Source organism: Peptostreptococcus anaerobius VPI 4330 = DSM 2949, from assembly GCF_000381525.1.
GTDB classification, from domain to species: Bacteria; Bacillota; Clostridia; order Peptostreptococcales; family Peptostreptococcaceae; genus Peptostreptococcus; species Peptostreptococcus anaerobius.
In genome coordinates this window covers 1-115343 of sequence record NZ_KB906607.1, presented here as the reverse complement: position 1 = coordinate 115343, position 115343 = coordinate 1, and the positions used below count along the sequence as shown (strand labels likewise).

Annotated in this window: 129 protein-coding genes, 2 pseudogenes and 1 other annotated feature (1 of these 132 running past the window's edge); of the genes and pseudogenes, 120 read left to right on the top strand and 11 right to left on the bottom strand. The window is 34.8% G+C overall.

Features of this window, described 5'->3' with window-relative positions:
- On the top strand, positions 1-1369 hold the 3' portion of the coding sequence (locus tag F823_RS0102025) for a phospho-sugar mutase (protein ID WP_019595321.1). The gene continues 326 nt to the left of window position 1, outside the view; the window shows 1369 of its 1695 coding nt (coding positions 327-1695); its start codon lies beyond the left edge, outside the window; its stop codon occupies positions 1367-1369.
- Positions 1370-1434: 65 nt separating this feature from the next.
- On the opposite strand, the gene F823_RS0102020 is transcribed toward F823_RS0102025, so the two are convergent.
- Entirely contained in the window at positions 1435-2283 is an 849-nt protein-coding gene (locus tag F823_RS0102020) for a YihY/virulence factor BrkB family protein (RefSeq protein ID WP_002845722.1), read from the bottom strand.
- A gap of 157 nt (positions 2284-2440) precedes the next feature.
- Here F823_RS0102020 and F823_RS0102015 point away from each other — a divergent pair, with 157 nt between their 5' ends.
- The 21 genes from F823_RS0102015 (at position 2441) to F823_RS0101910 (ending at position 27517) form a co-directional block, all read left to right on the top strand.
- On the top strand, positions 2441-3883 hold the full coding sequence (locus F823_RS0102015; RefSeq protein ID WP_002845721.1) for a 3'-5' exonuclease: 1443 nt from the start codon (positions 2441-2443) through the stop codon (positions 3881-3883).
- 145 nt (positions 3884-4028) lie between these two features.
- Positions 4029-4778 carry an alpha/beta hydrolase gene (locus F823_RS0102010; protein ID WP_002844737.1) on the top strand — a complete coding sequence of 250 codons (750 nt, stop codon included), beginning with the start codon at positions 4029-4031 and terminating at the stop codon, positions 4776-4778.
- Between the two features lie 33 nt (positions 4779-4811).
- Entirely contained in the window at positions 4812-5477 is a 666-nt protein-coding gene (locus F823_RS0102005) for a TIGR04282 family arsenosugar biosynthesis glycosyltransferase (RefSeq protein WP_002844719.1), read from the top strand.
- Between the two features lie 26 nt (positions 5478-5503).
- Positions 5504-6664 (top strand): phosphotransferase, encoded by a 1161-nt coding sequence (locus F823_RS0102000; RefSeq protein ID WP_002844702.1) that lies wholly within the window; start codon positions 5504-5506, stop codon positions 6662-6664.
- Positions 6665-6784: 120 nt separating this feature from the next.
- Positions 6785-7510 (top strand): TIGR04283 family arsenosugar biosynthesis glycosyltransferase, encoded by a 726-nt coding sequence (locus F823_RS0101995; protein WP_019595320.1) that lies wholly within the window; start codon positions 6785-6787, stop codon positions 7508-7510.
- A gap of 389 nt (positions 7511-7899) precedes the next feature.
- Entirely contained in the window at positions 7900-8919 is a 1020-nt protein-coding gene (gene gap / locus F823_RS0101990) for a type I glyceraldehyde-3-phosphate dehydrogenase (RefSeq protein ID WP_002844711.1), read from the top strand.
- Positions 8920-9132: 213 nt separating this feature from the next.
- The gene (locus F823_RS0101985; RefSeq protein WP_019595319.1) at positions 9133-13377 is read left to right on the top strand and encodes a 2-hydroxyacyl-CoA dehydratase; all 4245 of its coding nucleotides are present in this window, start codon (positions 9133-9135) and stop codon (positions 13375-13377) included.
- A 21-nt stretch (positions 13378-13398) separates the two neighbouring features.
- A complete protein-coding gene (locus F823_RS0101980) occupies positions 13399-14721 on the top strand; it encodes a YopA family protein (RefSeq protein WP_019595318.1) in 1323 nt (440 codons plus the stop codon).
- A 132-nt stretch (positions 14722-14853) separates the two neighbouring features.
- Positions 14854-15102 (top strand) — a binding site (T-box leader).
- 116 nt (positions 15103-15218) lie between these two features.
- Positions 15219-16013 (top strand): amino acid ABC transporter substrate-binding protein, encoded by a 795-nt coding sequence (locus F823_RS0101975; protein WP_019595317.1) that lies wholly within the window; start codon positions 15219-15221, stop codon positions 16011-16013.
- Positions 16014-16039: 26 nt separating this feature from the next.
- The gene (locus F823_RS0101970; RefSeq protein ID WP_002844731.1) at positions 16040-16657 is read left to right on the top strand and encodes an amino acid ABC transporter permease; all 618 of its coding nucleotides are present in this window, start codon (positions 16040-16042) and stop codon (positions 16655-16657) included.
- A 21-nt stretch (positions 16658-16678) separates the two neighbouring features.
- Entirely contained in the window at positions 16679-17329 is a 651-nt protein-coding gene (locus F823_RS0101965; protein WP_002844674.1) for an amino acid ABC transporter ATP-binding protein, read from the top strand.
- Positions 17330-17473: 144 nt separating this feature from the next.
- Complete coding sequence (locus tag F823_RS0101960) at positions 17474-18727, top strand: 5-bromo-4-chloroindolyl phosphate hydrolysis family protein (RefSeq protein ID WP_002845712.1); 1254 nt, start codon at positions 17474-17476, stop codon at positions 18725-18727.
- A complete protein-coding gene (locus F823_RS0101955; RefSeq protein ID WP_002845710.1) occupies positions 18714-19841 on the top strand; it encodes a toxic anion resistance protein in 1128 nt (375 codons plus the stop codon). Before F823_RS0101960 ends, F823_RS0101955 begins: the two co-directional genes overlap by 14 nt.
- An 8-nt stretch (positions 19842-19849) precedes the next feature.
- Positions 19850-20998, top strand: a complete 1149-nt coding sequence (locus F823_RS0101950; RefSeq protein ID WP_002844680.1) for a THUMP domain-containing class I SAM-dependent RNA methyltransferase — start codon at positions 19850-19852, stop codon at positions 20996-20998.
- Positions 20999-21008: 10 nt separating this feature from the next.
- Positions 21009-22388: a hypothetical protein gene (locus F823_RS0101945; RefSeq protein ID WP_002844703.1), complete on the top strand. Its 1380-nt coding sequence runs from the start codon at positions 21009-21011 to the stop codon at positions 22386-22388.
- Between the two features lie 19 nt (positions 22389-22407).
- A complete protein-coding gene (locus F823_RS0101940) occupies positions 22408-23103 on the top strand; it encodes a response regulator transcription factor (RefSeq protein ID WP_002844668.1) in 696 nt (231 codons plus the stop codon).
- Positions 23103-24542 carry a sensor histidine kinase gene (locus F823_RS0101935; protein ID WP_002845708.1) on the top strand — a complete coding sequence of 480 codons (1440 nt, stop codon included), beginning with the start codon at positions 23103-23105 and terminating at the stop codon, positions 24540-24542. The genes F823_RS0101940 and F823_RS0101935 overlap by 1 nt, the downstream gene beginning before the upstream one ends.
- Before the next feature lie 25 nt (positions 24543-24567).
- Complete coding sequence (locus tag F823_RS0101930; protein ID WP_002845707.1) at positions 24568-25944, top strand: MATE family efflux transporter; 1377 nt, start codon at positions 24568-24570, stop codon at positions 25942-25944.
- Between the two features lie 46 nt (positions 25945-25990).
- Positions 25991-26233 (top strand): glutaredoxin domain-containing protein, encoded by a 243-nt coding sequence (locus F823_RS0101925; RefSeq protein ID WP_019595316.1) that lies wholly within the window; start codon positions 25991-25993, stop codon positions 26231-26233.
- 446 nt (positions 26234-26679) lie between these two features.
- Positions 26680-26928: a hypothetical protein gene (locus F823_RS0101920; protein WP_002845705.1), complete on the top strand. Its 249-nt coding sequence runs from the start codon at positions 26680-26682 to the stop codon at positions 26926-26928.
- Positions 26929-27343: 415 nt separating this feature from the next.
- Entirely contained in the window at positions 27344-27517 is a 174-nt protein-coding gene (locus F823_RS0101910) for a hypothetical protein (protein WP_019595314.1), read from the top strand.
- 22 nt (positions 27518-27539) lie between these two features.
- Here F823_RS0101910 and F823_RS0101905 read toward each other — a convergent pair whose 3' ends face one another.
- From F823_RS0101905 to F823_RS0101880, 6 genes are all read right to left on the bottom strand, one after another.
- Positions 27540-29255, bottom strand: a complete 1716-nt coding sequence (locus tag F823_RS0101905; protein WP_002845702.1) for a recombinase family protein — start codon at positions 29253-29255, stop codon at positions 27540-27542.
- A gap of 10 nt (positions 29256-29265) precedes the next feature.
- On the bottom strand, positions 29266-29577 hold the full coding sequence (locus tag F823_RS0101900; protein WP_002845695.1) for a hypothetical protein: 312 nt from the start codon (positions 29575-29577) through the stop codon (positions 29266-29268).
- An 18-nt stretch (positions 29578-29595) separates the two neighbouring features.
- Positions 29596-30120 (bottom strand): ImmA/IrrE family metallo-endopeptidase, encoded by a 525-nt coding sequence (locus tag F823_RS0101895; protein ID WP_019595313.1) that lies wholly within the window; start codon positions 30118-30120, stop codon positions 29596-29598.
- Between the two features lie 118 nt (positions 30121-30238).
- Positions 30239-31000: an FxLYD domain-containing protein gene (locus F823_RS0101890; RefSeq protein ID WP_002845693.1), complete on the bottom strand. Its 762-nt coding sequence runs from the start codon at positions 30998-31000 to the stop codon at positions 30239-30241.
- A 159-nt stretch (positions 31001-31159) separates the two neighbouring features.
- Entirely contained in the window at positions 31160-32125 is a 966-nt protein-coding gene (locus tag F823_RS0101885; protein ID WP_002845692.1) for a hypothetical protein, read from the bottom strand.
- Between the two features lie 13 nt (positions 32126-32138).
- Positions 32139-32507: a helix-turn-helix domain-containing protein gene (locus tag F823_RS0101880; protein ID WP_002845691.1), complete on the bottom strand. Its 369-nt coding sequence runs from the start codon at positions 32505-32507 to the stop codon at positions 32139-32141.
- 184 nt (positions 32508-32691) lie between these two features.
- Here F823_RS0101880 and F823_RS0101875 point away from each other — a divergent pair, with 184 nt between their 5' ends.
- From F823_RS0101875 to F823_RS0101480, 77 genes are all read left to right on the top strand, one after another.
- Entirely contained in the window at positions 32692-32889 is a 198-nt protein-coding gene (locus F823_RS0101875; RefSeq protein ID WP_019595312.1) for a helix-turn-helix transcriptional regulator, read from the top strand.
- 119 nt (positions 32890-33008) lie between these two features.
- Complete coding sequence (locus F823_RS0101870; RefSeq protein WP_002845689.1) at positions 33009-33440, top strand: helix-turn-helix domain-containing protein; 432 nt, start codon at positions 33009-33011, stop codon at positions 33438-33440.
- A 2-nt stretch (positions 33441-33442) separates the two neighbouring features.
- On the top strand, positions 33443-33661 hold the full coding sequence (locus F823_RS0101865) for a hypothetical protein (protein WP_002845688.1): 219 nt from the start codon (positions 33443-33445) through the stop codon (positions 33659-33661).
- Complete coding sequence (locus tag F823_RS0101860) at positions 33651-34112, top strand: JAB domain-containing protein (RefSeq protein WP_002845687.1); 462 nt, start codon at positions 33651-33653, stop codon at positions 34110-34112. The genes F823_RS0101865 and F823_RS0101860 overlap by 11 nt, the downstream gene beginning before the upstream one ends.
- A 12-nt stretch (positions 34113-34124) precedes the next feature.
- On the top strand, positions 34125-34358 hold the full coding sequence (locus tag F823_RS0101855) for a hypothetical protein (RefSeq protein ID WP_002845686.1): 234 nt from the start codon (positions 34125-34127) through the stop codon (positions 34356-34358).
- A complete protein-coding gene (locus F823_RS0101850) occupies positions 34330-34866 on the top strand; it encodes a hypothetical protein (protein WP_242831484.1) in 537 nt (178 codons plus the stop codon). The genes F823_RS0101855 and F823_RS0101850 overlap by 29 nt, the downstream gene beginning before the upstream one ends.
- A 99-nt stretch (positions 34867-34965) precedes the next feature.
- Positions 34966-36930: an AAA family ATPase gene (locus F823_RS0101845; RefSeq protein WP_019595310.1), complete on the top strand. Its 1965-nt coding sequence runs from the start codon at positions 34966-34968 to the stop codon at positions 36928-36930.
- Complete coding sequence (locus F823_RS0101840; protein ID WP_019595309.1) at positions 36923-37864, top strand: recombinase RecT; 942 nt, start codon at positions 36923-36925, stop codon at positions 37862-37864. Before F823_RS0101845 ends, F823_RS0101840 begins: the two co-directional genes overlap by 8 nt.
- Before the next feature lie 2 nt (positions 37865-37866).
- The gene (locus F823_RS0101835; RefSeq protein WP_002845680.1) at positions 37867-38583 is read left to right on the top strand and encodes an MBL fold metallo-hydrolase; all 717 of its coding nucleotides are present in this window, start codon (positions 37867-37869) and stop codon (positions 38581-38583) included.
- A gap of 11 nt (positions 38584-38594) precedes the next feature.
- Positions 38595-38753: a hypothetical protein gene (locus tag F823_RS11125; protein ID WP_002845679.1), complete on the top strand. Its 159-nt coding sequence runs from the start codon at positions 38595-38597 to the stop codon at positions 38751-38753.
- The gene (locus tag F823_RS0101825; RefSeq protein WP_002845678.1) at positions 38746-39690 is read left to right on the top strand and encodes a DUF4373 domain-containing protein; all 945 of its coding nucleotides are present in this window, start codon (positions 38746-38748) and stop codon (positions 39688-39690) included. The genes F823_RS11125 and F823_RS0101825 overlap by 8 nt, the downstream gene beginning before the upstream one ends.
- Positions 39590-40357, top strand: coding sequence for an ATP-binding protein (locus tag F823_RS0101820; protein WP_144019821.1), 768 nt, complete (start codon positions 39590-39592; stop codon positions 40355-40357). Before F823_RS0101825 ends, F823_RS0101820 begins: the two co-directional genes overlap by 101 nt.
- Positions 40358-40363: 6 nt before the next feature.
- Complete coding sequence (locus tag F823_RS0101815) at positions 40364-40573, top strand: hypothetical protein (protein WP_002845676.1); 210 nt, start codon at positions 40364-40366, stop codon at positions 40571-40573.
- Positions 40574-40613: 40 nt separating this feature from the next.
- Positions 40614-41615: a nucleoid-associated protein gene (locus F823_RS0101810; protein WP_002845674.1), complete on the top strand. Its 1002-nt coding sequence runs from the start codon at positions 40614-40616 to the stop codon at positions 41613-41615.
- 12 nt (positions 41616-41627) lie between these two features.
- On the top strand, positions 41628-42089 hold the full coding sequence (locus F823_RS0101805) for a class I SAM-dependent methyltransferase (protein WP_002845673.1): 462 nt from the start codon (positions 41628-41630) through the stop codon (positions 42087-42089).
- 16 nt (positions 42090-42105) lie between these two features.
- The gene (locus F823_RS0101800) at positions 42106-42519 is read left to right on the top strand and encodes a single-stranded DNA-binding protein (protein ID WP_002845671.1); all 414 of its coding nucleotides are present in this window, start codon (positions 42106-42108) and stop codon (positions 42517-42519) included.
- Positions 42520-42528: 9 nt separating this feature from the next.
- Positions 42529-42807: a hypothetical protein gene (locus F823_RS11455; RefSeq protein ID WP_026333313.1), complete on the top strand. Its 279-nt coding sequence runs from the start codon at positions 42529-42531 to the stop codon at positions 42805-42807.
- Positions 42720-43004 carry a DNA methyltransferase gene (locus F823_RS11450; RefSeq protein WP_002845669.1) on the top strand — a complete coding sequence of 95 codons (285 nt, stop codon included), beginning with the start codon at positions 42720-42722 and terminating at the stop codon, positions 43002-43004. Before F823_RS11455 ends, F823_RS11450 begins: the two co-directional genes overlap by 88 nt.
- Positions 42992-43489, top strand: coding sequence for a hypothetical protein (locus F823_RS0101785; RefSeq protein WP_002845668.1), 498 nt, complete (start codon positions 42992-42994; stop codon positions 43487-43489). The genes F823_RS11450 and F823_RS0101785 overlap by 13 nt, the downstream gene beginning before the upstream one ends.
- Positions 43490-43506: 17 nt before the next feature.
- Entirely contained in the window at positions 43507-44061 is a 555-nt protein-coding gene (locus F823_RS0101780; protein ID WP_002845666.1) for a helix-turn-helix domain-containing protein, read from the top strand.
- A complete protein-coding gene (locus F823_RS0101775) occupies positions 44058-44384 on the top strand; it encodes a hypothetical protein (RefSeq protein ID WP_019595307.1) in 327 nt (108 codons plus the stop codon). Before F823_RS0101780 ends, F823_RS0101775 begins: the two co-directional genes overlap by 4 nt.
- Positions 44385-44396: 12 nt before the next feature.
- Complete coding sequence (locus F823_RS10485; protein ID WP_002845663.1) at positions 44397-45443, top strand: DNA cytosine methyltransferase; 1047 nt, start codon at positions 44397-44399, stop codon at positions 45441-45443.
- A 30-nt stretch (positions 45444-45473) separates the two neighbouring features.
- Complete coding sequence (locus F823_RS0101760; RefSeq protein ID WP_002845662.1) at positions 45474-46037, top strand: helix-turn-helix domain-containing protein; 564 nt, start codon at positions 45474-45476, stop codon at positions 46035-46037.
- Entirely contained in the window at positions 46019-46345 is a 327-nt protein-coding gene (locus F823_RS0101755) for a hypothetical protein (protein ID WP_002845661.1), read from the top strand. Before F823_RS0101760 ends, F823_RS0101755 begins: the two co-directional genes overlap by 19 nt.
- Before the next feature lie 12 nt (positions 46346-46357).
- Positions 46358-47314 (top strand): dUTP diphosphatase, encoded by a 957-nt coding sequence (gene dut / locus F823_RS0101750; protein ID WP_002845660.1) that lies wholly within the window; start codon positions 46358-46360, stop codon positions 47312-47314.
- A 9-nt stretch (positions 47315-47323) separates the two neighbouring features.
- Positions 47324-48016, top strand: coding sequence for a hypothetical protein (locus tag F823_RS0101745; protein WP_019595306.1), 693 nt, complete (start codon positions 47324-47326; stop codon positions 48014-48016).
- 4 nt (positions 48017-48020) lie between these two features.
- Positions 48021-48353: a DUF3310 domain-containing protein gene (locus F823_RS0101740; protein ID WP_002845656.1), complete on the top strand. Its 333-nt coding sequence runs from the start codon at positions 48021-48023 to the stop codon at positions 48351-48353.
- A complete protein-coding gene (locus F823_RS0101735) occupies positions 48346-48750 on the top strand; it encodes a DUF1064 domain-containing protein (protein ID WP_002845655.1) in 405 nt (134 codons plus the stop codon). The genes F823_RS0101740 and F823_RS0101735 overlap by 8 nt, the downstream gene beginning before the upstream one ends.
- Before the next feature lie 63 nt (positions 48751-48813).
- Positions 48814-49245 (top strand): DUF1492 domain-containing protein, encoded by a 432-nt coding sequence (locus F823_RS0101730; RefSeq protein WP_002845653.1) that lies wholly within the window; start codon positions 48814-48816, stop codon positions 49243-49245.
- 105 nt (positions 49246-49350) lie between these two features.
- Positions 49351-49578, top strand: coding sequence for a hypothetical protein (locus F823_RS0101725; protein WP_002845652.1), 228 nt, complete (start codon positions 49351-49353; stop codon positions 49576-49578).
- Positions 49579-50283: a phage antirepressor KilAC domain-containing protein gene (locus F823_RS0101720; protein WP_002845651.1), complete on the top strand. Its 705-nt coding sequence runs from the start codon at positions 49579-49581 to the stop codon at positions 50281-50283.
- 6 nt (positions 50284-50289) lie between these two features.
- On the top strand, positions 50290-50955 hold the full coding sequence (locus F823_RS0101715) for a hypothetical protein (RefSeq protein WP_002845650.1): 666 nt from the start codon (positions 50290-50292) through the stop codon (positions 50953-50955).
- On the top strand, positions 50948-51142 hold the full coding sequence (locus tag F823_RS0101710) for a hypothetical protein (RefSeq protein WP_002845649.1): 195 nt from the start codon (positions 50948-50950) through the stop codon (positions 51140-51142). Before F823_RS0101715 ends, F823_RS0101710 begins: the two co-directional genes overlap by 8 nt.
- On the top strand, positions 51132-51479 hold the full coding sequence (locus F823_RS0101705; RefSeq protein ID WP_019595305.1) for a DUF3850 domain-containing protein: 348 nt from the start codon (positions 51132-51134) through the stop codon (positions 51477-51479). The genes F823_RS0101710 and F823_RS0101705 overlap by 11 nt, the downstream gene beginning before the upstream one ends.
- A gap of 133 nt (positions 51480-51612) precedes the next feature.
- Positions 51613-51915 carry a type II toxin-antitoxin system HicB family antitoxin gene (locus tag F823_RS0101695; protein WP_002845646.1) on the top strand — a complete coding sequence of 101 codons (303 nt, stop codon included), beginning with the start codon at positions 51613-51615 and terminating at the stop codon, positions 51913-51915.
- Positions 51916-52129: 214 nt separating this feature from the next.
- The gene (locus tag F823_RS0101690; protein ID WP_019595303.1) at positions 52130-53467 is read left to right on the top strand and encodes a DNA methyltransferase; all 1338 of its coding nucleotides are present in this window, start codon (positions 52130-52132) and stop codon (positions 53465-53467) included.
- A 60-nt stretch (positions 53468-53527) separates the two neighbouring features.
- Positions 53528-53716: a hypothetical protein gene (locus F823_RS0101685; RefSeq protein WP_002845643.1), complete on the top strand. Its 189-nt coding sequence runs from the start codon at positions 53528-53530 to the stop codon at positions 53714-53716.
- Between the two features lie 246 nt (positions 53717-53962).
- Positions 53963-54739 carry a terminase gpP N-terminus-related DNA-binding protein gene (locus F823_RS0101675; protein ID WP_019595301.1) on the top strand — a complete coding sequence of 259 codons (777 nt, stop codon included), beginning with the start codon at positions 53963-53965 and terminating at the stop codon, positions 54737-54739.
- Positions 54729-55952, top strand: a complete 1224-nt coding sequence (locus tag F823_RS0101670) for a PBSX family phage terminase large subunit (protein ID WP_002845637.1) — start codon at positions 54729-54731, stop codon at positions 55950-55952. The genes F823_RS0101675 and F823_RS0101670 overlap by 11 nt, the downstream gene beginning before the upstream one ends.
- Positions 55939-57306, top strand: coding sequence for a phage portal protein (locus tag F823_RS0101665; RefSeq protein ID WP_002845635.1), 1368 nt, complete (start codon positions 55939-55941; stop codon positions 57304-57306). Before F823_RS0101670 ends, F823_RS0101665 begins: the two co-directional genes overlap by 14 nt.
- Positions 57307-57311: 5 nt before the next feature.
- Positions 57312-59078 carry a minor capsid protein gene (locus tag F823_RS0101660; RefSeq protein WP_002845634.1) on the top strand — a complete coding sequence of 589 codons (1767 nt, stop codon included), beginning with the start codon at positions 57312-57314 and terminating at the stop codon, positions 59076-59078.
- Positions 59068-59373, top strand: a complete 306-nt coding sequence (locus F823_RS0101655) for a DUF7675 family protein (RefSeq protein WP_002845633.1) — start codon at positions 59068-59070, stop codon at positions 59371-59373. Before F823_RS0101660 ends, F823_RS0101655 begins: the two co-directional genes overlap by 11 nt.
- A gap of 137 nt (positions 59374-59510) precedes the next feature.
- Positions 59511-59711 carry a hypothetical protein gene (locus F823_RS0101650; protein ID WP_019595300.1) on the top strand — a complete coding sequence of 67 codons (201 nt, stop codon included), beginning with the start codon at positions 59511-59513 and terminating at the stop codon, positions 59709-59711.
- A 277-nt stretch (positions 59712-59988) separates the two neighbouring features.
- A complete protein-coding gene (locus F823_RS0101645) occupies positions 59989-60582 on the top strand; it encodes a phage scaffolding protein (RefSeq protein ID WP_002845630.1) in 594 nt (197 codons plus the stop codon).
- A 33-nt stretch (positions 60583-60615) separates the two neighbouring features.
- Positions 60616-61527 (top strand): hypothetical protein, encoded by a 912-nt coding sequence (locus F823_RS0101640; protein ID WP_002845627.1) that lies wholly within the window; start codon positions 60616-60618, stop codon positions 61525-61527.
- A 1-nt stretch (position 61528) separates the two neighbouring features.
- On the top strand, positions 61529-61756 hold the full coding sequence (locus F823_RS0101635; RefSeq protein WP_002845625.1) for a hypothetical protein: 228 nt from the start codon (positions 61529-61531) through the stop codon (positions 61754-61756).
- On the top strand, positions 61737-62159 hold the full coding sequence (locus F823_RS0101630) for a hypothetical protein (protein ID WP_019595299.1): 423 nt from the start codon (positions 61737-61739) through the stop codon (positions 62157-62159). Before F823_RS0101635 ends, F823_RS0101630 begins: the two co-directional genes overlap by 20 nt.
- Entirely contained in the window at positions 62159-62512 is a 354-nt protein-coding gene (locus F823_RS0101625) for a hypothetical protein (protein WP_002845622.1), read from the top strand. The genes F823_RS0101630 and F823_RS0101625 overlap by 1 nt, the downstream gene beginning before the upstream one ends.
- A 1-nt stretch (position 62513) precedes the next feature.
- Entirely contained in the window at positions 62514-62912 is a 399-nt protein-coding gene (locus F823_RS0101620) for an HK97 gp10 family phage protein (RefSeq protein WP_002845620.1), read from the top strand.
- A gap of 1 nt (position 62913) precedes the next feature.
- A complete protein-coding gene (locus F823_RS0101615) occupies positions 62914-63417 on the top strand; it encodes a phage tail terminator family protein (RefSeq protein ID WP_002845618.1) in 504 nt (167 codons plus the stop codon).
- A gap of 2 nt (positions 63418-63419) precedes the next feature.
- A complete protein-coding gene (locus F823_RS0101610) occupies positions 63420-64520 on the top strand; it encodes a phage tail sheath subtilisin-like domain-containing protein (RefSeq protein ID WP_002845617.1) in 1101 nt (366 codons plus the stop codon).
- Positions 64521-64535: 15 nt separating this feature from the next.
- Positions 64536-64976, top strand: a complete 441-nt coding sequence (locus tag F823_RS0101605; protein WP_002845615.1) for a phage tail tube protein — start codon at positions 64536-64538, stop codon at positions 64974-64976.
- A 12-nt stretch (positions 64977-64988) separates the two neighbouring features.
- Complete coding sequence (locus F823_RS0101600; RefSeq protein WP_002845614.1) at positions 64989-65474, top strand: phage tail assembly chaperone; 486 nt, start codon at positions 64989-64991, stop codon at positions 65472-65474.
- Between the two features lie 23 nt (positions 65475-65497).
- The gene (locus F823_RS11120; protein ID WP_002845612.1) at positions 65498-65674 is read left to right on the top strand and encodes a hypothetical protein; all 177 of its coding nucleotides are present in this window, start codon (positions 65498-65500) and stop codon (positions 65672-65674) included.
- A 33-nt stretch (positions 65675-65707) separates the two neighbouring features.
- Positions 65708-67555: a phage tail family protein gene (locus F823_RS0101590; RefSeq protein WP_002845611.1), complete on the top strand. Its 1848-nt coding sequence runs from the start codon at positions 65708-65710 to the stop codon at positions 67553-67555.
- Position 67556: 1 nt separating this feature from the next.
- Positions 67557-68249: a LysM peptidoglycan-binding domain-containing protein gene (locus F823_RS10745; RefSeq protein WP_019595298.1), complete on the top strand. Its 693-nt coding sequence runs from the start codon at positions 67557-67559 to the stop codon at positions 68247-68249.
- Positions 68249-70243 (top strand): XkdQ/YqbQ family protein, encoded by a 1995-nt coding sequence (locus F823_RS0101580; RefSeq protein ID WP_019595297.1) that lies wholly within the window; start codon positions 68249-68251, stop codon positions 70241-70243. The genes F823_RS10745 and F823_RS0101580 overlap by 1 nt, the downstream gene beginning before the upstream one ends.
- A gap of 12 nt (positions 70244-70255) precedes the next feature.
- A complete protein-coding gene (locus tag F823_RS0101575) occupies positions 70256-70573 on the top strand; it encodes a hypothetical protein (protein WP_002845605.1) in 318 nt (105 codons plus the stop codon).
- Entirely contained in the window at positions 70573-71016 is a 444-nt protein-coding gene (locus tag F823_RS0101570; protein WP_002845604.1) for a DUF2634 domain-containing protein, read from the top strand. The genes F823_RS0101575 and F823_RS0101570 overlap by 1 nt, the downstream gene beginning before the upstream one ends.
- Positions 71003-72055 (top strand): baseplate J/gp47 family protein, encoded by a 1053-nt coding sequence (locus tag F823_RS0101565; protein WP_002845603.1) that lies wholly within the window; start codon positions 71003-71005, stop codon positions 72053-72055. The genes F823_RS0101570 and F823_RS0101565 overlap by 14 nt, the downstream gene beginning before the upstream one ends.
- The gene (locus F823_RS0101560) at positions 72055-72600 is read left to right on the top strand and encodes a putative phage tail protein (protein WP_002845602.1); all 546 of its coding nucleotides are present in this window, start codon (positions 72055-72057) and stop codon (positions 72598-72600) included. The genes F823_RS0101565 and F823_RS0101560 overlap by 1 nt, the downstream gene beginning before the upstream one ends.
- Before the next feature lies 1 nt (position 72601).
- The gene (locus F823_RS0101555; protein ID WP_002845601.1) at positions 72602-73132 is read left to right on the top strand and encodes a hypothetical protein; all 531 of its coding nucleotides are present in this window, start codon (positions 72602-72604) and stop codon (positions 73130-73132) included.
- Positions 73132-74178 carry a PQQ-binding-like beta-propeller repeat protein gene (locus tag F823_RS0101550; RefSeq protein WP_002845599.1) on the top strand — a complete coding sequence of 349 codons (1047 nt, stop codon included), beginning with the start codon at positions 73132-73134 and terminating at the stop codon, positions 74176-74178. Before F823_RS0101555 ends, F823_RS0101550 begins: the two co-directional genes overlap by 1 nt.
- A 10-nt stretch (positions 74179-74188) precedes the next feature.
- Positions 74189-74605 (top strand): hypothetical protein, encoded by a 417-nt coding sequence (locus F823_RS0101545; protein WP_002845597.1) that lies wholly within the window; start codon positions 74189-74191, stop codon positions 74603-74605.
- Positions 74605-74721 (top strand): CD1375 family protein, encoded by a 117-nt coding sequence (locus F823_RS11390; protein WP_019595296.1) that lies wholly within the window; start codon positions 74605-74607, stop codon positions 74719-74721. Before F823_RS0101545 ends, F823_RS11390 begins: the two co-directional genes overlap by 1 nt.
- Positions 74722-74732: 11 nt before the next feature.
- Positions 74733-74939 carry a CD1375 family protein gene (locus F823_RS10475; RefSeq protein ID WP_002845596.1) on the top strand — a complete coding sequence of 69 codons (207 nt, stop codon included), beginning with the start codon at positions 74733-74735 and terminating at the stop codon, positions 74937-74939.
- 75 nt (positions 74940-75014) lie between these two features.
- Positions 75015-75368 carry a hypothetical protein gene (locus F823_RS0101530; RefSeq protein ID WP_019595295.1) on the top strand — a complete coding sequence of 118 codons (354 nt, stop codon included), beginning with the start codon at positions 75015-75017 and terminating at the stop codon, positions 75366-75368.
- Complete coding sequence (locus F823_RS0101525; RefSeq protein WP_002845594.1) at positions 75361-75612, top strand: phage holin; 252 nt, start codon at positions 75361-75363, stop codon at positions 75610-75612. Before F823_RS0101530 ends, F823_RS0101525 begins: the two co-directional genes overlap by 8 nt.
- Before the next feature lie 55 nt (positions 75613-75667).
- Positions 75668-77095, top strand: coding sequence for an N-acetylmuramoyl-L-alanine amidase (locus tag F823_RS0101520; RefSeq protein ID WP_002845593.1), 1428 nt, complete (start codon positions 75668-75670; stop codon positions 77093-77095).
- A 312-nt stretch (positions 77096-77407) separates the two neighbouring features.
- The gene (gene miaB / locus F823_RS0101515) at positions 77408-78856 is read left to right on the top strand and encodes a tRNA (N6-isopentenyl adenosine(37)-C2)-methylthiotransferase MiaB (RefSeq protein WP_002845592.1); all 1449 of its coding nucleotides are present in this window, start codon (positions 77408-77410) and stop codon (positions 78854-78856) included.
- Between the two features lie 14 nt (positions 78857-78870).
- On the top strand, positions 78871-79431 hold the full coding sequence (locus F823_RS0101510; protein WP_002844689.1) for a hypothetical protein: 561 nt from the start codon (positions 78871-78873) through the stop codon (positions 79429-79431).
- A gap of 108 nt (positions 79432-79539) precedes the next feature.
- Positions 79540-81204: a glutamine--tRNA ligase/YqeY domain fusion protein gene (locus F823_RS0101505; protein WP_002844676.1), complete on the top strand. Its 1665-nt coding sequence runs from the start codon at positions 79540-79542 to the stop codon at positions 81202-81204.
- Between the two features lie 128 nt (positions 81205-81332).
- Positions 81333-82697, top strand: a complete 1365-nt coding sequence (locus F823_RS0101500; protein ID WP_002844710.1) for a GTP pyrophosphokinase — start codon at positions 81333-81335, stop codon at positions 82695-82697.
- A gap of 25 nt (positions 82698-82722) precedes the next feature.
- Positions 82723-83598 carry a radical SAM protein gene (locus F823_RS0101495; RefSeq protein WP_002845591.1) on the top strand — a complete coding sequence of 292 codons (876 nt, stop codon included), beginning with the start codon at positions 82723-82725 and terminating at the stop codon, positions 83596-83598.
- A 190-nt stretch (positions 83599-83788) separates the two neighbouring features.
- Positions 83789-85411, top strand: a complete 1623-nt coding sequence (locus tag F823_RS0101490; protein ID WP_002844727.1) for a Na/Pi cotransporter family protein — start codon at positions 83789-83791, stop codon at positions 85409-85411.
- Positions 85412-85467: 56 nt separating this feature from the next.
- Positions 85468-86472, top strand: coding sequence for an adenosine deaminase (gene add, locus F823_RS0101485; RefSeq protein ID WP_002844678.1), 1005 nt, complete (start codon positions 85468-85470; stop codon positions 86470-86472).
- Between the two features lie 27 nt (positions 86473-86499).
- Positions 86500-87321 carry an Mrp/NBP35 family ATP-binding protein gene (locus tag F823_RS0101480; protein ID WP_002844695.1) on the top strand — a complete coding sequence of 274 codons (822 nt, stop codon included), beginning with the start codon at positions 86500-86502 and terminating at the stop codon, positions 87319-87321.
- Positions 87322-87389: 68 nt separating this feature from the next.
- Here the strand turns inward: F823_RS0101480 and F823_RS0101475 are convergent, their stop codons facing one another.
- Positions 87390-87632, bottom strand: a complete 243-nt coding sequence (locus tag F823_RS0101475) for a hypothetical protein (RefSeq protein ID WP_002844707.1) — start codon at positions 87630-87632, stop codon at positions 87390-87392.
- Between the two features lie 114 nt (positions 87633-87746).
- Between F823_RS0101475 and F823_RS0101470 the strand changes: the two genes are divergently transcribed.
- From F823_RS0101470 to F823_RS0101445, 6 genes are all read left to right on the top strand, one after another.
- Positions 87747-88376, top strand: coding sequence for an NUDIX hydrolase (locus F823_RS0101470; protein WP_002844701.1), 630 nt, complete (start codon positions 87747-87749; stop codon positions 88374-88376).
- The gene (locus F823_RS0101465; RefSeq protein ID WP_002844738.1) at positions 88361-88678 is read left to right on the top strand and encodes a GIY-YIG nuclease family protein; all 318 of its coding nucleotides are present in this window, start codon (positions 88361-88363) and stop codon (positions 88676-88678) included. Before F823_RS0101470 ends, F823_RS0101465 begins: the two co-directional genes overlap by 16 nt.
- A 44-nt stretch (positions 88679-88722) precedes the next feature.
- A complete protein-coding gene (locus F823_RS0101460; protein WP_002844724.1) occupies positions 88723-89844 on the top strand; it encodes a DUF3810 family protein in 1122 nt (373 codons plus the stop codon).
- 135 nt (positions 89845-89979) lie between these two features.
- Entirely contained in the window at positions 89980-91830 is a 1851-nt protein-coding gene (locus F823_RS0101455) for an SEL1-like repeat protein (RefSeq protein WP_019595293.1), read from the top strand.
- Positions 91831-91853: 23 nt separating this feature from the next.
- Complete coding sequence (locus F823_RS0101450; RefSeq protein WP_002844690.1) at positions 91854-92789, top strand: magnesium transporter CorA family protein; 936 nt, start codon at positions 91854-91856, stop codon at positions 92787-92789.
- Positions 92790-92800: 11 nt separating this feature from the next.
- Complete coding sequence (locus tag F823_RS0101445) at positions 92801-93532, top strand: class I SAM-dependent methyltransferase (RefSeq protein WP_002845588.1); 732 nt, start codon at positions 92801-92803, stop codon at positions 93530-93532.
- A 38-nt stretch (positions 93533-93570) separates the two neighbouring features.
- Here F823_RS0101445 and typA read toward each other — a convergent pair.
- Positions 93571-95408 (bottom strand): annotated as a pseudogene (typA, locus tag F823_RS10470) (translational GTPase TypA).
- A 215-nt stretch (positions 95409-95623) separates the two neighbouring features.
- Positions 95624-95827: a hypothetical protein gene (locus F823_RS0101435; RefSeq protein WP_002845584.1), complete on the bottom strand. Its 204-nt coding sequence runs from the start codon at positions 95825-95827 to the stop codon at positions 95624-95626.
- A gap of 335 nt (positions 95828-96162) precedes the next feature.
- Between F823_RS0101435 and F823_RS10465 the strand changes: the two genes are divergently transcribed.
- On the top strand, positions 96163-98538 hold the full coding sequence (locus tag F823_RS10465; protein WP_002844698.1) for a heavy metal translocating P-type ATPase: 2376 nt from the start codon (positions 96163-96165) through the stop codon (positions 98536-98538).
- Positions 98539-98615: 77 nt separating this feature from the next.
- Here the strand turns inward: F823_RS10465 and F823_RS0101425 are convergent, their stop codons facing one another.
- The gene (locus F823_RS0101425) at positions 98616-98909 is read right to left on the bottom strand and encodes a Dabb family protein (protein ID WP_002844688.1); all 294 of its coding nucleotides are present in this window, start codon (positions 98907-98909) and stop codon (positions 98616-98618) included.
- A gap of 241 nt (positions 98910-99150) precedes the next feature.
- Here F823_RS0101425 and F823_RS0101420 point away from each other — a divergent pair, with 241 nt between their 5' ends.
- From F823_RS0101420 to F823_RS0101355, 14 genes and pseudogenes are all read left to right on the top strand, one after another.
- Positions 99151-99825, top strand: coding sequence for a response regulator transcription factor (locus F823_RS0101420; protein WP_002844705.1), 675 nt, complete (start codon positions 99151-99153; stop codon positions 99823-99825).
- A 307-nt stretch (positions 99826-100132) separates the two neighbouring features.
- Positions 100133-101506, top strand: a complete 1374-nt coding sequence (locus tag F823_RS0101415; protein ID WP_002844669.1) for an NCS2 family permease — start codon at positions 100133-100135, stop codon at positions 101504-101506.
- Between the two features lie 240 nt (positions 101507-101746).
- Positions 101747-103366 (top strand): ABC-F family ATP-binding cassette domain-containing protein, encoded by a 1620-nt coding sequence (locus F823_RS0101410; RefSeq protein ID WP_002844696.1) that lies wholly within the window; start codon positions 101747-101749, stop codon positions 103364-103366.
- Positions 103367-103764: 398 nt separating this feature from the next.
- Positions 103765-104340, top strand: a complete 576-nt coding sequence (locus F823_RS0101405) for a recombinase family protein (protein ID WP_227214060.1) — start codon at positions 103765-103767, stop codon at positions 104338-104340.
- 85 nt (positions 104341-104425) lie between these two features.
- Positions 104426-105049: an NUDIX hydrolase gene (locus F823_RS0101400; RefSeq protein WP_002844675.1), complete on the top strand. Its 624-nt coding sequence runs from the start codon at positions 104426-104428 to the stop codon at positions 105047-105049.
- Between the two features lie 250 nt (positions 105050-105299).
- Positions 105300-105590, top strand: a complete 291-nt coding sequence (locus F823_RS0101395) for an MTH1187 family thiamine-binding protein (protein WP_002844722.1) — start codon at positions 105300-105302, stop codon at positions 105588-105590.
- A complete protein-coding gene (locus F823_RS0101390) occupies positions 105565-106365 on the top strand; it encodes an ABC transporter permease (protein ID WP_002845579.1) in 801 nt (266 codons plus the stop codon). The genes F823_RS0101395 and F823_RS0101390 overlap by 26 nt, the downstream gene beginning before the upstream one ends.
- A 2-nt stretch (positions 106366-106367) precedes the next feature.
- A complete protein-coding gene (locus F823_RS0101385) occupies positions 106368-107387 on the top strand; it encodes an ABC transporter substrate-binding protein (protein ID WP_002844714.1) in 1020 nt (339 codons plus the stop codon).
- Positions 107362-108078 carry an ABC transporter ATP-binding protein gene (locus tag F823_RS0101380; protein WP_002844718.1) on the top strand — a complete coding sequence of 239 codons (717 nt, stop codon included), beginning with the start codon at positions 107362-107364 and terminating at the stop codon, positions 108076-108078. The genes F823_RS0101385 and F823_RS0101380 overlap by 26 nt, the downstream gene beginning before the upstream one ends.
- A gap of 125 nt (positions 108079-108203) precedes the next feature.
- Positions 108204-110879: a DNA mismatch repair protein MutS gene (mutS, locus tag F823_RS0101375; RefSeq protein ID WP_019595292.1), complete on the top strand. Its 2676-nt coding sequence runs from the start codon at positions 108204-108206 to the stop codon at positions 110877-110879.
- A gap of 20 nt (positions 110880-110899) precedes the next feature.
- Positions 110900-112783, top strand: a complete 1884-nt coding sequence (gene mutL, locus F823_RS0101370; RefSeq protein ID WP_002845576.1) for a DNA mismatch repair endonuclease MutL — start codon at positions 110900-110902, stop codon at positions 112781-112783.
- Positions 112784-112785: 2 nt separating this feature from the next.
- A complete protein-coding gene (gene miaA, locus F823_RS0101365) occupies positions 112786-113712 on the top strand; it encodes a tRNA (adenosine(37)-N6)-dimethylallyltransferase MiaA (protein WP_002845575.1) in 927 nt (308 codons plus the stop codon).
- 12 nt (positions 113713-113724) lie between these two features.
- Complete coding sequence (locus F823_RS0101360; RefSeq protein ID WP_019595291.1) at positions 113725-114999, top strand: methionine gamma-lyase family protein; 1275 nt, start codon at positions 113725-113727, stop codon at positions 114997-114999.
- A 79-nt stretch (positions 115000-115078) separates the two neighbouring features.
- A pseudogene (locus F823_RS0101355) lies at positions 115079-115343 on the top strand (helix-turn-helix domain-containing protein); the annotation flags it as partial.

Here is a 115343-nt window from a genome sequence, read left to right as displayed (position 1 = left end):
ATCAGGTATGGGCATGAAGGTTTATTATTTTGATGATCTTAGGACAACGCCTATGCTATCTTATTCTGTTAGGAGACTCAACTGTATAGGTGGTATAGTGATCACAGCAAGTCACAATCCTTCAAACTACAATGGTTACAAGGTATATGGAGACAATGGAGCACAGATAATGCCTGATGTTGCCAAGAAAGTGCTGGAGACAATAGACAGGGATTCTAGCTTGGATGTACTCCCACTTTTAGATGAAAAAGCTAATAAGGACAAGGCTGTCATGCTGGATTCAAGCCTGGATGATGAATTTATTGAGGCTGTAGAAAGAAACAGCATAAGAAAGGATATAATTAAAAAGTACGCCAAGGATTTTAAGGTTGTGTATACACCTCTTTGTGGTACTGGCAGGGTTCCAGTTATTAGAGTTCTTAGAGACTGTGGTTTTGAAAATATAATAGTAGTTCCTGAAGAGGAAATGCCAGACAAGAATTTTGCTGGTATAGACAAGCCTAACCCAGAAGAGAAGGAAGCTCTAGAACGTGGTATAGCCCTTATGGTAAGGGAAGAGGCAGATATACTTATAGCAAACGACCCAGACTGTGATAGGGTAGGCATAGCTGTTAGAGGTAAGAATTCAGAGCCGATACTAATAAGTGGCAACCAGATAGGTGGTCTACTTACTGACTATGTACTAAAGGGCTTAAAGGAAACTAATAGACTCACAGACAAGGCCTGCATGATAAAGACTATAGTAACTTCTGAGTTTGGTGCTGATATAGCTAGGGACATGGGAGTTGAAGTCGTTGAGATACTTACTGGATTTAAGTTTTTGGGTGAAAAAATGACCCAATATGAAAAAGATGGGTCAAAGGACTTCACAATCGGCTATGAGGAGAGTTATGGATACCTAGTAGGCGACCAGTGCAGGGACAAGGATGGTGTAGTAGCTACTCTTATGATAGCTGAAATGGCACTTTATTACAGGAGCAAGGGTAAGAGTATCTATGATGCACTTATAGATTTATACCAAGAAAATGGTTATTACAGAGAAAATACCAACTCTATTTACCTAGGGGGCAAGGAAGGCTCTGCAAAGATAAAAGAGATAATGGATACTATGAGAGGTCAAAGCCTGAACCAAATAAATGGGTCAAAGGTAGTTAGGCTAGATGACTTCAAAAAGGGAGTAGAAGGCTTCCCTATATCTGATGTATTAAAATACTATTTGGATGACGGTTCGTGGATAGCCCTTAGGCCATCTGGAACTGAACCAAAGATAAAGATATATATAGGAACACATGATAAGTCTGATTCAGTAGCAATAAGAAGATTAGAAGAATTGACACAAAGCTTCGATGAAATGATAAAATCAATATAAGAATAAACCTCTAATCAATCATCTAAAGGGATGGTAGATTAGAGGTTTTATTATAGGTATTTATACTAACACGCACTTATGAATTCTTCGTTCTTTGAGAAATATATAAGGGCGTTGACCTTATATCCCACAGAAACAGATAGGGAGCAGAAGTATAGCCAAGTCATAAGAACTATCATGGTAGATATACTTCCATATATTTCTCCATTGAAGAAGTTGTTGGCGTATACTGAGTATAGCATAGAGAACAACAACCAAAGTAGACTAGTCACTACAGCGCCGGGCAAACAGTATTTATAAGGTATCTTTTTAGATGGTCCAAAACTGTAGATTCCTAGGAATATTACAATCATAACCAAGATAGGAACAAGATATCTCACAATAGTAAATATTATACCGAGAACCATATTGGAACCCTCAACGTTTCCAAGTAGACCTATTATAAATTTAGATATTTTAGAACCATATACCAAAAAGACTATACACAGTATAATTTCTATAAAAAATAGGGCTGCAAATATAAGACTCGTAAGTTTGGCAATAATAGGGTTCTTCTTATCTTCAAAGCCATAGTAGGCATTTTGAGCAACTAGGATAGAATTGACAGCCTTTGAAAAAGTCCACACAGCAAGTCCTGCAGATACGATTAGGAGTTTTTGGCTCTTGTGGGTCACTGCTGACTTTATAAAGTATACAACGATTGTATGGGCTTCAGCAGGTATTATATTCTTGATGGGCTCTGATGTTGTCACTACATTGACCTCTGGCACATAGGCCAAGGCACATATGACGAAAATTAGAGACGGAAATATTGACATAGTGAGGTAGAAAGACATCTCAGCCGCTCTTGAATAACTATCTCCAATATCAAATTTTTGAATTAAAGCTCTTATACAATTTAAATTTTTTTTCATAAATTCTCCATTCCTAAGACTAAAAGTCTTAAATATAATAAGGATATATATTAATTATCTACCCACATAAATAGTCCTCCAATAATTAATTTGACTATTCAATATTAATATATAAACGATTATGGTATAATATTTGTAGGAATTCGGAGGTAGACAAGTGGAAGAAAAACATGAAAATAACTTAATAGCATCTAGACATGCTGATTTCCTACCTAAATCATATGTATCGTTTGATCTAGAGGCAACAGGAAATTCAAAGTTTAACTATATGATAGAGATAAGTGCCTTTAAAGTCATAGATTTTGAGGTGGTTGATGAATATTCGTCACTGATTAGGCCACCTCGATCTAGGAAGGTAACTAAATCCAGTAGATTACTATCTGAATGTGAAGAATTTGGAGATAAGATATACTATATAGATAAATTTATAGAGAGCTTGACTGGAATAGACAATATATCCATCCATAAGGCTGAAAAAGAGGCTGATGTAATAAAAAAATTCAGGGACTTTGTCGGCGATAGCATCTTGGTTGGGCATGGTGTAAACAATGACATAAACCTACTAAAAGATACCTACATGAGGGTTTTTGGTGAGGAATTTACAAATAAATATATAGATACACAGGTCCTAGGAGTGTTTCTTGATGATAGGGAGTACTCTCTTGTAAACCTATGTAACAAGTATAGTATTGAAAACATAGATACACACAGGGCTAGTTCAGATGCCTATAGGACCAATCTCTGTTATATAAATCTTTACAAGGATATAGAGGCAAAGTATTCATCTATACCTGAGAAGCTATTTGCCAATTGGATAGAAGACAGGCATAATAAACAGAATCGTATACTTAAGAATAGGACAATGAAGTCTTTAAATGCAAAAAATTGGAATAGCCATTATGAGAATATGAAGAGAGAGGACTATTTGGCACTTGATATTATAGGAAACTCTCTGTCCTTTGACATGTCGGTTTCAAGTGATGATTTTAATAGTTTTAAGAAGAGGTTGAAGAAGTTTGATATTAGGCTTCATAGGGACGTGTTTTCTAATACTAACTTCTTGATTGTGGATGATATAGCCACTTTCTCAAATCAATCAAAAAAATTAAAATTTGATGAAAAAAATCCAAACTTAAAAAGAGTTTTGTCTTTTAATATAAAGGGCAAGAAAATTAAGGTTATAGATAAAAAATTATTGACTTCTAAAATTGATTATCTAGAAGAATATACGGCTAGACATAAATTTGACGGACTAAATGATGAATTATCAATAAAATATCCTTCAAAAACCAAGGGTGAATTAGTTGACCAGTTTAGTGTTTTGGGAAGTAAGTTTTATCTATATAACGATCTTTCAACTATGAATAGTAATGATCTTAAAATACGTTTAATCAATGATGGGGCAGAGGTTAGAGATGTTATTGATGAGGACTTAGACTATATAATAGTTGGCGAAGGAAGGAACAAGAATACATTTTACAATTCAGAGGAATGTAACAGATTTTTGGAAATTTTGGCCTATGGAAATGACGTAAAACTACTAAATGAAGAAAATTTCAAATTGTGCATCAATTTGAAAGTCAAAAATACAATTATATAAAGCGAAAACCGACAGTTAATTTAATAAAGTGACATATAAATGCAAGAATCATATTATTTCTTTCATTTATAAAATGAATTGACATTTTTAGTTTATGGTTGTATAGTATTCATAGATAGAAGGTAATAATATTATGGAGGACGTTATGATTTTTGAAACATACGGCGATAAGACTAAGCCTGTCGCACTTTTAATACACTGTATTTTTTATCCTGGTGCAAGTAACTACAGGGGTATAATACCGTATCTAGAGAAGGGCTATTATGTAGTTGTTCCTAGACTTGAAGGGTTGGACTATCCACACCACGATTTTACACCTAGAGTATATCAGGCTGACAAGATAGTTTCTTGGTTAAAAGAAAACAAGATAGATCATATAGGATTTTTATTAGGTGCTTCATTTGGAGCTGCCGTTGCATTTGAAATACTAAAGGAATTGTGGTTGAAAATAGATGTAGCTGTTCTTGATGCACCGGCTCTAAAGCAGAGTAAGGTCAGAGGGATGTTCTTCTATATGGAGCTTAAAAAGCTAGTGAAGGAATTTAAGACTAGGGGCATGAAGGTGTTTGATAATGACCCAAGATATAAGTATGTTTCTATGAGTGATAAAGAGTATATACTAAATGTATATAAGAATTTGGATAATGACACAATTAAAAAACTTTCATTTTCATGCTACGACTATACATTGCCATCTGCCATCTATAGACCGGATACAAAGATAAAGTTCTTGTTCGGTGAGAAAGACAAGGCAAGGATGAACCTACCTGAAATAAAGAATCTTCATTCAGGAGAGATAAAGATTATTGAGGGTATGGACCATATGCAGTATATATTCGATAAGCCTAAGGATTACTTAAATGATTGTGGCTTAAATGTGTGTAGCAGAATCTAATCGATAAAAATATAAAATATAAGGAGTTATGTATTGAAGAAGGGGTTAATTATTTTTACAAGAATACCAATCCCTGGATATACTAAGACTAGACTTGAAAAAAAGCTGTCCCAACTAGAGTGTGCCCGTTTGCATACTTGTTTTCTCAATGACCTAGAACTGATGACTAGTAGAATTGAGGGGGACAGCTTAATTGTATTTACAAACTCTGGTGCTGAGTCTTATATAGGTCCGGGTGTATTGAAGGATATATTTAAGTATGCTGATGTTTTTATAGAACAGAGAGGACAGGATATTTGGCAAAGAATGAAGAACGCCTTTTCTGATTCATTTGACTTGGGCTATGATAGCCTAGTCTTGATAGGATCCGATATACCTGAGATTTGCTCAGTACATATTAATAGTTCTCTCAAGGCATTGGATGATAGTGACATTGTAATCACACCTACAGAGGACGATGGTTATTGCCTGATTGGTATGAATAACCTTGACAATGAGGTCTTTGATATGGGCGAGTATGAGGGACAGACAGTTGTTGAGAGGACTATAGAACTAGCTAAAAAGACGACTGATAAGATTAAGATAAATGATCCTCTAGTCGATATTGATGAAGAAGAGGATATCATAAATATCGTAAATAAGTTTGATAGACATACATATCCCAATACCTATGAATACCTCGTGAGTTTGGGATACTAAAATTACTAGAGGAGGACTTGGAATATATGGTTGATATGCTAGATACAAGAGATGTTGCTAGATTTGTTAAGTCTCGTGCGTTTTTTGACAGGTACTATAATTATTTAATAAGTAAAAAACATATAGGAGGCTTAGAAATAGATAAAGGAGAAAGAAATACTCCTGTGGTTCCTAGTGACCTAAAAAATAATATAGATAAGCTAGAGTTCAAGACTAGTTTCCTAGCAAATGGAGAATATAACTGTAACTATAGGATTGAGGTCATATACGAGGCTAGGAAAATAGACGATATGGTATTTAGGATAAACTATGCCAGTCAAATGAACTTGAAAAACCAGATAGCATATGAATTTATGGGGCTTGAGGCTGTTTGCAAAAGCGGGGTTACTCCAGTACCATATTTTTATGATGATTCTAAAAAGGACTTCCCTAGAGACTATCTTGTGATGGCTTTTATCCAGGGGAGACCTATGGATTACAAGAAGGACCTACTTACGGCTGCCAAATGTTTGAACATGATTCACAAAACTTGTATACCAGACGACAACTCTTTGGTAGAACCTGACAATCCATTTAAGGCTATACTTGAGGAATCAACTAATATGTACAGTAAGTACAGGTCAAGCGACCTATTTGATCCTAGGGTTGATGAGAGGGTTCAAAAGATTTTCGCAAGGGTCCAGCAAATATGTGACAGACTCGATATTAGTTATGATGGTCAAAATAGTACTGATAAAGAAGGCAATAAGTCAATAATAAATACTGAATTAAATTCATCGAATTTTATAATAGGTGACAGGACCTACCTTATAGACTGGGAAAAGCCTATTATTGGTGAAAAAGAACAAGACCTAGGCCATTTTCTAGCACCTACGACTTCATTTTGGAAGACGGATATAATATTTACAAGAGACCAAGTAGAGGGATTCTTAAAATATTACTTTGAGGAATTTTACGGTATTGAATATTATGAGTTTAAGTTAGATCAATTTGAAAGCTTCAGGGACAAGGTCTATTCTTATATTAGGATGAACTGTTTGAGGGGTGTAACTTGGTGTGCCATGGCCTGGGTTGAGTACAACAAGTCAGAAAAAGACTTGCTCAATGAATTTACATTTAACAAATTAAAGGCATATCTAGACCTTGACTACTTAGATATGCTAGTTAGAGACTTTATAGAAGATTAGAAGATTCTAATAGCTGGACTAATATAAATAAAAGTACAAGCATAAACACAAACACAAGCACAAGCACATCTATTAGAACTATTAGAAGATAAGTACAAAAGCAAAATAAAGGGAGAGTAAATGTATAGTAAGCTATCTATAGTTATACCTATTTATAATGAATTAGAAAATGTGAAAAATATTGTAAGGCAACTAGACTCAATAGGCAAGGATAATTTTGAAGTTATATTTGTTGATGGCTATCGTCAATCTGACTCGGACCTCTTAAGGGATATAATAGGTCCAAAATGCAAGTATATTAGGTCGGGCAAGGGCAGGGGCCTACAGATGAACAAGGGCTTTGAAATGGCTAAGCATGACCTAATCCTCTTTCTTCACTGCGATAGTAGTATTGAATTAAGAATGGTTGATGATATAATTAGCTCTGCCAACAGGGGTGTTGAATTTGGCTGTATGTCAATTTACTTTAATGACTCGAGAATCCTTATGAAGATATGCGGTTTTATGTCGAGGTTTAGGGCCAAGAAAAGGAAAATAGCCTTTGGTGACCAGGGCGTATTTTTTACTAGGTATGCCTTTGAAAAACTGGGTGGCTATAAAGAGATAGGGATTATGGAGGACTATGATATTTCTATCAGGGCTAAGGGTGTATATGATCTTGTCCAGATAGATACTAGGATAGTCACTTCTTCTAGGAGGTTCTACACTGGAAAGGGTAGGTTTAACAAACCGCCTCTTACTGATATAGGCATACTCATGGTTATGAGGGATATGCAAGTCTTTCAGAGGGCCTATCGAAGGGGAATAGATCCAGATATCATTGTAAAGAGATACTACAAGCATTAGTTATTGATAGTTTTTCTGAGATTGGTTATTGATAGTTTTTCTGAGATTGGTTATTGATAGCTTTTCTAAGGATAGTTAGTGATAGCTTTTCTACGATTATTCAGATAGTCATAGATTTACAAATTACATAAATTAAATAAAAAATCGGGCTGCATTTTTATGCAGTCTTTTTATATGTATAGTTTATTAGGTGTTTTTTATATATAGTATATCAAAATACAGGCTAAATACTATAATAAATAAATAACAAGCTTAAAAAAACATTTTTTTCTTGATATTTATTGCAAAAAAAATAAAAATGATATACAATATAGTCGAGGAGGGGATATATATGATACACTAATTAATTTAAAGTCCCCAATAACGAAAATATATGACGGAGGAAGAGTATGAAAATAAAAGTAGGATTAAATGGATTTGGTAGAATAGGAAGGTCAGTTCTTAGACTAGTAGAAGCGGATGCGAATGCAAAGTATGAAATCGTTGCCATCAATGCTAGGGCAAATGCAGAAACATTAGCACATTTATTCCAGTACGATTCAAGTTTCGGAACATTCAAGGGTGAAGTTGAAGTAAAAGATAATGATACAATAGTAGTAAACGGAAAAGAAATAAAGATAACTAGGGCAGCTAGTCCAAAGGAAATACCATGGAAGGAACTTGGTGTTGACATAGTAGTAGAGAACACTGGTAAATTCAAAAAGAGAGAAGATGCACAGGGACATATAGATGCAGGTGCTAAAAAGGTTATCATTACTTGTCCAGCTAAGAACGAAGATATAACACTAGTTCTTGGTGTAAACGGAGATATGTACGACAATGACCTACACAATATAATATCTAATGCTTCTTGTACTACAAACTGTCTAGCTCCAGTTGCAAAGGTAATAGATGAAGAATTTGGTATAGAAAATGGTATGATGACTACAGTACATGCCTATACTAATGACCAGCAGGTACTGGACAAGTCACACAAGGACCTTAGAAGATCTAGAGCTTGTGGAGCCTCAATAATACCTACAACTACAGGTGCAGCTAAGGCGGTTGCTCTTGTACTTCCTCAGTTAAAGGGCAAATTAAATGGATTCTCTCTAAGAGTTCCAACTCAGACAGTTTCAATAGTTGATTTAGTTGTAAATGTAAGGAAAAAGGACATAACTGCTGAAGAAGTAAATGCAGCTCTTAAGAAAGCATCAGAAGGTGAATTAAAGGGTATATTGGGATATTCAGACAAGCCTCTTGTATCTGTAGACTACAAGGGAGATGAAAGATCTTCAATAGTTGATGGACTTTCAACAATGGTAATGGACAATGGATTAGTAAAGATACTTTCATGGTATGATAATGAATGGGGATATGCAACTAGAACTCATGACCTTGTAAATATCGTATCAGAAAAGATGAAATAAGAATTTAAATGATTAAGTATATGTAAAAAAAAGGAGGCTAGCCTCCTTTTTTTATGTGTTTTAAATAGTATTCTTTGTCATTTACTTATATTTTAAACTATAGCATATTATTGACATTCATTATTCAAGTGACGTATAATTAGTGTATATTATTAAGATGGTTTAACAAATAAGAAATCTAAGTATAATAGTATGTTTATTAGGAGGGCTACAATGAATGGAATCTTAAAATTAGGAATTGATATAGGTTCTACAACAGTGAAGGCCGTAGTTTTGACAGAAGAAAATGAGATGTTATTTAGTGAATATAAAAGGCACTTCTCAGATGTTAAAAAGGCAGTTAGCGACCAGTTAAAGAAGATATATGATAAGTTGGGTAATGTTAGTTTAAAAACTGTTATCACAGGTTCGGGAGGAATAGGTCTATCTAAGAAAGTAGACCTAAGATTTGAGCAAGAAGTAATTTCTAGTACCGAAGCTATAAGACACTACAATCCAGAAACTGACGTAGTAGTTGAGTTGGGTGGAGAGGATGCAAAGGTGACATTTTTGTCAGGTGGCATTGACCAACGTATGAACGGTATATGTGCAGGTGGAACAGGAGCCTTTATAGACCAGATGGCATCTCTATTAAAGACAGATGCTAGTGGACTAAACGAGCTTGCAAAAGACTATTCAGTAATATACCCGATAGCTTCAAGGTGTGGTGTATTTGCAAAAACTGATATACAACCCCTAATCAATGATGGTGCAAAAAAAGCAGATATAGCAATGAGTATTTTTAATGCAGTTGTTGTACAGACTGTAAGCGTACTTTCTTGTGGCAGGAAAATAGAGGGTAATGTTGCATTTTTAGGTGGACCATTATACTTTTTGTCCGAGCTTAGGAAGCAGTTCAAAAATGTTTTAAAGCTTGAAGATAAAAATATAATCTTTCCAGAAAATGCCCAGTTATATGTGGCTTTGGGGGCAGCCCTATTGTCTAAAAAGGAAAAAATAAACTCTATTTGTAGTTTGATTAAAAAAGTAGACTCAGTAGATAGTCTTGAGGACTCTCAGGCTGAAAAAATTGATCCACTATTTGAAGATGATGACGACTATAATGATTTTGTTGATAGACATTCTAAGGCGTGTGTTAAAAGACAAGATATAAGTTCTTACAAGGGAAGATTTTATTTAGGACTTGATGCTGGATCTACTACCACAAAGGCCATATTGATGGGAGATGAGGGGCAGATACTCTACTCTCATTACGGCTCAAATGAGGGTAGTCCTCTTGATATGAGTATAAAAATATTGAAAGATATATATTCACAAATGCCTGAGGGTTCATGTATATCACAGGCGACTGTTACTGGCTATGGAGAAGAGATGCTTAAAAAAGCTCTTAGGATTGACGGTGGTGAGATAGAAACAATAGCCCACTACAAGGCAGCAAAATTTTTTGATCCAGATGTTGATTTTATACTTGATATAGGCGGTCAGGACATGAAGTGTCTAAAGATAAAAAATGGTGTAATAGACCAAATTATCCTCAACGAAGCGTGTTCTTCAGGGTGTGGATCATTCCTAGAATCATTTGCCAAGTCACTCCATATGGATGTCAAGGATTTCGCACAAAGGGGTATTGTGTCCAAAAATCCGGTTGATCTTGGGTCTAGGTGTACTGTATTTATGAATTCAAGGGTCAAACAGGCTCAAAAAGAAGGTGCAAGTGTAGCTGACATATCTGCTGGTTTGGCCTATTCTGTTGTCAAAAATGCTCTATTTAAGGTTATAAAGTTGAGAGATGTTTCAGACCTAGGCGACCATGTAGTAGTTCAAGGGGGTACATTTTACAATGACTTAGTGCTTAGGTCTTTTGAGAAATTGATAGATAGAAATGTGACTAGACCGGATATAGCAGGTCTGATGGGGGCATTTGGTTGTGCTCTTATATCAAAAGAGCGATACAGGGGTCAAAGGTCTAATATATTAAATATAAATCAGTTAAACGGTATAAAAGTAGAGTCAAGTGTTACTAGATGTAAGGGATGCTCAAATAAGTGTCTACTAACAATAAACAAGTTTTCTGAAAGTGAGATATTTGTCTCAGGCAATAGGTGTGAAGTAGGTGAAGCTATTTATAGCCATAAGAAAATAAAACAAGAGACAAAACCTGTAAATATGTACAAATACAAGTATGAAAAATTATTTTCATACAATTCATTAGATGAAAACCAATCCAAAAGAGGGCTAATAGGTATACCTAGAGTCTTAAATATGTATGAAAATTACCCATTTTGGCATAGATTTTTGACTGAATTAGGATTTTCAGTTGTATTATCAGAAAAATCTTCAAAAAAGCTATTTGAAAAGGGTATAAGTTCTATTGCTTCAGATACCGTATGTTATCCAGCTAAGCTAGTACATGGACATATTGAAAGCCTGATAGAAAGAGGAATAAAGACCATATTTTATCCTTCTGTTACCCATGAGGTCCTGGAAAATATGGATGCAGACAACCACTATAATTGTCCGGTTGTGACATCATATCCAGAAGTTATAAAATCCAATATGGAGTCATTAGCTGAAAAAGATATAAAGTATATCAATTTCTTCGTATCTTTGAACAACAAGAAAAAGCTTAAGAAGAGGCTGTACGAGGCCATGTCCTATCATTATCCAGACATAAGACATGAAGATATAAACAGGGCGGTTGATCTTGCAAGTAAACAGTATGATGAATTTAAAGATGACATAAGAAAAAAAGGGCAAGAAATAGTAGACTATCTAGCATCTTCAAACGAGAAGGGCATAGTCTTGGCAGGTAGGCCTTACCACCTTGATCCAGAGATAAACCATGGCATACCAGAACTTATAAACAGTCTTGGTTTTGCAGTTTTATCAGAGGATTCTGTATGTCATATGGCCAATGCAAAAGAATCATTGAGAGTTGTTGACCAGTGGGTATACCATTCTAGATTGTACAAGGCTGCAGAGTTTTGTAATGACCACGATAATTTAGAGATAGTCCAGCTCAACTCTTTTGGATGTGGACTAGATGCAGTAACAACAGAGCAGGTTGAAGAGATACTAGATAGAAAATCAAAAATACATACAGTAATCAAAATAGATGAAGGTAATAACCTAGGAGCTGCAAAGATAAGACTAAGGTCCTTGAAGGCTGCGATAAAGGAAAGAGAGACTAGTGTTGGAAATAATAAAGCTACTACCAAAGCTAGCATTAAATATGAAAAAAATACTCGTCTAAATAAGGAACATACATTATTGGCACCACAAATGGCACCAATACAGTTCCAATTTTTAGAAAGAGCTCTAAATGATTCGGGTTTAAAAATGGTTGTTCTAACAAATAAGTCATCGGATATAATCGACGAAGGCTTGAGGTATGTGAACAATGACGCTTGTTATCCTGCAATAATAGTAATAGGTCAAATTATACAGGCCCTTAAATCAGGTAAATATGATATTCATAATACAAGTGTACTTATGAGTCAGACAGGTGGAGGCTGCAGGGCTACCAATTATATAGGATTCCTTAGAAAGGCCTTAAAATCAGCTGGATTTGGAATGGTGCCAGTGGTGTCAATAAGTGCCCAGGGCGTAGAGGACAATGGACTAAAAGACCACTTTACTCTACCTGTTATTAACAAGATAATTATGGGTATGGTTTATGGAGACCTCTTAATGAAGGTATTATTGAGGGTAAGGCCCTATGAAAAAATTAAAGGCTCTGCTAATGACCTATATGAAAAGTGGTCTAATAGGTGTAAGGAATCCCTAAGAAATGCAAAATTCAGTGACTATAAATCAAATATAAGAAATATAATAAAGGATTTTGATAATCTTGAAATACTAGAAAGCAAAAAGCCTAAGGTAGGTTTAGTAGGAGAAATCTTAGTGAAGTTTTCACCTATAGCTAATAATGACCTAATATCAATTATTGAAAAAGAAGGGGCTGAAGTGGTAGTACCAGACCTTATGAACTTCTTTCTTACAAGTGCCTATAATAACTTGTATAAATACAAAAAACTTGAAGGTTCATACAAGAGTATGTTAATTGGCAAGTCCATAGTCAAGATCATGGAAGCCTATCAAAAGATATACAGGCAAGCTCTTTCTAAGAGTAAGAGGTTTGAAGCGCCTGATAGGATTGAGGATGTAGCTGAATACACAAAGAGATTTGTGTCTCTTGGCAACCAGACTGGTGAAGGTTGGTTACTGCCAGGGGAGATGTTGGAGTTAATCAAGAGTGGCTGCAATAATATCGTATGTATGCAACCATTTGGATGTCTTCCCAACCACATTATAGGCAAGGGTGTTATAAAGGCTATCAAAAAAGAATATCCAAATGCCAATATCATACCAATAGATTATGATGCATCGGCCACATCAGTAAATCAGTTAAACAGGATTAAACTTATGCTTGCCACAGCCTTTAATGAGATGGATTAGTTAGAAAGGGTGACAAAACTTATGACCATAAGTAATAAATCAATAGTTTCAAAATACAGTCTAGAGCAAATGGATGAGAGTCTCACAATCTATGAAGGTAATCTATGTATATATTCATCAGTCAACATAAGGTTTAATGGACGTGTATACTATGATATGACTGATACATCCTCTATTAAATTTGAGGGCACTATATATAAGTTTGATGAATTAGAAGAGGATATACCTAGTTTGATGATGGATAGTGTAAGTTTAGAGATTCTAGGATATAAACTGATTGATGCTGACATTACTAGTATCAAAAATAATCATATTGAAGGCTATGTCAATGACTTTGTAATCAAGTCAAAGGATAATAAGGTTGACTATGTACAGTTTGACATTGTAAATATGGACAAGATACCGGGTAAGCTAGTAAAATACCAAGATCTAGTATATGCTGGCAGGATAGAGTTTACTTTAAATGATTATAAAATAATAATAGATAAAAGTTATGGATACAATAAAGACCTCAAGGCATCCCTAGAGGCTAAGTCTTCTAATATTATCACTCATACAGGTAGGATATACAGGAAAAATGAAGCGCCCTTTAATACCAGGAAGGTTGACCAGATGATAAGCAGGATAGCTACGGCACTAAGTTTTGCATCAGGCAGATATGTATCAATACCAAATACTTATGGATATCATGAGGATAGGGAAGTGTATAGGGCCTGGTATAGAATGGCTAGGTCAGGCTATAAGTTTGTCTTTAACTGGACTAGCACTATATCCAATTACCACAATATAGAAAAGTATATGTCACTTATGTGTAAAAAACTTGAAGAGGACTATTATAACGATACAATATCCAATGTATTAGACTGGTATATGGAGGCCATTAATGGTATGAACCTTGGTAATAATATAATATCAGTCCAAACAGCCCTAGAGATGCTTTCTTACGTTGTATTGGTAGAAACAGAAAATACTTATAGGCAAAGTGTGTACGACAAGCACAGCTCTAAGAGGAATATTAGAGAATTATTAGATCACTGTGGTATAGATGGGTCAATACCAAAAGAATGCGATATGTCAGATAATATAAAGACTTACTTTAGTGATTCTGTTGATGCCATAACATTTTACAGGAATTCTGTTGTCCACCCATCTAGGAATAAAAAAATATATTTGGATTTTGAATCCATGTTCAATATAATCCTACTGGGAATATCCTACATAGAGTTGGTGATCTTGTATCTGATAGGTTATAAGGGTGAGTACACAGACAGGTTTAAGGACTATTCTTTTGGTGATGTACATCAGGTTGCATGGACCAACAAGAATAAAAATATCGATAAATAAATTGATTTCAGTAAAAGTAAATTCTAGATCAGAGCGGAATTTACTTTTGCAAGTAACAATATAAATAAATTTTCTGAAAAAGGTATTGACACTTTCAGGATTTAGTTGTAAGATGTATTCAACGCTATAGAATAGAAGACGAGGATAAGAACTAGTAGATGATATTAGTCATGCAGAGAGTTGCTGGTTGGTGAAAAGCAATTGATGAGGATTATTGAACACATCTTTGAGTTGGGTACCGAAATTAGAGTAGGCTACCACGGGTGCACCCGTTACAGTGCTAAGGTATAGTATCTTGTACCTGATGAGGCCATTATCGTGAGATTGTGGCGAATAGAGGTGGGAACACGAAGTATTGATTTTAGTACTCTCGTCCTCTGACATATGTCGGAGGATGGGAGTTTTTTTATACTTATTTTCAAGCCTAGAAAAATTCATATTGCTCGGTGTATATAGCGTAATTCACAAATTTATATTTATTATACGGAGGTAGCAAAATGAAAATTAAAAGTTTAAAGAAGTTGATGGCAGTAGGTTTAGGTTTAGTGATAGCGACAAGTTTGGTAGCATGTAAGTCTTCTGAAAAGAAGGCAGATAGTGCAAAATCATCAAAAGAAATAGTAGTTGGTCTTGATAATACATTTGTACCAATGGGATTTTTGGATGACAAGAATGAACTTGTAGGCTTTGATATTGACTTAGCAAAGGAAGCCTTCAAGAGAATGGGACTTGAACCTAGGTTTGAAAATATAGACTGGTCAACAAAGGAGCAGTCACTAGAAAATAAGAACGTAGATGCCCTATGGAATGGTTACTCAATAACTGAACAGAGAAAGGAAAAGGTAGCTTTTTCTACTCCTTACTTGGACAATAAGCAGATAGTAGTATCTATGAAGAAAGACAATATAAAGACTTTCAAGGACCTAAAGGACAAGCAAGTTGGAACACAGGCTGGTTCAGCATCTCTAGATGCTATAGAGGCCAACAAGGAATTTACAGGTCTTATAAAGGGGTCTGAACCAACTACTTACGATACATTTGACAAGGCTCTAAGAGACTTAGAGATTGGTAGAACTAAGGCTGTTGTAGGTGATGAAGTATTACTAAAGTACTACATCAAGCAAAGGGGAGCAGACAAGTACCAGGTACTAGATGGTGACCTTGGTAAGGAACAGTATGGAGTTGGATTTAGAAAAGACGATACTAAGAGGGTAGAAGAATTCAACAAGGTATTAAAAGAAATGCAGGAAGATGGAACATTTGACAAGATAAAGGCCAAATGGTTTAACTAGAATAATTAGATTGGATGGATTAGGAAATGATTGAAGGATTAAAGATTGTATTAGAGCTATTTGTACTGACTACGGTATTTTCAATACCACTTGGTTTATTGGTAGCACAAGTTAGAATTTCAAAAAATAAACTGGCAAGGTCGGTGACTAGTTTTTATATATGGATAATGAGAGGGAGCCCACTTTTACTACAGATGATGTTTTTATATTATGGACTACCACTGCTAAACGAAAATCTGGTATTTGACAAGATGCCTATAGCAGTTATAGCCTTTACAATTAACTATGCTGCTTACTATGCTGAGATATTTAGATCAGGTCTAGAGTCAATTGATAGGGGCCAGTATGAAGCAGCCAAGGTGCTAGGTTTTGACAAGTGGACTATGAACAGGAGAATCATCATACCACAGGTTATAAAGAGGGTACTACCTCCAGTTTCAAATGAATTTATAAATCTGGTAAAGGATACATCATTGGTATCTGTACTTGGCTTAAACGATCTTTTTAGAATAGCTACTGCAGCTAGTAACAGGGAAGCTAGCCTGATGCCATTCTTATACGCAGCAATAATATATCTAGTACTTACAGCACTTATCACACAGTTGTTCGCTAGTCTAGAAAAGAAATATTCTTATTATAAGTAGGTAATTGGGAGGAAGTGTGATATGCTAAAGGTAGTAGATTTAAAAAAGAGTTTTAATAATTTAGAAGTCCTTAAAGGGATATCCTTTGAGATTGAAAAAGGCGAGATAGGTGTTGTACTTGGTAAGTCAGGTGCAGGTAAAACCACTCTTATAAGATGCATAAATGGACTAGAGTCTTTTGATTCTGGTTCTATAATAGTAGATGATACAGAAATAAAAAATTCAGCAGACTTTTCCAAGTTAAGAGGACAAATAGGTATGGTATTTCAGAATTTCAACCTATTTCCACACCTTACGATACTGGAAAATATTACAGAAGCTCCCATTAGAGTATTTAAAAAATCTAGGAGTGAAGCTGAAAAGGTAGCACTTGAGTTACTTGATATGGTGGACTTGTCAGACAAGAAGGATATGTATCCTTACCAGTTATCAGGTGGTCAACAGCAAAGGGTTGCTATTGCAAGGTCATGCGCCCTTAACCCAAAGGTCTTGTGCTTTGATGAACCTACATCAGCCCTTGACCAAGAAAATATTGGAAATGTAAAAACTATAATAGACAAGTTTAAAAATCTTGGTATGGCAATATTGATAATAACACATGATATACAGTTTGCAGATACTGTTGCTGACAAGATAATCTACATTGAAGAAGGACATCTAGTAGAAAAATAAAAGTTAAGCTATAAGGGGAGATTCGATTAATTGGGTCTCCCCTTATACTGTCCAAATATAAAGATAGATGTATAAGTAGGCCTAATATAATAGGAATAAGTGATTGAAGTATGGTATAATATCTATTATAAGTGAGGTGATAATATGAGAGATAGTAACTACAATAGGAGAAACTTCGATCATGACTATAGAAACAGATCAAGATACGATGAAGAAACTGACAGTTATTACGATCCATATGAAGAATATAGAAGAGACAAGGACATCAGTTCATATATAGGCAGGTCTGTTGATGATATGTTAAGGGGTATGAACCTAGGTGGTCTTAATGACAAAATACTAAAAACAGTAGATATGGCAATCGATGAAGTCAATAGGTCTACAGTATACAAAATAGCATCAAGGGCTGGAGAAAGCTTGATAAAACCAATCTATGATAAAGAAATAAAAAGACAGAAGTTTATAAACAAAAACAAGCTTTTAGATAGACTTACAATCAAGCCAAAGGGACTTTACACCAGTATAGGTTTTATGGTTCCCAGCTTTGTCTTGGCAGTGATTTCCTTTATAGTTGGGGTAGTATTTTATAGTCTATCTCTAGGAAGTTATGGTGTATTTGTTGTTGGCGGCCTTATGTTTACAGGTATAGGGGGCATATTTGCAAACAGAATACTAAATTGCCTAAACTTCAAGTCATACACAGATGCTATAGATGAAAATGGATATGGTCAGATAGAAGATATGGCAAAGAAAACAGGTAGGTCAAAGAATAAGGTTATAAAAGATCTTAGGAGATATATCAAAAATGGCAACTTTATTGAAGGGCATATAGTTGAAGATGACACTATATTTTTGGCTAGTGACGAATTGTATTCTTTTTACAAATCAAGTTTAATATCTAGGGAAAAAAATATGAAAAAAGAGCAAGAGATTGCGTCTAACCAAGATCTCAAAAACTTAATTGATGCCTGTCAAAATCAGATTGAAAAGATAAGAGATATATCAGCGGATATAGATAATTTAGATGTTAAAAACAAGGTATTAGATATTGAGGGGTCTATAAACAATATAGTAGATGCGATCAAGAAATATCCTGATCAGATCAGAATCCTTGATAGGTTTACTTCTTATTATATGCCTACTACAGTCAAACTACTTGAATCATATAGGGATATAGAATCCAAAGGTATATCCACTAGCGACATAGACAAGGTAAAGCTAGATATAGAGTCTACCTTAGATACAATCAAACTAGCATATGACAAGCTGCTAAACCAAATAAGTGCAATAGACACAATGGACATAAATTCAGATATATCAGTTCTCAAAACCATGCTATCACAGGATGGTTTGTATAGTGAAACTAATATAAGAGGTGAAAATAATGGATACAAATAAAATTGAATTGACACTAAGACCTGAGCTTAAGTCAGTTGATATAGGAGACAAGTTACAAGACAGCAAGCTACTAGAAGAAATGGCCAGACTAGGTCTAACTCATGATGAAATTAAGATGGTAGGTGAATTTTCTGAAAAGATAGATATAAAGAATTCCCAGCAGATATTAGAATATGGCGTTGGTGTTCAAAAGAAACTATCGGATTTTTCTGAGAAGACTTTGGATACTATCAGGACCAAAGACCTAGGGGAAATCGGGTCAATGATAAGTAGTTTGGTAGTCGAGCTAAAGGGTTTTGATGCCAAGGAGGAAAAGAAGTTTCTAGGATTCTTGAGAAAGGGACCTAAGAAGGCTCAAATTTTAAAGGCCAATTACGACAAGGCCCAACTTAACCTAGACACTATAGTGAAATCTTTGGAAAGTCAGCAGATCGGTCTGATGAAGGATATATCAATGCTAGACCAAATGTATGATCTTAACAAGGACTACTACAAGGAAATTTCTATGTATATACTGGCAGGCAAGAAAAAAATAGACCTTATCAAAAATACAGACCTACCTATCCTGATTGATAGAGCCAGTACGAGCGGTTCTCAAGAACTAGTTCAGGAAGTAGATGACCTGAAGAAACAATTAAATAGGTTTGAAAAGAAGATCTATGACCTTGAGTTAACTAGGATGATAGCTATACAGACAGGACCACAGATTAGGATGGTACAAAACAACAATGTAGAGATGGTCGAAAAGATCCAGTCTACTATTGTAAACACAATACCACTATGGAAAAACCAGATGGTTCTTGCAATAGGAGCATTAAACTCCGGTGAAGCCATAAAAACACAAAGGCAGATCAGCGATATAACCAATGACCTTTTAAAACAGAATGCTGAGACTATTAAAATGGCTACGATTGAGGCTGCCAAAGAATCTGAGAGGGGCATTGTTGATGTAGAGACAATTAAGAATACAAATGACACCTTAATAAACAGTCTTGACGAAATGATGAGGATACATTCTGAAGGAAGTCAAAAAAGACTGGCAGCCCAGCAAGAGATTCAGAGGCTAGAGGGAGAGTTAAAAAATAAAATGCTAGAGATAGCTAGTAAAAGATAGGAGAAAAAATGAGCTATAAATATACTTTAGTGTCGCCATGCTTTTTTGGTATGGAAAAGATGCTTGCAACTGAAATCAAAAACCTTGGTTTTGAAATAGAAAAGACAGAAGATGGTAGGATTACCTACAAAACAGACGAATACGGAATAGCAAGGGCTAATATGTGGTTAAGGTGTGCTGAGAGGGTAAACCTTAAAATAGCTGAGTTTACAGCTAGGTCTTTTGAAGAATTATACGACCAGACTAGGTCCATTGATTGGTCGAGGTTTATACCATATGGGGCAGAGTTTCCAGTAGCCAAGGCATCGTCCATCAAGTCTAAACTATATTCAACACCGGATATACAGTCAATAGTAAAAAAGGCAGTAGTAGATAGTTTAAAAGAAAAATACATGGAAAGAGGTATGCTAAAGGAAGACAAGGAAAAATATCCAATCTATGTATTTATACATAAGGATAGGGTCCTACTATCAATAGATACGAGTGGAGTATCCCTTTATAAGAGGGGTTACAAGGAGTTAGCCAACAAGGCACCAATAAGGGAAACATTGGCGGCAGGTCTTGTAAGACTAACACCTTGGAGACCGGGCAGAATATTGGTTGATCCTATGTGTGGTTCAGGGACAATATTAATAGAGGCAGCCATGATAGGTATGAATATGGCTCCTGGTATGAATAGGGAGTTTATATCCGAAAAGTGGAGAACAATAGACAAGAAGATATGGTGGGACGTAAGAAGGGATGCCTTTGACCAGTTAAATGACAATGAAGACTTTAAGATATATGGTTATGATATAGATCCAGAATCCATTAAAATAGCCAAGCATAATGCTGAAATAGCAGGTGTAGACCAGTATATAGACTTTGCTGTAGCAGATGTCAAAGACTTTAAATCAGACAAAGAGTATGGAATGATAATTACAAACCCACCTTATGGAGAGAGACTAGAAGATGAAGAAGCAGTAAAGATTCTCTATAAGGAGATGGGGTACGCATTTAGGGGACTAAAGAATTGGTCTTACTTTGTTATCACTTCATATGATAAATTTGAATACGAGTTTGGTCAGGACGCTCCTAGAAAACGTAAGTTATACAATGGTATGTTAAGGACATACTATTACCAGTACTTAGGACCGAGACCACCTAAAAAGGAATAGGGGGGATTCGATGAATAAGCACAAAAAGATCCTCTGGTTGATATCTCTTTTACTATTACCTTTATTTATGATGACTGCTTGTAAGGCAAACAACATCAAGTCGCCTGAAAAGCTATCAGAAAAGCCAATCTACAATGAAGCTAACAAGAAAATCTATGATGAGATAAGAAAACTGACACCACTTGATACAAATTTTACTCTTCCTCAGAATGCTGGTGAAGTAGGTAAGATAAACAGGGTCGATTTGAATAATGATGGTTATGACGAGATTGTTACCTTCAAAAAGAAGCAGAGTGAGTCACAAGGGGTAAACAGTATTTACATATATATCTTTAAGTCAAAAAACGGTGAACTCCTTGATGAAAGTGAGAAAATAGTCAGGATACCGGGAGATAAGATAAAGTATGCCAATTTCATAGATGTAGATAATAATGGCAAAAAAAATATAGTACTTCAGGTGACAAATAAGGGTTTTGAAAATATATATGTATACCAAAATGAAGATGATACAATAAAGAAAATATCTGAATTTAATACTTCTAAGTACTCAATGCTCTTAAATTTTTATGACTACGATCAAGACGGTAAAAAAGAAGGCCTAGCCCTTTTGAAAGACCTGAGCACATACGAAATAAAGGTATGTAAAATGAACTTTGTAGATGGTAATATACTTTTTGATGAAGCAGGAACTATTAAAAATGTAGAGAACCTTGAAAAAACAAACCTAAAAAATGGTCTTGTAGGCAAGGGATGGAGAGGGTCTATATTGACCTACCAGGGCCTAAGTGGCTTTATGATAAACGAGTACATAGTATATAAGGATGGGAAATTTGTTCTAGTATTTAACGATGAATACGAGAACAAGCTGAACAATATAAGTACGCTAGGTTCTTTTGATATCAACAAAGATGGTATAATAGAGATTTCTCAGAATGTAGAAAAGGACCCACAAGACTTGCCAAAGGGATCAAGTATTGTAACTTGGTACCAGTGGAATGGTAAATTCGACAAGGAAAGAAAGTTACTCAATACAAATAAGGTCTTGTATTGTTATGACTACAACTTTAAGTTGAATCTAAAGGACTATGACCAGAATAGACTTTCAGTATCTAGAAAATCTGATGAAGACAAGGTCCAGTATGTATTTTCTACTAGAGATGAAATGAGTAACAAGATTGATTATTTCAAGATAATTATAATAGACAAAAATAGCGACTATTATAATGGAGTAAATAAGGATGCTGGTAGTAGCGATAAGCAGTCTAATACAGTTCTTTACGAAAATCAAGATTATATATACACATTTAAATATATAAATCAGAGTGCCTGCAAGCTTATGGGTACAAACTATAGGGAAGTGCAAAAGTCATTTGAAATAATCAATAAATAAATTTAGATAGGAGAGAAAAATGGATAAGATACTAATTTTGGAAGATGAAATTGGAATTAGAAGTTTTGTTAGTATTAACCTAAAAAGAGAGGGTTATGAAGTTATAGAGGCTGGAACAGGGGCCGAAGCAATAGAAAAATTATCTACTGAAAAGAATATTAGCTTGGCTCTTCTTGATATAATGTTGCCAGATACAAGTGGTATAGAAATATGTAAGTATATTAGAAAAGAGTTTGATAATATGGGTGTAATAATGCTTACAGCCAAGTCTCAGGAGGATGACAAGATAGAAGGCTTCCAGTCAGGAGCAGACGACTACATAGTTAAGCCATTCTCAATAAAGGAGTTACTTATGAGAGTACAGGCACTAATAAGACGTGTAAAGAAAGATTCTGATTCTAAAAAGAACAATATGATAAACACACCACCATTTCTTCTAGATCCAAACAAGAGAAAACTATATAAAAATGAAGTAGAAGTAGATCTTACACCAACTGAGTTTTCTATAGTTAAGTACCTGATGACAAATGACTCTCAGAGCCTTAGCCGTGATCAGATACTTGAAGAGGTGTGGGGTTCTGCTGACCTATATGATTACAAGATAGTAGACGTAAACATTAGAAGAATAAGAAATAAGATTGAGGATGACCCATCAAAGCCTAAGTTCATACAAACTGTATGGGGATATGGCTACTCTTTTAGGAGAGATGAATAATGACATTACATTTTGGAGGATTAAGAAAAAAAGTATTAAAGAACTTTATAATGATCATTATACTTGTGGTTTTTTCCTTTGAGATACTGTTGTCTGTATTTATAACCAAGTATTATTATACATCTATCAAGCAGTCCTTGATGTCTCAGGTATCCTATACTAATGCAGTATTTAATGCTGCCTATATTGAAAATGTAGGATTTATGGACAGGGCAATCAATATTTTAGAAAACAAAAACAATGCTATTAGCAATAAGATAGCCATAAATATCATAGACAAGAGTGGAAAGGTTGTAATAGACCAATATGGATTTAATACAGAGGATACTATGAACTATCCAGATGTTAAAAAGGCTCTTCAAAACTCAAGTAATATCGTGCCATTAGATTACGAGGAAAAGTACACAGGCGAAAGGGTAATGAGTGTATCTGTTCCAATCAAAGTCAATGGTACAGTTGATGGTGTAGTAAGATTCTCAATATCCCTTGAAGACCTCAATAAGGAAATAGTAAAGATGGTAGCCTATATGATTCTAATAGGTATCCTAGTCCTACTATTCAGTATAGGGCTTAGCTTGAAGTTTGCGGAATCTATTATAGAACCACTTACTGAGTTAAAGATATTTTCAAATATGCTAGCAAAGGGTAATTATAATATCAAGATGAACAAGGAGCGTATTTCAGATGACGAAATAGGTGACCTGGCCAGGACCTTTGAAAATATGGCTCAAGAAATACAAAAGAGCGAAAAGTTAAAGGATGAATTTATATCTTCTGTATCGCATGAGTTGAGAACGCCTCTAACATCAATCAACGGTTGGAGTGAGACCCTACAGCTTGACAATATATCCAAGGAAGAGGAACTGATGGGCCTAAATATTATACAGGATGAAGCCCAGAGGTTGATTAAGTTAGTAGAAGAGTTGCTTGACTTTTCAAGGTTGTCATCTGACAGGATAAAGTTGCAGCTTGAGCCTGTAAATATAGAGAGCCTTGTTGTAAGTGTTATCAACCAGCTGAGGTCAATTGCAGTGGACAAAAACCTAAGACTTTCTTTTGAGTTTGTAAACCAGAATATACAGACAATATATGCGGATAAAAACAGATTAAGGCAAGTCTTGATCAATTTAATACAGAACTCTATTAAGTTCACACCTGAGGGTGGTAATATTTATCTAAAGGTTGACCAATTTACCTATGTTACAGAAATTAGTGTTACAGATACTGGCATAGGTATTGATGAACAGAATATAAACAAAGTATCTAAAAAGTTTTTCCAAGAAGACTACCATAAGACAGGTAGTGGCTTGGGGCTTGCTATAAGTGAAGAGATAATTAAGCTTCATGGTGGAAAAATGGTAATAAAAAGTAAAAAGAATGAGGGAACTGAGATAAGTTTCAGTATTAATAATGATAGTAGAAAGAGTAGGACACAATAGATTTATTGTGTCCTAGGGTGTAATTATGAACAAAGATTTAGAAAATGATTCGGTATCGTCACTTCTGGTGAAATTAAGTATACCAGCTATAGTTAGCATGCTTATTGCAGCCATATACAATATAGTGGACAGGATATTCGTAGGTCAATCAGATCCACTAGGGCTTACTGCTATAGGCATAACAATGCCTTTTCAGGTTATGCAGATGGCATTTGTCCTTCTTATAGGGATTGGAGGGTCTACGCTTATATCTATAAAAAATGGAGAGAAAGACTATGATGGGGCTGAAAGACTCTTGTCGTCATCTCTTGTACTGATAGTTATAACACAGATTCTAGTCACAGCAGTTTGCTTGATATTTTTAGACCCATTATTTAGCTTGTTGGGTGTGTCAGAGTCGGTATATAAACTTGCTAAGGACTATATAGTTATAATATTAATAGGTGGGGCTCCTGGACTTACTGGGTATTGTCTCAACAACACTGTGAGGAGCTTGGGATTTGCCAAGCCATCAATGTACATAGTATTTATAAGTTCGGTAATAAATATAGTATTAGACTTTATATTTATATATATTTTCAAGTGGGGTGTAAGAGGAGCTGCAATAGCAACACTTATATCACAGACAATTGTTACAGTCTATGTAATATATTTTTTCCTTAAAAATAAGGATACGCATATCAAGCTTAGGAAAGGAAGAATCAAGCTGACATTAGAAGAGGTCAAGGATATTGCTCTTAATGGACTACCAAATTTTTATATGCAGATATTTGGAACTTTAGTTGCTGTAGTATTGAATAGGTCAATAATCCATTATGGAAGCGACTATCAGTTAGCTTCAGTTACTATAATAAGTTCGATAAGTCTTTTTGTGACTATGATAATATATGGTATAGGTCAGGGTGCACAACCATTGATAGGCTACAATTTTGGAGCTAAGCGATATGAGAGGGTGGAAGAAACTGTAAAGTTATCACTTATGATAATGCTAGCAGTGTCATTGTCATTTTTAGTAGCAATAGAAGTATTTCCTCATGTTTTTACTAGGATGTTCACAAGCCAAAGAGATCTTCTTGAGATTACAAATAAAAATATTAGGATATACCTATTGGGTATCCCATTTATAGCCTGCCATTCCTTGGCGACTACATTTTTGCAGTCTACAAAGCAACCAAGGTCAGCTACAATACTTTATGTACTGAGATATGGAGGCATATTATTACCAGCTATCTATCTGATACCTAGGTTCTTAGGTGTTGATGGGGTCTATATCTCCAATGCAGTGAGTGACATAGGATCAGGTCTTGTAGCCCTAGTATATCTAGCTAAGAGTCTGAAAAAATTAAGTAAGGGTCATAGAATAGCAAACTTAGATACAAAGATAGATGATATAGTTAAATAGTAGATTAGATTAGTTTAGTTAAATTATAAAATAATAGGAGATAATCATGAAATTATATATTAGCCATTTATGTCCAGACTGTCCGCCAGCTATGGAGCATTTGAATAGTAGACAAGTACAATATGAGCTACTCGATATACAAAAAGATATATCAGTCTTAAAGGAGTTTCTAAAAATAAGGGATACTCAAAAAGAGTTTGAACCTATCAGAGAGGATGGCTACATAGGTATCCCTTGTCTTGTTGAGGGTGACAAATACTTGTTTTATGATGAGATAATGGCGCTTTAATATTGCTGTATGGATAGTATGGCTCTACACATTTTAGCCTTGGTAGAAAAAATCCTCACTGTTAGGTGAAGACAAAATCTACCGACGCTATTTTCAAAGCTAGTGTAAAATATTTGTAGGGGAAATTAAGGTAAAGTCTATAGTTTTTCCCTACAAAATCTTTACACCGTCTAATGTGGCTGATACCCTTGATAAGTTTATGTATATAAAGTATAATAATAGTAACGCATATAAGGATTTACAAGGGTTGTATCCTGATGTATCATGGAAAAATAATTAGATTTTACCGACCATGGAAATCTGAAGAAACATCCGGCAGTGCCTCGCGCTCATAACTGGAAGGTTGTTCAAAAGGATAAGGGAAAATATATAAGAGAAAAAGAAGGTGGAGAGTTAACAAAAGCTGATACTATTGTTAATAGAGACTTAATAAGGGGGAGTTAGTTATGGCAGATGATAAGTTTGTTAACCTAGAAGAACTTATAGAATCAATTGAAATGGGTTTAGACATTGAGTTTGATTTATATGGTGTTAGATATTATATCGGTGCACCACAGGGAGAACTGCTTATATCAAGAGATTTTGGAGAAATTGAAGATTTTTATATGGATGCAGAGGATTTAGTTAATAACCATTATATAAACGATAAACCTATAAAAGATATATGGCAGGATAGTATAATTTATAATATGTAGGCATCTTAACAGTCGTTAGGGTGCTTTTTTAGTGCAGAAAATGAGGTTTATATTAATTTATCCTAAAAATACAATAATAATTCAGTTGGGTGCGAAATCGGGACAGGTGGGGTTGCTGAAATCCAATGGTAAGGTTGAAGATAAATATACTTGTTTAGGATATCCTGTAGTAAATACAAATTCATTTGATTCGGCAGGATTAGGTATGCTAACATACTTCAAACATAGATAGTGCTAAAAATATTTGCATTTAGCTTAAATTACGCCTGAAAACCGTTGTATTATTATCTATAGTGTTATAATATTATATATACAATGAAATCAAAATACAAAAAATATAAATTATATGGTAAAATAGAATATAGTAAATAAATAAGGCGCTGGTTACAGTGCCTTTATAGTGAGGAGAATTAAAGTGTCGGAAAGAAAACAGATAGAAATATCCAAGGAAAAAATAGAAGAGCAAGAAAAATATATAGAAATGCTTCATAGAAAGAATGAGGATGAGTTTATAAAAACTGGAAAAAGAAAATCTTTTATCATGCAAACATTCGGATGTCCGTATGTTGCCTCAACTACGATTTCTTAGATACCTCTACGCAACTACGATATTAATAGTTAAAATGTAATGCTAAACCATTCTGAAACTCAATAATATCAACAGCTTTATCATTCATGTATATATTTTTAATAACCATATCTATTAGGTCTTTTACCACTTTGTTGTTTACATTTGTCATTAGCATTTTAAAATCTAGCTCATTGTTATCGTTCATAGCCCTGTTAAATATAATGTTCTCATAATTTAATATAAATGTCATATCTTGTATATTTTTTTCTGTGTCATTCATCCTGTAAAACTGTTTTAAGTTTTCTTCTGAATTATTTAATTTGCTTTCATATTCTTTTTTCTTTATTACATAGTCAACCTTGCTAATTCCTTCTTCCGAAAACATATATAGCTCCTCTAGTCTTTCTAGGGCATTTATATATTTTGTTTTTTCTTTTTTGAATTTCTCTATACGTTTTTTTACATATTCATTCTCTTGGTCTTCTAAACTCTTAGGCTGCTTATCTTTGATGTGGCTGTAGGTTATGTTAGATTTTTGTGTAGGAACTTTATACAAGGCTACATATAACATCTCTAAGTCCTCTTGATTTATAGATAAAACATCTTCAAATGGTGAACCATCTAATAATATATCTTCTAATTCATCTGTTGTGTCAATACACATATTACCTGCTAGAATGATATTCTTAATAAGCGTTAGAACAAAAGGTCCTAGCACCACATCAGAAACTAATTTTGCATCACAAATAAATTTACGAACTTTACCTGAACATACATATTTCGAAGGTGTATACCCGTTTTCTCTCATTGTATCTTTAGATGCGTTGTAACCACTTTTACATTTGCTACATACTAGCTTGCGTGAAAAGATATGTGTATGTATTTTACCTACATATCTTCTCCCTACAAGTCCGGCATTTGTGTCTAATGTTTCATTAGCTAGTTGCCATATAGCTTTATCAATAATTGCTTCATGGTTATTGTCTATAACAATCCACTCGCTTTCATCTTTCTTTTTACCTCTTGCAGATTCTTTGTAGTTATATCTATAAGTCCCTTTGTAAAAAGGGTTTCTTAGTATGTCGTTAACTGTTTTAGATGTCCATTTTCCACCTCTTTTAGTTGGTATATCTTCTTCGTTAAGGATTTTAGATACCTTGGAACAAGATTTACATTGAATATAGGTAGAGTATATATATTGTACTACCTTAGCTTCTTTTTCATCTGGGCTAGGGTATTTCTTTTCTTCATTCCACTTATAACCCAGTGGAACATTTGCACCGTTCCATAGACCCTTTGTAGCCCTTGAAATCATAGTTGAAGATACTCTTTCTGATGTAAGCTTACGTTCTAATTCTGCAAACACTAATATAATCTTAAGCATAGCCTCGCCCATAGCTGAGGATGTGTCGAACTGCTCGTTTTTAGATATGAATGTTACGTTGTACTTATTTAATTCTTCGTACATATTAGAGAAATCTAGTAGGTTACGAGATATACGGTCTATTTTCCATACAAGCAGATGTGTAAACTGTTTCTTTCTGATTTTTAACATCATTTCTTGGTAGGCTGGTCTACCTGTATTTTTGCCTGAATATCCGGCGTCCTCAAATATCTCATAGTCTTCTGTATTAAAGATATATTTACAATAGTTAGTTAGGTCCTCACGCTGCATAGGTAAGGAGTCTTTATCTATCTGGTATAGGGTACTAACCCTAATATATATCGCTACTCTTATATCACTGTTATTATCCATAATGCACCTCTTAATTCTCCTCTGTAAAGTCTACATCTGATAGTGAATCATTTATATTGTCTAGTATGTCATAAGCTTGTATATAGGCTAGTAGAGGCTTGTTATCTTGCTTAGATGCTACTAGTAATTGGTTATATATATTATCTGCTGTCATATTCCACATATTAATTGCTTCTCTTTGAACCTTAGATTCTGACCATTGTTTTTTTCTTTTGTTATTTTTTGCTTGTTGGTATTCTAATGCCTTGTCGCAAAAAATAGGGTAGTTAGATAAATTCTCCTGTAGGTAGTTATTAAATTCTCTTGATGATAGTTTTTTCATTGTTTTATTCCTCCTAAATTATTTATTATTTATATCAACCTTATGTAGGTTAGGTAGCGATGTTAGATTTATGTATATATTGTCTGATAGCCAGTATCTAGGGCTTTGATGTGATAGATAGGTTAATCTATTAATAACGATATCAATATCTATGTGCAGGTCCGTAGCGACTTCTAATAAGCTATTATGTTCTAGTAGCTTTGCTCTTAATAAAGCATCTGGAATTATGAATTTACACTTCCATTTATCTGCTTTTAGCTCACATTTTTCTATTAACACCTTAGTGTTGTAGCTATCTATATTTTTGATATTATTGCCGTATGATGTGGAGTAGTGACCACATTCTTCTGCTAGGACGGATATATGTTGTTTGGTGTCCTTTTCTAAGCTAGAATCTAGTAGGATAATATTTTTATCTAATGCGGTAGAGAATAGTCCATCAAGGTTATATTTCTCTTTTAGGCTAGGTATGTATTCTAAAGCTATATCATTATCATCTATAAATTTGTATAGATCTTCTAGTGTAGTAGATGTGTTTTCCATGTATGCTCCTTTCCAAAATAAACATACGTTCTTTAAGATGCTAAAAAAAATAAAAAACATATGTTCTTTATGCTCGTTTTTTATAGGGCAAGGAATCACCCTGCCCGTAATATCTTGGTTATAATTGCTGTATGCTAAATTCTATTTTTTCAAAGTTCTTTTTTGATGTTGTATAGAAATCTATACTTTTAACTTCGTCTGGTGCCCATTCAGTTGTATTAGCATACTGACCTGTACCGATTGTAACGCCATCCTTATCTATTAATTTAAAGTTAATAATTAAGTTACCTAATTTTTCACCAGTTGTATTTTTGATGTTAGCACCGTAATGTTGTTGTTCTAATTTTTTAAATTCTGATGCTTTTAATGCATCTATTAACTTAGATTCAACATTATCTTTTTTAGTGACTGAATTTGCGTTCTGTCTAAATTCTGTTTCTATATTTCTGTCAATTTTTAGTCCGTACTTATCTATTAGAGTAATTATTATCTTTGTTCTATCGTTATATGCATCCTCAAAAGCCTTACTTTTATCTAAATCATTGTTTATAGGTAGGTTTTCAGACTGTATTGTAAGTGCTTTTTCGTAGTCCTGAGCTATCTTTTTTAGTTCGGGATTGTTAAAAGTCTTATCCTTAAATCCGTTGACTGTGTTTAATTCTTCCTTAACACCTTTTAAAACTATTAGATCCTTTTCATTAGGTGATTGGGCGTTTTTATACTCATCCCCATCTACTATCTTAATACGTCTCTCAAGCCCCATTTTAACAGCCTGCACATAATCGTTATCGTAATAGTGTACTTGCTCTTTTTTCTCACTACAGGCAACAAGTGAAACACCGATTAATAAAGCTGAAATAGTTGATAATAATTTTTTCATAAATTCCTCCAAATAAATTAATTTAAACAAATAAAAAAGCACTATCCAAACAATGAATAGTGCTTTCCTAATTCCAGTACCTGCCGAAACAGATAAAATGTTCTCCAGTACCTGCCGAAACAGGTAATATATTATATAAAGAATATAGCATCTTTTTCATTATTTGTCAATAGATTCAATGAGCATTTTTTTTAACTCGTTATCTATATTTTTTAAATTTTCATCACTTATCTTAATATCATTTAAAGCGTCTGTTTTTGTTTTTGGGTCATAGATTCGAATTTTACTTATGGTTGTTATCTGGTTTAACAATGCGATACTACCGTTTACTTTCATTCTATCATTTTCTTTTAGTAGTTTTTCTATATATGTTAATTCATCTTTCAACGACTTGTTAATAGTATTTATATATCTATTCATATCTTCAAAACTTAAATCTGCTGGTCGCTTTAAATTTAAAAGGGTATTTGCTTTTAATATTCCAAGTTGATTACATTTTAATAGAATATCAAGTATTTCATCCTTTAATTTATTGTTAATATTAGAAACTAATTCACTAGCCTTTATAATTTTACTGTTATCTTGGGAATCATCGGTCTTATCAATATTATTTATAAGGCTATTTAATATATCATCAAGCCCTTTAGCATCATTTTTCAAGTTATCTAGTGTATTTTTTTTACTTGTAAATAGAAGGTTGATTTCAGTTAGTTTTTGAAAATGTAAGTTTAAATTTTTATTTATTGCATCACAAACATTGTGTCCTAAATAATACTCGCCATTTTTTAGAAAATCTACATTTACATTTGGTTTTGCTGATTTAAGAGGTATAACAGTAAGAACATCACTTTTTCTATTTTTGTGCCCACCTATAACGATTGCATAGTGTAGACCACCAAACTCACGTCCGACCCTAAAACCAAAGTGTACCTTTATTATATCCCCACGATTATATTTTTTATATGCGTGTCTAGAATTAGACGATATCTTTATTTCTTCTTTTTGAAACCTGATATAATCATTAATCCAATACTTTGTTTTACTTGACCTATCATCATCAAGTTCATTTAGAAAAGCATCTAACTTAGTTAGTATTTCATCATTAGGAATAACCTTTTTACCCATATCGATATCCTTTCTATTTACCTAATTCTTCTTTTACAATCTCTCTTAACAAATCCTTTAAACCATCAATGTTTTTTATTCCTTGTGTCAGGTCTGCCTTGTGTGCTGCCATTGTTGTAATATCAGTATGTAATGAAGAAGGTTTAGTTCTATTTATTTCTTTAATATCGGTCTTACCTGCTAAATAATCAATAGAAACATCGAACAAGTCAGCCCAATTAGATATGGTATCTAAATCCGGGAGCCTTTTACCATTTTCATACTGTGATATTGTGGACTTATTAAAAGTTGTATAGTACTTTTTATTATAAAAATCCGCCAATTCTTCCTGTGTGTAATCCAATTCTCTCCTTAGTTGCTTAAATCTTATTGCGAAGTTCATAGAAACCTCCTTTCCTAAAATGATACTTTGTATATAAATTATACAACTATATTTTATATTTCACATATAAGTTAACAATACAATAAATAAATAATAGAATTTTACAAAATAAGTATTGTATTTGTTAACATTGTGTTGTATAATTAAGTTAACAAATGCAAAACATATGGATGGGGGTGATAATATGAATAGGTCTCTTAGAATAAAGGGTGCTAGAACAGAACTTGGGTACACTCAAGATAGAATGGCAGAGCTGTTAGGTATGTCAAAACCAGCATACTGCAACAAAGAAAATGGTAAAAATGAGTTTACTGAAAGTGAGATGATAAAAATGTGCAAGCTGCTTAATAAATCACTAGACTACTTTTTTTTAGAAAATTAGTTAACGTAAACAAAACTATATTTTAAATTATAAAACACAAATAGTATAAACAACAGTCACAATTAGTACAAATTGAGAATGTGAGTTGTACATAGGTGGAAGAAAGGAGAATATCACAAATGAGAGAAAAATCAATTTATCAAAGGGCTAGGGAGCAGTCAGGACTAACACAAGAAAAGGCAGCAGAATTACTGAACATAGCCACAGAAACTATAGCTAGTTATGAGTGTGGTAGGCGTAATATACCCGATGACATAGTGGTAGATATGGCTGAATTATACGATTGTCCAATTCTTTGCTATAAGCATCTAAGGAAAAAGGGAACAGGCAAAACGCTACCTGAGGTTGATGTTACTTCTCTAAGCCATGCAGTTGTAATGTTACTTAAGAATGTTGATGATGTTAGGGAGCAGAGCAACAAGATGCTTAACATAGCCTATGACAATATCATAGATGAAGAGGAGTTCGAGGAGTGGCATAGAGTTTTAAATTGTATTAACGGTCTGCAAAAATCTTGCTTGACTATTCAGTATTGCAGAGGGGGTTATTAGATATGCCGAGGGTAACAAAGAACGAGGAAATAAAGGCTAAGGAAAAAGAAGTAATGAAGAAGGTAAAAAAAGAATTTGGATTTACTAGAAAGAAAGATTTCCTAGAGTATGCAAAAACTCAGGAAGATGTAGATTTTAGCTTCTTCTGCAGGTCGCTGGATATGGAAGAGATAAAAAGGTTGAGAGATATAGAGTTTGGGGGTGTAGCAAGTGCTATATAAGACAAGGCAGGTAAGAACTGAAAAAGGGTTGTTTGTTGAGTTAGTGAGGGAAGAAGCTGTTGTTTATCCTGATACTAAGGTCAGCAACCCAGAAGACATACACGAACTAATGAAGGTTTTGGGAGTTGTCCAAAGTGATGTTGAACAGTTGTGGGCTGTATGCCTAAACGCTAAAAATAAGGTGGTCGGTGTGTTCTTGGTGTCACAGGGAACTACAAATTGTACAATAGTAATTCCTAAAGATATATTTAAAAGAGCGTTGTTGGTAAATGCTAATAGCGTAATAATAACACATAACCATCCATCCGGCGTAGTTACTCCTTCTAAAGAAGATAAGGATGTAACAGAAAGATGTTATGATGCAGGCAAAATCATAGGGATAGAATTACTAGACCATATTGTAGTAAGCGAAGATGATTACTATAGTTTTAAAAAAGAAAGTGATATATAAGGAGATTTGAAAATGAGAAGGGAAGAATTAGAAAAGTTTATTAATACATACAATGTTGATAGGGCTACTAGGGTAGAGGATATGGGCGTTGTAAGAGAAGAGGGCGAGGCTTGGGGTGATGACATAATGTTCATAAACAAGCATGGAAAGGCTCAAAAAATGGAAATGGGTGTTATATATAGTTTTGATAAAAGTGTTAGGAGTGTGATGTTTCCAGATGGGACGTTCGCAGGAGTGTGTAGATAGAGAATTAAAAGGAATTAGAATGGGGTTGATTGAACCGGGCTATATTAAAATATCTGACCCTAATGGAACTAAAAAAATAAAAGCTGTTATTGATTGTGTTAGTGACGAAATATCTTTTAAGGCGTTAGAAAATAATAGGGCTATAAAGGAAAAAAGGGAGAGGCCTTATAGATCACAGGAAATAGTGAATCTAAGAGTGAAAAAATTTAAACTTGAAAAAAAGCTAAATGAATTTAACTTTTTACTAGATCAATCAAGGGAAGGTATTTCAACTAAACTATTTAAAATATCGTTACTTCCTGATAGTGGCTTAATAGTGATTGATGATGTGAGTAAGGTTATAAGGAAAGATGTTGAACTTGCCAAGGATCTTAGAAAAAGTCATGTTAAGTGGTCGGAAAATGATGGAGTGTTTAAAGGTTATTTGAGCGTTGCTAACCTGATTGGCGTAAAAAATACCATAAAAAAATATGAAGCGAAATACTCAGCTTCATATAAAAGAAAATAGGTGGCAGGAGAATATCACTAATCCGACCACCAAGATTATAACATAAACCAGAAAGGTTTAAATAGATTATAGCATATTTTAGAAAGGAAAAGAAGAAAAATGAAAAAAATCACTTTGGAAAGATTAAAAATTAGTAATTTTAAGGGCGTTAATAGCCTTGATATTACATTCGACGGGTTAGAAAGCACTATAAAGGGTGCTAATGCTACTGGTAAGACTAGTATATTTGATGCATTTACATGGCTGCTATTCGACAAGGATAGTGATAACAGGGCAGACTTTAATATCAAGCCACTAGACAAGAATAACAACTATCTAAGGGTAGATGTTGAGGTAGAAGGATACTTTGATATTGACGGTATGAAAGTGGTCCTAAAGAAGATGTATAAAGAAAACTGGACTAAAAAAAGAGGTTCATCCGAAGAGGTGTATGCAGGGAATAAGACGGATTATGAGATAGACGATATACTGTATAAAAAGAACGACTATAAGAAGTATATCGAGGACAAGTTTACATCTGAGGACCTATTTAAACTATTAACTAACCCACTATTCTTTAGTACACAAGTTAAGTGGAAGGATGCTAGAGAAATGGTTATGTCTATAGTGGGTGATGTAGCTGTAACTGATGTGGTAGCTATAGAAAAGGATATAGAACCTATACAGGACGATATAGAAGCTAAGGGGGTAGACAATCTACTAAAGTCTAAAAAGGCTAGTATGAAGAAGTTGGCAGACGAGAAGAAAGAACTGCCTGCTAGGGTATCTGAACTACAGAATATGATAGTTAATGTAGATGTTGAAGCAATCGAAAAAGAAATAAAGGGCAAAGAAAATGAAATAAAAAAACTTGAAGAAAAGATGTCTGGTATAAATGATAATTCAGATGAAATAAACAAGTTGATAGCTGAAAAGTTAGAGGTGGAAAGTAGGATAAGGAAAATCAAATCTAATGCTACAGATGCAGCACTATCTAAAAAGAATGAGTTAAGAGGTAAGCTTGCTGATTTTACATTAATTCAAAAAATGAATGATGCTGAACTAAAAACAATGATTACTACAAAGAATTGTCTTGATAGCGACATCAAAAGGTTAAAAGATAGAAAAGATGAACTGGCTAAAGAATATGCAACTGTATACACTGGCAAGCCTGAAAATCTTGATGGTGTAGGTAACTGCCCTACTTGTGGTAGACCTCTTGATAATGCTGATGATGTGATAGAAAAATATATTTCAAGCTTCAATAGTAAAAAGGCTAGTAAGCTTGAAAAAATAGGTAACGAGGGGAAAAGGATAGCCGGTGATATTGAGATAAAGGAAGAACAGTTAAATGAAACTATAGCTTGTATAGAGGGTAAAGAGAAAGAATTAGAAAATATAAATTCAGATCTAAATAAAATAAACGAAGCATTAAATAATTGTTCTTGTGAACCTGAATTTACTTTACAGGAAGTTCACGATATTAGTAATTATGAAACTGTTTTGGATGATATAAAAAAGAGGTTGGAAGTGCTAAAAAACTCTAGTGTAGATAGCGAAAAAGAGGGCTACAGGGCTAGTATAGAGGTTCTAAAAAAAGATATTAAGGATTTATCTAGTAAGCTTGGACAGGCTCAAATAAACGAGAATACAAGGTCTAGGATAGACGAACTTGAAGCTAAGGAAAAGGAAGTTGTAAGGGGGCTTGCAAGTATTCAAAGAGATATAGAATTGTGCGAGTTGTTTATAACTACTAGGGTTAGTTTACTTGAAAGCAACATAAACAATCACTTCAAGGGTGTTGAATTTAAGCTATTTGAAACACAGGTAAATGGTGGTATCAATGAGTGCTGCAAGGCTATGGTTGATGGAGTACCGTATAGCGATTTAAACACTGCTAGTAAAATCAATGCCGGTCTAGCGATTATAGATGTTATAGGTAAACATTATGATGTGAGATTACCTATATTCATAGATAACAGGGAGTCAATTATCAAGCTAGAAAAGGTTGATACACAGGTTATTAATCTAGTGGCTGATGATATAGATAGTTTAGAAATATTGGGAGGTAAGTTCAATGAGTAATCAGGTAACAGAGAGCAAGAAAGGTTATGTAGCAGAGAAAAATATAACTGATAGTGCATTAAACGCTATCAACAAGTATATGAATGATGGAGTATTACATCTTCCTAAAACATATAGCGTTGAAAATGCTATGAAGTCTGCGTATTTAACATTATCTCAGGCTAAGGATAAGAACGGCAAATCCGTCCTTGAATCTTGTACTAAAGAATCAATATATCAATCTCTACTTGATATGGCTGTGCAGGGGTTAACACCTGCTAAAAACCAGTGTTACTTTATACCATACGGTAGCAAGTTAACAATGTCTAGGTCATATTTAGGTACTATAGCAGTTACAAAAAGTGCAGTACCAGAAGTTAAGGATGTAAAGGGATACGCAATCTATGATAAAGATGTATTTGAAACAGAGTTTGACTATAACACAGGGTGTATCAAGATTAAGAAGTTTGAAAGGAATTTTGATAGCATAGACACTAACAGCATAAAGGGTGCTTTTGCTTTAATTATCGGTGAACACGGCGTATTGCATACGGAAGTAATGAATATGGCACAGATAAGAAATGCTTGGTCCATGGGTGCTACAAACGGGAAGAGTAAGGCTCACAATCAATTTACAGACCAGATGGCAATCAGAACTGTAATTAACAGGGCTTGTAAATTCTATATAAATACTAGTGATGATACAAGTGTGTTATTTGCAGATTCGTATGCAAATAGTGATGAAGATACTTCAAGTGAAAGGGAAGTTGAAATTGTAGACGAGAATGTTAGAGAAGAAATAGAAGTTAATGCCAACAATGAGGTGATAGATGCAGATTTTGAAGATGTGCCAAAGGAAGATCTAAAAGAAAAAGAAACAATTCAAAAGGATGATGGGCAGGTAATGTTTGATGGGTTTGATAACCTAGAGGATGATCCTGTAGTACCGTTCTAGCCATGAATAAGATAAAAGTATTAGGTTCAGGGAGTAGTGGTAACTGCTACTCCTTGGAAATGAATAACGAGATACTATTGCTTGACGCAGGGTTCAAGTATAAAGATATATTGAAGTTCATAGATTATAAGATTGATAAGGTTGTTGGATGCCTAGTTAGTCATCTGCATAATGACCACTCAAAAGGTATTAAAGAGTTGGTAGATAATGGGGTTGACGTATACGCCCTAGAAAGCGTATTTACAGACAAAGCAATACAAAATCATAGGTGTAGGGCTGTAACGCCTAGTACACGTTATCAGGTAGGTAATTTCGTTGTTCTAGCCTTTGAGTTAGAACATGATGTAGATAATGTAGGTTACTTAATAAAGCATATACCTACAGGAGAAACAATCTTATATATAACAGATACTTATTATGTTAAGTATAGATTTAAAAACGTTAATCACTTCTTAGTCGAGTGTAACTATTCAAAAGAAATAATTGACAGGACGCTTGAAGATAAGATGTTTTTAAGAAACAGAGTGGTCCAATCGCATTTTGAGTTACACAACTGCATAGATTTTCTAAAAGCTAGTGATTTAAGTAAATTAAAAACTATGACGCTGCTACATCTATCAAGTGCGAACTCGGATGCAGACTACTTTAAAAGCGAGGTTGAAAAGGCTATAGGATATCCAGTAAATATAGCCAAAAAAGGACTGGAAATATATTTGTAAGGGGTGGGGGTATGAGCTATGAAAAAGCTGTAGAGATAGCAATAAATAAACTCGAATGGCAGATGTTAATGCATTATAGAGTTGGCTACAATGATGAAGATATACACAACTACGCTAGGCAGGTGTATATGTTGCAAAACACCTTTGATGGGGGTGTGTGTAGTGGCTAGACCAACTAAAACAGGGATTGATTATTTCCCTCTTGATACTAGGTTTATTGAAGATATAAAAGTGAGAAAAATTAAGAGGGAATATAAATCAGATGCGATATGCGTATTGATCTATCTCCTAGGGATAGTATACGGAGAAGAAGGCTATTATCTTTCGTGGGATGACGATATATGTTTTTTGGTATCGGACACTCTACAAATTGATGAGGATATAGTAAGAGGGATAGTCAATAAAGCCTTAGATGTAGAGTTTTTTGATTATCATATGTACAAAACTTATAGAATATTGACATCAAAAGGCATACAAAATAGATATTTGGCAGCTACAGAAAGAAGGCAAAATACAAATTTAATAGCTAAATACATAATAAAAACAGATGAGTTAATGCAACATAATGTTACAGAAACTGGGGTTAATGTTGCAGAAACTAGGGTTAATGTTACAGAAACTGGGGTTAATGTTGCAGAAACTGGGGTTAATGTAGACAAAAGTACACAAAGTAAAGTAAAGAAAAGTAAAGTAAAGGAAAGTAAAGAAAATACAATCAAAGATTGTAACGCCCCTAGTGCAGGGCGAAGAGGACGCACTTTTACTTTTGAATCGTTGGTATTAGCTAAATATGGCAATGATGAATCCTTACTTGAAGCCTTTAAAGACTTTGAAATCATGCGTAAAAGCATTAAAAAACCTTTGACTGAACGTGCTGTAAAAACTATGTTAACCAAGCTAGAAAATTTAGCAGGTGATGACATTGACAAAACAATAAAAATCCTAGAGCAAAGTATTTTGAATAGCTGGGCTGGTGTATTTGAATTAAAGTCTGGGGGTGATATGTTTGGAACTGGGGGAAATGATTCAGAGGTTCGAGGAAAAGAGAGCCAAGGACAAGGCAAGTGGGACAAATACGACTGGAGCAAGGGAAGAAAAGACGTATAAATGCCCTATTTGCAAAGATTTGGAGTGGGTTAGCCATGTTGAGGAAGATGGGCATGAGGTTATGATTCCATGCAAGTGCAAGGCTGAAAGAGAACTTGAGAGGGCTATAGCGTTTGCTGGAATTAGCGAAAAATTCAAGTCTAAAACCTTTGGGAATTTTGAGGAAACCAAGGCTAACCTAGAAATAAAAAAATCCTGCATGCACTATGTGTCATCAAAGGCTTATAAGCAAAATAAAAGCCTAGTAATCATGGGTCAGGTAGGTAGTGGGAAAACACATCTGGCAATGGCTATAGTCAATAATCTAATAGCTAAAGGCGTTAGGTGTATGTATCTGGAGTATAGGTCTTTTATAACTTTGGTCAAACAGTCTATGACGGACAGGGAAGAGTATCAAAGGCAGATGGATAAGGCTAAGCGTGCAGAGGTCCTGTATCTTGATGATTTTCTAAAAGGCAGGGTTACGGATTCGGATTTAAATGTCTTGTATGAGGTTATAAATGCTAGGTATTTAGCTGATTTACCTGTGATAATTACAACTGAACTGTTACCTGATACGATTAATGATTTTGATGAAGCCTTAGGATCTAGGATTATTGAAATGGCTAGTGATTATATATTAATTAGCAAGGACAAGAATAAACGTCTTGAAAGGCTAGAAAGGTAGGTTGAAATGGCTTTATTATCACCATGTTACAAGTGTCCTGAACGTGAGATTAACTGTCATGATACTTGTTTGAAATACGCAAGTTACAAGGTGGAGGTTGAGAAATTTCACAAGAAAAGGGATTTAGATTCAGTGTTCCAAGGCTACTTCCAAGACGAAACATATAAAAATTGGAAGGCTAGAGAGGGAACGAAAAGAAAGACAGCTTATTATTAAAAAGTCCTACGGTTGGAAGTAGGCAGACGGGAGAAACAATATGATTATCAGAAAAGTAATAACACACGTATTAGACAAGAATGCTGGTACACCAATACTAAGCGAGGTTGAACAGGCTATAACTCCTGAGATTGATGTGTTTTATCAAAAAATTCTAAGGAAAATATTGAGGGATGATGATTTGAGGTTAGCTAAATTCAGTGACTACAACAATAACATTGTTAGAGTATCGACTGACCATGTTATTTATGATGATAAAGCCTTTATAACTGCGTCACAGTCGATAGCTGCATGCTTGTTTAATGTTATGAAAGCTAGTCCTGAATTAGATTCTTGTGACCTTGCTGTAGTTAGCTTTACGCATAAGGATGTAAACCAAGCAGCAGTAGTAATGCTAGATTATAAGAGCCTGTATAACCATTCTATAGACGTTGTAGATGATTGTGTGCAAGTGAAGCTGATAGGCAACGATATGGGCATACAGGCAGGCAGTAGGATAAGAAATGCCATAATCGTAGAGCCGAGTGGGGTTAATGACGAGTGGCAGCTTAGGATACTAGATAAGCAGGGTGAAAGACAAGAAATAGATACTGCATTTGTAACAAATTTTGTAAATGCTAAAAAGGTCCTAGATGAAAGACATCTTACTAAGAAGTTTGTAAGAAAATCTGAGGGTTTCATACAAAACGCATATGGAACTGAACCGGTTAGGGTTGAGGATGCACTATCTGTGCTTTATTACAACGTTAAGGAAGGACAGGAGATAGATACTGAACGTATGGCTGATGAATTATTTAGGGAATATGATTACAGGCAAACGCTATATAAAGAAATTCTTAAAGAACATGGCATAACTAGATTTGTGATTGATAAAACGTGGGTTGAAAAGAAGTTAAAACGCAGGAAGTTACAAACAAACACTAAGATAAAAATATCTGGTTTGGCAGAGGATTTTGAAGATCCTATGAAATTTAGGATGGTGAAGAATGAGAATGGAACTGTTGATTTACACATCAGGAACGTTGAGTTTATAGAGATTTAGTGAGGTGGAGCTATGAAAATATTAGATGTTTGTTGTGGCTCTAAGATGTTTTACTTTGAAAAAGATAATCCTGATGTAGTTTTTATGGATATACGAACAGAATCACATATTTTGTGTGATGGGCGAGAGTTAAATATAAAACCAGATATTATTGGAGACTTTAGAAAAATACCATTTACTGATAATAAATTTGATATGGTTGTGTTCGATCCGCCGCATTTAAATAAATTAGGGGAGAGATCGTGGATGGCAAAAAAGTATGGAGTTCTAAATAAGGATACATGGAAAGACGACATTAAGCAGGGTTTTAAAGAATGTATGAGAGTATTGAAAGAAGATGGAACCTTAATATTTAAGTGGAGTGAAGATCAAATAAAGCTAACTGAAATACTTAAGTTAATAAATTTTAAACCTTTGTTAGGTAACAAAAGGAATAAAACTCATTGGTTGGTATTTTATAAAAAGAGTTGTTAGAAAGAGAGGGAGAATAATGGCAGTAAATAACGTAACAATAGTCGGAAGAACAACAGCTGACCCTGAACTAAGATATTTGCAATCAGGAACAGCAGTAGCTAGGTTTACCTTGGCTGTAGATAGAGATTATAAAAACAAGGATGGTTCAACTACTACAGATTTTATACCATGCGAGTTGATGGGAAGTCCGGCAGAGTTTGCAGCAAACTATTGCACTAAAGGTAGATTGGTGGCTGTAATAGGCTCTATAAGAGTTGATAGGTACGAGCAAAACGGAGAGAAAAAGACATTTACAAAGGTGTCAGGTAGGCAGATACAAGCACTTGAAAGCATGAAGAATAAGGATGATGGACAGGCATCAGGTACACCTAAGTTTGAGCCTACACCACCAGAGTTTAATGCTGTTGATGATGACGATGTACCGTTTTAGGAGGGGAACATGGAATACAAAAGAAAAACTAAGATAGAAATATACAACGATAATTTTCAGAATTATAAGAAATATGGAATACCCAAGGCACAATTAGTGATTGCTGATATACCGTATAACCTAGGTAAGAACGCTTATGCGTCTAATCCGTTGTGGTATAACGGGGGGACAATAAGAAAGGTGAAGATGGCAAGGGTAAAATGGTATTCAATTACTTTAATTGGAAACGTGATAGTAAAAAAGAATACCCGAAGATACATCCAACTCAAAAACCTATTGGAGTTCTAAAACAGTTGATAGAAATATTCACAGATGAGGGGGATGTGGTTATAGATCCAGTTTGTGGAAGTGGTGCAACATTAAGAGCGTGCAAAGAATTAGGCAGAAGCTGCTATGGCTTTGAAATTGATAAGAATTTTTATAAAAGAGCCAAAGAAGAAATGCTAGTAGATAAAAAAGAGGAGCAATTAAAATGGAAGATTTAAAAGAAAAATACTTAAAGAAAATTGATGATATATCAAGTAAGGCTAAGCAGGATATAGAGGAAGCTATTAAGGCATATGAGGAAGAACTTAACAGTCAAGATGGTGGTCATTGGATACCAGCGGAAGAAGAAAGGTATTGGTGGATAGATACAGAAGGGTATGTTGATTGGACAGAGTGGCATGGTTGCACTGATGATGAAGGAAGATTGTCAATAGGCAACGTATTCAAAACTGAAAAAGAAGCAGAATTTGAAGTCGAGAGGTTAAAGATTTTAGCTATTATGAAAAAGTATAGTAGACCTTTTAAAAAAGAAGATGAAAATTGGGTTATATCTTTTGATGAAACTGAAAACTTTATTACCTATGATATTTGGTGGGATATAAACTTTAGTGTACCAATTTTTGAATCAAGAGAAATCGCACAAAAGGTAGTGGAAGAAATAGGTGAAGATAGGTTGAAAAAATATTATTTTAGAGTTGAGTAGAAAGAAAGGTGTCGTATGTGAATCAGTTTGAGAAAAAGGAAGTCGGACAGAAGATTAGAGCGATAAGAGAAGCTAACAAGATGAGCCATGGTGATTTCGCTAAAGCTTTTGGAGTAAATGTTAAGTTAGTTAGGGAGTGGGAAAAAGGGGTCAACCTACCTAATCCTAAAAAGCTAGATAAGATACTAAACTTTAAACCTAATAAAAAGCCTGCCAGCAAGCCACAGGAGAAGAAAAAGACAGCATCCAATCCAATTGGTAAGAAAAAGGTACACATAGTGACAGAAAAGCAAATGGAAGCTATAAGACAAGAACAAAGTGAATTAGCATTTGCTAGGGTGTTTAGTGTTATGTTGTCACTACCAATTTTGGCATTAGCAGAAGAAGGATACGGGAAAAAGAGATTAAATAGGTTCATTGACAGAACTCTTTTACTGCTAAGAGAAGTTGAACAGGGACGTATGAACATTTGGGAAGTTAATCAGGAAATAAAAGAAAAGTACGGAATTGATATATCTGTAAGTGATGATTTACAGATTGAGAGAAAAGGAGAAAAGGAAGTGTTTGCATGATAGATAAAAAAGTCGTTATAGCTACTGTATTAAGTTGTGTAATCAATCTGTCTTGTGGTTGTTATATAGGATATAGGTTAGCTGAAAATGACATAAAGAACTATATAGGCAGGGTAGTATCAAAGGAACACCAGCCACGTGAAGTTAGATTTGAAAAACAAAAAGAATGGATTGATGGAGAGTTAAAAGAGGTTGAAAATCCAGTAATGCTAGATGAAACGTTCACATTAAAAGTTAAAGATGTATTCGGAAGTGTTTCATCGGTAAATGTCACAAAAGAAGTGTACAAGCAGTTTGAAATTGGAGATAAGTACAGGAGATAAGGAGATTAAAATATGAATTTCTTAGACTGTTTCGCTGGGATAGGTGGTTTTAGATTAGGCTTAGAAAAAGCAGGTCACACTTGCATAGGATACATTGAAAAAGATAAATATGCAAGACAAAGTTATGAGGCTATATATGACGCAGGAAAGGAAAAGTTGATTGGAGAAGATATTACAAAAATCACAGATGAAGAATTTAGAAAACTTAGAGGAAAAGTTGATATGTTGGTCGGGGGATTCCCTTGCCAAGCTTTTAGTATCGCAGGACATAAAAGGGGGTTTAGTGATACCCGAGGAACTTTATTCTTTGAACTTATTAGGGCAACCAAACAAATCAAACCACAGATTTTGTTATTTGAGAACGTCAAAAACTTATTGTCACACGACGAAGGAAAGACATTTGAAACCATCCTCTATACGCTGGATGAGTTGGGGTATGATGTCGAATGGCAATTGCTTAACTCAAAAAATCACGGAGTTCCACAACACAGAGAAAGAGTGTTCATTGTTGGACATCTTAGAGGAGAACGTGGACGAAAGGTATTTCCTATCAGATCGAGTTATAAACAAACTCCTAACAGAAACGAAAAATCAACTAATACCATTACAGCAAGGTATGGAGAGGCACAATCCAACGGATCGTATGTTATTAAAAATAAACAAAAGAAAAAAATAGATAAACTTACTATTTTAGTGAAAGAAGCAACAGTAAAAGGTTATTCGGAAGCATGTTTGGGGGACTCAATTAACTTAGAGTACCCAGACAGTAAAACTAGACGAGGTAGGGTAGGCAAGAAAGTTGCACAAACTTTAACCACATCATGTAATCAAGGAGTAATAATTTCAGTAGAGGATACGCAAGTGGTTATGCCTGAAAATACCAAAGAAAAATATAGAGTCAGGAAATTAACTCCTAAAGAGTGCTGGAGATTACAAGGTTTTCCTGACTGGGCATTTGATAAAGCAAGATCGAGTGGGGTAAGCGACTCACAGCTTTATAAACAAGCAGGTAATGCAGTTACAGTAAATGTAGCATATGAAATAGGTTTAAGATTATAAACATATAATAAATATTCAGGGGGGTAAGTGATGAATTTATTTGATAAAAAATCAACTGGGGCCAATATACGGAAGATTAGGGAATTTTACTCCCTATCCGAAGACCAGTTTGCAGAACAGTTAAAAGTCAAGGTTGTAAGAGAGTGGGAAAAGGGTGTAAACTTACCCAATCCTAAAAAGCTAGATAAGATACTAAACTTTAAACCTAATAAAAAGCCTGCCAGCAAGACACAGGAGAAGAAAATCAAAAGTAGAGTGTGTGACAAGAAAAAGGCACACATCGTGACAGACGAGCAATTAGAAGAAATAAAACAGAATGCATATAATAGAGCTTCTGCACGAATATTAGAGAGTATGTTTAGCTTGCCACTAATAGCACTTGAGGATGAAGGTTTTGGACAGAAAAGACTTAATAGAGTTGCTGATAGAATGTTAGAGTTACTTATTGAAGCAATAGAAGATAGTAACAAATTAAAGGAATATCAAATACATCTAGCTAGTAAATATTATATAGCAACTGTAGTTAGTGAAGACTTTAAAAGAATTGAAAGAGTGAATGAAATGGAGGTGAAAAGGTGGCTAGAAAAGCAATAGTATCGATTATTTGTTTAGCTATAATATTGACATTTGGACTAGGTGCCTTTACAGGTTATAGGTTAGCTGAAAACGACATAAAAAACTATATTGGCAAGGTAGTATCAAAGGAACACCAGCCACGTGAAGTCAGATTTGAAAAACAAAAAGAATGGATTGATGGAGAGTTAAAAGAGGTTGAAAATCCAGTAATGCTAGATGAAACGTTCACATTAAAAGTTAAAGATGTATTCGGAAGTGTTTCATCGGTAAATGTCACAAAAGAAGTGTACAAGCAGTTTAAAGTTGGAGATAAGTATAGGAGATAAGGAGATTAAAATATGGAATTAAAAGTACTAAAAGTTAGAGAAAATGCAATATTACCAAGGTACGCACATGGGAACGAAGATACAGGAGCAGACCTATATGTTAGCAAGGTGAAATACTTTAAAGATGGCGAGTTAACAGAGTGCCTTAATCCTGATGGCTATGTATTGCAGCCATTTGAAACAATATTATGCCTGACAGGTTTTAAGATTGAAGTTGAAGATGGAACGGATGTACAGATAAGACCAACATCAGGGAACAGCCTTAAAACACCACTTAGAATACCTAACAGTCCGGCAACTATTGATAGTGGGTTTAGGGACGAAGTAGGAGTAATAATTCAGAACATATCTAACAACAGGTTCAAGGTGAACATAGGGGATAAAATCGCACAGATGGTAATATCTAAGGTTGAGCACCCTAGCATAATCGAAGTGGATAAGCTAAGTGATTCTAAAAGAGGTGACAACGGATATGGTAGCACTGGAGTAGCTGGGGAAAAGAAAGAAGAAAAATCTAAGCTAAGATATAAGGTTGGTGACGAAATTATATTAAAGTCTAATTTAAAGGATTGTGATAAATTTGATAATCATGGATTAATTTATAATGATGAGATGGCGTTTTTAAAGGAAGAACTACATGAAATAGAAAGTATAAATAATCTAAATTATTACAAGGTTGCAGGTTATAGCATTGTGGATGATATGATTGACCACGAAAAAACACTATTCCTTAACTCTACAACTAAAAACGAGAGAATTTTCTTGAAATTGCTTGATGGTTATTATAATTGGATTGCTAAGGATGAATCCGGGGAAGTATATATTTACCGCGAAAAACCGTATAGGGATACAAATACGAAAGAACTTTATTGGTGTGCGTGTGGTGCAGAAATTGTAACAGATTTACAATTTTTAAATCTAAAGTGGGAACACTTAGGTACAGACAGTCCAGTAAAGATATTTAGGTAGGTGGTTTATGTGGCTAAAAAATGGACTAGAGAACGAATAGAGTTAGTTAGGAAGTACTTACATAAAGGATTTACCGATAAAGAAATAGCAGAAATAATGACCGACATTGAGGGTGATAAGAGTTATAGATATACTCCTAGCATCATAAACACGACTATATCTACATACCAGCTATTAGGGGGTATATCGCTTAAAGCATTGGTTAAGTCTGGGAGAAATGTTAAATGGAATGATGAATTAATATCGGAAGTTATAGACCTAGCTGATAAAGGATTCACTGACTATGTTATAGCAGATATGATGACTAAAAAGCATGAGGTTAAGTTTACACAAAAGCAGATTTTAGGAGTTAGGTCAAGAAGAAGGATTCAAAAACCTAATAAGAAACCTGCTGAAGAAAAAAATAAAAAAATTGATAATACAGACTACTTTAAAAGAATGGCGGAGATAAGTCTAAAAACAATAAAGGATAATAGACAACAAACTGCTAGGATTAGAAAGTTTAATCTTGAAGAGGGTAAGCTATACACTATTAAGACCGATAATACTAGTTCAAACAATAGACGAGGAATAAAGGTATATAGAGAATTAAAATTCTTGTATATGACAGACTATGTATTGTATTTTAAAGACAAGCACGGTATAACTAAGTCCTTTATAAGAGACAATAATTCAGTAAAGGTAAAAAAGATGGAGATATAAAAAAATGATGAAAGATATATTAGAACAGGTAATAAATGAAGTATTTGAAGATATCGAAAAGGAATTAAAAATGGAATCTAAACAACAGGTGGAAAATATAAATCGTGTCGAAATTAAAAATCCTGTAAAGCCAAGTCATTATAAGTTAGATGGGTTATATACAGATACTGGTGATGCACAGGTGAAGGATGTGATTAAATCAGTGCTAGGTGAGCAGGGGTATAAAAATTGGATAGTCGGTGATGCCTTAGCTTATGTAATGAGACATGAGAATAAAAACGGACTTGAGGATATTAAAAAGGCTATTGAGATGTTAGGGTGGCTCGTAAATGATTAGATGGTCTGAGGACGAGTTTAATAAAAGGTTCGGGAAGAGAGTAGCAAAAACAAAGGGTAATAAGTACAAGAATAAAAAAATAACCTACAACGGATTAAAATTCGATAGTAGGAAAGAGTTTAACAGGTATATTGAATTAAAAAAGCTTGCTAATTTAGGTTATATTAAAGATTTACAACTACAGGCACCATTTATATTACAGGAGAGTTTTAAGGATAACAGAGGGCGTACAGAAAGGTCTATAAAGTATCTAGCAGACTTTGTATATACTAAGGATGGGGTTAAGTATGTTGAGGATGTGAAGTCTGCAATTACTAGAAAAGAGCCTACATACGTTATAAAACGTAAGCTATTCAAGTATAAGTACCCTGAGTATACATTTGTTGAATATGATTAATGGCTGGTGACTGTTTATCTAGTTAGTTAGGTGCGAGATTAAGTATTGAGGAGAAGTTTATTAATGCAGAAAATAGAAAAGAAAAATGTTAATCGTGCAAAACGAGAGTTAAAAGACATCAACTACATACAAGATAATATTGATTCTCTAGGACGTCAAATAATCGAAATGCGTGCATCAATAGAGGGGGGAGCAATCAACTATGGAGACAAAATACAGTCAAGTTCGAGTGGGAAAGAAAACTTGATCTGTAAGTATATTGATACTAAGTCAAAGCTGGAAGATTTAAAGGCTGATAAAATGGAAAAGTTAGCCTTATATAACAAAAGAATTGACTGCATCCCTAATGAACTCTATCAAAATATACTAAGAATGAAGTATATCGAGGGTATGACGTTACTTCAAATTTCTTTAAAGTTAAATATCAAGCAAAGGACGATTGAAAGATATCATGGAAAAGCCTTGATTGAGTATGAAAACCTTATTGAAAATTAGTACTGTATTAACTTGTTAATAATATTATAGCTGACCTGCACTACAAATATAAGCTACAGTTAGTACAGGTTGGCTAGGTAATATCGTACATTATGGGGGATAAAAATGATTGAAAGAAATGAGAAAATAAAGGTTAGAGATAAGAACAGAATTATGAAAATAATAAACAAGGCAATCTCTAGCAACGGGAAATTAAAGATAGATTTCTATACACTTAACACTAAGGCAGCAAGTAAGGTGTACAAAGGAAAGGAATTAAGGGAGATAAGAAAAAAGCTATACGATAGGATTATACCTCTTACATGGAGCGTGGTTATACAGGAGGTGGACTAAATGAACGAATTGATAACTGTAACAACTAATGATAATCAGGAACCAGTAGTAAGTGGCAGGGAACTACATTCAAGGCTAGAGATAACAGAAAGATATTCTAGTTGGTTTAATAGAATGCTACATTATGGTTTTGTAGAAGGAGAAGATTATTTAGGGTGTAAAGTTTTTAACGCCCTAGCCAGACAAGAATTAGATGACCATATGGTTAAAATAGATATGGCTAAAGAAATATGTATGATTCAGAGGAACGAAAAAGGTAGAGAGTTCAGACAGTACTTTATTGAAGTTGAAAAGGAATTTAATAGCCCTGAAAGAATAATGGCTAGAGCGTTATTGCTGGCAGATAAGAAAATTAATACACTAGAATTAACAATAAAAGAGCAAAGACCTAAAGTATTATTTGCTGAAAGCGTTGAAGCTAGTAAGTGTAGTATATTAATCGGTGACCTAGCTAAGTTAATCAAACAGAATGGGTTTGATATAGGACAAAATAGGCTATTTGAGTGGTTACGTAAAAATGGATACTTAATAAGCCGTAAGGGAGAAAGTTATAATATGCCTACTCAACAATCAATGCAAATGGGACTATTTGAGATTAAGGAAAGTTCTGTAGTGAATGCTAATGGGTCTGTAAGGCTTACTAGGACCACGAAGGTTACAGGTAAAGGACAGATATATTTTATAAATAAATTTATTGGGAGGTAATATAAGATGGCATATTTTCATACTAATTTAAGGTATCATGAAGATAAAACAGAGAAAAGAAAACTAAGCAAGGAAGATGTAGAGTTCTTAAAAGCATTGCAAAAAGAAAGAAATACACAGGATAATTGTGGTACTGCTGATGTGAGGACGTGGGTTATAAAGGATAGGAAAGATTTACAAGCTAACGAAGATAGTTATGATTATACGGTTTTATATGATCCTAATCGTTGTCGAGCTTTATCGACAGAAGATATATACAATGAATTAGTAGAATATATGGAACAAATTAACGATATTGAAGTTTGTGATGTTGTGTATAATCCAAAGGAAGATAGACTAATATTTGAATATGACGGATACAGGGGTGCTACAGTATATGGGACTAAGGATGGAGAAGATTCAATATATGTAGATGATAACGCTTTAGAGTTTATACAAGAATACTTATATGGTGAGGATGTTCAAATATGCTATATGCAAAAAAACTGGGTTCATGAATTTTGTTTCTTAACTCAAAAAGCAGCAGAAAATTATTTGAAAAGAAAAGGGCATAACCACCACTCGGATGCTCATACATATTGTATTTGTACATATTGTGACCCTGAAATCGCAAAATTGATGGAAATATTGGAAAGAGTAGATTGGGATAAGGTAGGGGCAACTAATGAATAGTGGAGAATTATTAATTCATAAGATTAATTTAAAAGCATATGAATATGCTATAAAATGGCTACAGTACGAGATGAAAGAATTGGGTCCGTTTTCAGGGGATGATGAAAGACTAGATGAAATAAAAAATGAAAAACAAGTAATAGAAATGCTATTAAACTTAGAGAGGGAAGCAGCAAATGAGAAATAAAATAAAAATGCACTTAAAAGATAAACACTTCCAGATGATGAAAAATGGATCTAAAAAAGTAGAAGTAAGGCTGAATGATGGGAAAAGACGACAATTGAAGTTAGGAGATGTAATATTATTCAAGAACCTAGAAACCGGTGAAGAACTGGAAAGAAAGGTGAAAAGAATAAAACTATTTACAATGCCTTTTAGGTTGCTAGGTAGGTACAGGCTACAGGATTTTGGGGATGAATACAAGGAAACAAAAGACCTAGTAGAAGAGATTCATAGTATTTATGGCCTAGTCGATATACATAAGTATGGGGTGATGGCTATAGAATTAAGTGAGGTTGAGTAATGTGTAAGATTAAAGGAAAGGGAAATAAAAGTAATGATGTTTAAGAAAAAGGCAAGTATTAATACTTATATAAAGTTATCACCTAGGATGCAAAGATATACAGAAAATTTGAATAACATAAACGGGGGTAGGGATGAATAATAAAAGAGTACTTGAATATCCTGTAATACTAAAGTCAGAAAACAGATGGATTATTATAGATATACCTGATTTAAATTGCACTACACAGGCTGAAAACATAGGGGAAGTAATACAAATGGCTAGTGATTGTATAGAACTAATGTTGATGGATATGTACGAGGATGAAGAAGATTATCCTAAGCCTAGCAAAATTGAGATGCTGGATTATGATATTGAAAAAGAAATACCAGTATTGGTGAAGATTAATCTAAATAAGGTGGAAAGAGCTACACATAAGACTAGGGGAGAAAGGTAAAAAAATTATCCTAAAACGTGATATGGCGTGTTTTGGCGGGTAACTTTATGTTACTATGTCAATGTGGTAATCTCGGTTATTTTGATTATCACAAGCTGATACTATGTTGCTCCCAATAATTAAAAACTGCTAAATTGACGATATAACATATGTTGTATCGTCTTTTTTGGTGGGATTGGTGGGACAACAAAATATAATTATATGGGAGGTAGAAATGGAAAGGGAAAGGGAAATTGTAATGGTATGTCTTGATGATATTGTTCCTTATGAGAACAATCCAAGGCACAATGAAAATGCAATTGATAAGGTTGCTGAATCTATAAAAGAGTTCGGGTTTACTAATCCAATTCTATTAGATGGTGATGATGTTATTATTGCAGGGCATACGAGGTATGAGGCTTCTAAGGTGTTAGGGCTTGAGGAAGTACCCTGTATGTATTTGACTGATTTATCGGATGAACAGGTTAAGGCTTATAGGCTAGTTGATAATAAGACTGGTGAGTTTGCTGAATGGGATTTTGAGGCACTGCAGGAAGAGTTAGACGGTATAGATATAGATATGGATTTGTTTGGGTTTGACGATTTATTTGCTGAATTAGATAATAATAATTCGGGGGAGGCTGGCTCAATCTTGGGAAAAAACAAAAATAATCCGGTGGATAGTAATTTGGCGGATACTTTTCTATTTTCTCCGTTTTCTTATATAGATACAAAGACAGATAGGTGGCAAAACAGAAAAAAAGCGTGGAAAGAATTAGGGATTAAATCAGAAGTTGGTCGAGAAGATGGATTAATTTTTTCAAAGGCACTAATTAACGAATCATTAGCAGGAACGAGTATATTTGACCCTGTTTTATGCGAACTTGGTTATAGGTGGTTTTCTCCTAATAAAAATTGCAATATAATTGACCCGTTTGCTGGTGGTAGTGTAAGGGGTATAGTTGCCAATGTGTTAGGGCATAGTTATACTGGGATTGATTTAAGGCAGGAACAGATAGATGCTAACTTTAATAACGCTAATGAAATGGGGTTAAGTAATATAAAATGGATATGTGATGATAGTCAAAATGTATTAGAACACGTCAATGAGGAGTCACAGGATTTAATGTTTACTTGTCCACCGTATTTTGATTTGGAAGTATACTCAGATAATGATAAAGATATAAGCAATATGGATTATAATTCGTTTTCTGAAATTTATAGTAATATACTTAGAAGAACAGCTAGGACATTAAAAGATAATCGCTTTGGCGTTGTTGTTATTTCTGATGTTAGAGATAAAAAAGGGTTTTACAGGGATTTAACTGGATTAACTAAACAGGCTTTAGCAGAAGAAGGGATGTATTTTTACAATGATTTAATATTATTAAATAGTATAGGTACGGCTGCTATTCGTGCTAGAAGGTATATGGCTAATAGAAAGGTTGCTAGGCTTCATCAGAATGTATTGGTGTTCTATAAGGGTGATCCAAAGAAAATTAAAGATGAGTTTGGGGAGTTAGAAACATTAGAAGAAGAGGAAATTTTCTCTACGAAAGGACTGGACATATAGCTAGTTATCGTTTATCATACTGATATAGTAAATAGTTGTTAATTATTAGGAGGCGTTAGTATGATAGAAGAACTTAGAAACAGGGCAGAGCAGGCTAAAACATTATATAGAAGCAATGTAATAGATAGAAAAGAAGCTGAAAAAGATATAAAGCCTTATTTGAAAGTTGCAAACGATAAAAGCAAGGAATTAGCCAAGAAATACAATCAGAAACCTAGGTTGATTTCGATGGCTGCGTATTTAAGATAATAAGTATATTAATTATTTAAGGGTGCTAAGTAGGCACTCTTTTTTAGTGCATAAAAGGTGTGACATGAGCAAAAATGAATTTATTAAAATATTAAAGAGTTGTAATGATAAACTTACGTTTCAGCAATTTAAGACGTTAAGAGGACAAGCCTTAAAGGGTGACATTGAAGGAGCGTACAGAGGATTAAATAGGATATTAGAAGCTTAATTTTAAAAATAACAATAAGTATATAAAGAGGTGGTGGTGTGAAAGATGTAAAGGAGCTGGCTAAACAAGATTACTTAAACGGCGTAAAACAAAAAGATATTTCAAAAAAATATAATCTATCAATAAACACCCTTCAATCATGGATAAAACGTTATAGGTGGAAAGAAGAAAAAGACGGTGCAAAAACTAAAAAAAAGATAAAAAGAAATATCAATGCACCACCAAAAAAGAACGGTGCACTGAATACTAGAAAAAACAGTACACTTATTTCTGACAAAAAACCACCTATAGCAACAACTCATGGGGCATATGAAAAGATAATGTACTCTACCATGGCTGAGGATGAAATAGAGTTAATCAGTGATTCTCTAAGGGATAATGAATTAGAGGAGCTGTATAGGGAAAAAGATATATTGACCGTTAGAGAACTTAGGTATGCTAAGCTGATAAAGCAACTAAGGGAAAATGAAACTGGGTTGATTACTGTTAGTGCTGAAAAAAGAAAGATTGAAACTAAGCATAGAGGTGCGACACCGGTTGATGATTATACGGAAGATACGGTTGAAACTGTAGGTAAAACAACTTATGTTTTTGAATTGATTCATAAGTACGAAGGTGAGTTAACTAGGATACAAAAGCAAAGGGCGAAGGTAATAACCGATATAGCGAAGATTAAAAATGATAGAGAAATGATTGATATAGCTAGACAGAGGTTAGAACTTGAAAAACTAAAGGTTCAGACATCAGAAACAACCGAGGATAGATTGGAAAAATTAATAGATGGTATAAGGGGGATTATGGTTGATGAAGAATAAACTTAAAGCCTTATATCATGATAAGCAGTATGAGGTGTTAGAACACGCGTTAAACCATGATTTTTTTATGCTAATAAATCACGGAGCGAAAAGAACCGGTAAGACCATATTAAATAATGATTTATTTTTACAGGAGCTTACTAGGATTAAAAAAATAGCTGATGATGAGGGTGTTAAGGACCCACAATACATATTAGCTGGTGCGGATTTAGGTTCGTTGCAAAGAAATGTATTGATTGAACTAACAAATAAATACGGCATTGAGTTTAAATTCGATAAGCACAATAGATTTAAATTATTTGGTGTACTTGTTTGTTGTTTTGGACATTCCAAGAAAAATGACTTGGGTAGAATTAGAGGTATGACATCCTGGGGCGCGTACATCAATGAAGGGACCATGGCCAATGAGGAAGTATTCAATGAAATCAAGTCCCGTTGCTCTGCTACAGGTGCTAGGATACTAATAGATACAAACCCGGATAACCCGGAGCATTGGTTGAAGGTTAATTATATAGATAAAGCTGATGAAAATACTATAGTTGAATTTAACTGGAAACTAGACGATAATACATTCTTATCCGATAGATATATAAACAACATTAAAAACTCCACCCCTTCCGGTATGTTTACGGAAAGGGATATAAACGGCAACTGGGTTAACTCCGAGGGTGTTGTGTATAGGGATTTTGATGTAAAGGTACATTACGTTGATACATTGCCGGATATGGAACGATATTTCGCAGGTGTCGACTGGGGATATGACCATTACGGGGTTATTGTTGTTATAGGGCTAGGTATAGACGGCAACTTCTATATGGTTGAGGAACACGCTTATAGGTATAAGGAAATTGAAGATTGGCTAGAAATAGCACTAGAAATAAAAAAGAGGTATGGGCATATACCTTTTTATTGTGATTCTGCTAGACCGGAGTATGTTGTTAAGTTTAAGAAAAACAAACTAAAGGCATACGGGGCTAGTAAACAGATATTATCCGGGGTAGAAACGGTATCTAGGCTATACAAGCTAAAGAGACTTTTTATATATAGGCCTATAGCGGATAGATTTAGAAAAGAGATATTTAGTTATGTTTGGAATAAGGATACTGGAAAACCTTTAAAAGAAAATGATGACGTGCAGGATTCAATTAGGTATGCACTGTATTCTGATAAAGTTATTAATAAGTGGGAGGTGAGAACGGATGAAGCTAAATAGAGTATTAGAGGTAATAAAAGGCTATGAATCAACGGCTGATAAGATAAAGAACAACAAAAGATACTATAAGAATGAAAATGACATATTAGAAAAGGGTGTTTGTTCTACTAGTAAGGAAAAAGTCGGAGATGGTGTATTAAGGCACGCTGATAATAGAGTAACTCATTCCTTCCATACATTGCTTACTGATGAAAAAGCGGCCTATATGTTTACCTATGAGCCTTTAATTGATGTTGATGATAATAAGAATGATATCAACAAAAAAGTTAAAAAGGTTTTGGGTGATGATTTTAGTAGGAAGTTGAAAAACTTATGTATTGAAAGCTGCAATTGTGGTAAAGCTTGGCTACACTACTGGATAAATGAAGATGGCGGGTTTGAGTATGAGAAGGTAAATACGGAAGAGTGTATTGAACTAAAGGACAGTACTTTAAAAAAAGGCACATCTAAATTTATTAGATATTATGATGTTAGCGAGTATAGGGATGAGGAAACTACCGTTAAAGAAAAATATAGGTATATTGAGGTATGGGATGATAAGGAGTTTACTAAATACAAATTAAAATCCGGCACAACTATAGCCTTAGAAAGTGAAACTATTAGTCATAATGCTGGCAGGGTTCCGTTTATAAAGTTTGCTAATAACATGAGCGAGACTAGCGATTTAGATAAATATAAAAAACAGATAGATTTATTTGATAAAGTCATGAGTGGTTATGCGAATGATATTGAGGATATACAGCAGGTGATATATATACTAGAAAATTATGGCGGGCAGGACCTAGATGAGTTTAAAAATGATTTAAAGAGATATAAGACTGTTGAACTAGAAACAAACGAGATACAGGGTAAGGGCGATTTTAGAACCATACAAATTGATATACCTGTTGAGGCTAGAAAGATTATTTTAGAATATTTAAAGAAGCAGATATATGAGTTTGGACAAGGGTTACAGCAAGATGTTGAAAGTGTCGGTAATGCTAGCGGGGTAGCTTTAAAGTTCTTTTACCGTAAATTAGAGTTGAAGGCGGGTAATACCGAGACTGAATTTAGGGCTGGTGTATCTAAATTGGTTGAGGCTATATTAAATCACTTAAATATTGGGTTTGATATGATACAGCAAACATATACTAGGAATATGATATCTAATGACCTTGAGAACGCACAAATAGCGCAGCAATCCATGGGGGTTATTCCAATTAAGTATGTATTATTAAATCATCCTTGGATTGATGACGTTGATGAGGCATTAAAACTACTTGAGGAAGAGAAGGCAAAAAACGAAGCTGGGATTGAAGATTTGTATTTCCCGGACAAGCCCAATAAGGTTGATAATGAAGGTAGTAAGGAATAGTTCTAATGGCTAATGAATATTGGATTAAAAGAGAAAGAGAAAAGCTCAAGGGGCATTTGAATGATGTTGATAAAACTGAAAAAATACTTGCTAGTAATTTAAAAAAAGCTAGTAGGGATATTGAGGATGAGATATATAAAATATACTCTAGATATTCAATCGATAATAAGATAAGCTATACCGAGGCTAATAAGCTATTAACCGGTGATAGGTATAAAGCGTGGCGAATGGATCTAGTTGATTATGTTAAGGAGATTGAAGAAACCAACAATGATGAACTTTTACTAGAGTTAAATACCCTATCTGCTAAAAGCAGAATTACAAGGCTAGAAGAAAATCTATATCAAATACAAAAGATACTGGATAAAGATTATAACTTTAAACATAAAGAGGTAAAAGCTCTGCTAGAATCTGGAGTAAAAAATAGTTTCACGCAAACAGCATACACAATAGATACTCTAAATGGATTTCATACAGCCTTTAACTTTATAAGCAAGGAAGAAATAGAGAATATAATAAACCTACCTTGGAGTGGTAAAAACTATAGTAAAAGGTTGTGGAATAACAGAACTAGGCTGAAAGAAAAGGTACAAGAACAGATAGTCCAAGCGTGCATACAAGGCAAGGATTTAAGGAAGTGCATACGTGAATTATCTGCTACTATGGATACATCAATTGAGGTTACTAAAAGACTTATTAACACCGAACACGCATATGCGTGTGCACAAGGGGATTTAAAGATGTATCAGGAATTTGATATAGATTCATACGAGTACATAGCTACACTTGATACAAGAACTTCAAATATATGCAGACATTTGGATGGAAGGATTTTTAAATTGTCAGAGGCTACACCAGGTGTTAATTTTCCACCAATGCACCCACATTGTAGATCTACTACTGTACCTGCAGATTTAGAAAATTTAGGGGATGAGACAAGGATTGCCAAAGATAGCAAGGGTAATTACATATATTTAAAGGCTGATACTAGTTATAAGGACTATAGGAAGGCCCTTGAAACGGGTAGCTGGAATAATGTAATGCATGGCACTAAAATTAATACAGAAGTTAAAAAATCTGTGGTAAATACTCATAAAAAAATGTATAATATAGTTAACAATAAGAGTTTAAATGATAGTGGGTTGTCGAAGGAAATTGAAGCACAAAATATTAAATATATAAAACCTAAAAGATATATATTTAAACCTACCGAAAGTAAAATTATAAGTAATTTAGGTGGTGGAGATTTAACAAAAGGATCTTGTTCATCAGTAGCTTTTGCTTATATTGGAAATAAAGGCGGTTTAAATGTTAGAGATTTCAGAGGTGGAGATAGTCAAAGGTATTTTTCTGTGATTTATAATATAAGAAAAATTGCCAATCTAACAGGTGTTAAAAGCTATGTTGTTAAAGAAAGTAATGACTTTAAAGCAGTATCAAAACTGTTACAAAATATGGCTATAGATAAGGAATACTACTTAGCGACAGGCCGTCATGCTGCAATTATAAGAAAAACTACTGATGACGTACAATATTTAGAATTGCAGAGTGTAGAAAACAATGGTTTTAAACCATTAAATAATGATGTTCTACGTAAAAGGTTTGGATGTAGAAGAAGTCACACAATGAAATATATAGGTAAATATGAAGTGGAAAACATATTAATTGATGTAGACTCATTAAAAGGAAATTCAGAATTTAAACAAATACTAGGCTACATCAATACAAACGAAGCAAAACAATTGAAAGGGGTTGGAGGTAGTGTCAAATAATAATTATGATAATTTTATCAATAGATTAGAAGAATATGCATCCAAACCAGATAATACTGTTTTTGCAGATTGTGATATAAAAGGGATGAGCAACTTTTATAAGGATGACAAAGCAAGTAAGGTATGGTGGGTAGAAAGATTAGATTCAGTAGGTGAGTTTTTATTTAGTTTCGACAGAAAAAAAATATACAACTTGTTTTCTGACTATCCTCATAATCTATCAAAAGATGAAGTAGAAATATTTGACAAGGAAAATCCGGAATGGGTGGAATTTTTTAAATATAGAAAAAAATAAGCACTTTAACAGTAGTTAGGGTGCTTTTTTAGTGCAGTAAATCTATATAACGGATTTTGGCTAAAATTCGACGTATAAATATTTATATGACGGAAAAAGGCGAAAATCCGTCGTATAAAATATGAGAGGAGTAATATATGAAATATAGGAAAAAACCAGTAGTAGTTGAGGCATTTAAGTTTGATGGTGATTTTAAAACTAGAACGGGCGAACACTATGTGCCGCTATGGGCTGAGGCGGCACTGCATGAAGGCATTATATGTTTTGCTGGTGGAGTTCCTACTATGACAGTAGAGATATATTTAGACTCTTTAAATAAGGATATGTTTAATAAATAATTTCGTTATTTGCGTTCCATTTTCTACCGGGACGAAAGAGACGCAAATTGCAAAAGCGTTGAAAATGCCAGCTTTTTTCGTTTCATTATCTACCGCAAATTGCGGGAAAAAGTGTGCGAAGGAAATTTGCTTCCGCCGCAATACTAATTAATATAATTCGACCTAGACAAGTCGTAAAAAGGCCTATTTTTTATATCAAAATTCGACATGATAAGTCGTTAAAACAAAACCTATCGAGGTCGTTGCCTCGTTAATAAACGAAAAGGAGATTGAAAGAATGAAGAGAGAATTTTTGAAGGAATTAGGTCTTGAAGATGATGTTATCGGTAAAATCATGAAGGAACATGGGAAATCAATACAGAAGCTTGATGATGCAATCGAAACATACAGGGGCAAAATATCTGACCTGCAGACGGATATAGCCACAAAAGATAAGGCTTATGAAGATTTAAACAAGGAGTTAACTGTTTCTAAGGCTAAGGTGGAAGATTTTGAGAAACTAGATGTTGAAGGGTTAAAAAAGAGCGTGCAGGACTGGGAAAACAAGTACAACGAAAGGGAGTACGATTTATCAGTAGACAAGTACATGCAGGGCTATAAATTCACATCTGATTTAGCTAAGGAAGCTACTATATCTAAGTTTAAGGAGCAAAAATTCAAATTAAAGGATGGCAAGCTTGATGGTGCTGAGGATTTTATGAAGAAGTTTATCGAAGAAAACAAGTCTGCCTTCGTCGTTGAGGGTGAGGGGAACAACAATGCTAGTAACGGTATTAGTAACGGCCCTGCACCTTATAAATATGTTCCTGCTGGTGGTTCTAGTGCGGAAGATATTAAGGATTTTGAAAGTATGTTAGACAGTATGATTTAAAAGAGATTAGAAAAATTTTGGAGGTAATTTATTATGGCAAATCAAATTGAAAAAGTTGCGGTAGTGCAGAAAAAGTTGGATGAGTTAATAGTTGCGGAAATGACAACTGCCTGGATGGAAGTTAATCAGTCACAGTTGCAGTATTTTGGCGGTGATGAGGTTAAGATACCAATGCTTACAGTAGATGGTATGGGAAATTATAAGAATGGGTATGCTACAGGATCCGCTACTCTTAAATTCCAGACTAAGAAAATGACACAGGATAGGGGTAGAAGTTTTGATATTGATGTTAGAGATGTTGACGAAACAGCGGGTATAGCAACAATATTCCAGATTATGAATGAGTTTCAGAGAACGCAGGTTATACCGGAGATAGATGCTTATAGAATATCATACCTTGCTAACAACGCTATAGAGGCGGAAATGGTTAAGGACCAGTATGTGCCTAAGAAGGAAACTGTAATAGATGAGGTTAAGGATGCTATAAAGGCGATAAGAAAAATAGGGTACAATGGCGAGTTGATGATACATGCTAATTATGACACTATAACAGAAATAGAAAAGGCTAGGGCTGTTGTAGCCAATACTGCAACAATAACTCTTCATGGGGTAGAAACTAGAGTACAGCAGATAGATGGTGTGCCTATTATACCAACATCTGATAATATAATGGTATCTAAGATTAAGTTAAATGATGGTACTACAGGCGGACAGGAAAAGGGTGGATTTGAGAAGGATGGTTCAGGTAAAACTGTAAACTTCCTTGTTGTAGGTAAAAATGTACCTATAGCAGTAACTAAACTTGATGTAATAAGAGTGTTCGATCCTATGACTAACCAAACTGCTAACGGTTGGAAGGCTGATTATAGAAGATTCCATGATATATGGGTGACAGACAATAAGAAGAAGTGTATGTTCGTAAACATTAAAGAGGCTAAGGCTTAAGATGATTAGGTTAGAGAAGTTGAATGTTGTGGTCGAGGTTGATTCCGAGGCTAGGGCTGCAGAACTTGTCTCTGAGGGGTATACGATTATAGAAAGTGAAAAGGACACTCACAAAAAGACAGGGACTAGAAAAACATCTAAGGGCAAGAAGAAAAATAGCGCTGATGAAGATGATATAGTAAATGTCGATGAATTGGCAGGTGTTGAAAATGCAGGAGATGGAAAGTAAATTTAGAGAAATATTAGAAGGTGTTTCTTTAAATACAGGTTATAGTGATGAAAAAATAATAAAATATTATTTTGGTAAATTAACAACAAAAGTTTTAGATTATTGTCGAAGAGAGGAACTTAATGTTCCTCTCTTTGATTTTATTGAAAGAAAGTTAATTGACATAGCCCTTTTCAAAAAGGCAGAGGAAGAAGCTAAAAAAAACAGTTCTAGCTCAACTGCTGCTATTAATGGAATAGGTATAGAAAATATCAAGTCTATAAGTAGGGGGGATACGTCAATTACCTTAAAAGACGGTGAAAAAACAGAAGTAACTAAAAAAAATACGGATATAGGTTCACTATTGGAGTTTAGCAAGGATGATTATATAACTCTTAATAGACATAGGAAGGTGTATAGATAATGAGTAGTTGGGAAGCTGATCTATTTGCGTTGACATATGAAGATAGAATGTCAGTTAAAAGGCATGTAGAAAAAACTGATGAAGAAACCGGAATATCAAACTTTAACGAGAGTATACCGGTATTAGACAATATACCGTGTGCCTTATCTCAAAAGAATGAACCAACTATAGGAGGGGATTTTCCTTCGATAATATCAACGCACCGTATATTTGCAAGACCGGAGAATGATATTAAGGCAGGAGATCTAATAAGTGTGAAAAGGTTCAGTAGAGTATATGAATTTGTGGCATCAGAACCCTTTTATTATGTATCACACGTTGAAATACCTGTAGAAAAAAAGGAAAGGTTGTAGCATGAAATTAACTGGAGTAGATTCGCTTATAAAAAAACTTGAAGTGGATATAGACAAGAAAACAGAAAATCTTCTTAAAAAGACAGGAGCATATATATTAAAAGATGTAAAAATGAATACTCCTGTTGATACTGGAAGACTTAAAAGATCTTGGAAAATGAATAGAGAACTACACCAAGTGACAATCTATAATAACACAAAATACGCCAAACACGTTGAATATGGGCATAGGACGAGGGGGTCAGCAAAAAATCTTAGGTACAGCCCACAAACAAGGACTTTTAGCAGTAATGCCAGACGAGTTGTTCCGGGAAGGCATATGTTAAGAAATTCAGTGAAGCGTGGAAAACTATTCCTATCCAAAGAGATGGCAGAAATAAAAATATTTGGTGGTGATTAGTATGATTACAACGTTAGATATTGTAAAGGCGGTGGCAATTCAAATAAAGGGTAAATTTGATGCCAAGGTATGTATTGACAAAGAACAGTTGCAGAAATATACAAGCTCAAATAACTGTATATACATAGAGGTTACAACATTAGCTAGTGAAGTGGCTACATTATTTGCCAATACTGATTCTATAGTGATTGATATAGCATATTACCCTTTAGGAGCAATTAATAAGGTTGAACTTTATGAAATTGAAAGCAAGATAAGGTGTCTATTTATACGGAGTTTAAAAATAGGTCGTGATTATATGCACATCAACTCTTTAACTCCAGATATAGTAAAGGATGAAGTTGGGTGGAGATTAAATGTATCTTTAATTGGAAAACTATACAACAATATGCTTGAAACAACGTTTGTTGATGGTAAAAAGATATCAGGAACTGACAAAATAGAGATATTGGACCCAGTACAGGTTATGACTGCGGTTGATTTAGAAGTAAAGGATGGTGAATAGATATGGGAATGCCTGAAATAAGAATTAAATTTATTGAAATTACTAGGCGAGCTATAGAAGAAGCAGGTAGAGGGGTAGTGTTATTATTATTGAAAGATAATACAAACAAGGGTCTAACTGAAATTAACAGTTTTGACGAAATTCCTGAAAGCTTTAAGGGGAAATCTAAGACAATAATAGACCATGTGTTTTGGGGAAATGTACAGGATATTAGAGAAGGAACAAGCCTTAGAACTGTATCATATAGACCTGCAAAAGTATATGTGTATTGCTTGGGTAGTGATGAGAATTTAGAAGATGCATTAAAGAAATTGGAGGGGTTAGAATTCAATTTTATGGCTTATCCAGATGCAGAGGACGTTGACAATAATAAGTTGATAAGTTTTATAAAGAAAATAAAGGAATCAGGCGTTGAAGCTACAGTGATAGTGTCTTCAAAAAAAATAAAGGCTGATTCAGAAGATGTAGTAAATTTTGTGGAAGAAGATTTTAAAGTTGGGGGGCAAGTGACTAAGGCTAATTCATATACTGGACGTATAGCAGGACTTATAGCTGGTACTCCATACTCTCAATCAATAACATTGGCTTCCTTAAATGAAATTGAATCCATAGCAGACAAGGAAATAAATGCTATTAACGCAGCTATAGATTCAGGAAATTTGACACTTTGTTGGAAAAAAGGCAAGGCAAGAATTGCTAGAGGGGTAAACAGCAGAACCACTATAACAGAGGATAGAGGGGAGCAGTTTAAGAAGATTAAACTTGTAAATACATACAAATTTATAAACAATGCGATATATAAAGTCATAATAGACCATTATATAGGTAAAGTGCCTAATAGTTATGATAATAAATGCTTACTTATAGTAGAGATTAAAAACTTTTTGAACAATTTAAGTTCAGAAGAATTAATTGAAAAGAAATTCAATGTAGGTATAAACATGACCAAGCAAAAAGAGTATTTAAAATCAAAGGGTGTTGATGTATCTGCGTTAAGTGAACAAGAACTAAAAGAGGCTGATACAGGATCTAAAGTGTTCTTAGCCCTTACAATTAAGGGTATTGATGCTATGGAAGATTTTGATATAGAAGTTTCAGTATAAGAAAGGAGATACACAATGGATTATAGCAAGATGAAGTTTAGTCAAGAAAAACCAATATCAGGTACGTGGGGAGAAGTGTGGTTAAATGGCGAATATGTATCCGAGTGTAAAGGTATGCAAGCTAAGATAGATTTTGATAAAGAAAAAATCACAATGCCAAGAGATTACATGGTAGGGCATAAAATAATGTCCGCCGAAGGAAAAGGTTCAGTGACACTTTTTAAAATGACATCTAGGATGATTACACTTATATCAGAAAAATTTAAGAATGGCGAATCTATGGAATTTACTATAGTATCGAAATTAGCTGACCCACAGTCATATGGTGTCGAAAGAATAAGCTTGGAAGGTGTAATTTTTGATGATTTAACACTTGCAGATTGGAAGCGTAATGAAGTCGGAGAAACTGAAGCACCATTTACATTTGCAGGGTATGACCCTATGGATACGATATAAGGAGGAATAGATATGGAAGATTTAAAGACAATGAATGATGAGTTAGAGGTTTTAGAGGATGAAAAGGAGTCACCAAATGTATTAGATTTACTTTTATCTGCTGATTTAAAGAAATTTAAAGTTAAGTCACAAAAAGTAGAAATACCTAGGTTGACAGAGGCAACTGGAGCACCTTTTATAGTTGAAGTAAGACAGATTCCTATTAATCTTGAAGAGGATATAGAGGAACGATACAATAAGGTGAGTTATACAGATGATGGAGATGTTGAAGTTGATTCCAAGCCTATGGAGAGCAAGAAAATGATACTGATTGAATGTGTTTATGTTTGTGATAAGCAGTTGTTTAAGCAAAGTGATTTGATGAGAAAATTCAATGCTAAAACTCCGAAACATTTTGTCGAGAAGTTGTTTACAAAGGGTGAAATAACAAAGATATACAATGCATACAAAGAAGTCATAGGTTTTAAAAAGGAATCTGTTAAAGAAATAAAAAACTAATTCAGACGGATGATGACGTCTATATGACTTACTATTTGTGGTCTAGGGGACGAATACTTCCGTCAAAGGCTTATGAAATAATGAATAACAAAAAGGGAGAGTATAAACTATTAAAGGCATTTGCAGAAATGGAAATGGAAGAAGAAAAGGAAAGACTCGAACTTAAAATAGCGATTGCAAAGGCAGGTATGCGTATATAGATACCTGCCTTTGATATATTCAGAGGTGATGGTATGGACGAAGAAAGATTAGAGGCAATCATAACTTTAGTTGATGACTATACGGAACATGTATTGCCAATCATTCAAAGAACTAAAGAACTGAAAGACACGTTAGATAAAGTAAAGACTGATATACCAGCTCCTAAGGATAACGCAACCCCAATCTATAAGCGTATTATGTCTCTTATCAGTAAGATAAAAAAAGAAAAAATAACTCCTAAAGAAGTATTAATTAGGGGCGCTAAGGCTGCGAAAAAACTAGCTGAAATTAGAAAAGAGGCTATGTTATTAAATGCTAAAAGAATAGCTTTAAATATAAAAAATACCTCAACGGCTAGTATAGCTAAACTTGGTAGAAAATTAAAAGATATAGTTAAAAAAAGATGGGATGCGAGGGTTGGAGTTAAAGACAAGGCAAGTGGTACTTTAGGAAAAATAAAAGCCATGTTAGGGGTATTAGCCGCAGGAGTTGTTATAAAAGCTACCATGCAAAAAGGTATGGAGCTTGAACAACAAAAGGTATCTATGGAACATTTCATGGGAGTTGGTAACCAAGGTAAGTCGCAATCTCAAATAAAGAGTATGACAAATTCCTATATAAAGCAATTGAGGGCGAATGCTAATGCAACTCCATTTGAAACAGGAGAGGTAATAAAAGCGGGTACAAGAGCCCTAACTATATCGGGTGGAGATACTAGACAATCCATGAAACTAGTTAAACTAGCGGAAGATATGGCTGCTTCTGACCCTAATAAAAATATGGGTGATGCGATTGAGGCATTAGCTGATGCTAAAATGGGTGAATTTGAAAGACTAAAGGAATTTGGTTTCAAAGGCACCAAAGAAGATTTTGACAAAGCTGGTGGAGATTTCTTTAAAATGAAATCTAAAGACGGTCAAACGTTGGATGGTTTATTTGGTGGTCTTGCTGCAAAACAATCTAAAACATCTTCAGGAATGCTATCTACCATAAAAGGCAACATAGGGAATTTACAACAAAATTTAGGAACAGGAATACTGGAAGGGATAAAGCCAGCCCTAGCACAGGGAGTAAGTTTATTTTCTCAATTTGGAGACAATGCAGGTGTATCGCTTGGACAAAAAATTGGTGGTGGCTTAAGTAATCTTATCCAAGGTCTAATGGGGCTAGCATCTGGCATAGATTTAGGTGGGATTTTTGAAAGTTTCAAAACAGGAGTTCAACCTGCAATTGATTTGTTTCAAACATTCTACAATCACATAAAGAATAAAACTCCAGAATCACAGGCGATTTTACAAATTTTTGGAACGATAGTTAGGACTGTATTCGAGGCAATGCGTCCAGTAGTACAGTTAGCAGGCGATGTTATTAAAGGTGTTATGAGATGGATTGCTGAACACTCAAGGGAAATACAGTCAGTTATACAAGCTTTAAAGGTTATATGGGATATAGCATGGAAAGCTATAACGTTAGCCGTAATGACCGCTGGGAAGCTTATAAGACCTGTAATTAATGGAATAGTAACGGTTGTTGGCGGAATTGCTGATGCTATAAATGGAGCAAAAAGAGCATGGGATAACTTTAAAAAAGCTATATCAGGCGGAGCCCATATTAAAGTGACAAAAGAAGAAATTACTGAAAGGCATAGACATGCTTATGGACAAGCAAGAGTACCTTATAATAATTATAACGCTACGCTTCACGAAGGTGAGCGTGTACTTACTAAGCAAGAGGCTAATCAGTATGATAACAATAAAGGTAAATCATCTGGTGTTAATATAAATATCTATGGACTGGCTGTAAGAGAGCAAGCAGACATAGACTTAATAGCAGCTAGGATAGTAAAGAAGATGAATATAGCAATAGCAGGGGGTGTGTAGGATGTCAATAGAAGTGTATTTAAATGCTAATGGGGATAATCTACGCTTTCCTGTATGTCCTGCTGAGGTAGGCAAAAGTATAAATGCAGATATATCAGGGGAAAAAATAATAAAACGTGGAACTGTAAACATATTCAATGGTTCTGAACCAGATTCAATTTCGCTTAGTGGTTTTTTTCCTGATGCATCTGCTACATATGGGTTTATAGATGTAAAGGGACAAGATCCATATGGATATGTGAATAAGATTGAAAAATGGTGTAAGAGTGGTGAAAGGCTAAGATATATTGTAACCGGCACACCAATTAATCTACCGGTTAAAGTATCACATTTTGAGTATAAAGAAAAAGATGGTTCTGGAGATGTGTACTTCGTTGTAGAGTTAAAAGAGGATGCGGATATTAATATCCCTGAGTGGTCGCCCACACCAGTTAGTGGAAATCCTAGCAATCCTGTCGCAAACAAGGTTTATTCTAGACCGAGAAATAATGTAGATTTAGGCAGGCTTAAGGTGAAACCTGGTAAGGTACATACGGTTAAACATGGTGAGTATTTATATCTAATTGCACAAAAATACTATGGGAACGGTAAATTGTATCGAAAAATATCACAACATCCTGAGAACCTAAAGAGGTATCCTAAGTTGAAAAATTCAAATGTAATATATAGTAATTGGAAGTTGGTGATTCCATAATGGCAACTTATGAAAATAAAGATATAGAACTTATAGTACATATAAGAGGTGGAAAATTTTATAAATTGTCTAGCGTGCTTTCATCAGTAGTTTGGAGTGGGGATATTAAATCCCCCTCTAGGACTTTAGAATTTAGTTTTTTGCAGGCTGTAAATGATGCCAAGGTGCAACAGCTAGGGATTGTAGAGGGGTCTACATGCTGTTTTTACGTTGGTGGTAAGGAAATATTTAGAGGAACTATAATAGATATTGATAAGTCAAATTCAAATAATGAAATATCTATGACTGCCCATGATATAGGCTTCTTACTGGCTAAGGACCAAGTCAATTATAATTTTGTAAATAAGACGGCGTGTGATATAGCCAAGGAAGTTTTTAAGGGCAAGGATAAACAGCCGCCACTTAAGTGGGGTAAGATAGCGCCGGCAGGGACTAAGATTACTAAGATGTTTATAGGTGCAACTAGGTACGATACTATCATGAGTGCCTACACAGCCCATTCAAAGGCAGATAAGGACCATAAAAAATACATGGTAGAAGTTGATTTAGATAAGTTCAACATAATTGAAAAAGGAGTTACTAAGCTTAAAATTATGTTTGAAGAAGAACAAAACCTTGAAGTGGCCACTTACAAGGTATCTATGGAAAATATAGTGAGTAGGGTTGTAGTAGTAGATGAAAAAGGTAATAAGATAAAAGAAAGCCTAAACGCTGAACTTAGAAAGCTATATCAGTACATATCAAAGGTAATAGAGCAGAAAAAAGATAAGGCTATCACTGATGAAGAGATAAAGGCTGAATTTAAGAAGCCTGAAAGGTCTTGTAGCTTGTCTGGGTATGGTGATATATCCTGTAAGTGTGGCTATAAGGTACAGGTAAAAGATAGCTTTACGGGGCTTATAGGTGAATTTTATATAGATAAAGATAAACACACATGGTCTGGTGGCAAGTACACAGTTGATTTAGAATTAAACTTTGATAATATCATGGATGAAAAGAATGCAGGTAAGGATGAAACAAAAGAATCATCTTCAGATGGTGCTGGTGGTAGCTCAACAAAGGACTGGGGGCATGGCGTAACTGCCGAAATGCTTAATAAGGTATTAAAGGGGCCATTAGCAGGCAAGGGTGATCTTTTTGTAAAATATGGAAATATGTATAAGGTCAATCCTATGTTACTACTTATGATAGCCAGAATGGAAACAGGTGCAGGTTTTGATTCTAACTTAGCCAGAAATTGTAATAACTTTTTTGGTATTAGAGATCCAGACCCAAATATCAGAAAGACTAGTGGAGGGTTTGGAATATATTCTAGTATAGAGGAAGGTATAAAAAGAGGATTTCATTTTATAGGCATATCTCATATACACAAGAAGAATCGCTCCTATGACCAGATTATATCTACATGGGCACCGAAATCTGATGGCAATAATGTCGCTGCTTATATAGCAAATACAAAGAAATGGTATAAAGAGTGGACTGGCACAGACTGGAATGATAGCAAGCGTGGTTCTGGCGTGGCATCTGATGCAGAGGCAGAAGCTAATGTGGTTGCAACATCAAGTGGAACATCAAGCAGTGGTTTAACTGGAGTTGTTAATGTTGCTACTAAGTACCTAAGGAATGGAGTTAATAAACCGGGCTTTGCTTGGTGTTGTTGGTTTGCGACTAAATGCTTAAGAGAGGCGGGGTACACTCCCGTTGCAAATACAAACCTATGTGATGCGTATTACACAGCGTATAAGAATGTTGGAAGGCTTAAAACACCTAATGAGTATATACCTAAGCCTGGAGATACTATATTCTTTTACGGAAACGGTGGGTACTCACGAAGGTATACAAATCATGTTGGCATCGTAACCGGTGTTTCTGGAAGTGGTGAATCAATGAAAGTGCACACAATAGAAGGTAATTCAGGAAATAAAGTAGCGGCTAGGACATATGGCAAATATAGGTCTAGCTGGGCTAGAATAGTAGGTTATGGAGTAAATTAGGGGGGAGGAAAAGTGAGTAGTATAAGTGAGTTTATAGAAATAATTAGAAACGAAGGAATGAGAAATTACACACCTTCTTTTTTTTATGCGGAAGTTACTAGAGATTATCCCAATATAGAACTAAAATTTAATGATATGACTTTAAAAAAAGAACAAATAAAATATACATCTTGGATTAAATTTTTATGCGAGGGATATATAACCGAAAATGCTAACGGTCCTGAATCCCATAGGCATAAAATTAAAGATATAAAACTCAAAAAAGGTGATACGATTCTAATTAAATTTGATGGTGATAGTGTACTTATATTAGATAGGGTGGTGGTTTAATGGAAGAAACATTTTTCCCTTTTATAGGCGTGCCTAGTGACTATGTAAGTGAAATACAAACGGAACTTCCCTTACTTTATGAGTATGCTTATGACTTTGATACTAATGATTTTATAGTGGATCCAATAACAAACGATTTAGTGGTAGTTACTGGCATTGATGCTCTAGAGGTGTGGATATATAAGGCTGTACTTACAGATAGATTTGAATACCCTGTTTACTCATGGGATTATGGTACTGAACTTACTGACCTAGTGGGGCAAAAATTTAGTAAAGGTCTTACTGAATCGGAGGCTTTTAGGTATATAAAAGAAGCGTTAATGATTAACCCATATATCAATGATGTTGATAATTTAGGTGTTACCTTTGATGGAGATACAGTGACAATAAAAATAGCTGTAGATAGTGTGTATGGGGGTGTTAAAATTAATGTTCGAAGATAGGACGCATGAAAATTTAAAAAATGAAATATTAAATAGCTATAATTTAGATATAGCAAAGAATGAGGGGACCTTTTTAAATGAAATTGCTAGTGGTTCCGCTCTTGCCCATGCTTCTATATACTCGGTGCTTGAAAAACTTCTTAGTATAGCCTTTATAAAGGATAGCTATGGGGATAGTTTGGATAAGAGGGTAGAGGAGTTTGGTGTAAAGAGAAAAGAGGGTACAAGGGCAATGGGCCATGTTACTTTTCATGGAGCTGATGATACTAAAATATTTAGGGAAACTCCTTTAACGTACGGCGGTCTAAGTTATTTCGTTGTATCCGTTGAAGAATATACTACTATTTCAGATGGAAGTGCCAGAATTCTAATAGAAGCCGATGAAGTTGGTAGTGAATATAATCTCCCATCAAATGTAGAACTGTCTTGTGATATAGATGGTGTTGAAAGAGTTTATGGATACACGCCTTATTACACCGGAACAAGCCAAGAATCAGATGAGGAACTAAAAGAAAGATTCTTTTATATTCAGGCTCATAAAGGTACATCCGGAAATGTAGACGACTATATCAACTGGGCTTTACAGGTTGATGGGGTCAAGAATGTAAAGGTGATACCACTATGGAATGGTAATGGTACGGTAAAGGTTGTAGTAATGACTAAGAACAATAGAAATGTATCAGAAGAAGTTGTACAGGCAACTAAGGATTTTATAGAAATAAAAAGACCCATTGGGGCTAACGTTACAATTGTTACTCCTACTGTGCTGGAGGTAAATATATCTGCTACAGTGGAGTTTGATAAGTCTACAGACCTAGAAAGTATAAAAGCTGAATTTAGGGAAAGAGTGGATGAATATCTTGTAAATGCAGTAAGTGAGATAACTTATACTAAAGTGGCTGGTATCCTAAGTAGGATTGAGGGAGTGATTGACTACTCTAATCTTACTGTAAATGGTGGTACTAAAAATATCAAGCTAATAACTGACCAAGTGGGTTCTGTAGGTAATATAGAGCTGCAAGAAGGGGTGATTGATTAATGTTTAATTTAATTGAACTATACCCCGACCATTTACAAAATAAGACGATTAGTGAGATATTAAAGGTTGAGCAGGAACAATTAGAACTAGAAGAAAAAGCAATAGATAATCTTATAAGAGAGTTTTTTATAGATACAGCTACTTTTAGTCTTGATACTTGGGCAAAATTTGCTGGTATAGAAGATAATCCGTTACTTGATTTAGATATAAGACGGTCAAATATAAAGGCTGCGTTAAAGGCTAAGGAAACAACAACTGTTGAGGTAATCAAAAATATAGCGGAATCCTATAGTAATGGTACCTGCGAGGTCATAGAGGACTATGCTAATTACAAGTTCGCTGTAAAGTTTACAGGCACTGTAGGAGTGCCTAGCAGGATTGACGAAATAAGAAAGATAATTGATAAAGTCAAGCCGGCACACTTGGCTTACGACTTTGAGTTTAAGTATCGAACTTGGGATGACATTAAGGCACTAGGAAAGACTTGGAACGAGTGGAAAAAACTTGGCAAAACTTGGAACGATTTAAGAGAGGGGGAACTGTAGCATGGAAGGATATAAAAAGACAGATAATATCGGGTTTAATAAGATTACTGGTGATAATATCGCTGATATCGAAGCTGTAGCAGAGAATTTTGAACTGTCTGATGAAAGTCTTGGAGACATAAAAGGGACCGTCCTAAATGGCTATGACGAGGTCGAGCACGGCGAGAAGTCGGCTGCTAACTTTGTAAAGTTCATCTGGGGCAAGCTTGGCAGCATTGAATTGACAGACTTGAAAGTCAAGGTCACAACATGGAGTGGGGACACCTTGAATGCGGTCTTGGATAAGATAAAGGGCTGGATAGGCACACTAACTAATCTCAAGACTAAAGAGAAAAGTAGCCTAGTCGGGGCAGTCAATGAGCTACACGACAACAACGAAAATCTCAAGCAGGCTGAAATCCTAGACAGACAGTATATAAAAAAACTTAAGCGTGATATATCTGGTGAAGATGAAGCACTAAAGCTGAATAATGAGAAATTTGCACAGCTACTAGGTGTCAGCATTGAGGACATCCGAGGGGGTGTTAGTTAGTGATAAGGTTTAGAAGAAAAGTATATGAAAAGTTGCTTGATGCGTTAAGTCAAAAAATAAACTTGATAAAAGATAATATCAATGAAAATTGCATCAATTTACCTGCTATAGATGGACTAACTGACATAGAAAAGCTACTTGAAAGTCATCATATAAAATCTGGAGATTTCTTAGAACCTGCCTCGAATACAATAATGGGTAAGACATATTGGTATGGCAATGGGTTAATTCCATATAAGGATAAGATATATATGATTGGGCTATTTTCTGTTGATCCCATTGTAATTATTAGCTCCAGTGCTGATCATGTAGCTATTTATAACATCAGAACAAATGAATGGGAATCATCTAAAAAACTGAAATTCAAAAGAGGACTAGGTTCATATTGTGCGAAAGATAATATAGTATACTACTTCTCGTATGACGATAATAGGCTTTGTTCGTACAACTTAGATACTGGAGAGAATTTGGATACAGGCATTGTAGCCTCTACTGATAAATCTTATTTATTGTTAAAAATGACCGCATACAAAGATAATATATACTTCGTGGGATATAAAACCCCTGAACTCTATGTATATAAAATTGATATGAGTACTAAATCAATATCAAAATACTCAAGTTATAACTTAAGAGATACAGATGTATCTCCAAGTAACTTTAGTGTCTGCTATGACAATAACTATATATATTTTTCTGATGGACTTAAAATATATAGATTTGATATTGATACGAGAACATACATACAGGTAATTGATTTAACTACGATCGCAACAAGAAAAAACTATTACGTACAAACGGATGCTATTAAATATTCAATAGATGATTTACTGATTAATGGAGATGATTTACTGATAATTTCTAGAAAAATAATTTCTTTGAATTTAAGTACAAAAACTTATAAAATTAGTAAATCAAACATAAGTGAGACGAAGAATGTTCCAAAAATCTGTAGCAGTTGCCTTTATAAAAAAGCGGTGTATGTAAAATCAGGACCTGGTGACATCGAAGGAAGAGATAATATTTTCGTAAAATGGTTTATTTAGGAGGTAAAAAATGACAACAATTAAAATATGGGATAAAAAATCAGACTTAAATAATATACCAAAAACAGCGTGGGAACAAGCATATCCTGAATCGGCATATAAGACATTAGTACTCGTTGATAGTGAAGTTTTATGGCTTGAAGATATCAAGAGCCAAGGCTTTTCAGGAGACACAGACGTGGCAGTAGTAGAATCATTCCTTGCCAAGCGTGAGGAAGACAGGCTAAAGGCTGAAAAAGAGGCTAAGGCTCAGGCTGATCATGAGAAGTCTGAGATAGAAAAGCGAGTTGAAGAAGAGGCTAATAAAGTGAGGCTAGAGTATGCAGTAGCTGTAGCAGAGCTTACAGAAAAGATTGAAAAGGATAAGGTGGAACTATCTACAGCTATAGTAGAAGCTATAGAGATGAAAGCAGGAGGTACAGTATAATGAGTGCATTAGCTAATTTGTATGTTTATTTGATTAAGCAGAAAAAGAGAACAATTGAACAGGTCCCAGACTTCTTGAAAAAAGAAGTTGAGGGTCTGCTAAAAGAATCTGAATAGAGGTGTTATGTATGAAGAATTTAATTGATAGGATTAGGTTCTTTTTTTATTGCATAAAAGTATCATTGGAAGGGGGTGAGTTGGATATGGCAATGTGTTATGTAACTTGTATAGTTGCTGGTGTTAGAACTTATGCACAAGTTCCAAAGTTCCTAAAGGCTAAGGTTAAGGAATTACTTATAGCTATGGACCTAGGTGAACTTGTAAAGGAAGATTAGTAGCAATCTGAATCTCATAGACCTGGGCATGTCTTAAAACTGCCTATTTTTTTCAATAATAAGGAGATTGAAATTTTGAAAACATTAGTAGAAATGTGTAAAGGATATGGGATACAGGGAGCGTGGACTATAGCACTGTCGGTACTTACTTACTTAGTTCATAAAAAGTTAAAAAAGCATGAGGAAATTGTTGAAAAAAGCAAAAAGAAACAAGAAAATATAGAGATTGGACTTCAAAGCTTGCTTTACTTTAGACTTACAGAGCAGGCTAAGATGTATATTCGTCAAGGCTATATAACACTTCAAGCCTATAAAGATTTGGAGTATTTTTTTACTGCATATTCTAATTTGGGTGGTAATGGAGTGGCTAAAAAGTTGTATGAAGAATGTAAAGAGCTTCCGATAAGAGAGGAGATGTATTATGAGTAGAATTGAAAATAAAATAGAAAAGAAGTCAAATAGGGTCGAAAGGTATAAGAACCCGTACTTTTGGATTGGTCTAGGGGGTGTAATTTTAACATCTTTACAGGTGGAAGCTACTAGCCTAACATCATGGTCTAGTGTGGGGGATTTGCTTTTAAATACGCTGTCTAATCCGTATCTGCTAGGCACTACAGCTATGGCGATATTGGGTGTAGTGATAAATCCTAGCACTAAGGGGATAGTGGACTAAAGGGGGATATAGCCCTCTTTTTTGATGTGAAAAGTTGAGTAAAAAGGAGTTTATTATGATAATTGATATACATGCAGGTCACAATCCTGCTAATAAGGTAGCTTGTGGGGCAAGTGACTTACTGAATGAATCTATAGAAAATAGAATTATACTAGGGAAGTTAAAAAATATCCTTACTAGTCAAGGGCATAAGGTCTATGACAGTACTTGTAATGATGGGTATAGTGTAGGAGATATAATAAACAAGATTGTGAGGAGTGTTAACTCACATAAGGACACGGAGCTGGCTGTATCTTTGCACTTCAACGCATATAAACCACAGCACCACCAAGATGGCCATGTGATGGGGTGTGAAGTGCTACATTATGATGAGAGGACCTTTAAATATGGCACTCAGATATGTAAAAATCTTAATGCTATAGGCATACCGACACATGGACAGCCTAACAAGATTAGAAGAGATCTAGGCTTTATAAGGTCTACTAATCCACTAGCAATACTTATTGAAATATGCTTTGTTGATGATAGTGACGATTACAATAGGTACAAGGGGCATGAGGACGCTGTAGCACAAGCTATAGCACTAGGATTGCAGTTAAAGAATTATACGTCAAGCAATCAATCAAAACCTAGCACGCAGGCTACTACAAGCCCTAGCAAGCCTTTAGATAGACCGATAATTGATGATGTCAAGTTTGTAGGCAATCCGACAACTTGTGTGGCACAGATGGAAGCGTGGGCTATAGCTAATAATGCTATTGAGTTTGCTAAGATTGCTAAGTCTTGCTATGATACTTGCATAAGTATGGGATTGGATCCTGCACCTGTGTATGCTCAAACTGCCCTTGAAACTGGCTGGCTATACAAGAATGGGCAGTCGCAGGCTGGTATAAATGCTAGTTATCATAATCCATGTGGTCTAAAGGTAACTGCTGGGGGTAGTGACTACGATAAGAACGCTCACAAAGTTTTTAAGGACTGGAGTGAGGGATTTAGGGCAATGGGTCAGCATCTACTACTATACTACGGTGCTGAGGGATATCCGCTTAAAAATCCTGTGGACCCTAGGCATTTCAAATTCCTATTTGGAAAGGCTAAGACAGTAGTCGGTCTTGGTGGTGAAGGTAAGTGGAATAATAATCCTGAATATGGTAAAAACATCATGAAGTTATATAGGAAGCTACTAGCGACTGAATATAAAAAACCTGTTGAAACGCCTATAGCTCCTAATATCGATACTAACAATCTTACTATAGTGACTTATACTAATATCGCTGATATGCCTGCTGCAATGCTTATAAATACTTGGCTGGGCTATCCTGTAGTCAATACTAATTCATTTGGATTTGATAGGACTAGGTATGCTAACATTCTTCACGTAGGCGGTGCTGGTGCTCCTAGTGGCTCTACAGTGCTTGCTGGTAGGACTAAGTATGATACGCTTGATGTGGTAGTTGATTATATAAAAAAGAATAAGAAGTAACTAAAAAGGGTGGCTTAGTTGCCACCCAACTTTTTTAGAAAGCTATATACAGCAATTTAAGGTATAAAACCCTTTACAAAATTTGCTACATCAAGACTTTTTTCTTTTATCATTTTTCATATATTCGGGGAGTTCATCAATTCTTGCACGGTCTAATCTATAAATATCATATTAAAAAAATGGGTCCTGTATGGCTGATAAATGAAAACTATATAAAACAGAAGTACAAAAAGCGTGATTCTATGGTAAAATAGAATGTAGTAAATAAATAAGGCACTGGTTACAGTGCCTTTATAGTGAGGAGATATAGTTTTGAGTAAAAGAAAACAAAAACAAGTTTCTAAAGATTTAATTTTAGAACAAGATAAATATATTGAGAAGTTATTTTCAATGAATGAAGATTATTTTTTAAAGAATGGAAAACGAAAATCGTATTTCTGCCTGACATTTGGATGTCAAATGAATGAGCATGACTCAGAGATGTTAATTTCAATGTTAGAGTCAATTGGTTATTCAAGAGCTCTATCAGAAGATACTGCTGATATTGTAATATACAATACATGTGCAGTAAGGGAAAATGCTGAGCTAAAGGTGTATGGTAACCTAGGTCACCTAAAGTCAATCAAGAGAAAAAGACCAGACATGAAGATAGTTGTCTGTGGCTGTATGATGCAGCAAGAGCATATAGTTGAAGAAATAAAGGCAAAGCACCAACATGTAGATCTTGTGTTTGGTACTCATAACCTTTACAAGTTCCCAGAGCTACTAGCAAGTACATTTGAATCAGACAAGATACTTGTAGATGTTTGGGATATAGATGGCGAAGTTGTTGAAGGTTTAAAGTCAAACAGGAAATTTGATATAAAGGCATTTGTAAATATTATGTATGGTTGCAACAATTTCTGTACCTACTGCATAGTTCCCTATACAAGGGGTAGGGAAAGATCTAGAAAGCCTAAAGATATAATTTCTGAGATAGAAGACCTAGTAAAGGGCGGAGTTAGAGAGGTTACATTACTTGGTCAAAATGTCAATTCTTATGGTAAGACATTGGAAGAAGATGATAGGATTAGTTTTGCAGACTTACTAAGAAGGGTTAATGAAATAGAGGGGCTTGAGAGGATAAGATTTATGTCTTCTCATCCAAAGGACATATCAGATGATGTGATATACGCTATGAGGGACTGTAAAAAAGTCTGTGAGTTTTTACATTTACCATTCCAGGTAGGTTCTACATCACTTTTAAAGAAGATGAATAGACACTACTCTAAGGAAGACTATCTAAATATTATCAAGAAGGCAAAAGAAGAGATACCTGATCTTGCCTTTTCTACAGATATTATGATAGGTTTCCCTGGAGAGACAGACGAGGATGTTCAGGATACAATAGATATATGTGAAGAGGTAAGATTTGATACGGCCTTTACATTTATATATTCAAAAAGACAGGGAACACCTGCAGCAAAAATGGAAGACCAAATACCTGAAGAAATCAAGCATAAGAGGTTTGACAAGGTCCTTTCTGTAATAAATAGGATATCAGGTGAGAAAAATCACCTATACGATGGTAAAATTGTAGAAGTCTTAGTAGAAGGTGCTAGCAAGAAAGATTCTAGTATTATGACTGGAAAATCAAGACAAAACAAGACTGTGAATTTCACTGGAGGGGATGAGTCTCTAGTAGGTAGGCTTGTAAATGTCAAGATTACTGATCCTAAGTCATTTTCGCTTAATGGGCAGCTAGCTGAGGTAGTATCATAATAGGAGAGTGGACTATGACGAATAAAAAAATAATAGCCTTATTGTTTTTTGCTACCAGCCTCCTAGTGGGTTGTGGAGAAAAAATAGATAGAGAGCAGTATATAGTCTCTACAGATGTAAAGGAAGATAAGGTTGAATACGAATTTTATAACAATTCAGTAGTTGATAGTGGCTATAACTGGTATAATACTTATATAAGTAATCTGATTCAACCCTTAAAAGACAGAGACTATAAGATAGAACCACAAAAAGTTAAGGAACAGATAAGACTTGTGAATAATAAAATCAAGGAAGTAGACGGTATTGACCCTAAGAAGGTTCAAAAAGCAATAGACTTGGTTGCAAAGGACCAGTCAAAGAACAATATAAAGGACAAGGTCTATGATGATAAGATGAAAGACTCTAAAAAGAATGTACCCCACAATATTGAAACGATGGTAAAAATGTTGAGGTCCATTGAAGATGGGTTAAAACTAGGGCTAGACGGAAGTTTTGATGATAATGATAGGTCAAAACTTGACCAGGTTCAAAAGAATTTGATTTCTGTATATGACGATACCCTGTTAATCCATTAAGTTAAAACAAGATAATGTTAGGTCAGATGAGAGATCAAACATATATCCAGATAAAATATGTATTATAAAAATTTAAAATCTATATAAATTAATAATCAGGAGGTAAGTATGGCTTACGACAGAGAAAACTCTAACTTTATAAGAAACATAATAATAGATGACCTAGAATCTAAAAAACATGACAGTATTATAACAAGGTTTCCACCAGAACCAAACGGCTACCTACACATAGGTCATGCCAAGTCTATATGTCTGAACTTTGGCCTAGCTAGAGAGTTTGGTGGAAGGGTAAACATGAGATTTGATGATACGAATCCTGTAAAAGAAGACGTTGAATACATAGAATCAATCAAAAATGATGTAAGATGGCTTGGTTTTGATTGGAACGAACTTCATTTTGCGTCTGATTATTTTGATGAGATGTATTCAAGAGCAGTTCTATTAATCAAGAAGGGGCTTGCTTATGTAGATGACCTTACTGCCGAAGAGATGAAGGAGTACAGGGGAACTCTTACTGAACCAGGTAAGGATTCACCTTATAGAAATAGAACAGTTGAAGAAAACCTAGACCTATTTGAAAGAATGAAAAATGGAGAGTTTGAAGATGGTGCTAAGGTATTAAGAGCTAAGATTGACATGGCATCACCAAACATCAACCTTAGAGATCCAGCTATATACAGGATATCTCATTCTACTCACCACAATACTGGTGACAAGTGGTGTATATACCCTATGTATACTTTTGCCCATCCACTAGAAGACGCAATTGAAGGTATAACTCATTCTATTTGTACAGTAGAATTTGAAGCCCAGAGACCTTTCTATGATTGGGTAGTAAAGGAATGTGAAATGCCTAAGGTTCCTAGACAGATAGAATTTGCAAGACTTAATATGACTAATACTGTAATGTCTAAGAGAAAGTTAAAACTATTGGTTGACAATGGTATAACTGATGGTTGGGACGATCCTAGAATGCCTACAGTATCAGGTCTTAGAAGAAGGGGTTACACACCAGAGGCTATCAGAAACTTCTGTGCGGAAATAGGTGTATCAAAGGCTGATTCTGTAGTAGATAGCCAGATGCTTGACTTCTTCCTTAGGGAAGACCTACAGCCTAAGTCTCCACTTGCAATGGCTGTTATTAACCCACTTAAACTAGTTATAACTAACTATCCTGAAGGGGAATCAGAAGAAATAGAAATAGAAAACCACGCAAAGAACGAAGAAATGGGCAAGAGAATGGTGTCATTCTCAGGTACCCTATATGTTGAGAGAGACGATTTTATGGAAGTTCCGGCCAAGAAGTACCATAGACTGTATCCAGGTAACGAAGTCAGACTAAAGGGTGGATACTATGTAAAATGCAACGACATTATAAAGGATGAAAATGGAGAAGTTACAGAAATCCATTGCACATACGATCCTGCTACTAAGTCTGGTTCAGGCTTTGAAGGTAGAAAAGTAAAGGCTACAATCCATTGGGTAGATGCCAACAATTGTAGACCAGCTGAGTTCAGACTATATGAACCATTAATTCTTGACAATGATCCTGAAAATGAAGGCAAGCACTTCTTAGATCAGATTAATGAAAACTCTCTAATAATTAAGAATGGTTTTGTTGAAAAGACTGGTACAGAAGGTATTAAGCCAGGAGAAAGACTACAGTTTATCAGAAATGGATTCTTCTGCCTAGATACAAAATACTCAAGACAAGACAATCTAGTGTTCAACAGGATAGTACCTCTTAAGAGTTCTTTTAAAATTGCAAAGTAAATAATATGTATAAATACTTGACTAGTAAGGTTATACCTAACCTTGCTAGTCAGTTTTTTTGTTGATTAACTATATAGCTTTATAAATTTGTGGTATAATTAACTTAATGAGAGTGCGTGGAGGACAGTATGAGTCTAAAAGAATTTGAATTTATTGATGATGCTATTTCCTTGTTAAAGGAGCAAACACCAGCCCTTGAGGTTATAGAAGATGAGTTGGTAAGGTATTTTGGATCACTCCCAATTAAGGATGGCCAGTTAATAGCCGTTAGCTCCAGAATCAAGTCTGAAAGTAGTTTAAAAGAAAAAATAATTAGAAATAGATATATGGTAGACTATGATAGGGCCAAAGATCTTATATCTGATATACCTGACCTTATAGGTGTTAGGATCGAGTGCAAGTTTGTTAAGGATGAAAAAGAAATATTTATGCGAATTAAAAAGTTATTCAACATGACTGATGATGGTAAGTTTTTCTATTCAAAGGCAAACAAGAATATCCTGCTATATATGTTTGATAGGCAGCCCCTAAGACAAAAAAATGGGTTTGAAATCTACAAAATTGACGGTGAGTATACATTCTTGAATAGGAAAATCAAGTTTGAACTCCAGATTAAGTCACTTGTAAATGTCTTTTGGAGTGAAATTGAACACAAAATTATATATAAAAATTCTACTTACTTGTTAGAAGATAAATTTTTGAAGGATATGATGTCATCTATAAAGAATAATCTTACAATGATAGATGACCAGCTACTAAATATATACGATAATTTCAAGTCTGGAAACAGTGTAGATAAGAATACTAGCAAAGACGAGATACATTCCCTATTTGCTAAATTTTTATATGACGCTATTACTGTCAAGATGGAAAACCAGCTTTCATTTAAGATAGACTTCAAGAAGCCTTGTGAGACCATCCTTAGTTATTCTATGAATAAGTATGAGAAACATCCCGACTCCCTAAGTGCCTTTATGACAGAGGAATACAGGAAGATAAACGGCTTTATAAATAAGGACATAGACTTTAATGCAACACTTGAAATAGATGAGGACCTTAAATTTGAGGATGAGTTTTTCTCTGATGTGTCAGCAATATTTATAGAGAAGATGAATAGTGAAGTGACATGGAATTTATTCTTTAGAATACTATTTGAACTTGAACCTGATTCAAATACGGATGACTTTAAGAATTTCTTGAGTTTTTACAAGAAGTCTCTTATAAATATAGAGAGTATCATAAATATAGTCGATAGGTTTGGTGAATACAGCAATAGGATTATAGATGATATGTACAAGTGCATATATAAAATGATCCTAGAGGTTGGACGTATCGAAATATTTTATGACTATAATATTAGTAGGATAAACAAGCTAGCATCAGAAGGTCTAGAGTATGTATGTTATGAATTTGATACTTACTATGATTACATGGAGCAAAGAAGGATAATATCCAAAACTATGGAAGATTCTTTGATAAAAATATTCAAATAAGAGTATTGTAAAGGAAGTGAACAAAATGAAAGAGGCTTTATCATATCTAAGATTGATATTAACCGAGGAGAATAGCCACAAACCAATTTATTTAAAACCTACTATAGAAGCAAATATTATTGATCAGGATAGTCAGGCCATGAAGCTAGATGACTACAAAAAATCGATTGATTTCTTTGCTAAAAGAGGGCTCAAAAAAATAAAGTTTGTGGGTGGTGAACCACTTGAATACAGGGGTTTGGACCAACTTATAGAATATGCAAACAAGTCCGGTATTGAAGATATAGGCATTACTACTAATGGACTTGGACTTGGTACTAGAGTATTAGACCTTAAGGCTAAGGGTCTTACAAATGTAAATTTATCCATAGACTCCCTAAAAGAGTATAGGTACCAGGCCTTGATGCAGGGGGCCAACCTTAAGGAAGTATTTTTGTCTATTGATGCTTGTAGGTCAGCAGATGTAAAAGTAAAGATAAACTGTACAGCAATAAAGGGCTTTAATGATGACGAGTTGCTTGATTTTATGAAGTTGTCTATATCTAATGATATAGATATCAGGCTAGTTGAACTGCTCCCATACGGCATAGACCCAAAGGTATATGAAAGAGGCTACTTAGACCTAAGAGAGGTTATAGACAACACAGAAGGCATACTTGAAGAAAAAGGTGAAGAAAAGAGTCTTGGTGATTATTTTAGGATATACGAAGCCAAGGGAAGAATAGGAATAATAACTAAAAATCATAGAGAATACAAGGAAGACCTAAGGAGGATAAATATTTCTAATAGGGGATATATGAATGTAGGTCAGTTACAGAAAAATGAATATTTTATCAAACCATTGCTAGACGACAAGATGGCCATGAACATACTTTTTAACAAAATTAAATTCGGTGTTTAGTTTATTTATCTAGTCGAGCTCAATATATGAAATTATGTTAAGATGATGTTAAATTTAACCTTATCTTAACATTTTTTTTACAATTCGTGATATTATATTAGCTGTAGGGTATTGTGGTATGTAGCTTAATATATAGCCATGCAAATTTGAGGAATGCCTTATAAGCAAATCGATTAGGAGAGGTGAAGAAATGGAGATAGCAATATCTTTGATTGCTGGTCTGGGTATGTTCCTTTACGGTATGAACGTAATGGGAGATGGTTTACAAAAGGCAGCCGGTGATAAACTTAAAAAAATTATTGAAATGTTGACTACCAATAGGATAATGGGAGTCTTGGTTGGTGCAGTTGTTACTGGAATCATACAGTCTTCAAGTGCTACTACAGTTATGACAGTTGGATTTGTAAATGCTGGAATTATGACATTAAAACAAGCCATAGGTATTATAATGGGTGCCAATATCGGTACTACTGTTACAGCCCAACTTGTATCTTTTAGTATTGAAAAGTATGCTCCGATAGCTATCGGTATAGGTGTTTTATTTTGGTTATTTTCAAAGAACACTACAGTAAAGAATTTTAGCGAAATCTTGATAGGTTTTGGTATACTTTTCGTTGGTATGAACTTTATGAAGGCAGCAGCAGCTCCAGTATCAGAGATGCAGTCAGTACACAATGCCATGTTGTATTTGAGTAGGAACCCACTTCTTGGTGTCTTGGCCGGTTTTATGATTACAGGTACTATACAGTCGTCAAGTGCTTCAATAGGTATATTGATAGTTCTTGCGTCACAAGGTGTGTTACCAATTACAGCTGCTCTACCTGTTCTATACGGTGATAATATTGGTACTTGTGTTACATCACTTTTATCTACTATAGGTGCTAGCAGAAACTCTAAGAGAACTGCTCTTATGCATTTATGTTTCAATGTTATAGGTACAATACTATTCATAGTTGTACTTTCAAGACCTATAATTAGAATAGTTGAGAATGTAGACCCTACTAATGTTCCAAGACAGATAGCCAATGCTCATACACTATTTAACCTAGTGAATGTAGTGATACTTCTTCCGTTTAGTAATTATATAGTCAAACTTGCCTATAAACTTGTTCCACTAAACGAAGAGGATGAGGATGAAAAGCTAGCAACTACTAAGTTCCTTGATGATAGAATGCTTGAAACACCTTCAATAGCCCTATCAAATACAGTGGATGAAATAATTAGAATGGCTAGTAGATCTACAAGGTCTCTTAATTACGCCTACGACTCAATAAAGTCTGGAAGTGATGAACTAAGATCAAAATCATTTGACTACGAGCAAATAGTTAATTCTTTACAGTACGATATAACTAATTTCTTATTTAAATTAACTACTAGAAACCTTAGTGACGCTGAAAGGATAAAGACTGATGTCTTGTTTCATATAGTTAACGATATAGAAAGAGTCGGTGATCACGCTGAGAATATAGCAGAGATTTCACAGGAATTGTCTGATAAAAATGTAGTATTTTCAGAAGAAGCTATAAAGGAGTTAGATCTAATATTTGATATAGCATCAAATAACTTCTATGACTCTATAACAGCAATTAAAACAAACAATCTTGAGCTGGCTGAGACAGTAGCTCAAAGAGAAAAGAAGGTAGACCTACTTGAACAAAGTGCTAGAAACTCACATATGGCAAGGTTGCACGAAGAATCTTGTTCTGTTGAAGCAGGTATATACTTCTTAGATATAATTTCAAACCTTGAGAGAATTTCTGACCACTCAAAGAACATAGTTGAAGAGATGAACAGAATGCAGGGACATATATAAGTTAAAGCCCCATTTGGGGCTTTTTTCTTATAGAATATTTTTAAATGGAGGATAATGTGCTTAGTAGAGATAATATAGATATAAAAAAATTGCCAAAAATAGACTTACATAGACACCTAGATGGGTCTTTGAGGGTCGAATCTGTAATTGATGAAGCAAGAAAACAAGGTATTGACATAGGTGATTATAAGGACATTGAGTCTAGACTTACCGCCAAGGAAAAAGAAGCTTCTTTAGTAGATTATCTGAAGTGCTTTGATCTACCTATAAAACTTATGCAGACAAGTCAGGCCCTTGAAAGGTTTACCTATGAATTTTTTGAAGATGCCTATAATGATGGGTTGGTATACTTAGAACTGAGATTTGCACCTGTACTGCATACTCAAAAAGGCCTATCCCTAGCTGATGTCATAGGGGCAGTAAAAAGAGGTATGGACAGGGCTACAGAGGATTATCCTATATATGGAAATATAATACTTTGCTGTATGAAGAACTTATCCCAGGACCAGGCAATAGAAACCATAGAAGCTGGGAAAAAATTTATAGGTAAAGGTGTTGTAGGAGTAGATCTTGCTGGACCAGAATGTGAAGGCTTTGCTCACAAGTTTATAGATGCTATGAAATTGGCAAAATCATATGGCTATAGGATTACCATACATGCGGGCGAAGCTGCTTCTGGACAAAATGTTGCAGATTCTATAGAACTCTTAGGAGCTGAGAGGATAGGTCATGGTGTAAGAATTTTTGACAATTCTAATGCATATGGTATAGTAATAGATAGGGGAATTTTATTGGAAATCTGTCCAACTAGTAATATACAGACCTCTACAGTAGAAAGAATGGATGCCCACCCTTTTATTGACTATTATAAAGAAGGAATTAACGTATCCTTTAATACCGACAATACAAGGGTATCAAATACCAACTTAAGTAAAGAATTATCAATAGTTTTTGATATGTTGAATTTGGACAAAAATGGGTATAAAAACCTATATGTAAATGCTGTTAAATCTTCATTTGCATCCGAGGCCGTAAAAAATAAATTACTAGCCCTAATATAAATTAATAAATTTTTTGGAGGTTTTAAAATGACAGAAGAAAATAGAGCAATAGGTGATTCAACAAATAAGCCTAACAACAATATCAAAAAGGTTATAGGCGTTATGAGTGGCAAGGGTGGAGTTGGTAAGTCAACTGTGACAACACTCTTAGCCCAGCAGTTAGTTGAAAATGGCCACACTGTAGGAATACTTGATGCAGATATAACTGGTCCAAGTATTCCAAAGTTACTTAATATGGGTGATGCTAAGGCATATTCAGATGGTGATTTTATAGTTCCAGTTATGTCTCAGTCAGGCATAAAGGTAGTATCACTAAACCTTTTGATAGATGAAGAAGAGGCTCCAGTTATATGGAGGGGGCCAATGGTAGGTGGAGCTGTTCAGCAGTTCTACAATGACACAGTATGGGGAGATTTAGACTACCTATTAATTGATATGCCTCCTGGAACAGGTGATGTTGCCCTTACAGTAATGCAGTCTATAAGACTTACAGGAATAGTTATGGTATCTATACCTCAGAACCTAGTGTCTATGATAGTTGCAAAGGCTATTAACATGGCCAAGCAGATGGATATACCAGTTATTGGATTGGTTGAAAATATGAGCTACGTTCCATGTCCATCATGTGATGAAAAGATAAGAATATTCAAGGATGACAACTTGGACAGCTTCTTGAAGGAATACGACCTAGACCTATTAGGTGAGTTACCTATGTCAGCAGAAGTGATAGACATTACAAACAATGGTATCAAGTCACTTAGCCCAGGCCTAAAAGAAGAAGTAGTTGCTATGACTAAAAAGGTTGAGAACTACAAGAGGAAATACAGTATGTCAATGTTTGGTAAATAAGCACTGATAAAGTAAATAAAAATAAAAAATGACTAGCTAAGTCTATCTTGGCTAGTCATTAGTTGTAACTAAAGTTTCTTTATTGATTTTATTGAATTTATAGGAATATATAAGTTATGGTTTTCATCTGCTCCTTCAATCGTAGAGTTTTTTGAAGTATGAGTTAGGGTAAGTGACAAATCGTCTACGTCCGAAATTACACCATAAAGTTTTTTTCTTGATAGATATGAATCAAGTTCTACAAACTCATTCATATGTTCATCAATAAATTCACTGAAACTCAAAGGTCTTCTTTTTCTAGCGTTCAACATAATTACACCCCCTTAAACAAATCTCTATGTTGAATTTTTGAAAACATTTACCTGTTTTATTAAATATATTATATAGCATAATTAAGTGAAAGTAAAGGAGTTTAAGCAAAACATATGAGTTTTTATAGTAAAAATGAAAATAGAATTAAATTAATTGAAGTTAGATATAAATCTAAGTTTCTGAATGTATACGAGGTGATGTATAAAAATAAACTAAACCAGGACAAAAAATGGATTGTAGCCTCAAGAAAAAACAAAAAAGATTACACAGATTTATTAAACAAAGATAGGGAGTTCGGTGCTGATGCAGTATTAATTGTAGGTATGAACAAGCAAGCAGATACCGATAGACTAGTCCTTATAAAAGAATATAGGGTCCCAATAAATGACTATATATATTCTTTGCCTGCTGGTTTAATAGACAAGGATGAAGACATATATGAGTCTGCAATAAGGGAGATGAAGGAAGAGACAGGTCTTGATTTATATGACATTAACAAAGACCTTACCGTTGAGAATTCATACGCTTCCGTTGGTATGTCAGATGAATCACTAGCCATAGTATACGGAAAGGTGAGAGGGAATATATCCAAAGACTACCAGGAAATCAGTGAAGATATAGATACCATTTTGGTTACAAGAGAAGAAGCTAGACAGATAATGGATTCAAATAGCCCAATAGACATAAAAGCTTTATTGGTCCTAAGGGATTTTGTAGGGGATAATATATGTTCACATATCTAATAAGGTGTGAGGATGGGTCCCTCTACTGTGGATATACAACGGATATTGCCAATAGGTACAAAAAGCATAAGGATGGAAAGGGAGCCAAATATACCCGAAATAAAAAAGTGAAGAGCTTGGAACTATATATAGAGTTATACTCAAAGTCTGATGCTATGAGACTTGAGGCCCTTATAAAAAATAGATTTTCCAAGAAAGAGAAGGAAGAACTTATCAATGGAGATGACTCACTTATAGACCAATTTCAGCTAGATTACAAACGTATTGTAAGAAGACCAGATATGGATATTTTGTATACATAACAGATTAAAATTGTGTTATAATATATCATGCTGGGGGTGAGGAAATGTTTAAATTTAAGATCGGACCTATTATGCTATTTATAGTGTCGGTGTTTTTTATAGGGTTGGCATCGAGGTATAACAAGGCAACCGAATTGATTTATACAAATGTTATAAACAGATTTTTTAGAGAAAAACTAAGTCTGATATTTGATAAGATATCTGTTCCAGTTGGGGATATAGTAACTGTAGTTATCATCATATTTATTTTATTGGCAATAATAAACTTTATCAAGAATATAGTAAGACCCAAAAAATGGATCACATATATCTATAGGCTGTTCTGGGGCAGTGTAAATGTCATATGTGTATCTATGTTCATATATGTTTTACTTGCTGGACTTAATTATCATATACCAGACCTATCGACATCGTTAATAGAAAAATACAATCACAAGTATTCAACAGAGGTCAAGGTAAATGCTGACAATGCCAAAAGGGTCGAAGTTTACAAGTATATAGAGTCAAAGGCTGTTGAGACAAAAGAACTTTTAAATACCAATAGTGATGCTGGTGATTCGGATAATTCCAGCTGGGACATAAGGGATATATCAGCTCAGATCAGTCAGGGATACAGTATTATATCAGACCAATTCCCTATCTTAGGTGGTCATTACTGCCTACCTAAGTACTCTATCAAGTCGCCAGTATTTAATATCATGGGGCTTGATGCTAGGTACTATATGTTGACAAATGAGGTGAGTGTAAGTAACGAGCTACCATCTTTATATCAGCCATTTATATTAGGCAAGTACATGGCATACCAAAGAGGAGTTGTAAAAGAGGATGAGGCAGAGTTTTATTCATATCTCGCCCTAATCAATTCTCCTGATCAAAAGTTGAGATATTCAGCTTATATTTCTATGTTGGAATCACTTTCAGAGGGGTTGAAAGTAACTGATAAGATAGAATACAATAGATTGATGTCTTCACAGAGCCATGCTATAAAAAAGGATATAGAAATAATCAGAGCCTATAAAGCTAGCTATGGTATGGGTAAGGACTTTAAGGACCTATACAATTATACATTTAGAAGGGTGAATGGTGACGTAAGAGTTGAACCAGTGAATAGTCAGGTTGCTTATATACTCGCTACTTACTATTCGCTTTCTCCATATCAAAACTAATATAAGTGGTATCCAATTGTAAAATGGGTACCACTTTTTAAAATCCATCACTGTCAAGGTCGCGTCTTTCATTGACACTTGTCAGTCTTTGTTGTAAAATAAAATATGAGTTATTATGTGCAAAGAGGTGAAATCATGTCGCAAAACCCGAAAGTAGATTTTCTTAAAGGGAATTTTTATGAAAAAATAGGTAAATCAGAGTTGGCAGTAGAGAAGTTTGTCGAAGCAGCAGAAGCTGGTTATGACAAGGCTCAGTTGATACTTGGTCAACTCTATGATAGTGTGGGTGAAATAGAAAAGGCTGAAAACTGGTATAAGTTGGCCTTTAATAGTGGTATAGATTACGCTGCATTTAACCTCGGAAATATGTACTATAACAATGAGATATATGATACAGCCCTGTATTGGTATGAGTTGGCATCTCAAAGGGGCATACTTGCTGCTAAGAACAACCTAGGAGTGATCTTCTATATTCTTGAAGACTATGAGATGTCTGAGAAGATACTTACTGAGGCGGCAGGCGAAGGATTTTCAAAATCCTATTTCAACCTAGGATTACTAAACCATGAGCTAGACAAGGAAGAAATGTCTGAAACCATGTACAATAAGGGTGTTGAGGCTTCTGATGAGGATGCTATATACAACATGGCAGTCATTGAAATGGACAGGAGCAACTATGATAGGGCTATGGAACTATACAAGAGACTGACTAAGAAGAAACATATCAATGCTTGTATAAACTTAGGTATTTTATTAGAACTAGGCGACAATTTTAACGAGGCAGAGAAAGTGTACACAATAGCTGCTGAGGAAGGAAATGCCATTGCCCAATATAGATTAGCCTACATATTAGACAAGAAGAAAAAAGAATCTGATGCTATCCACTACTATGAGTTGGCAGTTGCACAGGACTTTACCCTTGCAAAATACAGGTTGGCCAACCTATATAACAGGAACAATGATACAGACAATGCTAGAATATACTATAAACAAGCTGCGGATGATGGCGTCAAAGAGGCAAAAAACAACCTAGCTGGAATACTTTTTGAAGACAAAAACTTCAAAGAGGCTGGAAAATACTATAAGGAAGCTATAAAAGATGGTTGTTATAATTCAGCTGAAAACATGGGTGACTTGTGTAGGGCGTTAAAAGAATATGATCTTGCCCTTAACTACTATAAGATGATACCTGATTCTATATCATGCCAAATCAAACTTGCAAATATCTATGAAAAAAAGAATGACATAGATAACATGACTAATTGGTATAAAAAAGCAGCAGATAATGGTGATTTGGAGTCTTGTTTTAAACTAGCTACTATATATGAAAGGACCGGCAACCCAAAAGGAGCAATCAGATACTATCAGATTGCAGCTGAACACGGCCATGATATAGCCAAGTTATATGCAGGAAGGTTGTTCTTCCTTGAGGCAAACTATGAAGAGGCAAAAAGGTACTTAGAAGGACCTGCCCAACTCAACAATATATATGCTTTAAATACTATGGGAGTCATGTACGACAACTTTTTTAAAGACCCTAAAAAGGCCATAGAATACTATGAGAAAGCAGCTAACCTAAAATGTACTGAATCCATGTACAATCTTGCCCAACTCCTGTTCAGACTATATGAATACGATAAAGCAGAGAGATACCTAAAATTGGGTACAGAATACGGCAATAAGAGATGCGAGTACTTTTTGGCAGCCTTTTACTATAGAAAATCTATGGATATGTTTAAGGCTCTTTCCAATATTAGTTACGAGAACACGAGTGAACTGTCTAATGATATAAAAATATTAAACTTTATAGATGATCACCTTCTTATGACAGACTTTAAGGTCAGCCCATTGATGTATGAAGAATTAAAAGAAGATGTAGAACCTCTATACATTATAGATATACAAGAGGATATAACACAATATATTAAGCCAAAAGAAGTTAGGATGGCTGTAGACCAAGGTGAAGTGGAAGACCTTGATATATAAATTACAAGTTAGGAGGTGATAGTATGATAAGATACTACAAGACAGTTAATCTAAAACTAGAAAGAATAAATGATTTTGAACCTGAGTGTTGGATTAACATATCTGAACCTACATCAAATGAGATAGATGATATGGCAAACTTACTTGATATCGAAGTAGACATACTATCAGCTGCCCTAGACGATGAAGAGTCTTCAAGAATAGAATATGATGAAAATTATACAATGCTTATAATAGATATACCTTTCGATATGTCTGATACAGAGGCATCAAATTATATAACTATACCTATAGGTATAATTCTTACTAAGAATTGTATTTTAACTGTGTGCTCCAAGCAGTCTAGGATAATCAATGACTTTATAGTAGGTCACGTTAAGGAGTTTTATACATTTATGAAAACAAGGTTTATACTTCAGATTTTGTATAGAAACGCATCTTACTACCTACTATACCTAAGAAGGATCAACAAGAGAACTAATGCAATAGAGCATGAAATTTACTCATCAATGAAAAATAAAGAGCTAAACCAGTTGCTACAATTGGAGAAGTCTTTGGTATATTTCTCTACGTCGCTCACAGCCAATGAAGCTACCCTAGATAGGATAGTGAAACAAAATATTATAAAGCACTATGAAGAAGATAATGACTTATTAGAAGATGTTATTATAGAGAATAAGCAGGCACTTCAGATGTCAAAGATGTATGGAGATATCCTTAGTAGGATTATGGATGCCTTCTCTGCTATAATATCCAACAACCAGAATACTGTTATGACAAACTTGACTATAATCACTATTATAATGGCAGTTCCAACTATCATATCCGGTCTATTCGGTATGAACGTTGGCGGTATACCTTTTTCTAGTCATCCACTTGGATTTTTGATAGTAAATGTTATTACAGCCCTTATATGTGTCGTGTCAACTATATATCTAGTTAAGAAAAAGTTCTTGTAAGAGGAATTATTATGAAAGAGATTTATTATGAAAAATTCTTGTCTATAGATACAAAGAGGGCAGAGACCCGTATGGATAGCTGCAAACTCTACAATAGGTATGAACCAACGCCCTATGAGGTCTTAGAGAAGCTATTGGATAGCTATGAGATATCAGACCAAGACCACATAGTCGATTTTGGGTCAGGTAAGGGTAGGGTAGCCTTCTTTTTAAATTGTTTTACAGGTGCAGGAGTTACTGGTGTAGAACTAGTTACTGAATTTCACGACAAGTCAATAAGTAACTACAAATCATACAAGGCTTGCCAAACAAAAAAGTCAAACTTGTTTGATGGTTTAAAGGCTAAGAAAAATGCTGACAAGACCAAGATATTCTTTGTAAATGACTATGCAGAAAGATATGCAATATCTAGGTTTGAAAACAAGTTCTTCTTTTTTAACCCATTCAACAAGATGATATTTATAAATGTAGTAAACAATATTATAGGGTCCTATGAGGAATTCAAAAGACCCATTGATATCATAATGTATTATCCATCCATGGATTTTATAGACTATCTTGAGGATAAGACGGTATTTAACCACATGATGGATATAGATACTAGCGGTGATCAGTTTACTTCTAATAATTTCAGGGAGAAGATATCAATCTACAGGATAGGAGATATGGGCCTTGATAGTTTAGGAAGTTGCATTTCTCAAAAAAACGCAAGTAAACCTTGCTATATAAAGATGAAAAAATAGGCTGCCAAAATGGCAGCCTTATTTAAATCTATAAATTATTAGTCTATAACCTTGTTCTGTAGAGATCTATTGTACTTGACTCTATCCTGTTCATTTAGGATTTTCTTTCTAAGTCTGATAGAATCGGGTGTTACTTCTACTAGCTCGTCATCTTCTATAAATTCAAGTGATTCTTCAAGTGTAAATATCTTAGGTGGAGCGAGCTTGATAGCATCATCTGAACCAGATGCTCTGACGTTACTCATTTTCTTGTTCTGCATGGGTTTACTACCATGTCTTCTTTTCTAGAGTTCATACCTATGATCATACCCTCGTATACATCTAGACCTGGGTCTACAAATAGTGTACCTCTTGATGATAGGGCATTTAGGGCATAACCCATTGTCTTACCTGGTGTCTGAGATATTAGAACACCATTTAATCTTGAAGGTATTTCACCCTTGTATTCTTCAAATCTTTCAAATGATGAAAGTAGGGTACCTTCACCTCTTGTAACATTTATAAATTCACTTCTGTATCCTAGAAGCCCCCTAGTAGGAACTATATACTGGATCTTAACATAGTCTCCTTCAAGAATCTCCATTGATTCCATCATACCCTTTCTTAGGTTTAGTTCGTTAATTACTGAACCTGAGTATGTTTCTGGGCAAGATACAGTTACTCTTTCAACTGGCTCTAACAAGTTACCTTCTTCATCCCTATGCATCAATACCTGAGGCTTAGATACACCTAGTTCGTATCCTTCACGTCTCATGTTTTCTATTAGGATAGAAAGGTGAAGTTCTCCACGGCCGCTGACCCTGTATCCATCAGTAGTTTCTAGAGGTTCAACTCTTAGACCTACATTTACTTCTAGTTCTTTTTCTAGTCTTTCCTTTATATGTCTTGTAGTTACAAACTTACCGCTTCTACCAACGAATGGTGAGTCATTTACCATAAAGTTCATTGATAGGGTAGGCTCTTCAATTAGGATAGCTCCCATTGGAAGTGGCTTGTCTACTGCACATATAGTTTCTCCGATTGATATATCAGATATACCAGCTATTACAACCATTTCTCCTGATACAGCCTCATTAGTCTGTACCTGCTTTAGACCTTCGTATACAGATAGCTTTGAAATCTTTCCTTTTCTAGCTTCCTTGCCTTCAGAACATATAGATATAGGTTCTGATGCATCTAGCTTACCCTTGAAAACTCTGCCTATACCAAGTCTACCTATATAGTCATCATAGGCTAGGGCAGATATCTGAACCTGAAGTGGTTCTTCATCGTAGTCTGGGTAGGCATCAACATGGTTGATTATTGTTTCGAATAGTGGAGATAGATCCTTGCCTTCTTCATCTAGTTCCTTGATTGCGATTCCCTGCTTTGCTATACCATATACTATAGGGAAGTCACACTGTTCATCTGTAGCATTTAGCTCTACAAATAGGTCGAATACCTCGTTTACAACCTCTTCAGCCCTCTGGTCCTTCTTGTCTATCTTATTTATAAATAGGATAGGTCTTAGGCCCTGTTCTAGAGACTTCTGAAGAACAAATCTTGTCTGAGGCATTGGTCCTTCTGTAGCATCTACAAGTAGGATTACTGTATCAACTGTTTTAAGTACACGCTCAACTTCAGAAGAGAAGTCACTATGGCCTGGTGTATCCACTATATTTATCTTATACTTGTCATGTCTGATTGAACAGTTCTTAGAATATATTGTGATTCCTCTTTCCTGTTCTAGGTCATTACTGTCCATGACACAGTCTTTTACTACTTCGTTGTCTCTAAAGACACCACTCTGATTTAAAAATGCATCTACTAGGGTAGATTTTCCGGCATCGACATGCGCGATAACCGCAATATTGATAATGTTATGTTCTAAACTCACAAAAAACGCTCCTTCTTTTTATTTATGTTACTAAACCAACCTGGTATATATTACTAGATCTTAGTCTTGTATTATTAAAATTAGTCAACTTTATAAGTATATCAAAAATGGAGCGTTTTGTACATACAATCTCGTATAAATATTTAATTGTCATTCTTAATTTTAATTGTAAAAGCTAGTAAAATGCCCTTATATAATTTGAAAAATTAAGTATTTTATTTCTTCGGCATAAAATCATCCTTGTCATTGTCATAAGACCTTACAAGATAGGTAAGTATAAAGCCGCAAGCAAGTCCACCTATTACTATTTTCCATGGGACATCATGACCACCTATCATACTTGATATTAGGGTTCCAACTGCAGAAAAAGCAGAGAACATAGCTATAAAATATAGCAGATATTTTGTTGATTTACTCATTTTAATTCAAGCAAGACTAATATCCTGCTTATCCTCCTGTGATAATTTAGTATAAATAAAAAATAATTTCTTATAAGCTATATTATAAGATACTTCTTCTATTATTTCAATCGTTTGCAGACTATTGTTAGCTATATGGATAGATGTTTTAAAATTTAGTTGAATTGCTATTCAAGTAGATATTTGCCTAAATTTTTAAGTCTTTATTTATGCAGACGATTAAGTATATAGTTGAATAAATATAAGAGGGGTATTTTTAAATAAATAATCATTCTCTACTTGATAAAAATACCTATGAGGGGTATACTTATTGTAGGAAATATAGGAGGTATACAATGACAGAATTTAATAAAAGCGATAAATATATAGATAAAAACAATGATAATGTCATAGAAAATGACAGGTATGGAAACAAAAGCCTGGGTAAATACACGAATAAAGATACAGTTTCTACAGACACTAGTCCTACTAGAGAGATAGATTTCTATGTAAAGGGGATGTCTTGTGCTGCTTGTTCTAAGGCTGCTGAAAGATCTTTGAATAAGACATCAGGTATCACTAGTGCAAGCGTCAATATAGCTACAGAAAAGGCGTGTGTAGTATATAATCCAGACCTGTGTAGTCTTGAAGATATGAAAAAATCCATAGAAGGGGCAGGTTTTAAACTTGTTACTAACGAAGAGGCTCTTAATGATGCTGGAGAAAATACCAGTAGGTTGAATTTTACAGTGGCAATTACCCTTGCAGCCATCCTGTTTACTATTTCTATGGGGCCTATGATGGGTATTAGGTTGCCAAAAATAATATCTCCACACCACAGCCCAATGAATCATTCAATACTGCAATTATTGCTTGTCATACCTGTTATGATTGCGGGTAAGAAGTTCTACACAAACGGATACTCATCACTATTTAAGAAAAATCCTAATATGGATTCTCTAGTGGCGGTATCGACAACAGCTGCCTTTTTATTTTCCGTGTATAATACGATAAAGATGTGGCTTGACCCTTCATTTACAATGGCTATCATGGACAATGGGCACCATTTGCCCTTGTACTTTGAATCATCCGCAATGATAATAGCCCTTATAATGCTGGGCAAGCACCTTGAGACAAGATCCAAAAACAAGACCAACCAAGCCATCAAGTCACTGATACAGCTCCAAGCCAAGACAGCCATAATAGAAGTAGACGGCATAGAAAAAGAAGTTGCTATGGAAGATGTTATAGTTGGAGATATAATAATAGTAAAACCGGGTGCCAAGATCCCTGTAGACGGTAGAGTAATCGAAGGCAAGAGCTCGGTTGATGAATCAATGTTGACAGGAGAGTCAATACCAGTAGAAAAGTCTATTGGAGATAGGGTGGTTGGAGCCAGTATAAACAAAAATGGCTATATTAAATTTGTGGCAGAGAGGGTAGGTAGGGACACTAGCCTTTCTCAGATAATAAGACTCGTTGAAGAAGCCCAAGGCAAGAAAGCTCCAATAGCCAGCTTGGCAGACAAGGTGTCTGGAATATTTGTGCCATTTGTTATGACGATAGCCCTTATTTCAGGATTAGGCTGGTATTTTATTGGACAAGAGACATTTGAATTTTCCCTTACAATATTTATATCGGTTCTTGTAATAGCTTGTCCATGTGCACTTGGACTTGCTACACCTACAGCTATAATGGTCGGTACTGGTAGGGGGGCAGAGAATGGTATGCTTATAAAGGGTGGAGATTCACTAGAGTCTGCCCATAAGATAAGTATGGTTGCATTTGACAAAACCGGTACAATAACATATGGACAGCCGGTGGTTACTGATATAGGCATAGTAAACGAGGCCTATGGTGAAAGTGACATTATAAGAATAGCAGCATCACTAGAAAATAAATCAGAACATCCTTTGGCCGAAGCTATTATGACCAAAGCCAAGTCTATGAATGTCGATATAGAAAAAATAGAAGATTTTGATAGCATAACTGGTATGGGTATAAGGGCTAGAATTGCTGGAGACAGAGTCATGCTAGGCAACATAAAACTAATGGAGGGTCTTGATATAGATTCAGATATATTAAAAAATTCAAATATACTAGCCAAGCAAGGAAAGACACCTATGTTTTTGGCTATAAATGATGATCTTGCAGCTGTAATATACGTTTCAGATACGATAAAGGATACCAGCAAGAGAGCTGTAGATCTTTTACACTCTATGGGAATAAAAGTTGCTATGATTACTGGGGATAACAGGGATACAGCTATGGCAATCGCCTCACAAGTTGGTATCGACAAGGTGTATGCACAGGTATTGCCTTCTGAAAAATCAGATGTTGTAAAAGAGCTACAAGGGACCGGTGAATTTGTTGCAATGGTAGGTGATGGCATAAATGATGCTCCAGCACTGGCAGTATCGGATGTTGGAATAGCTATAGGTAATGGTACAGATGTGGCCATTGAATCAGCCGATATAGTCCTTATGAAAAATGACCCAAGCGATGTAGCCAATGCGATAAAGTTGAGTAGGGAAACCATTAAAAATATTAAGCAAAATTTAGGTTGGGCCTTTATATATAATATCTTAGGAATTCCATTTGCAGCAGGTATTGCTCATATATTTGGAGGGCCGCTTTTAAATCCTATGATAGCCGCTGCGGCAATGAGTATGTCTTCTGTTAGCGTTGTTACAAATGCCCTAAGACTTAGGAGTTTTAAGACTTTCAATTAAGCCTTTTCCATTTTAATTAAGATTTAGATATAAGAAAAGAACTGGTATGTGCCAGTTCTTTTCTTATATTCCTCTATTTATATCTCAATATCTATAGCCGCTTTTGATGCTAGGCCAATTTCCTTCATCTTGTTTAGAAAGTCTACATGACGAGGGTGTTTTATATACTTTGACAATTCTTGTCCCTTAGGGATATTCACAAATATTACTAAGTCCATGTTAGGATCTAGGTCAAGACAGTTTGTATGGTACTTATAAGAATCTATAACCTTATATTCATCTCTCAACTGATCATATATAGATGAAACTATTGGTCCAAGTGTAGATTCGTCCTGTTTTTTATCAAACTTTAACATTACAATATGCTGCATAAGTCGCCTCCTAATATTTTTTATCTACTACTATTATATACTAGCAATCACAGTTAATCTACTTAAAACCTAAAAGTCTTTATAAAAATCCACTTGCCAAATTACCAATCTGAATGTTATAATTATATTCTAATAAAAATATTCGTACTTTTGCAACAAGCTATTTTGATATTAGTTAAAAATTATGATATAATTGATGTATATTTTTAATAACTGAGATTAATTTTTAAGGAGAGATATAATGCATCAACATAGAATACTGATTATAGATGATGACCTGAGTATTCAGGATCTTCTAGCTGAGTTTTTCACAGCGAATGACTATAGTGTAGATTGCGCCAATAATGGAGTAGAAGGCATTAAGTTATTTAGGGATAACCTAGGCTACGATTTGATACTCTTGGATATTATGATGCCCAATTTAGACGGCTATACTACATGCAAAATGATTAGAAATACATCTAAGGTCCCTATAATTTTTATGTCGGCCCTCAATGCTGAGAATGACCAACTAAAAGGATATGAACTGGGTTGTGACGACTATATAACAAAACCATTTTCATTTAACCTACTAGTTAAGAAAGTAGAGGCTGTTCTTAAAAGAACTTCTGAGACTTCACCAACTAATAGCATAGTTTTTGACAAGATGCATCTAGATTTAGATACATATTCAATAAGTATTGATGGAAATACAGTAGAACTTACACTTAAGGAATTTAACATCCTAAAAACACTGATAGAAAAGTATCCGCAAATAATAACAAGAGAGAGTCTCTTAGATCAAATATGGGGGTATGATTACTACGGAGATACAAGGATTGTCGATGCTCACATCAAGAACATACGCAAAAAATTAAAGATTCCTTATATAAGAACTGTGAAGGGTATAGGTTATACACTTGAAAAAATATTCTAAAAATTAATATCAGTATACGAATATAAGAAAGTTTTTTCACCTACATATATACGCTTTATAGTGGAGAATACAGGTGTTACAATCCATGATGATAAAATAAAGAATGTGTTCTAACCCTTTTATAGGGTCGATTCATCAAGAAACAAGGATACTGGTAGTAGCGGCCTTGGCCTTTACCTTGTTTCAGAACTATTAAAAAAGCAAGGCTGCAGGTATGACATCTATTGTAAGGAAAACTCTACTGTTTTTATAGTGGATATAAAGGCTTACAATAAGTCAAATAATGATTACATATAGGAGGTATTCAATGAATTCGACTAACGAATTGACTGGTATTCAGAAACTATTTCCTCTATTAGCAGAAAAGAATGTTAATATGAGAAGAGAAATTGTAGCTGGTATCACAACATTTTTGACAATGGCTTATATCATAGCCGTTAACCCAAGCACACTAGCAGCGACTGGTATGGATGCAGGTGCCCTAGTAACAGGTACGTGTATAGCAGCAGCCCTAGGTTGTTTCTTGATGGGCTTTATAGCCAATCTACCATTTGCCCTAGCTTCAGGTATGGGACTAAATGCATTCTTTGCATACACAGTAGTATTAAAGGGTGGAGTTTCTTGGGAAATTGCACTTTCAGCAGTATTTGTAGAAGGTATTATATTTATATTCTTGACACTATTCAAGGTTCGTGAGGCGGTTGTTAACTCAATTCCACTTAATATGAAGCATGCTGTTACTGCAGGTATAGGTATCTTTATAGCATTTATAGGTCTTAAGGGTAGTGGTTTTATAGTTGCCAATGAAGCAACACTAGTAAGCATGGGTCATATAAGCCCTACTGTAATATTCGCTTTTGTAGGTCTTTTAGTAATAGGAATTTTTGATAAGAAAAATATAAAGGGGGCTATCCTTGCTGGAATAGTTGTTTCTTCATTCCTAGCATGGGGCTATGCACTTATAAATCCAGAAACAGCTACAAAGCTTGGTATATACCTTCCAGCAGGTGTATTTAAGTACGAGTCTATAAATCCAATAGCTGGTAAGGTAGACTTTTCATTCTTAGCACATCCAAACCACATAGGTAATTTCCTAGTTGTTGTTTGTACACTACTATTCGTTGACTTCTTCGATACAGTTGGTACACTTGTAGGTGTTTGTTCTAAGGCTAATATGCTAGATGAAGAGGGCAAGGTTCCAAATGTAGGTAGAGCCCTTCTTTCTGACTCTATAGCAACTACTATAGGTGCTTTACTAGGTGTTTCTACAGTTACTACATACGTTGAATCATCTACTGGTGTTCTTGCGGGAGGTAGGACAGGATATACAGCTATAACTACAGGAGTTCTTTTCCTACTAGCTATGTTCTTCTCTCCAATATTTATTGCAATACCTGCTTGCGCAACAGCTCCAGCCTTAATATATGTTGGATTTTTGATGATATCTTCACTACACAATATAGATATACACAATGTAACTGAAGGTCTACCAGCATTTATAACAGTTGTAGCAATGCCACTTACATACTCAATAGGTGACGGTCTTACAATAGGTATACTTTCATATGTAGTAATCAACCTACTATACAACCTATTCTCTAAGAAGGAAGATAGGGAGCATGTATCTTGGGTAATGATTATACTTGCTATATTATTTGCTGCAAAGCTGATGTTTATGTAGGATAGCATCTATTAAAAATAAGAAATAAGTACAAGGGTCTAAGATATGTTTTAATATTTTAGGCCTTTTATTTTTATACTATATATAAACAATATTTTTGTATTTTATATTATTAATAGCCTATTGGACTAGATTTAAATTGGTCCTGTATGGTATAATAGAGGCAGTGTGTTTCAGGCAAAACACGAACGTTAAATAAGATTAAAAGAGATTATAAACAAGAATAGAAAGGAAATTAATATGTTACAAGTAACAGATGTAGGTCTTAGATTTGGAGACAAGGAACTATATAAAGAAGTAAACCTGAAGTTTACAAAGGGAAATTGCTACGGTATCATAGGAGCCAACGGAGCTGGTAAATCTACTTTCCTTAAGATTTTATCAGGGGAGATAGAGCCAAATACAGGTAGTGTATCCATAACAGAAAAAGAAAGAATGTCTGTATTACAGCAGGACCACTTTAAATATGATGAGTTTACTGTGCTAGATACAGTTATAATGGGACATGAGAGACTTTGGACTATCATGAAGGAAAAAGATGCCCTATACATGAAGGAAGATTTTTCTGATGAAGATGGTATAAAGGCAGCAGAACTTGAAGGAGAATTCGCTGAGTTAGACGGTTGGGATGCTGAGACAAATGCAGAAAAGATTCTTATGGGACTAGGTATAGACAAGGAATTCCACTATAGCCTAATGAACGAAATGACAGGTTCAGACAAGGTTAAGGTATTACTTGCCCAGTCCCTATTTGGTAACCCAGAGATACTACTACTGGATGAGCCTACTAACCACCTTGACTACGCTTCTATAAAGTGGTTAAATGAGTTTATTATAGGTCTAGATGACACTATAGTAATAGTTGTATCCCACGATAGACATTTCCTAAATACTATATGTACTCACATAGTTGACGTAGACTTTGGTAAAATCCAGTTATATACTGGTAACTATGACTTCTGGTATGAATCAAGCCAGCTAGCACTTCAGCTTATGAAGGACCAGAACAAAAAGAACGAAGAAAAGATAGCCCAGCTAAAGGAATTTATCGCTAGGTTCTCTTCTAACGCTTCTAAGGCAAAGCAGGCTACATCTAGAAAGAAGCAGTTAGACAAGTTGAATATAGAGGAAATACAGCCTTCTAGACGTAAGTATCCATACGTAGCTTTCAAGCCTGAAAGAGAAATTGGAAATGAAGTACTAGAAGTAAAGAACATAACTAAGGTTGTTGACGGTGTAAAGATATTAGATAATATATCATTTAGACTAGACAACGAAGACAAGGTAGTGTTTATGGGTGATGATATGGCAGCAACAGCCCTATTCAACATACTTACTGAAAATGATACAGACTTTGAAGGTGAATTCAAGTGGGGTGTAACTACATCACAGGACTATATGCCAAAGAACCACAATAACTTTTTCGATGACTGTAGTTATTCACTAGTTGACTGGCTAAGACAGTATTCAGAAGAAAAGAGTGAGTCTTATATAAGAGGATTTTTGGGTAGGATGTTATTTTCAGGTGATGAAGCCCTAAAAGAAGCCAATGTCCTAAGTGGAGGAGAGAAGGTTAGGTGTCTATTATCCAAGCTAATGCTATCAAATGCAAATGTACTATTGCTAGATGATCCGACAAACCACCTTGACCTTGAATCTATAACATCAGTCAATAAGGCCCTAGAAAACTTTACAGGAGTTCTACTATTCACATCTCATGACCACCAGTTTATAGACTCTATAGCAAATAGAATAATATTTATAGGTGAAAATGGAATACTTGATAGAAAGATGAACTTCGATGACTTTATTGAGAGCGAAGAAATTCAGGGACTACTTAATAAGATAGTTCAGCAATAGCAATAAAGTAGAATAAGAAAAATTAATCAAATTAATAGTGTCATATATAAGTTGCATTTTGATACCGTGACTTATATATGACTTTTTAATATATAAAATGAATACTTTAGACAGAAAAATATAAAAATTCATTAATTGATTTGTAAATTGTATTCATAAATTATAGTTTATACCAATAAATAGTTGTCATAAAGTCTTTTAGGTCTTTTTATCAGTCATATCTAGTTACCAAAAATATTTTTAAATTTTTGAACATTAGTTATTGTTTTTGGACGCCCACCTGTGATATAATACATCTTGTAAGAACGTGTGTGCTAAGGGATATTTTTCCATTTTTTTACTGGATTTATTATATGTAAGTTTTTAGAATTTAGTTATAAGTTATGAAACATCAGGAGGTGTTGGACTTGATATATGGTTATTGTAGAGCAACGACTGCAAAACAAATAGAGTCGGGCTATCTAGAGGAACAAGAAAATTTAATAACAGACAGGTACTATGGTTGTAATATTTTAAAGGAAACTTCTCTAGATATGAACACAAAACCTGAGTTTGACAAGCTTCTTAAGAGTCTTAAGGCAGATGACACCATAGTAGTTACCAGGTTAGATAGGTTTGCTACATCTATTGGTGATACCTTTGAGATAATTAGGGATCTTAGGTCTAGAGGCATAAATATCCATATATTGAATATCGGTCTTTTCGATTCTTCAGTCTTGGGTAAAATTCTCTACGATACAATCCTTGCTATAAATGAGTTTGAAAAAGCCCTTCTTGTGGAAAGGATACAGTCTGGTAAGAATAAGGCCAAGAAAACTAGTGGATTTAGAGAGGGTAGACCAAAGAAGTACACTGATGAACAAATAAACCAAGCAGTCGAAATGCTTAATTCATATTCTTACAAAAAAGTAGAAGAGATGACTGGCATATCAAAGAGTACCTTAATAAGGGCAAAAAAACAATCATCTAAGTAATTTTTTTAAATAGCAATTTAATAAAAGACTTTACAGGGGCTGACCATTTGGTCTAGCCCCTAAGATTTTAGTAGGAGGTTTTGACATGTATGATATAGACAAGTTTAAAAATGTAGGGACTAAGATTCTAAGCCCAACCTACCAGATGCACTCTTCAGTCGTATTGCCAGTTATAGAAATTACTGGTGAAGACCATATACTCTTTGAACTTAGGAATTCTAAGCTAAAGCACCAACCTGGCGAGGTATCTTTTCCGGGTGGAAGGGTAGAAAAAGATGAAGAGTCAAGGGCCGCTGCAATTAGGGAATTTTGCGAGGAAATTGAGGCAGAAGAATCCCAGCTAGAGATTATATCTAGGATATTTGAATATGCAACTCCTACTAGAGGTCTAATACACTGTTACCTTGCTAGGATAGATAAAAATATTGATCTTTCAATATCAAATGATGAAGTAGAGCGACTATTCACAGTGCCAATATCATTTTTCAAGGACCAAAAGCCTCTTGTATTTAAGAATGCATCTGTAATTGTTCCAGACGAAAAATTAGAGCTATCAGGACTACTAGAAAGGCTAAATATACCACTAAAGGGAGAAGAGTCCTATTCATGGCCTACTCTGTATTATGATATACCTTTTTATGAGTATGAAGAATTTATTATCTGGGGTATAACAGCAAATATGGTAAGAAATTTCGTAGAGATGCTCTGATTTTATGTACTAGATTTATTTATGTGGTAGATTTATCAGTATACAACTTAATTCGTTAAAATGAAAATAATGATTAATTTTTGTAATTCTGTGATATAATTATAATAGATAAACTGAATGTAAGGGGAGCGGTTGCTGAGAGGAATAAATATTCGACCCATAAGACTTTGGATAATGCCGGAGTTTATAAAAGTCTCCAGCACGGGGACTTTTTTTTAGCTTATCAATAAAATACAAGGAGATATTAGATATGGTGATAGCAGATATAGCCGTAATGCCTTTGCGTCCATATGGTTGTGAAGAGGAAATGTACAAAATAGTAGACGAGTGTATAGAACTTGCTAAGAAAAGTGGTCTTAAGTATGAAATAGGAGCCAACTCTACCACTATAGAGGGGGATTTAGATGATGTATTCGAACTTTCTAAAAAAATCCACCTTTTACCTTTTGAATTGGGATGTGAAAGAGTAATTACAATCGTAAGAGTTGACCAGAAAAAAGGTGGTATAACAATTGATGAAAAACTACAACATCACAGATAGTAAAGCTAAGAATCTTAGTAAAGATAGGTTCTTATATAAGTCGACATTATTCTATCCCATAATTACCTTTATAGGCCTATTGTTTGTGTGGGAGTTAATTTGCGTTAAAATGAGTGTGCCATCATACATACTGCCAAAGCCTAGTGATATAGGACTCGAATTTAGGGATGATTACAGGCTTTTATTTATGCATTCAATGGTAACACTTGAAGAGACTATAATTGGTTTTTTGATTTCAATTGTGTTTGCCCTATTTGTGGGTATACTTATGGATTTTATTCCAATTATAAAAAAATGCTTTTATCCAATAATGTATATAACTCAGATGATACCTACGATTACAATAGCACCTTTATTGGTTATATGGTTTGGTTTTGGAATCAAGTCTAAGGTATTGTGTGTTGTATTGACTTGTTTCTTTCCTGTCCTTATCAACTTTATGGCTGGGATAGAGTCAATTGACAGAGACTACTTAAATTTATTTAAGGTAATGAAATCAAGCAAGATTAATACCTTTATTCACCTAAAGTTCCCTATGTCTATGGACAAATTCTTCACTGGTCTAACCATATCTTCAACCTATGCTTTTGTAGCAGCAACAGTTGCAGAATGGCTTGGAGGTAGCATAGGACTTGGAGTCTATATGGTCAGAGCAAAATCTTCATATGCCTTGGACAAGGTATTTGCATGTACAATTTTAGTAGTAATATTCAGTTTGATTTTTGTTGGTATTATTACTTTATTAAAAAATCTATATTTTAAGAACAGGAGGTAAACATGAAAATAAAGAAATTATTATCACTTACTCTGGTAGGGGCATTATCCCTAGGAATACTGTCAGGATGCAGTGGTTCTGGCAAAAAGGCAGATGAAAAATCTGATAAGCTTAAAAAGGTTACACTAGTATTGGACTATGCACCTAATACTAATCACACTGGTATCTATGTAGCAAAAGAAAAGGGTTACTACAAGGAAATGGGCATAGACTTAAATATTGTTCAGCCATCAGATAGTGGTTCAACTACTGTAGTTGCAACAAACCAAGCACAGTTTGGTATATCTTACCAGGAAGATGTGACATATGCTCTTACACAGGAAAAAGATCCTCTTCCAATAAAGGCAATAGCTGCTATTATTCAGCACAACACATCAGGCTTTGCATCTCCAGTAGCCAAGAACATCAAGTCACCTAAGGACTTTGAAGGAAAGACTTATGGAGGTTGGGGTTCTCCGTCTGAAGAAGCTATAATAAAACTTGCTATGGAAAAAAATGGATCAGACTTTAGCAAACTTAAAAGAGTTGATATAGGTCAGGATGACTTCTTTACTGCTACTAAAAAGAGCATAGACTTTGCATGGGTATTTGAAGGTTGGGATGTTGTAAAATCAAAAATACTTAAGGAAGACCTAAACTACATACCGATAAAGGATATTGATCCTAAGCTTGACTACTATACACCTATTATAATAACTAGCAAAAAGATAATAGATGAAGATTCAGACCTAGTAAAGAAATTTATGCAAGCCACTGCCAAGGGATACGATTTTGCTATAAAAAATCCAAAGGACTCTGCAGCTATCCTATCAAAGGCAGTTCCAGAGCTAGACAAGACACTAGTGGAAAAGAGCCAGGAATTCTTAGCATCTAAGTACAAGGATGATGCTCCAGTATGGGGACAGATGAAGGACGAAACTTGGAAGGGTTATGCTGATTTCATGAAATCTAATGGTCTTATAAAGAAAGACTTAAATGTTAAAGAGGCGTATACTAATGAGTTCTTACCAGCAGAAAAATAAGATATATCTCAAAAATTTAGATAAATTCTATCTTGGTGAACCCATACTAAAAGACATAAATATAGTCCTAAACAAGGGTGAATTGGTATCTATTGTCGGACCAAGTGGTTGTGGCAAGTCTACTATATTCAATATAATAAGCGGAATAGAAGAAAAGGATAATGGTGAGGTATATGTAAATGGCCACCTTGGCTATATGTATCAAAAGGATCTCCTATTACCCTACAAGACTATCATAGACAATGTGTCCCTACCCCTAGTATTGTCCGGTATGTCAAAGGTCAAGGCCAGACAAGAGGTAGAGAACTATTTCGATATATTTGACCTTAAGGGATATGAGTTAAGCTATCCAAGACAATTGTCTGGTGGTATGAAGCAGAGGGCTAATTTTTTGAGGACCTATGTATGCTCTAGAGATATAATGTTACTTGATGAACCCTTTGGCGCCCTGGACTCAATCACTAAGGCATCTCTTATAGATTGGTTTTCAGGAGTTAGAAAAAAGATGAATTCGACTATTTTGCTTATAACCCATGATATTGATGAAGCTATCAGCCTATCAGATAGGATATATGTTCTATCTACTAAACCAGCCATGGTTAAAAAAGAATTTACAGTGGATGAAATAAGCAAAAACAATCCAGAAAAAAGAGCAAGTCTAAAATCCGAAATACTATCCTTACTTACATAAGAAATATTCTTGAGAACCTAGTCAATAATTGGCTGGGTTCTTTTTATATAAATGAATTTTGTGTTATAATAATATATTAGAGATTATGTAATAAAATCATAATTACAAGCGTATTGGAGGTATATATGGAAATAGATAAGTCAAAGCTTTCCCCTATGATGAAGCATTATTTAGATACAAAAGAAGAATACAAGGATTGTATATTATTTTATAGATTAGGCGATTTTTATGAAATGTTTTTTGATGATGCACTTTTGGCATCTAAGGTACTAGATATCACCCTTACTGGAAAGGCATGTGGTCTAGAAGAAAGGGCTCCTATGTGTGGTGTTCCCTACCACTCAGTGTCATCCTATCTTACAAGATTGATCCAAGCAGGTTACAAGGTAGCTATAGGCGAACAGGTAGAAGATCCCTCTACTGCCAAGGGTCTAGTAAAAAGAGAGGTCGTGAAGGTAGTTACTCCGGGCACATTGCTTGAAGAGGACAGTCTTGAAAACACTTCAAATAACTATTTGATGGCAGTATACTTTGGGAATGATGCAGCCTCTATATCATATACTGATATATCAACTGGTGAACTAAATACAACAATGATAGATCCTAAAAAAGTGAAGGATGAAATAGCCAAGGTAGGTCCCAAAGAACTGATTACAAATAGACCTGAGTTTTTGGACTCTATTAGGTCCTTGGCAGCAATTGCCAATATTTATTTGAATGAAGATTTTGATAAAGACTTGCTGGACAAGAATATCCTAAATGATATTTTTGATAGGTCCTACCTAGAAAAAAATATGATATTTAATAATCACCCTATGGAATCTTCATTGTCAATAGTCCTAAACTATATAAGAAAGACACAGATGATATCTTCTAATAATATAAATAGGATAAATGTATACAAATCAAATGACTACATGGTACTTGACCTATTTACAAGGGTAAATCTTGAACTTACAAAGACTATTAGAAGCTCCAATAAAAAGGGATCTCTACTACAGGTTATAGACTCTACATCTACTCCTATGGGGGCAAGAATGCTCAGAAAATTTATCGAGCAACCCCTAATGAATGTAGACCTTATCAATAGGAGACTAGATATAACTGAGGCTATTTTGAGTGATTTTAACCTGAGGGAAAATCTAAGAGAAAGTCTTGAAAGAATATACGATTTGGAGAGGATATGTGCAAAGGTAGCCTATGATAAGGTCAATCCTAAGGACCTGATAAACCTTAAGAACTCTATAGCCAAGCTACCAGAGATAGTGACTACAATAGCAAACTCAGATTCACCTGCTTTAGACAAGTTCAAGTCTTCAATAGACTGCCTGTACGATATATATAGGCTAATAGATGAGTCAATTCTCGAGGAACCAAGCCAGGGCCTTAAGGACGGAAATATCATTAAGAGTCAGTATTCAAAGGACCTCTATGAACTTAGGGACATATACAACAACGGGTCTAGTATAATCAAGGACATAGAAAAAAGAGAAAAAGAAAGAACTGGAGCCAAGACCCTTAAGATAGGATACAACAAAGTATTCGGCTACTATATAGAGATAACTAAGGCAGCCCTAGTCCAGTTAGACCTTGATGATTCATATATCAGAAAGCAGACCTTGGTCAATGCTGAGAGATTTATAACTCCTGAACTAAAAGAAGTTGAGGACAAGATAATAAATGCAGAAGACAAGATAAAGAGCCTAGAGTACTCTATTTTCAAGGATATTAGAAACACGATTTACGATAATATAGACAGGATTCAAGTTGTTGCCAAAACCATAGCTGAGCTTGACGTATATGTTTCAAATGCAATCATAGCCAACAAAAACTCTTATTCAAGACCTTATGTAACAGAATCAGGTCAACTTGAAATAATAGATGGTAGGCACCCTGTTATTGAGCAAATAATGGGGCAAGAAAACTTTATAGCAAACAACACATCCATGAATGACAACAACAAGATTCATATAATTACAGGGCCAAATATGTCCGGTAAGTCCACATATATGAGACAAACTGCCCTTATATGTTTAATGGCCCATATAGGTTCATTTGTACCTGCATCATCAGCAAGGATACCAATCCTAGATAGGATATTTACTAGGGTAGGGGCTAGCGATGACCTATCACAAGGCCAGTCGACATTTATGGTAGAGATGGATGAGGTCAGCCAGATACTAAAAAATGCAACAAAATACTCTCTTATAATCCTTGACGAGGTCGGTAGGGGTACATCTACATATGATGGTATATCCCTTGCTTGGTCCATAGTAGAGTATATACATGATAGGATAGGGGCCAAGACTCTTTTTGCAACTCACTACCATGAGCTAACAGACCTTGAGAACACCTATGACAATATTAAGAACTACTCTGTGGATGTAAAAGAAGATGGAGATGACATTATATTTTTAAGGAAGATAGTAGACCGTGCAGCTGATAGGAGTTATGGTATTTATGTTGCCAAACTTGCCAAGTTGCCAGATGACCTGATAAAAAGGGCAGACTCTATCTTAAAAGACCTAGAAAAAAATCACCTAAATAACTCAGAGTCAATATCTCAAGCTACTGGTATATATCCTAAAGAAGAAAATGAAGAAGAAATCCGCCAGCTTAGTTTTGATTTTGTACTTGAAAGAGAATCAAAGAAAAATATTCCTATGGATGAACAAATAGACCTATCTCCATATAAGGATATAATCAGCGAGATAAAGAATATAGATATGATGAACACAACGCCATTACAGCTGATGAATATATTATATCAGCTACAAGACAAGGCTAAAAAGATAAAGTAAAAACAAAGTAAGGAGGTCTTATGGCAAAAATAAATATACTAGATGATTCAACCATCAATAAGATAGCGGCTGGTGAAGTCGTTGAAAGACCCTCTTCAATAATCAAGGAGTTGGTCGAAAACTCAATAGATGCAGGATCATCATATATAAGCATAGAGATAGAAAACGGAGGGAAAGGCCTAATTAGGATAATTGATAATGGTTCGGGCATAGACAAAGATGATGTAAACAAGGCTTTTTTGAGGCACGCTACAAGTAAGATAAACACAGTAGAAGACCTATCATCTCTTGAATCCTTAGGATTTAGGGGTGAGGCCCTTGCATCAATAGCTGCTGTTTCAAAACTTGAGATGCTTACAAAAACAGAAGAAGCCCTAATTGGTCTTAGGATTGTCTTAGATGGAGGTAAGATAAGAGAAAAAGAAGCTACAAGTGCCAATAGGGGTACGCAAATATCTGTAAGGGACTTGTTTTTCAATACACCTGCGAGAAGGAAATTTCTAAAGTCAAACCAAGCTGAAGCCCAGGCCATAACAGATATCGTAAACAAGATAGCCATAGGTAACCCTTCTATAAAAATAAAGTATATAAATAATTCTAAAACCATCTATGAAACCCTAGGAGATGGGTCTATCATAAACGCTATTAGGATGATTTACGGACGTGATATATCTGAAAACCTAATTGAGATAGACTATAGGTCAAAATACTTTAGCATAAGTGGCTACCTAGGCAATAACAATATATACAGGGGCAACAGAAACCACCAGCACCTATATATAAACGGTAGATATATCAAGAGCCCCAATATAAGCAAGAAAATAAACGATGCCTACAAGGCTATAATACCGATCAACAAGTATCCTATATATTTTGTAAACATAAGTGTTGACCCTGCCAAGGTAGATGTAAATATCCATCCTAGCAAGTTAGAGGTCAAGTTTGACCAAGAAGAGGAAATACTAAACGAACTTTCGGACTTTGTAAGAGGTATACTCCTAAAGTCTAGTTTGGTTGGAAGATACAAGAATAATAGTAGGGATAAAGACCTCTATAATAAAAACTCCTTTGCTGGTTTTAACTCTTTTTCATATTCGCCCCAAGAGGTGGAAAATAACCTTACAAGCACTGCTATTAGAGAAGACGTTAGTAATTCTTGTAGCAATCAAAATACTAACGAGTCTCCAAGAGGCCAAGCTGATATGATACAGACACCTATAAGGTTAAGTGATATAAACAATGGTGGCATACAAGATAAGAAGGAAGTCGATTCAAAAATGGAATACCAACAGTCTAGTTTTATAGAGGAGAGTCCTGATAGAAACCCGGATTTTATTGGATTAAAGTTTATAGGTATAATTTTTGACACTTATATAATCTTCAGTAAAAATGACGATATGATAATGTTAGACCAGCACGCAGCCCATGAAAGAATCAGGTTTGAAATGTATATGTCAAAGTACAAGGCCAATGACATATCAGTCCAGATGCTAATTGATCCTATAATTATGGATCTTGATGCCAATGACATGGATACTGTCAGAAAAAATATAGATGTATTCTCTAGCTTTGGCTTCCTTGTTGAGGAGTTTGGACATAGGTCAATATCAATTAGGGGACTGCCTAATACATTTGGTGAGCCAGAGTCAAAGAGGTTTATCTATGAACTAATAGACGGTCTAGGTAAAATAGATAATATATACGACACAAAGTATGACGAAATAGCAGAAATAGCTTGTAAGTCGGCCATAAAGGGAAATGACAAGATTTCGATTGAAGAGGCCAAGCACCTTATAGGACAACTTGAGGAATGCTCTAACCCTTACACTTGCCCACACGGTAGACCTACTATGGTCAAGATGACAAGATATGAAATAGAAAAGCTATTTAAGAGGAGGATGTAGGAATGACGGATAAAATACCAATACTTATACTCACTGGGCCTACAGCAGTCGGAAAAACAGCTCTATCTATCGAGCTTGCAAAGATCTTAGGTGGTGAAATAATATCGGCAGACTCCATGCAAATATACAGAAAAATGGACATAGGCAGTGCCAAGATAAGCCAAGAAGAGATGGACTCAGTAGTCCACCATATGATAGATGTAGTAGATCCAGATGAGGATTTTTCAGTTGCAGACTTTCATGATATGGCAAGTCAAATCATAAGTGACATACACAAGAGGGGAAAGCTGGCAATAGTTACTGGTGGTACAGGACTATACCTAAATTCTCTAGTTTACGATATGGACTTTGGAGGCACAAATTCAGACCCTAGCATTAGAAAAGACCTAGAAGAAATACTAAATGACAAGGGAAAAGACTACCTTTATAGGCTTCTTCAAGACCTATCACCTGAAGCAGCCAAAAGAATCCACCCCAACAACACTAAGAGGGTCATCAGGGCCATCGAGGTATACAAGACAGGTGGAGACATGGGAGACTTTTCAAATGATCTAAAATACAACCCAAAATTTGATGCCAAAATAATCGTCTTAAACAGGGATAGGAGCATCTTATATGATAGGATAAACCAGAGAGTTGATATGATGTTTGACATGGGGCTACTAGATGAGGTCAAGGGACTACACCAAATGGGCTATACTAGTCAGATGCAGTCTATGAAGGGGATAGGCTACAAGGAAGTCCTAGAGTATTTTGATGGTAAAATGACCCTTGAAGAATCCATAGATATACTAAAGCAGGGAACTAGGAGATATGCTAAAAGGCAGATTACCTGGTTTAAGAGGTATGAAAACGCCCTTTGGTTAGACTTAGACAAGGTTACAGAACTTGATGATCAAATCGAGGCAATAAAAGATTTTATAAAATAAGAGGAGATTTTAATGTTAAAGGAAACAGAAGAATTACTACTAAAAGAATACGGAATAAATGGTAAAATTTTTGAACTATCAAAGGATGTGGATAGGGAGATTCAACCACAGTTTGAAAAAATCAAGGAAATAAGAGAATACAACCAGTTAAAGGTCCTAAATGCCATGCAAAAGGCCCACCTAAGTGACAACCACTTCAACTGGACTACTGGCTACGGCTACAATGATATAGGTAGGGAAAAGGTAGAGGAGATATTCTCAAATGTTTTCCATACTGAAGATGCCCTAGTCAGACCACAAATAGTAAATGGTACCCATGCACTATCTCTTACAGTCCAAGGTATAGTAAGACCTGGTGATGAGATACTTTCTATAACATCTGCACCATATGACACACTTCAAGGAGTTGTAGGTATCAGAAAAGAAAAGGGAGACCTATCTGAATATGGAGTAACATATAAGCAAGTAGACTTCTTAGAAGATGGATCTATTGATATAGAGGGTGCAAAGGCAGCTATAAATGATAGAACTAAGCTTGTAATGATGCAGAGGTCTAAGGGATATGCATGGAGAAGGTCCCTATCTATAGAGGATATAAAAGAGGCCATAGATGCCGTTAAATCTGTAAAACCAGATGTCATAGTAATGATAGACAACTGCTATGGTGAATTTTTAGAGACCCTAGAACCTACAGATGTAGGAGTTGACGTCATGGCTGGGTCCCTAATAAAAAATCCCGGTGGTGGACTTGCACTTACTGGTGGATATGTTGTAGGTAGAAAAGATCTTATAGAGCTAATTTCCTATAGGCTTACATGCCCAGGTATAGGAAAGGAATGTGGCTTGACTTTTGGTACTACTAGAAATGTCCTACAGGGCTTGTTTATAGCGCCTTATGTAGTATCACAGGCAGTCATGGGAGCTGTCTTCTGTGCAAGATTGTATGAAAGACTAGGCTACAAGGTCAACCCAGCCTATGATGATCCTAGAAGTGACATCATCCAGATAGTCCAGCTACACAATGGAGAAGAGGTTGTTAAGTTCTGTGAGGGTGTTCAGGCTGCTGCACCAGTTGATTCATTTGTAAGACCTGTTCCATGGGCTATGCCAGGCTATGACGACGAGGTAGTCATGGCTGCAGGTGCCTTTGTCCAAGGCTCATCAATAGAACTTAGCGCAGATGCACCTATAAGACCACCATATAATGTATACTTTCAGGGTGGTATGACTTATGATCATTCAAAAATGGGTTCTTTAAAAGCATTAGAATCTATGGGAATACTATAGTAACTGTTCTTAAAAAAAGAGAGTAGACCTAATGATATGTACCCTCTTTACTGGACAAACCAGTAAGGAGGGTATTTTTATGCGATATAGTTATGAATTCAAAAAAGAATGCGTAGAACTATACAAACAAGGAAAGTGGATGGAAACACCAGAAGGTGTTAAACCTCGTACGTTTAGAGACAAAATTAGATATTGGAGCAAACTTGTAGATTTTCATGGAGAAGAAATCCTTAAACACAATGAACAGAATAAAAAGTGGAGTGCAGAAGAAAAGTTTAAGCTTGTATCAAAAGTATTAGCAGGAAATTCTTACGAAGAAACAGCACTTAAATCTGGAATAAATA

Coding starts and splice junctions, on each gene's coding strand:
- F823_RS0101960 (WP_002845712.1), top strand. CDS start 17,474: ATGAGAGATAGTAACTACAATAGGAGAAACTTCGATCATGACTATAGA.
- F823_RS0101725 (WP_002845652.1), top strand. CDS start 49,351: ATGATTGAAAGAAATGAGAAAATAAAGGTTAGAGATAAGAACAGAATT.
- F823_RS0101505 (WP_002844676.1), top strand. CDS start 79,540: ATGGCTTACGACAGAGAAAACTCTAACTTTATAAGAAACATAATAATA.
- F823_RS0101715 (WP_002845650.1), top strand. CDS start 50,290: ATGGCATATTTTCATACTAATTTAAGGTATCATGAAGATAAAACAGAG.
- F823_RS0101945 (WP_002844703.1), top strand. CDS start 21,009: ATGAATAAGCACAAAAAGATCCTCTGGTTGATATCTCTTTTACTATTA.
- F823_RS0101470 (WP_002844701.1), top strand. CDS start 87,747: ATGAGTTTTTATAGTAAAAATGAAAATAGAATTAAATTAATTGAAGTT.
- F823_RS0101640 (WP_002845627.1), top strand. CDS start 60,616: ATGGCAAATCAAATTGAAAAAGTTGCGGTAGTGCAGAAAAAGTTGGAT.
- F823_RS0101895 (WP_019595313.1), bottom strand. CDS start 30,120: ATGGAAAACACATCTACTACACTAGAAGATCTATACAAATTTATAGAT.
- F823_RS0101560 (WP_002845602.1), top strand. CDS start 72,055: ATGTTTAATTTAATTGAACTATACCCCGACCATTTACAAAATAAGACG.
- F823_RS0101970 (WP_002844731.1), top strand. CDS start 16,040: ATGATTGAAGGATTAAAGATTGTATTAGAGCTATTTGTACTGACTACG.
- F823_RS10745 (WP_019595298.1), top strand. CDS start 67,557: ATGTCAATAGAAGTGTATTTAAATGCTAATGGGGATAATCTACGCTTT.
- F823_RS0101615 (WP_002845618.1), top strand. CDS start 62,914: ATGATTACAACGTTAGATATTGTAAAGGCGGTGGCAATTCAAATAAAG.
- F823_RS0101965 (WP_002844674.1), top strand. CDS start 16,679: ATGCTAAAGGTAGTAGATTTAAAAAAGAGTTTTAATAATTTAGAAGTC.
- F823_RS0101905 (WP_002845702.1), bottom strand. CDS start 29,255: ATGGATAATAACAGTGATATAAGAGTAGCGATATATATTAGGGTTAGT.
- F823_RS0101730 (WP_002845653.1), top strand. CDS start 48,814: ATGCAGAAAATAGAAAAGAAAAATGTTAATCGTGCAAAACGAGAGTTA.
- F823_RS0101890 (WP_002845693.1), bottom strand. CDS start 31,000: ATGAAAAAATTATTATCAACTATTTCAGCTTTATTAATCGGTGTTTCA.
- F823_RS0101455 (WP_019595293.1), top strand. CDS start 89,980: ATGTCGCAAAACCCGAAAGTAGATTTTCTTAAAGGGAATTTTTATGAA.
- F823_RS0101570 (WP_002845604.1), top strand. CDS start 70,573: ATGGAAGAAACATTTTTCCCTTTTATAGGCGTGCCTAGTGACTATGTA.
- F823_RS0101385 (WP_002844714.1), top strand. CDS start 106,368: ATGAAAATAAAGAAATTATTATCACTTACTCTGGTAGGGGCATTATCC.
- F823_RS0101630 (WP_019595299.1), top strand. CDS start 61,737: ATGCAGGAGATGGAAAGTAAATTTAGAGAAATATTAGAAGGTGTTTCT.
- F823_RS0101850 (WP_242831484.1), top strand. CDS start 34,330: ATGGGACGTTCGCAGGAGTGTGTAGATAGAGAATTAAAAGGAATTAGA.
- F823_RS0101545 (WP_002845597.1), top strand. CDS start 74,189: ATGACAACAATTAAAATATGGGATAAAAAATCAGACTTAAATAATATA.
- F823_RS0101995 (WP_019595320.1), top strand. CDS start 6,785: ATGTATAGTAAGCTATCTATAGTTATACCTATTTATAATGAATTAGAA.
- F823_RS0101940 (WP_002844668.1), top strand. CDS start 22,408: ATGGATAAGATACTAATTTTGGAAGATGAAATTGGAATTAGAAGTTTT.
- F823_RS0101590 (WP_002845611.1), top strand. CDS start 65,708: ATGGACGAAGAAAGATTAGAGGCAATCATAACTTTAGTTGATGACTAT.
- F823_RS0101880 (WP_002845691.1), bottom strand. CDS start 32,507: ATGAACTTCGCAATAAGATTTAAGCAACTAAGGAGAGAATTGGATTAC.
- F823_RS0101650 (WP_019595300.1), top strand. CDS start 59,511: ATGAAATATAGGAAAAAACCAGTAGTAGTTGAGGCATTTAAGTTTGAT.
- F823_RS0101610 (WP_002845617.1), top strand. CDS start 63,420: ATGGGAATGCCTGAAATAAGAATTAAATTTATTGAAATTACTAGGCGA.
- F823_RS0101635 (WP_002845625.1), top strand. CDS start 61,529: ATGATTAGGTTAGAGAAGTTGAATGTTGTGGTCGAGGTTGATTCCGAG.
- F823_RS0101935 (WP_002845708.1), top strand. CDS start 23,103: ATGACATTACATTTTGGAGGATTAAGAAAAAAAGTATTAAAGAACTTT.
- F823_RS0101840 (WP_019595309.1), top strand. CDS start 36,923: ATGAGTAATCAGGTAACAGAGAGCAAGAAAGGTTATGTAGCAGAGAAA.
- F823_RS0101580 (WP_019595297.1), top strand. CDS start 68,249: ATGGCAACTTATGAAAATAAAGATATAGAACTTATAGTACATATAAGA.
- F823_RS0101660 (WP_002845634.1), top strand. CDS start 57,312: ATGGCTAATGAATATTGGATTAAAAGAGAAAGAGAAAAGCTCAAGGGG.
- F823_RS0101390 (WP_002845579.1), top strand. CDS start 105,565: ATGAAAAACTACAACATCACAGATAGTAAAGCTAAGAATCTTAGTAAA.
- F823_RS0101445 (WP_002845588.1), top strand. CDS start 92,801: ATGAAAGAGATTTATTATGAAAAATTCTTGTCTATAGATACAAAGAGG.
- F823_RS0101740 (WP_002845656.1), top strand. CDS start 48,021: ATGATGAAAGATATATTAGAACAGGTAATAAATGAAGTATTTGAAGAT.
- F823_RS0101980 (WP_019595318.1), top strand. CDS start 13,399: ATGACCATAAGTAATAAATCAATAGTTTCAAAATACAGTCTAGAGCAA.
- F823_RS0101835 (WP_002845680.1), top strand. CDS start 37,867: ATGAATAAGATAAAAGTATTAGGTTCAGGGAGTAGTGGTAACTGCTAC.
- F823_RS0101510 (WP_002844689.1), top strand. CDS start 78,871: ATGACGAATAAAAAAATAATAGCCTTATTGTTTTTTGCTACCAGCCTC.
- F823_RS0101705 (WP_019595305.1), top strand. CDS start 51,132: ATGAGAAATAAAATAAAAATGCACTTAAAAGATAAACACTTCCAGATG.
- F823_RS0101775 (WP_019595307.1), top strand. CDS start 44,058: ATGATAGATAAAAAAGTCGTTATAGCTACTGTATTAAGTTGTGTAATC.
- F823_RS0101600 (WP_002845614.1), top strand. CDS start 64,989: ATGGAAGATTTAAAGACAATGAATGATGAGTTAGAGGTTTTAGAGGAT.
- F823_RS0101415 (WP_002844669.1), top strand. CDS start 100,133: ATGAATTCGACTAACGAATTGACTGGTATTCAGAAACTATTTCCTCTA.
- mutS (WP_019595292.1), top strand. CDS start 108,204: ATGGAAATAGATAAGTCAAAGCTTTCCCCTATGATGAAGCATTATTTA.
- F823_RS0101480 (WP_002844695.1), top strand. CDS start 86,500: ATGACAGAAGAAAATAGAGCAATAGGTGATTCAACAAATAAGCCTAAC.
- F823_RS0101975 (WP_019595317.1), top strand. CDS start 15,219: ATGAAAATTAAAAGTTTAAAGAAGTTGATGGCAGTAGGTTTAGGTTTA.
- F823_RS11450 (WP_002845669.1), top strand. CDS start 42,720: ATGGTATTCAATTACTTTAATTGGAAACGTGATAGTAAAAAAGAATAC.
- F823_RS0101565 (WP_002845603.1), top strand. CDS start 71,003: ATGTTCGAAGATAGGACGCATGAAAATTTAAAAAATGAAATATTAAAT.
- F823_RS0101620 (WP_002845620.1), top strand. CDS start 62,514: ATGAAATTAACTGGAGTAGATTCGCTTATAAAAAAACTTGAAGTGGAT.
- F823_RS0101985 (WP_019595319.1), top strand. CDS start 9,133: ATGAATGGAATCTTAAAATTAGGAATTGATATAGGTTCTACAACAGTG.
- F823_RS0101885 (WP_002845692.1), bottom strand. CDS start 32,125: ATGGGTAAAAAGGTTATTCCTAATGATGAAATACTAACTAAGTTAGAT.
- F823_RS0101930 (WP_002845707.1), top strand. CDS start 24,568: ATGAACAAAGATTTAGAAAATGATTCGGTATCGTCACTTCTGGTGAAA.
- F823_RS0101420 (WP_002844705.1), top strand. CDS start 99,151: ATGCATCAACATAGAATACTGATTATAGATGATGACCTGAGTATTCAG.
- F823_RS11120 (WP_002845612.1), top strand. CDS start 65,498: ATGACTTACTATTTGTGGTCTAGGGGACGAATACTTCCGTCAAAGGCT.
- miaA (WP_002845575.1), top strand. CDS start 112,786: ATGACGGATAAAATACCAATACTTATACTCACTGGGCCTACAGCAGTC.
- F823_RS11390 (WP_019595296.1), top strand. CDS start 74,605: ATGAGTGCATTAGCTAATTTGTATGTTTATTTGATTAAGCAGAAAAAG.
- F823_RS0101785 (WP_002845668.1), top strand. CDS start 42,992: ATGGAAGATTTAAAAGAAAAATACTTAAAGAAAATTGATGATATATCA.
- F823_RS0101400 (WP_002844675.1), top strand. CDS start 104,426: ATGTATGATATAGACAAGTTTAAAAATGTAGGGACTAAGATTCTAAGC.
- F823_RS0101810 (WP_002845674.1), top strand. CDS start 40,614: ATGATTATCAGAAAAGTAATAACACACGTATTAGACAAGAATGCTGGT.
- F823_RS0101925 (WP_019595316.1), top strand. CDS start 25,991: ATGAAATTATATATTAGCCATTTATGTCCAGACTGTCCGCCAGCTATG.
- F823_RS0101460 (WP_002844724.1), top strand. CDS start 88,723: ATGTTTAAATTTAAGATCGGACCTATTATGCTATTTATAGTGTCGGTG.
- F823_RS0101665 (WP_002845635.1), top strand. CDS start 55,939: ATGAAGCTAAATAGAGTATTAGAGGTAATAAAAGGCTATGAATCAACG.
- F823_RS0101380 (WP_002844718.1), top strand. CDS start 107,362: ATGAGTTCTTACCAGCAGAAAAATAAGATATATCTCAAAAATTTAGAT.
- F823_RS0101670 (WP_002845637.1), top strand. CDS start 54,729: ATGAAGAATAAACTTAAAGCCTTATATCATGATAAGCAGTATGAGGTG.
- F823_RS0101955 (WP_002845710.1), top strand. CDS start 18,714: ATGGATACAAATAAAATTGAATTGACACTAAGACCTGAGCTTAAGTCA.
- F823_RS0101645 (WP_002845630.1), top strand. CDS start 59,989: ATGAAGAGAGAATTTTTGAAGGAATTAGGTCTTGAAGATGATGTTATC.
- gap (WP_002844711.1), top strand. CDS start 7,900: ATGAAAATAAAAGTAGGATTAAATGGATTTGGTAGAATAGGAAGGTCA.
- F823_RS0101855 (WP_002845686.1), top strand. CDS start 34,125: ATGAGAAGGGAAGAATTAGAAAAGTTTATTAATACATACAATGTTGAT.
- F823_RS0101870 (WP_002845689.1), top strand. CDS start 33,009: ATGAGAGAAAAATCAATTTATCAAAGGGCTAGGGAGCAGTCAGGACTA.
- F823_RS0101865 (WP_002845688.1), top strand. CDS start 33,443: ATGCCGAGGGTAACAAAGAACGAGGAAATAAAGGCTAAGGAAAAAGAA.
- F823_RS0102010 (WP_002844737.1), top strand. CDS start 4,029: ATGATTTTTGAAACATACGGCGATAAGACTAAGCCTGTCGCACTTTTA.
- F823_RS0101685 (WP_002845643.1), top strand. CDS start 53,528: ATGATAGAAGAACTTAGAAACAGGGCAGAGCAGGCTAAAACATTATAT.
- F823_RS0101920 (WP_002845705.1), top strand. CDS start 26,680: ATGGCAGATGATAAGTTTGTTAACCTAGAAGAACTTATAGAATCAATT.
- F823_RS0101815 (WP_002845676.1), top strand. CDS start 40,364: ATGGCTTTATTATCACCATGTTACAAGTGTCCTGAACGTGAGATTAAC.
- F823_RS0101475 (WP_002844707.1), bottom strand. CDS start 87,632: ATGTTGAACGCTAGAAAAAGAAGACCTTTGAGTTTCAGTGAATTTATT.
- F823_RS0101950 (WP_002844680.1), top strand. CDS start 19,850: ATGAGCTATAAATATACTTTAGTGTCGCCATGCTTTTTTGGTATGGAA.
- F823_RS0101845 (WP_019595310.1), top strand. CDS start 34,966: ATGAAAAAAATCACTTTGGAAAGATTAAAAATTAGTAATTTTAAGGGC.
- F823_RS0101555 (WP_002845601.1), top strand. CDS start 72,602: ATGGAAGGATATAAAAAGACAGATAATATCGGGTTTAATAAGATTACT.
- F823_RS0101735 (WP_002845655.1), top strand. CDS start 48,346: ATGATTAGATGGTCTGAGGACGAGTTTAATAAAAGGTTCGGGAAGAGA.
- F823_RS0101605 (WP_002845615.1), top strand. CDS start 64,536: ATGGATTATAGCAAGATGAAGTTTAGTCAAGAAAAACCAATATCAGGT.
- F823_RS0102020 (WP_002845722.1), bottom strand. CDS start 2,283: ATGAAAAAAAATTTAAATTGTATAAGAGCTTTAATTCAAAAATTTGAT.
- F823_RS0101520 (WP_002845593.1), top strand. CDS start 75,668: ATGATAATTGATATACATGCAGGTCACAATCCTGCTAATAAGGTAGCT.
- F823_RS10475 (WP_002845596.1), top strand. CDS start 74,733: ATGAAGAATTTAATTGATAGGATTAGGTTCTTTTTTTATTGCATAAAA.
- F823_RS11455 (WP_026333313.1), top strand. CDS start 42,529: ATGGAATACAAAAGAAAAACTAAGATAGAAATATACAACGATAATTTT.
- F823_RS0102000 (WP_002844702.1), top strand. CDS start 5,504: ATGGTTGATATGCTAGATACAAGAGATGTTGCTAGATTTGTTAAGTCT.
- F823_RS0101710 (WP_002845649.1), top strand. CDS start 50,948: ATGAATAGTGGAGAATTATTAATTCATAAGATTAATTTAAAAGCATAT.
- F823_RS0101690 (WP_019595303.1), top strand. CDS start 52,130: ATGGAAAGGGAAAGGGAAATTGTAATGGTATGTCTTGATGATATTGTT.
- F823_RS0101450 (WP_002844690.1), top strand. CDS start 91,854: ATGATAAGATACTACAAGACAGTTAATCTAAAACTAGAAAGAATAAAT.
- F823_RS0101625 (WP_002845622.1), top strand. CDS start 62,159: ATGAGTAGTTGGGAAGCTGATCTATTTGCGTTGACATATGAAGATAGA.
- F823_RS0101360 (WP_019595291.1), top strand. CDS start 113,725: ATGTTAAAGGAAACAGAAGAATTACTACTAAAAGAATACGGAATAAAT.
- F823_RS0101695 (WP_002845646.1), top strand. CDS start 51,613: ATGAATAATAAAAGAGTACTTGAATATCCTGTAATACTAAAGTCAGAA.
- dut (WP_002845660.1), top strand. CDS start 46,358: ATGGAATTAAAAGTACTAAAAGTTAGAGAAAATGCAATATTACCAAGG.
- F823_RS0101900 (WP_002845695.1), bottom strand. CDS start 29,577: ATGAAAAAACTATCATCAAGAGAATTTAATAACTACCTACAGGAGAAT.
- F823_RS0101800 (WP_002845671.1), top strand. CDS start 42,106: ATGGCAGTAAATAACGTAACAATAGTCGGAAGAACAACAGCTGACCCT.
- F823_RS0101495 (WP_002845591.1), top strand. CDS start 82,723: ATGAAAGAGGCTTTATCATATCTAAGATTGATATTAACCGAGGAGAAT.
- F823_RS0101435 (WP_002845584.1), bottom strand. CDS start 95,827: ATGAGTAAATCAACAAAATATCTGCTATATTTTATAGCTATGTTCTCT.
- F823_RS0101425 (WP_002844688.1), bottom strand. CDS start 98,909: ATGCAGCATATTGTAATGTTAAAGTTTGATAAAAAACAGGACGAATCT.
- F823_RS0101805 (WP_002845673.1), top strand. CDS start 41,628: ATGAAAATATTAGATGTTTGTTGTGGCTCTAAGATGTTTTACTTTGAA.
- F823_RS0101395 (WP_002844722.1), top strand. CDS start 105,300: ATGGTGATAGCAGATATAGCCGTAATGCCTTTGCGTCCATATGGTTGT.
- F823_RS0101875 (WP_019595312.1), top strand. CDS start 32,692: ATGAATAGGTCTCTTAGAATAAAGGGTGCTAGAACAGAACTTGGGTAC.
- F823_RS0101720 (WP_002845651.1), top strand. CDS start 49,579: ATGAACGAATTGATAACTGTAACAACTAATGATAATCAGGAACCAGTA.
- F823_RS0101760 (WP_002845662.1), top strand. CDS start 45,474: ATGAATTTATTTGATAAAAAATCAACTGGGGCCAATATACGGAAGATT.
- F823_RS10465 (WP_002844698.1), top strand. CDS start 96,163: ATGACAGAATTTAATAAAAGCGATAAATATATAGATAAAAACAATGAT.
- F823_RS0101525 (WP_002845594.1), top strand. CDS start 75,361: ATGAGTAGAATTGAAAATAAAATAGAAAAGAAGTCAAATAGGGTCGAA.
- F823_RS11125 (WP_002845679.1), top strand. CDS start 38,595: ATGAGCTATGAAAAAGCTGTAGAGATAGCAATAAATAAACTCGAATGG.
- F823_RS0101410 (WP_002844696.1), top strand. CDS start 101,747: ATGTTACAAGTAACAGATGTAGGTCTTAGATTTGGAGACAAGGAACTA.
- F823_RS10485 (WP_002845663.1), top strand. CDS start 44,397: ATGAATTTCTTAGACTGTTTCGCTGGGATAGGTGGTTTTAGATTAGGC.
- F823_RS0101465 (WP_002844738.1), top strand. CDS start 88,361: ATGTTCACATATCTAATAAGGTGTGAGGATGGGTCCCTCTACTGTGGA.
- mutL (WP_002845576.1), top strand. CDS start 110,900: ATGGCAAAAATAAATATACTAGATGATTCAACCATCAATAAGATAGCG.
- F823_RS0101490 (WP_002844727.1), top strand. CDS start 83,789: ATGGAGATAGCAATATCTTTGATTGCTGGTCTGGGTATGTTCCTTTAC.
- F823_RS0101500 (WP_002844710.1), top strand. CDS start 81,333: ATGAGTCTAAAAGAATTTGAATTTATTGATGATGCTATTTCCTTGTTA.